At 68.7% G+C, this 115343-nt stretch carries 94 protein-coding genes, 10 pseudogenes and 1 riboswitch (1 of these 105 running past the window's edge); of the genes and pseudogenes, 53 read left to right on the forward strand and 51 right to left on the reverse strand.

Annotated features, from left to right (window positions below):
- Nucleotides 1–860 precede the first annotated feature (860 nt).
- Genes ACZ7M3_RS33600 through ACZ7M3_RS33610 form a run of 3 tightly spaced genes read right to left on the reverse strand, consistent with a single transcriptional unit; the run spans nucleotide 861 to nucleotide 3159 of the window.
- Nucleotides 861–1568 (reverse strand): B3/B4 domain-containing protein, encoded by a 708-nt coding sequence (locus tag ACZ7M3_RS33600; protein WP_472068239.1) that lies wholly within the window; start codon nucleotides 1566–1568, stop codon nucleotides 861–863.
- Between the two features lie 59 nt (nucleotides 1569–1627).
- Nucleotides 1628–2275: an FMN-binding negative transcriptional regulator gene (locus ACZ7M3_RS33605; protein ID WP_472068241.1), complete on the reverse strand. Its 648-nt coding sequence runs from the start codon at nucleotides 2273–2275 to the stop codon at nucleotides 1628–1630.
- Nucleotides 2276–2322: 47 nt separating this feature from the next.
- Nucleotides 2323–3159, reverse strand: a complete 837-nt coding sequence (locus tag ACZ7M3_RS33610) for an EamA family transporter (protein WP_472068243.1) — start codon at nucleotides 3157–3159, stop codon at nucleotides 2323–2325.
- A gap of 118 nt (nucleotides 3160–3277) precedes the next feature.
- Here ACZ7M3_RS33610 and ACZ7M3_RS33615 point away from each other — a divergent pair, with 118 nt between their 5' ends.
- The 6 genes from ACZ7M3_RS33615 to ACZ7M3_RS33640 all read left to right on the forward strand — a co-directional run bounded on the left by ACZ7M3_RS33615 (nucleotide 3278) and on the right by ACZ7M3_RS33640 (nucleotide 11960).
- Entirely contained in the window at nucleotides 3278–3862 is a 585-nt protein-coding gene (locus tag ACZ7M3_RS33615; RefSeq protein ID WP_472068245.1) for a helix-turn-helix domain-containing protein, read from the forward strand.
- A gap of 297 nt (nucleotides 3863–4159) precedes the next feature.
- Nucleotides 4160–4855: an alpha/beta fold hydrolase gene (locus tag ACZ7M3_RS33620; RefSeq protein WP_067385577.1), complete on the forward strand. Its 696-nt coding sequence runs from the start codon at nucleotides 4160–4162 to the stop codon at nucleotides 4853–4855.
- A 130-nt stretch (nucleotides 4856–4985) separates the two neighbouring features.
- Nucleotides 4986–5096 carry a phosphotriesterase family protein gene (locus ACZ7M3_RS33625; protein WP_472068684.1) on the forward strand — a complete coding sequence of 37 codons (111 nt, stop codon included), beginning with the start codon at nucleotides 4986–4988 and terminating at the stop codon, nucleotides 5094–5096.
- A gap of 408 nt (nucleotides 5097–5504) precedes the next feature.
- Nucleotides 5505–8243 (forward strand): AAA family ATPase, encoded by a 2739-nt coding sequence (locus tag ACZ7M3_RS33630; RefSeq protein WP_472068247.1) that lies wholly within the window; start codon nucleotides 5505–5507, stop codon nucleotides 8241–8243.
- An 83-nt stretch (nucleotides 8244–8326) separates the two neighbouring features.
- On the forward strand, nucleotides 8327–9022 hold the full coding sequence (locus ACZ7M3_RS33635) for an alpha/beta fold hydrolase (protein WP_472068249.1): 696 nt from the start codon (nucleotides 8327–8329) through the stop codon (nucleotides 9020–9022).
- Nucleotides 9023–9179: 157 nt separating this feature from the next.
- On the forward strand, nucleotides 9180–11960 hold the full coding sequence (locus ACZ7M3_RS33640) for a helix-turn-helix transcriptional regulator (protein WP_472068251.1): 2781 nt from the start codon (nucleotides 9180–9182) through the stop codon (nucleotides 11958–11960).
- Between the two features lie 232 nt (nucleotides 11961–12192).
- Here the strand turns inward: ACZ7M3_RS33640 and ACZ7M3_RS33645 are convergent, their stop codons facing one another.
- Nucleotides 12193–13461: an NADH:flavin oxidoreductase/NADH oxidase family protein gene (locus ACZ7M3_RS33645; protein WP_472068253.1), complete on the reverse strand. Its 1269-nt coding sequence runs from the start codon at nucleotides 13459–13461 to the stop codon at nucleotides 12193–12195.
- 358 nt (nucleotides 13462–13819) lie between these two features.
- Here ACZ7M3_RS33645 and ACZ7M3_RS33650 point away from each other — a divergent pair.
- The 4 genes and pseudogenes from ACZ7M3_RS33650 to ACZ7M3_RS33665 all read left to right on the forward strand — a co-directional run.
- A pseudogene (locus tag ACZ7M3_RS33650) lies at nucleotides 13820–14308 on the forward strand (aldehyde dehydrogenase family protein); the annotation flags it as partial.
- An 11-nt stretch (nucleotides 14309–14319) separates the two neighbouring features.
- Nucleotides 14320–14628, forward strand: a complete 309-nt coding sequence (locus tag ACZ7M3_RS33655) for a hypothetical protein (protein ID WP_472068710.1) — start codon at nucleotides 14320–14322, stop codon at nucleotides 14626–14628.
- Between the two features lie 320 nt (nucleotides 14629–14948).
- Nucleotides 14949–15449, forward strand: a complete 501-nt coding sequence (locus ACZ7M3_RS33660; protein ID WP_472068255.1) for a hypothetical protein — start codon at nucleotides 14949–14951, stop codon at nucleotides 15447–15449.
- The gene (locus ACZ7M3_RS33665) at nucleotides 15446–16366 is read left to right on the forward strand and encodes an MsnO8 family LLM class oxidoreductase (RefSeq protein ID WP_472068257.1); all 921 of its coding nucleotides are present in this window, start codon (nucleotides 15446–15448) and stop codon (nucleotides 16364–16366) included. Before ACZ7M3_RS33660 ends, ACZ7M3_RS33665 begins: the two co-directional genes overlap by 4 nt.
- Nucleotides 16367–16465: 99 nt before the next feature.
- Here ACZ7M3_RS33665 and ACZ7M3_RS33670 read toward each other — a convergent pair whose 3' ends face one another.
- The gene (locus ACZ7M3_RS33670; protein ID WP_472068259.1) at nucleotides 16466–17173 is read right to left on the reverse strand and encodes a TetR/AcrR family transcriptional regulator; all 708 of its coding nucleotides are present in this window, start codon (nucleotides 17171–17173) and stop codon (nucleotides 16466–16468) included.
- Nucleotides 17174–17996: 823 nt separating this feature from the next.
- A complete protein-coding gene (locus ACZ7M3_RS33675) occupies nucleotides 17997–18707 on the reverse strand; it encodes a DUF6333 family protein (RefSeq protein ID WP_472068261.1) in 711 nt (236 codons plus the stop codon).
- A 282-nt stretch (nucleotides 18708–18989) separates the two neighbouring features.
- On the opposite strand from ACZ7M3_RS33675, the gene ACZ7M3_RS33680 reads away from it, so the two are divergent.
- A complete protein-coding gene (locus ACZ7M3_RS33680; RefSeq protein WP_472068263.1) occupies nucleotides 18990–21194 on the forward strand; it encodes a hypothetical protein in 2205 nt (734 codons plus the stop codon).
- Between the two features lie 188 nt (nucleotides 21195–21382).
- Here ACZ7M3_RS33680 and ACZ7M3_RS33685 read toward each other — a convergent pair whose 3' ends face one another.
- The 3 genes from ACZ7M3_RS33685 to ACZ7M3_RS33695 all read right to left on the reverse strand — a co-directional run bounded on the left by ACZ7M3_RS33685 (nucleotide 21383) and on the right by ACZ7M3_RS33695 (nucleotide 24664).
- The gene (locus ACZ7M3_RS33685) at nucleotides 21383–21652 is read right to left on the reverse strand and encodes a hypothetical protein (RefSeq protein ID WP_472068265.1); all 270 of its coding nucleotides are present in this window, start codon (nucleotides 21650–21652) and stop codon (nucleotides 21383–21385) included.
- Nucleotides 21653–22228: 576 nt separating this feature from the next.
- The gene (locus tag ACZ7M3_RS33690) at nucleotides 22229–23413 is read right to left on the reverse strand and encodes an MFS transporter (protein WP_472068686.1); all 1185 of its coding nucleotides are present in this window, start codon (nucleotides 23411–23413) and stop codon (nucleotides 22229–22231) included.
- Nucleotides 23414–24124: 711 nt separating this feature from the next.
- The gene (locus ACZ7M3_RS33695) at nucleotides 24125–24664 is read right to left on the reverse strand and encodes an FUSC family protein (protein WP_472068267.1); all 540 of its coding nucleotides are present in this window, start codon (nucleotides 24662–24664) and stop codon (nucleotides 24125–24127) included.
- Between the two features lie 466 nt (nucleotides 24665–25130).
- Between ACZ7M3_RS33695 and ACZ7M3_RS33700 the strand changes: the two are divergent.
- From ACZ7M3_RS33700 to ACZ7M3_RS33720, 5 genes and pseudogenes are all read left to right on the forward strand, one after another.
- Nucleotides 25131–25926, forward strand: a pseudogene (locus ACZ7M3_RS33700) (IS5 family transposase).
- A gap of 62 nt (nucleotides 25927–25988) precedes the next feature.
- Complete coding sequence (locus tag ACZ7M3_RS33705; RefSeq protein ID WP_472068269.1) at nucleotides 25989–26588, forward strand: SMI1/KNR4 family protein; 600 nt, start codon at nucleotides 25989–25991, stop codon at nucleotides 26586–26588.
- 321 nt (nucleotides 26589–26909) lie between these two features.
- Nucleotides 26910–27350, forward strand: coding sequence for a VOC family protein (locus ACZ7M3_RS33710; RefSeq protein ID WP_472068271.1), 441 nt, complete (start codon nucleotides 26910–26912; stop codon nucleotides 27348–27350).
- A 577-nt stretch (nucleotides 27351–27927) separates the two neighbouring features.
- Entirely contained in the window at nucleotides 27928–28251 is a 324-nt protein-coding gene (locus ACZ7M3_RS33715; protein ID WP_472068688.1) for a DUF6183 family protein, read from the forward strand.
- Between the two features lie 674 nt (nucleotides 28252–28925).
- On the forward strand, nucleotides 28926–29414 hold the full coding sequence (locus tag ACZ7M3_RS33720; RefSeq protein WP_472068273.1) for a GNAT family N-acetyltransferase: 489 nt from the start codon (nucleotides 28926–28928) through the stop codon (nucleotides 29412–29414).
- Nucleotides 29415–29707: 293 nt separating this feature from the next.
- On the opposite strand, the gene ACZ7M3_RS33725 is transcribed toward ACZ7M3_RS33720, so the two are convergent.
- From ACZ7M3_RS33725 to ACZ7M3_RS33740, 4 genes are all read right to left on the reverse strand, one after another.
- Nucleotides 29708–30298 (reverse strand): alpha/beta hydrolase, encoded by a 591-nt coding sequence (locus ACZ7M3_RS33725; RefSeq protein ID WP_472068275.1) that lies wholly within the window; start codon nucleotides 30296–30298, stop codon nucleotides 29708–29710.
- A 7-nt stretch (nucleotides 30299–30305) separates the two neighbouring features.
- The gene (locus ACZ7M3_RS33730; protein WP_472068277.1) at nucleotides 30306–30626 is read right to left on the reverse strand and encodes an alpha/beta fold hydrolase; all 321 of its coding nucleotides are present in this window, start codon (nucleotides 30624–30626) and stop codon (nucleotides 30306–30308) included.
- A gap of 492 nt (nucleotides 30627–31118) precedes the next feature.
- The gene (locus ACZ7M3_RS33735) at nucleotides 31119–31376 is read right to left on the reverse strand and encodes a hypothetical protein (RefSeq protein ID WP_382145359.1); all 258 of its coding nucleotides are present in this window, start codon (nucleotides 31374–31376) and stop codon (nucleotides 31119–31121) included.
- Nucleotides 31377–31879: 503 nt separating this feature from the next.
- Complete coding sequence (locus ACZ7M3_RS33740; protein WP_472068279.1) at nucleotides 31880–32335, reverse strand: nuclear transport factor 2 family protein; 456 nt, start codon at nucleotides 32333–32335, stop codon at nucleotides 31880–31882.
- A gap of 158 nt (nucleotides 32336–32493) precedes the next feature.
- On the opposite strand from ACZ7M3_RS33740, the gene ACZ7M3_RS33745 reads away from it, so the two are divergent.
- Entirely contained in the window at nucleotides 32494–33069 is a 576-nt protein-coding gene (locus ACZ7M3_RS33745; RefSeq protein WP_472068281.1) for a TetR/AcrR family transcriptional regulator, read from the forward strand.
- Nucleotides 33070–33572: 503 nt separating this feature from the next.
- Here ACZ7M3_RS33745 and ACZ7M3_RS33750 read toward each other — a convergent pair.
- On the reverse strand, nucleotides 33573–34217 hold the full coding sequence (locus tag ACZ7M3_RS33750) for a TetR/AcrR family transcriptional regulator (RefSeq protein WP_388524021.1): 645 nt from the start codon (nucleotides 34215–34217) through the stop codon (nucleotides 33573–33575).
- Between the two features lie 291 nt (nucleotides 34218–34508).
- Between ACZ7M3_RS33750 and ACZ7M3_RS33755 the strand changes: the two genes are divergently transcribed.
- Together ACZ7M3_RS33755 and ACZ7M3_RS33760 are read left to right on the forward strand one after the other, a co-directional pair.
- Nucleotides 34509–35126: an acetoacetate decarboxylase family protein gene (locus tag ACZ7M3_RS33755; protein WP_472068283.1), complete on the forward strand. Its 618-nt coding sequence runs from the start codon at nucleotides 34509–34511 to the stop codon at nucleotides 35124–35126.
- 138 nt (nucleotides 35127–35264) lie between these two features.
- The gene (locus tag ACZ7M3_RS33760; protein WP_452974127.1) at nucleotides 35265–35666 is read left to right on the forward strand and encodes a tautomerase family protein; all 402 of its coding nucleotides are present in this window, start codon (nucleotides 35265–35267) and stop codon (nucleotides 35664–35666) included.
- Nucleotides 35667–35939: 273 nt separating this feature from the next.
- On the opposite strand, the gene ACZ7M3_RS33765 is transcribed toward ACZ7M3_RS33760, so the two are convergent.
- Nucleotides 35940–36473 carry a TetR/AcrR family transcriptional regulator gene (locus ACZ7M3_RS33765; protein WP_472068690.1) on the reverse strand — a complete coding sequence of 178 codons (534 nt, stop codon included), beginning with the start codon at nucleotides 36471–36473 and terminating at the stop codon, nucleotides 35940–35942.
- Nucleotides 36474–36495: 22 nt separating this feature from the next.
- Nucleotides 36496–37323, reverse strand: a complete 828-nt coding sequence (locus ACZ7M3_RS33770; protein WP_472068285.1) for an alpha/beta fold hydrolase — start codon at nucleotides 37321–37323, stop codon at nucleotides 36496–36498.
- 902 nt (nucleotides 37324–38225) lie between these two features.
- Between ACZ7M3_RS33770 and ACZ7M3_RS33775 the strand changes: the two genes are divergently transcribed.
- Nucleotides 38226–39179, forward strand: a complete 954-nt coding sequence (locus ACZ7M3_RS33775; RefSeq protein WP_472068287.1) for an immunity 49 family protein — start codon at nucleotides 38226–38228, stop codon at nucleotides 39177–39179.
- Between the two features lie 146 nt (nucleotides 39180–39325).
- Here ACZ7M3_RS33775 and ACZ7M3_RS33780 read toward each other — a convergent pair whose 3' ends face one another.
- The 5 genes from ACZ7M3_RS33780 to ACZ7M3_RS33800 all read right to left on the reverse strand — a co-directional run bounded on the left by ACZ7M3_RS33780 (nucleotide 39326) and on the right by ACZ7M3_RS33800 (nucleotide 44238).
- Nucleotides 39326–40294 carry an alpha/beta hydrolase gene (locus ACZ7M3_RS33780; protein ID WP_472068289.1) on the reverse strand — a complete coding sequence of 323 codons (969 nt, stop codon included), beginning with the start codon at nucleotides 40292–40294 and terminating at the stop codon, nucleotides 39326–39328.
- A 492-nt stretch (nucleotides 40295–40786) separates the two neighbouring features.
- Nucleotides 40787–41584 (reverse strand): maleylpyruvate isomerase family mycothiol-dependent enzyme, encoded by a 798-nt coding sequence (locus ACZ7M3_RS33785; protein WP_472068291.1) that lies wholly within the window; start codon nucleotides 41582–41584, stop codon nucleotides 40787–40789.
- A 36-nt stretch (nucleotides 41585–41620) separates the two neighbouring features.
- Nucleotides 41621–42529, reverse strand: a complete 909-nt coding sequence (locus tag ACZ7M3_RS33790) for an NAD(P)-dependent oxidoreductase (protein WP_472068293.1) — start codon at nucleotides 42527–42529, stop codon at nucleotides 41621–41623.
- A 110-nt stretch (nucleotides 42530–42639) separates the two neighbouring features.
- Nucleotides 42640–44022, reverse strand: a complete 1383-nt coding sequence (locus tag ACZ7M3_RS33795) for an NADP-dependent succinic semialdehyde dehydrogenase (RefSeq protein WP_472068295.1) — start codon at nucleotides 44020–44022, stop codon at nucleotides 42640–42642.
- A 36-nt stretch (nucleotides 44023–44058) separates the two neighbouring features.
- Nucleotides 44059–44238, reverse strand: a complete 180-nt coding sequence (locus tag ACZ7M3_RS33800; protein WP_472068297.1) for a hypothetical protein — start codon at nucleotides 44236–44238, stop codon at nucleotides 44059–44061.
- Between ACZ7M3_RS33800 and ACZ7M3_RS33805 the strand changes: the two genes are divergently transcribed.
- Nucleotides 44237–45421, forward strand: a complete 1185-nt coding sequence (locus tag ACZ7M3_RS33805; RefSeq protein WP_472068299.1) for an NAD(P)-dependent alcohol dehydrogenase — start codon at nucleotides 44237–44239, stop codon at nucleotides 45419–45421. The genes ACZ7M3_RS33800 and ACZ7M3_RS33805 overlap by 2 nt on opposite strands.
- A gap of 401 nt (nucleotides 45422–45822) precedes the next feature.
- On the opposite strand, the gene ACZ7M3_RS33810 is transcribed toward ACZ7M3_RS33805, so the two are convergent.
- Complete coding sequence (locus tag ACZ7M3_RS33810) at nucleotides 45823–46518, reverse strand: type 1 glutamine amidotransferase domain-containing protein (protein ID WP_472068301.1); 696 nt, start codon at nucleotides 46516–46518, stop codon at nucleotides 45823–45825.
- Nucleotides 46519–46806: 288 nt separating this feature from the next.
- On the opposite strand from ACZ7M3_RS33810, the gene ACZ7M3_RS33815 reads away from it, so the two are divergent.
- Complete coding sequence (locus ACZ7M3_RS33815; RefSeq protein ID WP_472068303.1) at nucleotides 46807–47337, forward strand: YbhB/YbcL family Raf kinase inhibitor-like protein; 531 nt, start codon at nucleotides 46807–46809, stop codon at nucleotides 47335–47337.
- Between the two features lie 30 nt (nucleotides 47338–47367).
- Here ACZ7M3_RS33815 and ACZ7M3_RS33820 read toward each other — a convergent pair whose 3' ends face one another.
- Nucleotides 47368–48225 carry an alpha/beta fold hydrolase gene (locus ACZ7M3_RS33820; protein ID WP_472068305.1) on the reverse strand — a complete coding sequence of 286 codons (858 nt, stop codon included), beginning with the start codon at nucleotides 48223–48225 and terminating at the stop codon, nucleotides 47368–47370.
- Nucleotides 48226–48399: 174 nt separating this feature from the next.
- Between ACZ7M3_RS33820 and ACZ7M3_RS33825 the strand changes: the two are divergent.
- A pseudogene (locus ACZ7M3_RS33825) lies at nucleotides 48400–48697 on the forward strand (MFS transporter); the annotation flags it as partial.
- Between the two features lie 1052 nt (nucleotides 48698–49749).
- On the opposite strand, the gene ACZ7M3_RS33830 reads toward ACZ7M3_RS33825, so the two are convergent.
- Nucleotides 49750–50022: a hypothetical protein gene (locus ACZ7M3_RS33830; protein WP_472068712.1), complete on the reverse strand. Its 273-nt coding sequence runs from the start codon at nucleotides 50020–50022 to the stop codon at nucleotides 49750–49752.
- 454 nt (nucleotides 50023–50476) lie between these two features.
- On the opposite strand from ACZ7M3_RS33830, the gene ACZ7M3_RS33835 reads away from it, so the two are divergent.
- Together ACZ7M3_RS33835 and ACZ7M3_RS33840 are read left to right on the forward strand one after the other, a co-directional pair.
- On the forward strand, nucleotides 50477–52396 hold the full coding sequence (locus tag ACZ7M3_RS33835; protein WP_472068307.1) for a hypothetical protein: 1920 nt from the start codon (nucleotides 50477–50479) through the stop codon (nucleotides 52394–52396).
- A 233-nt stretch (nucleotides 52397–52629) separates the two neighbouring features.
- Complete coding sequence (locus tag ACZ7M3_RS33840; RefSeq protein WP_472068309.1) at nucleotides 52630–53199, forward strand: hypothetical protein; 570 nt, start codon at nucleotides 52630–52632, stop codon at nucleotides 53197–53199.
- On the opposite strand, the gene ACZ7M3_RS33845 is transcribed toward ACZ7M3_RS33840, so the two are convergent.
- Nucleotides 53196–54113 (reverse strand): NADP-dependent oxidoreductase, encoded by a 918-nt coding sequence (locus ACZ7M3_RS33845; protein ID WP_472068311.1) that lies wholly within the window; start codon nucleotides 54111–54113, stop codon nucleotides 53196–53198. The genes ACZ7M3_RS33840 and ACZ7M3_RS33845 overlap by 4 nt on opposite strands.
- A gap of 680 nt (nucleotides 54114–54793) precedes the next feature.
- Here ACZ7M3_RS33845 and ACZ7M3_RS33850 point away from each other — a divergent pair.
- Nucleotides 54794–55165, forward strand: a complete 372-nt coding sequence (locus ACZ7M3_RS33850; protein ID WP_472068313.1) for a VOC family protein — start codon at nucleotides 54794–54796, stop codon at nucleotides 55163–55165.
- 239 nt (nucleotides 55166–55404) lie between these two features.
- Here the strand turns inward: ACZ7M3_RS33850 and ACZ7M3_RS33855 are convergent, their stop codons facing one another.
- Nucleotides 55405–55899: a DUF4345 domain-containing protein gene (locus tag ACZ7M3_RS33855; protein WP_472068315.1), complete on the reverse strand. Its 495-nt coding sequence runs from the start codon at nucleotides 55897–55899 to the stop codon at nucleotides 55405–55407.
- A 104-nt stretch (nucleotides 55900–56003) separates the two neighbouring features.
- On the opposite strand from ACZ7M3_RS33855, the gene ACZ7M3_RS33860 reads away from it, so the two are divergent.
- Complete coding sequence (locus ACZ7M3_RS33860; RefSeq protein ID WP_472068317.1) at nucleotides 56004–56609, forward strand: TetR/AcrR family transcriptional regulator; 606 nt, start codon at nucleotides 56004–56006, stop codon at nucleotides 56607–56609.
- Between the two features lie 179 nt (nucleotides 56610–56788).
- Here ACZ7M3_RS33860 and ACZ7M3_RS33865 read toward each other — a convergent pair whose 3' ends face one another.
- Both ACZ7M3_RS33865 and ACZ7M3_RS33870 read right to left on the reverse strand, forming a co-directional pair.
- Complete coding sequence (locus tag ACZ7M3_RS33865) at nucleotides 56789–57253, reverse strand: nuclear transport factor 2 family protein (RefSeq protein ID WP_472068692.1); 465 nt, start codon at nucleotides 57251–57253, stop codon at nucleotides 56789–56791.
- A gap of 2 nt (nucleotides 57254–57255) precedes the next feature.
- Complete coding sequence (locus tag ACZ7M3_RS33870) at nucleotides 57256–58110, reverse strand: NmrA family NAD(P)-binding protein (RefSeq protein WP_472068319.1); 855 nt, start codon at nucleotides 58108–58110, stop codon at nucleotides 57256–57258.
- Nucleotides 58111–58222: 112 nt separating this feature from the next.
- Here ACZ7M3_RS33870 and ACZ7M3_RS33875 point away from each other — a divergent pair, with 112 nt between their 5' ends.
- On the forward strand, nucleotides 58223–59161 hold the full coding sequence (locus ACZ7M3_RS33875; RefSeq protein ID WP_472068321.1) for an AraC family transcriptional regulator: 939 nt from the start codon (nucleotides 58223–58225) through the stop codon (nucleotides 59159–59161).
- A gap of 91 nt (nucleotides 59162–59252) precedes the next feature.
- Here ACZ7M3_RS33875 and ACZ7M3_RS33880 read toward each other — a convergent pair whose 3' ends face one another.
- Complete coding sequence (locus ACZ7M3_RS33880; protein ID WP_472068323.1) at nucleotides 59253–59870, reverse strand: TOPRIM nucleotidyl transferase/hydrolase domain-containing protein; 618 nt, start codon at nucleotides 59868–59870, stop codon at nucleotides 59253–59255.
- Nucleotides 59871–60189: 319 nt separating this feature from the next.
- The gene (locus ACZ7M3_RS33885; protein ID WP_472068325.1) at nucleotides 60190–61152 is read right to left on the reverse strand and encodes a GlxA family transcriptional regulator; all 963 of its coding nucleotides are present in this window, start codon (nucleotides 61150–61152) and stop codon (nucleotides 60190–60192) included.
- On the opposite strand from ACZ7M3_RS33885, the pseudogene ACZ7M3_RS33890 reads away from it, so the two are divergent.
- The 12 genes and pseudogenes from ACZ7M3_RS33890 to ACZ7M3_RS33945 form a co-directional block, all read left to right on the forward strand.
- A pseudogene (locus tag ACZ7M3_RS33890) lies at nucleotides 61114–61362 on the forward strand (cobalt ABC transporter ATP-binding protein); the annotation flags it as partial. The gene ACZ7M3_RS33885 and the pseudogene ACZ7M3_RS33890 overlap by 39 nt on opposite strands.
- Before the next feature lie 175 nt (nucleotides 61363–61537).
- Nucleotides 61538–61711, forward strand: a riboswitch (cobalamin riboswitch).
- A 368-nt stretch (nucleotides 61712–62079) separates the two neighbouring features.
- Nucleotides 62080–63603 carry a CoA-acylating methylmalonate-semialdehyde dehydrogenase gene (locus ACZ7M3_RS33895; protein ID WP_472068327.1) on the forward strand — a complete coding sequence of 508 codons (1524 nt, stop codon included), beginning with the start codon at nucleotides 62080–62082 and terminating at the stop codon, nucleotides 63601–63603.
- Between the two features lie 5 nt (nucleotides 63604–63608).
- On the forward strand, nucleotides 63609–64757 hold the full coding sequence (locus ACZ7M3_RS33900) for an acyl-CoA dehydrogenase family protein (protein ID WP_472068329.1): 1149 nt from the start codon (nucleotides 63609–63611) through the stop codon (nucleotides 64755–64757).
- Nucleotides 64754–65857: an enoyl-CoA hydratase/isomerase family protein gene (locus ACZ7M3_RS33905; RefSeq protein WP_472068331.1), complete on the forward strand. Its 1104-nt coding sequence runs from the start codon at nucleotides 64754–64756 to the stop codon at nucleotides 65855–65857. The genes ACZ7M3_RS33900 and ACZ7M3_RS33905 overlap by 4 nt, the downstream gene beginning before the upstream one ends.
- Nucleotides 65854–66750 (forward strand): 3-hydroxyisobutyrate dehydrogenase, encoded by an 897-nt coding sequence (gene mmsB / locus ACZ7M3_RS33910; protein ID WP_472068333.1) that lies wholly within the window; start codon nucleotides 65854–65856, stop codon nucleotides 66748–66750. The genes ACZ7M3_RS33905 and mmsB overlap by 4 nt, the downstream gene beginning before the upstream one ends.
- Entirely contained in the window at nucleotides 66747–67550 is an 804-nt protein-coding gene (locus ACZ7M3_RS33915) for an enoyl-CoA hydratase (RefSeq protein WP_472068335.1), read from the forward strand. The genes mmsB and ACZ7M3_RS33915 overlap by 4 nt, the downstream gene beginning before the upstream one ends.
- A 45-nt stretch (nucleotides 67551–67595) precedes the next feature.
- Nucleotides 67596–67862 carry a hypothetical protein gene (locus ACZ7M3_RS33920; RefSeq protein ID WP_472068337.1) on the forward strand — a complete coding sequence of 89 codons (267 nt, stop codon included), beginning with the start codon at nucleotides 67596–67598 and terminating at the stop codon, nucleotides 67860–67862.
- A gap of 212 nt (nucleotides 67863–68074) precedes the next feature.
- Nucleotides 68075–68821, forward strand: a complete 747-nt coding sequence (locus ACZ7M3_RS33925; RefSeq protein WP_472068339.1) for a carbohydrate-binding protein — start codon at nucleotides 68075–68077, stop codon at nucleotides 68819–68821.
- On the forward strand, nucleotides 68742–71006 hold the full coding sequence (locus tag ACZ7M3_RS33930) for a discoidin domain-containing protein (protein WP_472068341.1): 2265 nt from the start codon (nucleotides 68742–68744) through the stop codon (nucleotides 71004–71006). The genes ACZ7M3_RS33925 and ACZ7M3_RS33930 overlap by 80 nt, the downstream gene beginning before the upstream one ends.
- 292 nt (nucleotides 71007–71298) lie before the next feature.
- Nucleotides 71299–74859, forward strand: coding sequence for a choice-of-anchor D domain-containing protein (locus ACZ7M3_RS33935; RefSeq protein WP_472068343.1), 3561 nt, complete (start codon nucleotides 71299–71301; stop codon nucleotides 74857–74859).
- 66 nt (nucleotides 74860–74925) lie between these two features.
- Entirely contained in the window at nucleotides 74926–76899 is a 1974-nt protein-coding gene (locus ACZ7M3_RS33940) for a discoidin domain-containing protein (protein ID WP_472068345.1), read from the forward strand.
- 429 nt (nucleotides 76900–77328) lie between these two features.
- Nucleotides 77329–77631, forward strand: a complete 303-nt coding sequence (locus ACZ7M3_RS33945; RefSeq protein ID WP_472068347.1) for a transposase — start codon at nucleotides 77329–77331, stop codon at nucleotides 77629–77631.
- 348 nt (nucleotides 77632–77979) lie between these two features.
- Here ACZ7M3_RS33945 and ACZ7M3_RS33950 read toward each other — a convergent pair whose 3' ends face one another.
- Nucleotides 77980–78195 (reverse strand): LuxR C-terminal-related transcriptional regulator, encoded by a 216-nt coding sequence (locus ACZ7M3_RS33950; RefSeq protein ID WP_472068694.1) that lies wholly within the window; start codon nucleotides 78193–78195, stop codon nucleotides 77980–77982.
- A complete protein-coding gene (locus ACZ7M3_RS33955) occupies nucleotides 78192–78560 on the reverse strand; it encodes a hypothetical protein (RefSeq protein WP_472068714.1) in 369 nt (122 codons plus the stop codon). The genes ACZ7M3_RS33950 and ACZ7M3_RS33955 overlap by 4 nt, the downstream gene beginning before the upstream one ends.
- A gap of 988 nt (nucleotides 78561–79548) precedes the next feature.
- Here ACZ7M3_RS33955 and ACZ7M3_RS33960 point away from each other — a divergent pair.
- The 5 genes and pseudogenes from ACZ7M3_RS33960 to ACZ7M3_RS33980 form a co-directional block, all read left to right on the forward strand.
- Nucleotides 79549–81435, forward strand: coding sequence for a S8 family peptidase (locus ACZ7M3_RS33960; RefSeq protein WP_472068349.1), 1887 nt, complete (start codon nucleotides 79549–79551; stop codon nucleotides 81433–81435).
- 54 nt (nucleotides 81436–81489) lie between these two features.
- Nucleotides 81490–81837, forward strand: a complete 348-nt coding sequence (locus ACZ7M3_RS33965; protein WP_472068351.1) for an FHA domain-containing protein — start codon at nucleotides 81490–81492, stop codon at nucleotides 81835–81837.
- A 125-nt stretch (nucleotides 81838–81962) separates the two neighbouring features.
- Nucleotides 81963–82205, forward strand: a pseudogene (locus ACZ7M3_RS33970) (AMP-binding protein); the annotation flags it as partial.
- A 56-nt stretch (nucleotides 82206–82261) separates the two neighbouring features.
- A pseudogene (locus ACZ7M3_RS33975) lies at nucleotides 82262–82411 on the forward strand (IS701 family transposase); the annotation flags it as partial.
- A gap of 335 nt (nucleotides 82412–82746) precedes the next feature.
- Nucleotides 82747–83829 (forward strand): annotated as a pseudogene (locus tag ACZ7M3_RS33980) (right-handed parallel beta-helix repeat-containing protein); the annotation flags it as partial.
- Between the two features lie 493 nt (nucleotides 83830–84322).
- On the opposite strand, the pseudogene ACZ7M3_RS33985 reads toward ACZ7M3_RS33980, so the two are convergent.
- The 3 genes and pseudogenes from ACZ7M3_RS33985 to ACZ7M3_RS33995 all read right to left on the reverse strand — a co-directional run.
- Nucleotides 84323–84373: pseudogene (locus ACZ7M3_RS33985) on the reverse strand (hypothetical protein); the annotation flags it as partial.
- An 88-nt stretch (nucleotides 84374–84461) separates the two neighbouring features.
- Nucleotides 84462–84809 (reverse strand): annotated as a pseudogene (locus ACZ7M3_RS33990) (sigma factor); the annotation flags it as partial.
- 469 nt (nucleotides 84810–85278) lie between these two features.
- Nucleotides 85279–86511, reverse strand: a complete 1233-nt coding sequence (locus ACZ7M3_RS33995; RefSeq protein WP_472068353.1) for an NADH:flavin oxidoreductase/NADH oxidase family protein — start codon at nucleotides 86509–86511, stop codon at nucleotides 85279–85281.
- Nucleotides 86512–86600: 89 nt separating this feature from the next.
- On the opposite strand from ACZ7M3_RS33995, the gene ACZ7M3_RS34000 reads away from it, so the two are divergent.
- Complete coding sequence (locus ACZ7M3_RS34000) at nucleotides 86601–87224, forward strand: TetR/AcrR family transcriptional regulator (protein WP_472068355.1); 624 nt, start codon at nucleotides 86601–86603, stop codon at nucleotides 87222–87224.
- A gap of 822 nt (nucleotides 87225–88046) precedes the next feature.
- On the opposite strand, the gene ACZ7M3_RS34005 is transcribed toward ACZ7M3_RS34000, so the two are convergent.
- Complete coding sequence (locus ACZ7M3_RS34005; RefSeq protein WP_099918435.1) at nucleotides 88047–88985, reverse strand: L,D-transpeptidase; 939 nt, start codon at nucleotides 88983–88985, stop codon at nucleotides 88047–88049.
- Between the two features lie 610 nt (nucleotides 88986–89595).
- Here ACZ7M3_RS34005 and ACZ7M3_RS34010 point away from each other — a divergent pair.
- On the forward strand, nucleotides 89596–90228 hold the full coding sequence (locus ACZ7M3_RS34010; protein WP_472068357.1) for a phosphotransferase: 633 nt from the start codon (nucleotides 89596–89598) through the stop codon (nucleotides 90226–90228).
- A gap of 107 nt (nucleotides 90229–90335) precedes the next feature.
- Nucleotides 90336–91076 (forward strand): phosphotransferase family protein, encoded by a 741-nt coding sequence (locus ACZ7M3_RS34015; protein WP_472068359.1) that lies wholly within the window; start codon nucleotides 90336–90338, stop codon nucleotides 91074–91076.
- Nucleotides 91077–91466: 390 nt separating this feature from the next.
- On the opposite strand, the gene ACZ7M3_RS34020 is transcribed toward ACZ7M3_RS34015, so the two are convergent.
- The 4 genes from ACZ7M3_RS34020 to ACZ7M3_RS34035 form a co-directional block, all read right to left on the reverse strand.
- On the reverse strand, nucleotides 91467–92009 hold the full coding sequence (locus ACZ7M3_RS34020; protein ID WP_472068361.1) for an NAD(P)H-dependent oxidoreductase: 543 nt from the start codon (nucleotides 92007–92009) through the stop codon (nucleotides 91467–91469).
- Nucleotides 92010–92140: 131 nt separating this feature from the next.
- A complete protein-coding gene (locus ACZ7M3_RS34025) occupies nucleotides 92141–93121 on the reverse strand; it encodes an aldo/keto reductase (protein ID WP_472068363.1) in 981 nt (326 codons plus the stop codon).
- A 383-nt stretch (nucleotides 93122–93504) separates the two neighbouring features.
- Entirely contained in the window at nucleotides 93505–94350 is an 846-nt protein-coding gene (locus ACZ7M3_RS34030; RefSeq protein WP_472068365.1) for an SDR family oxidoreductase, read from the reverse strand.
- Between the two features lie 109 nt (nucleotides 94351–94459).
- Nucleotides 94460–95224: an SDR family NAD(P)-dependent oxidoreductase gene (locus ACZ7M3_RS34035; protein WP_472068367.1), complete on the reverse strand. Its 765-nt coding sequence runs from the start codon at nucleotides 95222–95224 to the stop codon at nucleotides 94460–94462.
- Between the two features lie 183 nt (nucleotides 95225–95407).
- Between ACZ7M3_RS34035 and ACZ7M3_RS34040 the strand changes: the two genes are divergently transcribed.
- The gene (locus tag ACZ7M3_RS34040) at nucleotides 95408–96367 is read left to right on the forward strand and encodes a helix-turn-helix domain-containing protein (RefSeq protein ID WP_472068369.1); all 960 of its coding nucleotides are present in this window, start codon (nucleotides 95408–95410) and stop codon (nucleotides 96365–96367) included.
- 89 nt (nucleotides 96368–96456) lie between these two features.
- Here ACZ7M3_RS34040 and ACZ7M3_RS34045 read toward each other — a convergent pair whose 3' ends face one another.
- The 7 genes from ACZ7M3_RS34045 to pdxR form a co-directional block, all read right to left on the reverse strand.
- On the reverse strand, nucleotides 96457–96972 hold the full coding sequence (locus ACZ7M3_RS34045) for a TetR family transcriptional regulator (RefSeq protein ID WP_472068371.1): 516 nt from the start codon (nucleotides 96970–96972) through the stop codon (nucleotides 96457–96459).
- A gap of 154 nt (nucleotides 96973–97126) precedes the next feature.
- Complete coding sequence (locus ACZ7M3_RS34050; RefSeq protein ID WP_472068373.1) at nucleotides 97127–97576, reverse strand: hypothetical protein; 450 nt, start codon at nucleotides 97574–97576, stop codon at nucleotides 97127–97129.
- Complete coding sequence (locus ACZ7M3_RS34055; RefSeq protein WP_472068375.1) at nucleotides 97573–99687, reverse strand: integrase; 2115 nt, start codon at nucleotides 99685–99687, stop codon at nucleotides 97573–97575. The genes ACZ7M3_RS34050 and ACZ7M3_RS34055 overlap by 4 nt, the downstream gene beginning before the upstream one ends.
- Nucleotides 99684–101618, reverse strand: coding sequence for a hypothetical protein (locus ACZ7M3_RS34060; protein ID WP_472068377.1), 1935 nt, complete (start codon nucleotides 101616–101618; stop codon nucleotides 99684–99686). Before ACZ7M3_RS34060 ends, ACZ7M3_RS34055 begins: the two co-directional genes overlap by 4 nt.
- Nucleotides 101618–103027 (reverse strand): hypothetical protein, encoded by a 1410-nt coding sequence (locus ACZ7M3_RS34065; protein ID WP_472068379.1) that lies wholly within the window; start codon nucleotides 103025–103027, stop codon nucleotides 101618–101620. The genes ACZ7M3_RS34060 and ACZ7M3_RS34065 overlap by 1 nt, the downstream gene beginning before the upstream one ends.
- Before the next feature lie 679 nt (nucleotides 103028–103706).
- Nucleotides 103707–104762, reverse strand: a complete 1056-nt coding sequence (locus tag ACZ7M3_RS34070) for a terpene synthase family protein (RefSeq protein WP_472068381.1) — start codon at nucleotides 104760–104762, stop codon at nucleotides 103707–103709.
- 453 nt (nucleotides 104763–105215) lie between these two features.
- Nucleotides 105216–106679, reverse strand: a complete 1464-nt coding sequence (pdxR, locus tag ACZ7M3_RS34075; protein WP_472068383.1) for a MocR-like pyridoxine biosynthesis transcription factor PdxR — start codon at nucleotides 106677–106679, stop codon at nucleotides 105216–105218.
- Between the two features lie 46 nt (nucleotides 106680–106725).
- On the opposite strand from pdxR, the gene ACZ7M3_RS34080 reads away from it, so the two are divergent.
- The 3 genes and pseudogenes from ACZ7M3_RS34080 to ACZ7M3_RS34090 form a co-directional block, all read left to right on the forward strand.
- Nucleotides 106726–107667: an aldo/keto reductase gene (locus tag ACZ7M3_RS34080; protein WP_472068385.1), complete on the forward strand. Its 942-nt coding sequence runs from the start codon at nucleotides 106726–106728 to the stop codon at nucleotides 107665–107667.
- Between the two features lie 119 nt (nucleotides 107668–107786).
- Nucleotides 107787–107948, forward strand: coding sequence for a hypothetical protein (locus ACZ7M3_RS34085; protein WP_452980865.1), 162 nt, complete (start codon nucleotides 107787–107789; stop codon nucleotides 107946–107948).
- Between the two features lie 129 nt (nucleotides 107949–108077).
- Nucleotides 108078–108247: pseudogene (locus ACZ7M3_RS34090) on the forward strand (fructosamine kinase family protein); the annotation flags it as partial.
- A 369-nt stretch (nucleotides 108248–108616) separates the two neighbouring features.
- On the opposite strand, the gene ACZ7M3_RS34095 reads toward ACZ7M3_RS34090, so the two are convergent.
- The gene (locus ACZ7M3_RS34095; RefSeq protein ID WP_472068387.1) at nucleotides 108617–110788 is read right to left on the reverse strand and encodes a TerD family protein; all 2172 of its coding nucleotides are present in this window, start codon (nucleotides 110786–110788) and stop codon (nucleotides 108617–108619) included.
- A 214-nt stretch (nucleotides 110789–111002) separates the two neighbouring features.
- Complete coding sequence (locus ACZ7M3_RS34100) at nucleotides 111003–111863, reverse strand: helix-turn-helix transcriptional regulator (RefSeq protein WP_472068389.1); 861 nt, start codon at nucleotides 111861–111863, stop codon at nucleotides 111003–111005.
- Nucleotides 111864–112075: 212 nt separating this feature from the next.
- Here ACZ7M3_RS34100 and ACZ7M3_RS34105 point away from each other — a divergent pair, with 212 nt between their 5' ends.
- Nucleotides 112076–112390 carry an SDR family NAD(P)-dependent oxidoreductase gene (locus ACZ7M3_RS34105; protein WP_472068696.1) on the forward strand — a complete coding sequence of 105 codons (315 nt, stop codon included), beginning with the start codon at nucleotides 112076–112078 and terminating at the stop codon, nucleotides 112388–112390.
- Nucleotides 112391–112406: 16 nt separating this feature from the next.
- Here the strand turns inward: ACZ7M3_RS34105 and ACZ7M3_RS34110 are convergent, their stop codons facing one another.
- On the reverse strand, nucleotides 112407–112796 hold the full coding sequence (locus ACZ7M3_RS34110; RefSeq protein ID WP_472068391.1) for a hypothetical protein: 390 nt from the start codon (nucleotides 112794–112796) through the stop codon (nucleotides 112407–112409).
- A 119-nt stretch (nucleotides 112797–112915) separates the two neighbouring features.
- Nucleotides 112916–115343: the 3' portion of an ALF repeat-containing protein gene (locus ACZ7M3_RS34115; protein WP_472068393.1), read on the reverse strand. The gene runs 950 nt beyond the window's last position; 2428 of the gene's 3378 nt are visible here — the last part of the coding sequence; its start codon lies beyond the right edge, outside the window — the gene reads right to left on this strand; its stop codon occupies nucleotides 112916–112918.

Below are 115343 nucleotides of genomic sequence, written 5' to 3' on the forward strand. Positions count from 1 at the left end.
GTTCCCGTTCCGGTTGCCGTTGTTGTGGTGGCGGGGTTGGGGTGGTTGTCCTGGTGGACGGTGAGCAGGGTCATGTGGGTCTCCGTGGTGCTGTGGGAGGTGCCGGGATGGACCGTGCAGGGTCATAAGATACGAACCTACCGGTTTTCTTTTCAAGGGCGGGCGGGGAATTTCGCGGGGGCGGGCCGGGGGTCGGGGCGGGGAGTTCGGCGGGGGTGTGCGGGGTGCATATTCACTGTTCCGCTGTGGGGATCTTCGCTGGACAAGCGGGGGTTTTGATTCCGTTCTGCGGGTGTCTTCCGGGGGTTGGGGGTGGTGTGCGAGGCTCGGGGTCGGGTGGTTGTGGGGGTGTGCTGGGGTCTCTTGTGTGGGTCTCGGGTGAGGCTATAGTGAAACCGGCCGAGCGGTTTTGTTTCGCGAGTGGTTCCCTGGGAAACCTCACCAGTAACGCTGTGCTCGTCTCTGGAGCCGGTCGCGCCATGGGCAAAGCCGCTATTGAATGCCCTCCGCAGGACGGAGCGACGCTCGCGATCAACTACCGCATCAGCGCGGCGGAAGCCGAACAACTGATTGCGGAGCTTGAGAAGAACCGATAGTTGACGTCTGCTCGAGAGGCCTGATGCTGACCCGCTACTTGCCCCTGAAAGGGGGTTTGGCCTGGTGGTAGTGCTGGTGTGGGCTGGGGTCGAAGGAACCATGGAACGTCAGCAAAATCGACTATCTGGTGAGTGGACGACCCGATCGACCCAACTACCCAGGCCGCCCCACCACGTTGGTGCCATGAGAACCCATCAACCCTTCCTTGGGAGGGGCCCGCGGCAAGGGACCCGCGGCGCTGGGCAAGGACTCGCCTGGAGGCCTCAGACGGTGGCCTGGCCGTGTGCCGGACTGAGGTAGTGCACGGCGGTCTGTTCGGCGTGCGGGATGAGCAGGCCCTGCAACTCCTCCGCTGCGACCTTGAGAAGGTCGCCGTCACGGGTGGCGTGGAGGGTTTCGAGGACGAAGGTGACGTGGGTGGAGTCCTTGGTGACGCGGGTGCGGTGGGCGTCGCGGTGGTTCCAGTGGCGGGTCAGGACGCCGGTGGTGTCGGCGTAGATGATCTCGCCCGGCTTGGGGTTCTCGGTGGTGTCGGGTTCGCCGAGCGGGGTGAAGCTCTCGGTGCCGTCTGCGTGGCGGATGTCGACGTCGCCGGTGACGTGGTCGAGGTCGAAGGCGCCGGCGGGCAGGCCGTGGCGGACGGAGACGGCGTTGTAGGAGTCGACGGCCGGATTGATACGCGGCAGGGTCCCCTTTTTCGCGAGGCGGCGACCGAGCGCGTCGACGCTGGGGCGGATGCGGCGGGGGTTGGTGCCGAAAGCGCGGTAGGCGGTGTGCCACGCCTCGATACGGGGGTCGTCCTCGTTGGCGGGCTGCCAGGCGCCGTCGGCAAGTTGCTGATCCAGGTCCTCCACGGCGGCGGTGGTGTGGGGCCAGGATTCATGGCTCCGCAGGCCGGTCGCGGTGACCAGGGCGACAAGGGCGTCGGGGAAGGCGTCGGCAACGGCGGGGCTGAGGCGGAAGACGGTCATGGGCGGGGTTCCGTTCCTGCGTGCGTGTGCGTGTGCGTGTGCGTGCGGAAGGGCGCGGGTCAGGGCTTCCAGGGGCCGATGCGGTCCAGGCGGCGGCGCTGCTGGAGGGCGGTGGGCACGTCGAGGCCCTGGCCGCGTGCGGTGAGGTGGTCGGCGACGGCGGTGCGGTGCTCGACGGGCTTGTGGTCGTCGTACTTGAACTTGGCCACCACGTCCGCGACTTCGAGGCGCAGGCCGCGGATGCCGGGCAGCATCCGGCCGTAGGGCGGCTGGTCGACGGCGACGGGGGCGTGGTCGCCGTCGGGCTGGAAGTGGGCGAGTTGGCGGCGCAGCAGCTCGGCCTTGGCCTCGGGGTCGTCGACGATGTGGGCGCGGCAGGTGAACTGGACGGCCGTGTAGTAGCTGGTGGGGACGCCGTCGGTGGGTGGGGTGCCGGCTGTGGCGCGCCATGGGCCGGGGATGAACGCGTAGTCGCCGAAGACGGTGAGCAGGACGTTCGGGTCGTGGTCGATCGCCTTCCAGGCCGGGTTGGGACGGGCGAAGTGGACCAGGAGGTGGTCGCCGCCGCTGGTGAAGTGGGTGGGGACGGCGACGGGCGGCTGGCTGGGCAGGCCGTTGACGCTCAGGATTCCGAAGTCGTGCCCTTCGGCGATCCAACCTTGCCATTCGGCTTCGTCCAGGCCGGTGTCCCAGGGCTGGATGAACATGCTGTGCTCCTTGCGTAGTTGGCGGAGGTGGGGGAGGGGAGCGGGGTTCAGGCAAGAGCGAGGAGGCTGACGGCGACGGCGGCGGTGCCCAGCCCGACGAGCTGGCCGCGACGGATGCGTTCGGCGAGCACGCTGCGGGCGAGCAGGACGGTACCGGCCGGGTAGAGAGCGGTGATCACGGCGACGACGGTGAGGTCCCCGCTGCGGGCGGCGAGAAGGAACAGCAGGTTCGCCATGGAGTCCAGCACGCCGGCGGCTGTCGACATCGCGTACGCGGGGCGCTCGGAGCCGAGCCTGCGGTACATGAGGCCGGCCGCGGCCAGGGTGACGGCAGAGGAGACCGCCCGGCCGATGATCAGTGGGGCCACGCCGCTGTCGGAGGGCGCCTGGTGCAGGAAGATCAGCTGGAGGGCGATGGCACCGCCCGCGCCGAAGGCCAACAGCAGCGCGGTGCGCGACGGGCGTGCCGACCCGGTGCCATGTCCGGCGCTGACCAGGACCACCGCGACCAGCGCGAGCGGCAGGCCCACCAGCCCGGCAGCGCCCAGGTGCTCGCCCTGCAGCAGGCCCACGCCGACGGGCAGCACGGCGGACACGAGGGCGGTGACGGGCGAGAGTACGTTCATCGGGCCTATCGCCAGGGCGCGGTAGAGCAGGGCGAATGCGGCGGCCGATGCGATGCCGGACGCGGCGCCCCAGCCGAGGGCGCCGGCGCTGAACGAGGCACCGAGGAACGGCCACAGCAGCAGCTCCACTGCGAGAGAGGCCGGGGCCGCGATCATCACCGTACGCAGGACATGAGCCTTACGGGCCCCAAGGCCGCCGAGGAAATCGGCGCATCCGTAGGCGAGTGAGCTGCCCAGGGCCAGCAGCAGAGCGATCACGGTACATCCCTTACGATGTCGATGGAACGACTAAACGGTACAACGAACCGACTGGCGTGTGTCAACCAAACGACCGGGCGGTGCACTAAAGTGATCCACTGGCGAGGATGGTGATCGGATGGCCGAGGCAGAGGCAGCCCTGCGGACGCTCGCGCACAACGTCAGGACGGCCCGCACCCGCGCGGGCCTGTCCCTGGACGAGCTCGGCCGTCGGGCCAAGGTCAGCAAGGGGGCTCTCGTCGGGTTGGAGAAAGCGCAGGGCAACCCGAACTTCGCCACCCTGGTCCGGCTGGCCGACACCCTCGGCGTCTCGGTGTCCGCTCTGCTGGAGGGGTCGTCCGAAGGTCGCGTCCGTGTCGTGGGCGCCGATGCCGTGATGCCGTTGTGGACCGGAGCGCAGGGCAGTGAGGCCCGGCTCATGTTGACGACCTCGGGCCCGGCGCCGGTCGAGGTCTGGCGCTGGAAACTGGAGCCGGGCGAGGAGTACCCCAGCCACCCCCACCAGGCCGGAGTCGTGGAAACCGTCAGCGTCACCGCCGGCCGGATGACCCTGATCGTCGACGGCGCCGAGCACACCGTTGAAGTCGGACAGACCGCCACCTTCGACGGCGACGCCCCCCACACCTACCGCGGTGCCGGCACCGAACCCTGCCACCTGATCATGACGGTCCACCTGCCGCCCGGTCCCGTTTCCACATCCTGAGCCGACGAAACCCGGGAAGGCCGCGGTGGCGCCGTCCCCTTCGTTCCGGCCGTCAGCTACGGACGGCCCCGTTCTTGCCGGGCCACGGGTGAGGCCCGGGGACACTGCCACTCCGCGGCCACGTGTTGATGCATGGTCAATCCCCGCGCTCGCGCGTAGGTCAGATGACGTAGCCGTGGCAGCCGCCTTACGAACTACGTCATTTGGCTCAATCGGAGGCCGTTGTCGCCCTTCTAGCGTTCGGGTCATCATCCCGATCGAGTCCGGACCGGAATTCCGGGCGAAGGAGGCAATGCCGTGAGCGAAGTGAAGAACATCGTGTTGGTCCACGGTGGTTTCGTCGATGGCTCGGGCTGGCAAGGTGTCTACGATCATCTGACCGCCGACGGCTACCGGGTCACCGTCGTGCAGAATCCGACTCTGTCACTGGCCGGCGACGTCGCCGCGACGCACCAGATCCTCGACGACCTCGACGGCCCTGCCGTGCTGGTCGGCCACTCCTACGGTGGCGTCGTCATCACCGAGGCGGGCAACCACCCGAACGTCGCCGGGCTTGCCTACATCGCGGCGTTCGCGCCCGACAAGGGCGAGTCCGTCAGCTCCCTCATCGCCGACCCGCCGCCCGGTGCGCCGGTTCCGCCGATCCTGCCGCCCAAGGACGGGTTCCTGTTCCTGGACAGGGGCAAGTTCGCGGCCTCGTTCGCCGCCGACGTGCCCGCGGCCGTGGCGGCCTTCATGGCCGACTCGCAGGTGCCGTGGGGCGTGGACGCGCTCGGCGGGACGGTGTCGGAACCGGCCTGGCGGACCAAGCCCTCGTGGTACCTGGTCGCCACCGATGACCACATGATCCCGCCGCCCGCCCAGCGCGTCATGTCCGAGCGGGCGGGGTCGACCGTCACCGAGACGCCAGGCAGCCACGCCGTCTATGTGTCCAACCCCGCGGCGGTGGCGGCCGTCATCAACCAGGCGGCCCACGCGGTCTCCGCCCGTTAGCGGAGGCGTCACCTCTTGCGTCGCCGCCCAGTCCGTCTCGCCCGGTCCCTCCGACCGGGCGGGACTTCACTTCCCGTGGTTCCCCCCAGGCGTCCGCGAACAGATCGCACCGAACTGGCACTAGACGCACCTGCACGACCACGTCCTTCCAGCGCTGCTGCAAGCCGGGGTCACCCAGGCGCAACTGGACACCATGCTCATCGACAACCCACGCCGCTACTTCAGCCCGGCCAAGTCCTAGCGGCACGCCACACGGCGCAGTCGACCGGAGCGTGTCCAGGCGGTGCGGTCCGACCTCGTGGCCGAGGCCACAGACCGCCCGCTGGCGGGTGTTGGCTTCCCATGACCACCCCGGACACGATCACGATGTGCCCGACACCATCACGATGTGCCCGGCCACGATCACGCTGTGGCTGTGCGGATCGTCCTGGCGGGCGGCAACGTGGGCCGTCCGGAGGCCGCGCGGCGCGCTCGGCACGGTGATGCGCGCCTCACGCCCTGCCCGGCTTCGCACCGAGCCGAGTGCCGCTGCCCTTGGCCGTGGTGTGGCGATTGGACCGCAGGTAGCGTGCGGGCTGTGACACCTGACGATGGGGCTGCCGGCCCGAGACAGAGACCGCACGACGGCCAATTGCCGGCCACGGATGGCATGTTGGTCGGGCGGGAGCACGAGCTGAAGGTCGTTGAGGAGTTCGTGCTTCGGGCAGCGAGTGACGGAGATGCCCTGGTGCTCTACGGGGAAGCCGGCGTCGGTAAGACGGTCTTGCTCGACGCCGCCGAACTGGCGGCTGCCGCGAGCGGGGTTCCCGTCATTCGTACTGTCGGCGTCGAGGTCGAAACGGATCTGGCGTACGCCGCTCTGTACCGGCTGCTGACGCCGTTCCTGTCGCGGCTCGACGGGCTGAGCGGGCAGCAGCGTCGCACGCTGGCGACAGCGCTCGGGCTCGACGAGGGGCCGCCGCCCGACCGGCTGGCCGTGTCGAACGCGGTGCTGTCGCTCCTCGGGCTGGCCAGGGGCGACGGTCCGCTCCTCGTGATCGTGGACGATCTGCCGTGGCTGGACCGCATGAGCGCGGCGGTACTGGCGTTCGTCGCGCGGCGGCTCGCCGGCGCCCGGATCGGGTTTCTCGGCGCCTTCCGCACGGGCGAGTCGAGTTTCTTCGACGGCGGTGGGCTGGCGGCCGTCGAGGTGATGCCGCTTGGTGAGACCGCCGCCGGCAGCCTGATCGACGGTCGCTTCCCGGCACTTGCGCCCCGAGTGCGCCAGCAAGTGCTCGCCGAGGCGGCCGGGAATCCGCTGGCGCTGCTGGAACTGCCCGCGCGAGTGGCCGATCGCAGCCATGAACGGCAGACGACCCCGGCGCTGCCGTTGAGCCAGCGGTTGGAGCATCTGTTCGCCGCCAGGGTCGATCCGCTTCCCGCGGCGACCCGGCGCGCCCTGTTGCTCGCCGCGCTCGACGCCACCGGTGACCTCGGCATCCTCGTCGCGGCCTTCGGCGCGAACGCCATCGACGACCTCGCCCCGGCGGAGCGCGCACAGTTGATACGGGTCAATGGTGAGCGGCGTCGACTGGCGTTCCGTCACCCGCTGATGCGGTCCGCGGTCATCGCGATGTCCACCGTTCAGCAGCGGCGCGACCTCCATGCGGCGATCGCCGCGCAGATGCCGGACCAGCCCGACCGCCGCGCCTGGCATCTGGCCGAGGCCGCCGAAGTCCCGGACGAGTCCATCGCGGTGCTCCTGGAGCAGACGGCGGACCGGATCCTCCGTCGGGGCGACGCGGTCGGCGCGCTCTCCGCCCTGCTGCGCGCGGCCGACCTCACTCCCGTCGGCCGGGACCGCGGTCGGCGGCTGGCACGCGCCGCGTACATCGGAGCAGAGGTGACGGGAGACATCGGCAGTGTGCCGCGGCTGTTGGCCGACGCGCAGCATGCCGACCCAGGCGGCGCCGACGCGCTGACCGCGGCGGTCGCGACGTCCGCGTACCTGCTGAACGGTGAGGGCGACGTCAACGCGGCGCACCGCATGCTCTTCGGGGCCATCGCGGCTCGCGAGGTGCTGGACGGCGAGGACAACGGCCTGATCGAGGCCCTCTGGTTTCTCATCGCCATCTGCGTGTTCGGCGGCCGGGCGGAACTGTGGGAGCCGATGGACGGCTTGACGGAACGATTCAGACCCGCGCCACCGCGATATCTGACCGTCCTCGCCAAGGCCTTCGGCGATCCCGCGCATCAGGCCCTGCCGGTACTCGCCGAACTCGACGGCCTGATCGGTGGGTTGAGCCACGAGCCGGATCCGGCATACGTGGCGCGTGTGGTCATCGCGGGTGCCTACGTGGATCGACAGCGCGCGTGTCGAGGCCCCGTGCAGACGGTCGTCGACCACGGCAGGGAGGGCGGCGCCGCTACCTCGCAGATCCAGACCGAGGTCATCCTGGCCAACGACGACTTCTTCGCCGGCCAATGGGACGAGGCGCTGGAGCTGTGCGACGAAGGGATACGCCTTTGCGAGCTGCACGGCTATCCGTTGCTGAGATGGCTGTACGTCCATCAGGACGCTGTGATCGCGGCGGCGCGGGGCCGGACCGAGCGTGCACGGGCCGCAGCCGAGGCGATGACTCGCTGGGCGGCACCGCGCGGAGTCGGGCTTCTCCTCGCGTACGGGCACGGTGTAGAGGCCCTCCTGTCGCTCGGGCGCGGTAAGTATCAGGAGGCCTTCGCTCATGCGTCCTCGATCACTCCGCCGGGAAAGTTGCAGCCATATGCCCCCTACGCCCTGTGGACCGCTCTGGATCTCGTCGAGGCGGCGGTACGCGCCGGTCTGCGCACCGAGGCCGCTCGGCACGTCGCCGCACTGAGGGACCTGGACATCCCCGCGATCTCCCCCCGCCTGGCACTCGTCACGGCGGGAGCCGCCGGCATGGTGTCGCCCGACGGGCGGTTCGCGGACCACTTCGAAGCGGCGCTCGCCGTCGCCGGAGCGGAACGGTGGCCCTTCGACCGGGCCCGGATCCAGCTGTCCTACGGGCAACGCCTCCGCCACGGCCGAGCCATGGCCGAGGCGCGCAGACATCTCAGCGACGCCTTCGACACCTTCCAGCGGCTCGATGCCACACCGTGGTCCGCCCTCGCAGGCAAGGAACTGCGGGCCGCCGGTGGATCACGGGGGAAGCTTCAGGCGGGTGGCATCGCGGCACTGACGCCGCAACAACGGGAGATAGCGATGCTGGCGGCAGCGGGTCTGACGAACAAGCAGATCGCCGAGCGTCTCTTTCTGTCGCCGCGCACAGTCAGCACGCACCTCTATCAGATCTATCCCAAGCTCGGCGTGACCACCAGGGCCGGACTGCGTGACGCCCTGAGCAACGAGGAGCCCACCACGGAGTGATCCTGGCGACCACGTCATTTGACTGAATCGGCGGGGCTGTTGACGGGCCTAGCGTGGCGGCAGCACTCGCGAGGAGGAAGCGAATGAAAACCGGTGACCCCACCCGAAACGTGGTCTTAGTGCAGGGCGGTTTCGTCGACGGTTCCGGCTGGCGGGCGGTGTACGACCTGCTCAGAGCGGACGGCCACCACGTGAGCATCGTGCAGAATCCGACCCTGTCGCTGGATGGCGACGCCACCGTGACCCGGCAGGTGCTCCGGCTGCAGGACGGTCCCACCGCGCTGGTCGGCCACTCGCACGGCGGCGCCGTCATCAGCGAGGCCGGCACCCACGACAAGGTCGCGGCTCTCGTCTACGTCGCGGCGTTCGCGCCGGACAAGGGCGAGTCCGTCGGGTCTCTGATCGCCGACCCGCCGCCCGGCGTCCCGGTCCCGCCGATCATGCCGCCCAAGGACGGGTTCTTGTTCCTCGACCGCGAAAAGTTCTCGGCGTCGTTCGCCGGCGACCTCCCCGCCGACCGTGCGGCCTTCCTCGCGGACTCGCAGGTTCCGTGGGGCGTGGACGCGCTCGGCGGCAGAGTGACCGAGCCGGCCTGGCGGCACAAGCCGAGCTGGTATCTGGTCGCCGCCGACGACCGCATGATCCCGCCCCCGGCCCAGCGGGCGATGGCTGAGCGCACCGGAGCGTCCGTCGTCGAGGTGCCGGGCAGCCACGCCATCTACGAATCCCGGCCCGACGCCGTCGCCGACCTGATCAGGCGAGCCGCCACCGGCCGGTGAACCGACCGTGCAACCGTCCCGGCCGTGCCACATTCGGCCGGGGCCTCCCGCCGTTCAGCCGTATCACCCGTCGGTCCGACGGCGTATGTTCGGCCGAGAGACACTTGCGAGGCACGTCATGAGGACCGGCGTCATCTCACCAGCCGACCCACGCCAGATGCTCTATGGCCGCGACCACGATCTCGCCGTCATCGCCGCCTTCGTCGACGGCGCCGCCGACAAAGGCGGCGGGTCCCTACTCGTCACCGGAGACGCAGGTGTCGGCAAGAGCGCGCTCCTGCATGCCGCAGCGGCGCGAGCTGTCGACGGAGGCGTACGCGTACTGCGGGCAGCCGGCGCGGAGTTCGAGGGCGACCTGCGCTTCGCCGGGCTCCACCAGATTCTGCATCCGCTGCTCGACGGGCTGGCCCACCTTTCCGGCCGGCACCGGAACGTACTCACGGTGGCCCTCGGCTTCGCATCCGGACAGGCCCCCGCGCAGCACGCCGTCACGGGCGCCACCATGGCGCTGCTCCGACACGCCTCGCGAGCCCGCCCCCTTCTGCTGGCGATCGACGATCTTCCGTGGCTGGATCGGGGGAGCGCCACGGTGCTGCGCTCACTCGACCTCGCCGCGACCCGGATCGGGATGCTGGCCGTCACCCGCGACGATCACAGCGCGCGTCGCGGATCCGGCGTCACGCGCGTCCACGAACTCGCCCCGCTGGACGATCAGTCGGCGGCCGCGCTGCTGACTGATCGGTTTCCCGCCCTGCCTCCGGAGGTGCGTCGGCGCCTCCTTGCCGAGGCGCTCGGTAACCCGCTGACTCTCCAGGAGTTGCCGGCCGCACTCGACGCGGCCCAACGGTCGGGATCCGCTCCGCTGCCTCACGTGCTGCCGCTCAGCCGACGCCTACAGGCGGTTTTCACCTCCCGAGTGGCCGAACTCCCACCGTCCAGCCAGCATCTGCTGCTGTTGGCGGTACTGGACGGCACCGGTGACCTGTCGACCCTCCGGTCGCTGCTGCCTGACCATGTGGTGACGGAGGCCTTGCGGGACGCACAAGAAGCCGGACTGATGGATCTGGATCGTGCGAAGACGCGCCTGGATTTCCGCCATCCGCTGATCCGCTCGGCCGTGGTGGAGCTGTCCACCGCCGGTGAGCAGCGCAGAGCTCACGAGGTGCTGGCGCGGCGGCCCGACGGAGACGAGGAGCGCCGCACCTGGCACCTCGCGCACGCGGCGGTGGAGCCGGACGAGCAGGTCGCCGAGCTTCTGGAGCAACTGGCCCGCCGGGCGCGCGGACGCGGCGATGTCGCCGGCGCGGTCGCTGCCTTCACCCGAGCGGCCGCTCTCAGCCCGGACAGGCGCGACCGGAGCCGACGGGCCGCCGCAGCCGCCTACCTCGGCACGGACGCGACCGGAAACCTGCTCGACGTGCCGCGGCTCCTGGAAGCGTGCCGGCCGACCCACGACGCCGACGCGACCTCGCTGACGACGACGCTCGCGGCCGCACACCACCTCCTGCTCAGCGGCATCGGGGACGTCGACTCCGCGTACCGTCTGCTGATCAAGGCCGTCGACACCGGACTGAGCCAGGCGGACACACCGCACGACGTCCTTCAAGAGGGCCTGTACACGCTGGCGTGGATCAGCTTCTTCGGCGCCCGCGCGGAACTCCGGGAACCCCTCGAACGGGCCGTCGCGCGCCTGACTCCCCGCGCCCCGGAATCGTTGGCGCTGCTGATGAGCTGTCTCGGCGATCCGGTCCACACCTCGCTCCCTGACCTGCGCCGACTCGACGACGCGGTCGGCGGACTCGCGGCGGCGGACCCCGTCGAGGTGATCCGGATCGGCATGGCCGGCCAGTACGTCGGCCGCTTGAAGACCTGCCGTCCGGCACTGCAGAGGCTGCTGGAGGAGGGGCGCGAAGGCGAACATGTCACGTTGACGATCCACGCGATGAACCTGCTGAGCCGCCACTGCTACGAATCCGGGGAGTGGGACCAGCTCGACCACCTCAGCGAGGAAGGCCTGCGGGTCAGCCGCCGACACGGCTACCACCTCCTCGCCCAGACGTTCCTCCACCATCAAGCCCTGCTCGCAGCGACACGCGGAGACACCGCCCGGGCGGAGGACCTCGCCCACGAGATCACGCGCTTCGCGGCACCCAGGCGTATCCAGCTCCTCCTCACCCTGGCCGCGCAGATCAGAACGAGAGCGGCTCTCGGCCGCGGAGAATACGAAGCGGCATTCCTGCAGGCGACCTCGGTCAACCCCGCCGGTGTCCTTCCGCATTTCCAGGGACCTACCCTGTGGCTGATTCCGGACCTTGTGGAATCGGCCATTCTCTCCGGTCGGCACACCGAAGCCGAGGCGCACGTCGCAGCGCTGCGCCGCGCCCAGGTACCCGCGATATCGGACAGGCTGGCGCTGGTGACGCACGGCGTGGCAGCCATGACCGCCGACGACGACCGGTTCGTGGCACAGTTCGAACGCGCGCTGGCCCAACCGGGCGCCGACACCTGGCCGTTCGACCTTGCCCGCATCCGGCTCTTCTACGGCGAACGCCTTCGGCGCGCCAAGGCCACGCAGGCAGCGCGTGATCAACTCAACGCCGCCCTCACGACCTTCACGCAGTTGGGGGCATCGCCCTGGGCCGACCGCGCGCGGAGCGAACTGCGGGCATCAGGTCTCGCGGCCGTCCAAGCCGGCGCCTCGCCGGACACCCGTCTGTCACCTCAGCAGGACGAGATCGCAAGGCTCGCCGCCTCGGGTATGACGAACAAGCAAATCGCTCAACGGCTGCACCTCTCGCCGCGGACCGTGGGAAGCCACCTCTACCAGGTCTTCCCCAAACTGGGCATCACCTCTCGCGCAGCGCTCCGCGATGCCCTGCAAGAGGCCGGGAATCCGGCGGACGCCGGACCGAAGGACACTGTGCCTCCGCAGCCGTGATCGCCGACCTACGCGGGGCGGCCCCGAGTGGCAGAACTGCGTGGAGCAAGAGGTCGGCTTGGACGGAGGTGCCCCGGGCGCCGGGACCGGCGTGCTGTCCGATGCCTGAGGCGGCACCGGTGGCGATATCGACCTTGTCCGTCAGTCGTAGGTCCATGAAGTCCTCCTTTGGGTGCGAGGTCAGCGGTGGGGGCGGCTCACCGCAGCGTGCGAGACCGGGAGGATCCTGCGCTCAGCTGGGCGCCAGCCGGGGCAGCAAGAGGTCCCGGGCGGTGGTGAGGAGAGCGATCGCGAGGGCGGTCGCGGGGCCGCGATCGGGGCGAACGGCCTTGCCGCGGCCCATGCGGGCGATCTGCTGTTGGTGCCAGGCACTGTTGAGGAGGTCGTCGATGTTCTTGTGGCCGAGTGTCTTCGGCGTCACCAGGCTCTTTTCGGCGGTTCCGTCCAGGAGGCGCTGTGGCAGGTCCGGCTCGTAGGTGATGGGGCGCGCCAGTCCGACGACGTCGACCGCACCGCTGTCCAACGCGTCGTTCATGCCCTGCCGACTGCGGAATCCGCCCGTCAGCATGAGGGGCACCGACACCTCCTGGGCGAATCGCTCCGCGAACTCGAGGAAGAAGGCTTCCCGCTTGCGGGTCGACTCCCGCTGCGACGCACCCGCGACCATGGCCGCGCTCTCGAACGTTCCGCCGGAGATCTCCAACAGGTCGATGCCCTCCTGCTCCAGGGCCCGGGCGACGGCCAGCGAGTCCTCGGCGTCGAAGCCGCCGCGCTGAAAGTCGGCGGAATTGAGCTTGACCGCGATGAGGAACTGGTCGGAGGTCGCTGCCCGGACCTCGCGCACCGTCTCGATGAGCAGTCGCATTCGGTTCTCCAGCGAGCCGCCCCAGCGGTCGGTGCGCTGGTTGACCAGCGGCGACAGGAACTGGTTGAAGAGGTAGCCGTGCGCGGCGTGGATCTCTACGCCGTGGAACCCGGCATCGGCGGCGACCTTGGCGGTAAGGGCGAAGCGGCCGATGATCGCGGTGATCTCCGCGTCGGACAGCGCGCGCGGCGCCCGGAACAGCGCGTTGCCACCCACGGCGAGGGGCACCGCGGAGGAGCTGACGACGTCGTGCCGACGCCTGGGGAGCGCGTTGCCGCGCATGGTCTGCCGCCCGGGGTGTGACAGCTGCAGGATGAACTTGGCGTCGGTGCCCTTGGTCACTGCGGCCCAACGGCGCAGTTGCTCATGGTGTCGGCCGTCCTCGATGACCACGTTGCGCGGCGCCTCCAGCGCAGTGCCGTCGACCATGACGTTGCCGCTGATCAGCAACCCGGTTCCGGAGAGCGCGAGCGTCCGGTAGGCGGTGATGAGCTGGTTGGTGGGTGCCCCATGACGGTCCGCGAGATGTTCGCTGGTCGCGGCCTTGGCAAGCCGGTTCGGCAGCGTGATGCCGCTGCGCAGGACAAGCGGGTTGGCCAGCGTATTGCGCCCGCCTCCTGCTCGGTTCTCATTCATCTGAGTGCCACCTTCCTGGACTGTACGTTGTACATGCATGTTGTACAGGTGAACATGTACGGCGTACGAGTGTCAAGGCGGAGGGGGGTGACCCATGTCCGGCCGACGGCGCCCCTTGCCGGTAGGCCTCCGCGCCCTGGATGCGGAGCTGCGGGGCTGCGGATCGTGCGGGTCCACGCCGGCGCGCGGGCATGCCTGGAGTCTCTGTTCGGCCGTTGGGCCTCCGTGTCGAGTGCCCCTCCTCGCTTGACACCTGTACTTAGTACATGTTTCCTGTGCATCGTCCATGTACATCGCATGGTGGGCTCAGTCAGTGAGAACGCCATGGCATGGATGGAATCCTGTTTGGAGGTGACCGATGAGACACTCCTCGGAGAGTCGAAGGAGCACTCCTGCTGTCGGTGCGGGACGGCCGGACGCCCCGCTGGTCCGGAGGCTGACGGCAGGGGCCGCCGCCACCGGCGAACCGGTGGCCACGACTGCCCCGTTCACCGGCGACGCGCTCGCCGTTCTTCCCCAGTCCACCGCTGCGGACGTCGCCGATGCCTTCGCCGCTGCGCGGGAGGCCCAGAGCAGGTGGGCGGCCCTGCCGGCGCGTCGCAGAGCCGAGCCCTTCCTGCGGCTCCACGACGTGATGCTGTCCCGCCGGGAGGAGATCCTCGATCTGCTCCAGTGGGAGAACGGCAAGGCTCGCCACCACGCCATGGAGGAGCTGATGGAGGCGGCGTCGTCGACCCTGTACGCCGCCCGGCAGGCCCCGAAGGTCCTGCGGCCCCACCGCAGGCAGGGTGCCTTCCCCCTGCTCACCCAGGCGGTCGAGACACCCCAGCCCAAGGGCGTCGTGGGCATCATCACGCCGTGGAACTACCCCCTGGCCCTCAGCATGGACGTGAGTGCGACTTCCGTCGCATCGCGGAGGCCATCGCGAAACTGTTCGGCTTCGGGGGTGCCATCTCCGTCACCGAGGAGGAGTTCGCCCAGGCCCTCGGTCCCCTGCCCGCCGCCGGCCTGGGCAGCAACAGCCGGGTGGACTCGACCAGGGCGCGCACCGAACTGGGCTGGGCGCCGCAGGGCCCGCCGCTGCTCGACGAACTCGTCCACGGTGCGTACCGCCGGATCCGGGGTCCCAAGGGCATCACCGTCACCCCCGGACATCCGATCGCGTGACCGAAGCACCCTGACACATCACGGCCGACCGCTGTGATCCCGAGCGGGGCACCGAGGCGCCTTCCGGCCCGGCACGAGAGGGGACCCCCGCTCGTGCCGGGCCGTCGACGCGGCGGATGACCGGCACCAAGTTCCTTGGCGGTCCAAGTGCGCTGTTCGTGCTGCGCGATGGCCAGGCAGACCCGGATCGGGTCAATGCCCAGTGGGGGGAGTGCGCGACAGCGGGCAGATGGCCCTGACAACGGCCGAGCACCCGGGGCTTGTCACTCACCTCTGCCTCACGCGCAAGGCAACACCACCCCGACCAGGAGAGCCTCCTCATGTACGACGCCGACCCTGCACACACCGCCGCACTGCTGAAGCACTTCGCCGACCTCCGCGACGGCACCCACGGCGACGCGGTCTCCCGACAGGCCAAGGAAGAACTCTTCGCCGCCACGGTTGAGTTGCTCGACCCCTACGCCCGCCAGGTACTCGACGAGACCAACACACACCTGCTCCTCGGCACTGGGGAGGTCATCGCCACCGGCGCCAGGAAATCCCAAGACGGCGTGGCTGCGCTATGGGTGCTGACTTGGCCCGAGCAGCGGGCCGTAGGCATCAACCCGATCACCCTCCACGCTTTCTACGGCGTCGGATTCCACCACCCGCACCTGCGCGGCGGCACCGTGGGCGACTGGCCCCTGAACGCATTCACGCCCAGGCAGGCCGCCGCGGAACTCCCCACGCTGCGTGCCATCGCCTCGGCCGATCTCCACAACCTCGTCTTCCAGCGCGACTACCGGATCATCCCGGCCACCACATACAGGCAGGCCTCATGACCCTGCGCCTGTCGATACTCGACCAGTCCCCGATCCCGGCCGGCGGAGCGCCGGCCGAGGCGCTCATCGCCACCCTCCAGCTTGCCCGGAGCGCCGAGGGCCTCGGGTACCACCGCTTCTGGGTCGCCGAACACCACGGGGCCGCGGGCTTCGCCGGAACCGCCCCCGAGATCATGGTCGCCAGCCTGCTCGAGAACACCCGCCGACTGCGCATCGGCTCCGGAGGCGTGCTCCTGCCCCGCTATGAGCCACGTAAGGTCGCCGAAGTCTTCCGCGTCCTGGGCGCACTCCAGCCGGGGCGCGTCGACCTGGGTATCGGCCGTGCGGGTGGCATCGCGCGGGACTTTCCGCGCAGGTTCGCCGAAGTCATCGATCTCCTCGGCAAGCCCTACCCGGGCTACATCCCGCCGACCGTATGGCTTCTTGGTGCCGGCAGCGGATCCGCCCGGCTCGCCGGCGCCCTCGGAACCCGCTACGCCTTCGCTCACTTCCTGAGCCCACAGCTGAGCACTGCCGCACTGGACGCATTCCACGGCAGCAGTACGCTGCAGGCACCCACCCAAAGCGCACTCGCGGTACGGGTGGTGGTGGCGGACTCCGAAGCCAAGGCCCAAGGGCTGACCGCGGGCTTCCTGCTCTGGCGCAGTCGCAAAGACCTCGGCCACAACGAACCGTTCCCCTCGCCTGCCACGGTGCGCAGCCACAGCTGGACCGCCGAGGAGGACGCGCGAGTCGGCCGCAGCAGTCGGCAGTTGGTGGCCGGGACCCCCCATCAGGTGAAGGCCGCACTCATCGGACTCGCCCGTGCCCACCAGGTCGACGAGATCATCGTCAATACGCTCACCCACGACCCGGTCGACCGCCTGCGCTCGTACGAGTTGCTGGCGGAGGCTTTCCAACTCGCCGCGAAAGCTTAGGTGTCCGCTGCCACCATGCCGGCACGCCGACGCAGCTCCGTCGGGCATCGGCGGCACGGTCGGGCAGCATGGTGCGTGGCGCGCTGTTCACTTCGCCGTTCAGGAGGCCGTTTCGGCCTCGGCTTTCGTGGGTTCGGTGGCGATTCCGCTGACGCCGGTGATCAGCATGTCCAGGCCCAGGCTGTAGTAGGCGTCCGGGCTCGCACAGGCCGCCAGGGCGCCTGATGAAGCGATGATGTTGGGGTAGCGGCGCGGGGACAGTGCGCCGAGCGAGGCCGCCTTGACGCGGATGGCGTCCTCGTGGGCCTCGTCATCTTCACCGTGCCGCTGGCCGGGCTCGCATGTGACGAGGGTGACGACCGAGCCGAGGAGGTAGCTGCCGATCTCGGCAGCCTGCTCCGGCGAGAAACCGGCCTGCCTCAGGTGGGAGAGGGTGCGCTCGGCAATGTTCAGGCCGGTCTCCGAGGTGAGTATGCGAGAGGTCACGAGCCCGGCCACCGCCGGGTGGGGTCGCAGGGCGGCCAGAAACGCTTGCAGCACCGCACGCAGCTGCTGAGGCCAAGGCTCCGTTCTCACCGGCGGCAGGTCGACGTCATTGAACAGCCGGTCGGCAATGCCGTCCAGGAGTTGATCCTTGTCCTTGAAGTGCCAGTACAGCGCCATCGGTGACACGCCGTGATCCTGGGCGAGACGGCGGATGGTGACCGCCTCCAGGCCTTCGGCGTCCGCCAGCGCCACGGCGCCGCCGGCGATGGCCTCACGGCTGAGCCTCTCGCGCGTCCGCCCGTCGCTTCCACTCTTCTTCATGGTTGACAACCATACTCTGTACATGCTCACCTGTACCTGTACGTCGACCGTGTACGCCGTACAGTTGCGACAGCAGGGGGACATCACCATCAAAGCCGAGCAGGTGGACACATGACCGAGACGACTCAGCCGCGCACATCACCGCTGGCAGGTGAACTCATCGCGGAGGACTTCGACGGATGGAGCCCGCAGCTTCGACAGGAGTTCGTCGACAACGCCCACAACCACCAGGTCGGCTCCCTCCTGCTGTCGGAGACCGACGACGGGTCACCTACCGGTCGGGCGACACCCGCCACTTCACTTTTCCCGATGGCGAGTACATCCTGCACGATCTGCAGAACGACGGACCGACCCAGCTGGCCTTCATCACGGTGGAACACAAACGCCGACCCCACGTCTGAGAAGCGGAGGGGGCGGCAGTTTCCAGAAGTCCGCACGGCGAGGAATTCTTCGGCGCTGCTGCTGCCTAACTCGCAAGCACAAGACAGTCTTGCCGACAACGCTGCGCCGATGCCCGCCAAGGCCGCTTCATTGGTCGGCAAGCCGCCAGGTGGCCGACCCCGTTGACCAGCTTCTCGCCCGCGGCAACGGAGGCGGCCACCTCCTCCGGGTGGACCCAGCCCGAGACCTGGTGATCAGCTCGCGCCGGGGTCAGAGGCGAAGCCGACCCGACCGTGGCCGAGCAACCGCCAGGCCCCACCGCGACCATCTCAGTAGCCGTCCAGGACCACTAGTCTCGCTTCGGCGACATGGCCCGGACGTGAAACCGCGCCAGCGGTGCCCTCAGTCGTAAGACCCCCGGCGGTGGCACCAGGGGCGTCGGCTACGGGAACCAGACCTCGCAGATGCCGTCCTCGCCCTCCTCGCTCCGGTCGACGTCGAACGCCGACTCGAAGCGCTCCTCATCCGCGTAGACGGACAGGGCGCCGCCGGTGAGCATATGGAGGACGCCTTCGTAGTCGAAGAACCCTTCATCACTGATGTCGTATCCCTCACCCAACGGGTCGAGGTCGATCCCCACAGCGGCCAGAGTGGCACGCGGGTCTCCGGTGATCTCCAGCTCGTCGAAGCCCTCGACCATCAGATCCGGGGTGCCGGGCACAGCAACAAGGATCTTCGTGTACGAGGCGCCGAAGTCGCGTTCGCAGACGGCGACGATCCGGGCATCCGGATGCTTCGTCCGCTGCGCCTGGAACTCGTCCGCCAAAGCACTTGCCAATACCCCGTCTTCGACAAGCGCCGGGTCGCTGATCTTCACCGTGGAGCCCCACACGGCCGCGCGTACGCCGTCCAGCTCTTCCCGGTTGATAGGGCTTCCCGGATGTTCCAGCCGGGACGGAGCGTACTCACGGCGGATCGCCGAGACGGTCGACAGGGACAGCACCGCGGCCCTGGCCGCCCCCGGGTCGTGGGCGGCGGCAGGCGGCCGCTCGTTGGGCTGGAGCGGGGTCGCGAAGGGGGGATGGACGACGACCAGATGCGCGTGCCCGCTGTGACGGGGATTCACCTGCGTTCCGGGGGATACGGGACTCATGCAGCCGAGCGTATGCCGCAGCCCGCGATCCGGATGTAACGGTCCCGTGGAGAAGGGGAGTTGACCCGGTTGTCGAATCGTGTATCGACTACGGCCGGTACACGCGTGTGTCTAGCGTGAGGTCCGTTCGTCGGCGCCACATCGACCACGGGGGCCCCTGGCGCCACGAACACCCCATGCCCTATTGGGCCCCCACGGGGACATCACGTGCCAAAACCCATACGCAACCGGCGGTTGCGTGCGCTGCGTCGGTCGGCCGTCGCACTCGCGTGCGCTTCGGTCATGGCCTTCACCGGGCTTCCCGGAATCACCTTAGCGACCGCTGCGCCGAAGCCGCTGGACCCGGGCAAGCGCTGTGACGAGTTGTACGACCTGCCCAGCAGCACCAGCCCGACCGTTGACCTGCCGGAGTTCGACGCCTCCCGAGCGAAGTCCCAGTGGGACGAATACGACTACGTCAACCCCGCCAAGGAGTGGGACGGCCTCGGGCCGCCGTCCGCCGCCAAGGAAGCCGCACTGGCCAAGCTGAACAAGGCCCCGGCGACACAGCCTGACCGGGTCTGGTGGAGGTGGCTCCAACAGAAGGACAAGTACCCCAAGTTCGAGGACTACCGGGACGCGAAGTTCATCACGAACTCCGGGAACGACCCTCGAGGCAAGGCCTTCGAACGGAAGGTGATCAAGGATCACGGGCTGGTCGGACCGGACTGGATCTGCCAGAAGGAGGTCGAGTTCAAGGACCCCGACACCGGCAAGACCTATCGGCGCAAGCTCGACGCCTACAACACGCGCACGAAGCAGATCCTGGAGATCAAGTCCAACGGCAGTCCGGACCGCAGAGAAATCCCCAAGGACCTGGCATGGGCCAAGGACCCCAACTGGAAGGACAGCCGGGCCAAGTTCGTCTTCGCCGAGCCCCAGAAGGCCGACGCGAAGAAGTTCCTGGGAGACATGCGCCAGATCGCCGGGGACCGGGTCACCGAGTACAACTATCGCTCCGACCGTGTGGAGCTCGCCCCCAAGGGCGGACAGCGCGCCACGAGTGGTCTGCTGGAGCCCCCGGGCCAGTCCGGCACCACCCGCGGTGGCGCCACCGACCTGATCCGCGAGTCGCGCCCCACCCCGAAGGACATGGCGGAATACCTGAACCGCAGGAACGTCGCCAACCCGGGTGGTCTGCCCCGTGGCCCCGGCGGCGTCGACTTCTCCACCCTGGACCTGAAGTACATCGGCAAGCCGGTCAAGGGCAAGGGCGTCGATTTCGCGTTCGACGCGAACGAAGACCCCACCGAGAAGTCCGGTTGGGGCGGCAAAGCCAAGGCCCAGCTCATCTCGGACGCGTTCTTCACCTGGCTCGCCCTGAGTCCCGACAAGTTCTGGGTCAACCTCAACCCGGATGAGCCGGACCGCATCATGGACGCCAAGTTCGGCAAGACGGACGCCGGGCGCGTGCTCCTGGAAGCCGACCTCCAGATGAAGCACGACTTCTACAAGGCCATGGACCCCGATACCGACCTCGGCAAACGCTATTGGGCGGCCCTGCCCAAGCAGAACGGCTACCCGTGCATGCCTGGCCTGCGCAACTGGATCGAGCCGAAGACCGCGCAGGTCCGCGAGCAGGACGGCGGCATCTACATCCTCGACACCCCGCTGCGTCTGAAGTCGACCGCGCAGACCACGGTCACCCCCGGCCCCGGCACGCCGATCTGCACCCCGAACGAGGCCGAGACCAAGGCGGCACAGCGCGTCATCGACCAGATGATCGTGCCCGCGGTGGAGAAGACCATCAACACCGCACCCCAGTACGCCGACCTGCGGCGCGTCTACACCGCCCGTGTCGCGGCCGAGTACATCCGCCAGCAGGACGCCAAGGCGCCCACCGATTACCACAAGATCATCAACAGTGGTGATGTCTCCCGCTGGCCACTGCGTGCGCCCAACCAGAACTGGACCCGCGAGGCCCTGTTCAACAAGTACCGGTACATCTACACCCACGGCGAGTTCGAGTACAAGATTCCTGCGAACGGCACCGTCCAGGTCTACCTCGTGGGCGGCGTCGACATGTCCAAGCAGCCCAAGCACAACGTCAGCAAGGCGCGCTTCACCGCCCAGCACCGCTACCTGCCCCGACAGGCGCAGACCAGCGTGAAGACCCTCACCGACAACACCGACATGACGGGACAGGTCCTCCTCGGCGCAAACACAGCCGCCGACGACACCGGTACCTCCACACCTACACCCACGCCAACCTCGACACCGACGCACACGGGCAAGCCGACCCCCGCCCCGACCCACAGCGGTGGAGGTGGCGGAAGCACGCACACCATTTCACCCGCCACGCCCGCACCCAGCGAGCCCGGCGGCGACCTCGCGCACACCGGCAACGACTCCCCGATCGGCCTGATCTCGGGTATCGCCGCCGCCCTTGCCGTGGCCGGCGGGGCGCTCGTGTGGTGGATGCGCCGTCGCAAGACCGCCCAGGAATAGCCCCCCGGCGGATGAACACACATGATGGGGCCGGTACACGCAACCCGCGTACCGGCCCCATCATTTTCCGCAGCCCTGGGCGATGTTGGGAACCGGCGAGTCGTTGCTGCCGCCACCGAATCTGCCGGTGCCTGAGGAAGAGAGCGCAGCGTTCCGTTGCCAACGGTGATCGCCGATGACCATGTCGGTCAGTCCGGCCTCGTGCCGCCGGTGGTAGTGCCGCGGTGTGGCATGTCGGGTGCGTGCGGGACTTCGGGCGGGAGGAAGGCTGCTGTGGCGCGCAGCTCGCGGACGATGTCGATGAGCGCGGTGACGGCGGGGTTCGTGCTGTCGCGGCGCCATACGATGCGGTGGTCGGCGTCGGGGCTCGGGTCGGTGAAGGGGCGGTAGACGATTCCCGCGAAGCTCGTGCTCGGCGTCTCGGTCCCGGCAGTAGACGCTGCCCAGTGCTGGTCCAACGCCGCTCGAGTCTCCTGTCCTCCCACCGCGTTCCCTCCGATCACAGAAGTATCGGACGAGATCCATCCAAGCCGTGTCCTCATTACCCTCCTGGACTAGGTCCCGGGTCGGCCGCAGCGGGCACTGCGCCAGGGCGAAAGGATCACGTTGAGAAGACTTCATTGAGCCGCGTATCCCAATCCGAGGCGCAGGCCGCCCTGCCCGATCAGAGGCGGTGCGTGGTTCGCGCGCCGACGGGAAAACGGTGGGCCACCTGCCGGCTGCCGCCGTGCACGGCAGCCAGACCGTCATCGCCGCCGACGGGCATTACCTTCTGGTCGTCCAAGGACAACCAGAAGAAGCCGTGCGGACAACTGCGCCGCATGCTCTGCCAGCAGACGCCGCCGCTGGACCGCACCCGTACGACCGGGCAGGGACGACGCGAGGCCCGACGCCTGAAAGGGTGCACCGTCCAAACGGGACCGCGCTTCCCTCACGCCGTCCAAGCCGTCGAGATCAAGCGACGCCGCGTCAACACCAAGACGGGCAAGGTCCGGACGAAGACGGTCCACGCCGTCACGCCGGCTGGACCGACATCACCCCCGCAGCCGACGACCACCGGTCGACGACGTCTGCCTGGAGGCCGTGGTATCGGCAGTGAGGGCGTGACGGCTGGACCAGGTCAGGGCTGCGGTTGCGGCCAGGGCGAGGAAGGGGACGGTGAAACCGGCTCGTGTGCCGCCTGGACCGTCGACGAGTCGGCCGACGGTGGCGGCAGAGACGGCGATGCCCGCCGCGCTCGCGGAGTTCGTCCAGGTGAAGGCTTGGGTCAGGACCGACCGGTCTATGACCGACTCGATGAGCGTCGAGGAGACAATGATGCACGGAGCGACGCCCGCGCCGGGGAGCAGGAGGGCAAGGCCGAGCTGCCAGGGGGAGTTGGCCAGGAGCGGCAGCAGCGATGCGCAGGCGAGAAAGGTCAGGATCAGGGGCAGCTGGGCCGCGGGCGGGGTGTGCCGGTGGTGTCGACCGTAGGCCAGACCGACCAGCAGGCTTGCCGCGCTCATCAGTCCGTACAGGAACCCGGCTGCCGCGGCGGCGTGGTGCACGCCGGCGAAGGCGCTCACCGAGACCTGCATCGAGCCGAAGAAGACTCCGAGGGCCAGGTTGACCGCCAGTAGCGTGGCGAAGTTCCGGGTCAACAGAGGCCCCGTGCCCCGGGCGCCCGTACGATCCGGGGCGGGCGCAGGGGCCGTACGACGCAGCGCCGCGAAGGCCAGTCCGGCGCCGACGACGAGCGCCCCCGCCAGCACCGTACCCGCGGCCGGGTGCACCTGGGTTGCCGTCAGCACCGCGAGGGTGGGACCGAGGAGGAAGGCGACTTCGTTGCTGATCGTTTCGAGTGCGAAGGCCGGGATGAGTTCGGCCCTTCCATGCAACAAGGCCGACCAGCGGGCCGCGGACAGCGCACCGAACTGCGGGACGGTCGCCCCGGCGGCGAGGCCGGCCGCCATCAGCGGGACCACGGGCGCCCCCGTCAGGGTCAGCGCGACCAGGGCGGCGATCGCTCCGGCGTGAGCGCACAGGAGGGGGACGAGGACGCGCGGCTGTCCGAAACGGTCCATGAGACGGGCCGTCTGCGGGCCCACCAGGGTCTCCGCCACGGCGAACGAACCGGTGACCAGGCCGGCCACCCCGAAGGATCCGGTCTCGGCATGGACCAGCCAGACGATACCGAGGCCGGCCATGGCCACCCCGACCCGGGCAGGAGCCGCCGCCAGGAAGAAGGCCGCCGCGCCGGGGGTTTGGAGGGCTGAACGGTAGGAGACCGTTTCCGTCCGAGCCGATACTGGATTGCGAAATCCCTGTACGGTACGGCGGAAATCCGGTGCGGTACGACGCAACCAGTGCGGCGGAGTCACGGTGAACCTTCCGCTGCGCGGTGGGACGGACAGGGAGAACGGCGCCCGTCGTGGGCACGGCCCCCCGCCGCCAGGAGTCGTCCATGATGACGTCGACGGGGCGGAATCGAAGTCCGCGTCGGCGTCGGCTCCAACGCCGGCAGAAATGTTGAGTGCTGAGATCGAGGAATCGAATCGAAGAGGGGATCTGGCAGAAGGAGACACTAGTGGCGACGGGGGGCGGAGAGAAGACCGCGCCGGTGAAGCAGGTCGGCCCGCTCGGCACAGTGGTCTCCGGCTCGACAGTCTCCCGTGCAGCAGTCGCGGACGGTCGGCCCTCCGGACCCGTTCAGGGCGTCAGACCATCTCTCGTGCAGCGGCCCCTCGCAGCACGTCGTCGACTGCTCGGGCTAGGGCCAGCCTGGCCTGCCTGCCTGCCGAGCGGTTCACCGGCCCGCTCCAGTCTCGCGAAGATCGTCGTGGGACCCAGGCCATGGCGTGCATATGCATAGCCGGCAGCGGCAGCGGCAGCGGCGTGCGTCGGAGGGCGAAAGACGCGGAGCCCGGAGATCGAGGCGATGTTCAGGGGGGTCAGCCTGGCGGATCCGCCTGCGGCCCGTCGCGCTGAGAACTGCGGCCTCGGCGCCTCCCTCTGCCGAACTCGTTCAGGAGGATCGCCGCAGCGATACCGGTGGCCACACCGATGATGGTGTCCGCCAGACGCAGGATCGGCTCCTTCCATGCCTCCTGCGGGCTGAGACCCGCGACGACCATGATGACCGTGGTGGTGATGGCCGCGGTCACCTCGGCGTCGGGCTGGCCGATCAGTCCGGGGATCAGCACGCTGATGGCCACAAGCAGAGCGAGGCCCCAGGGGTGGAAAGGCCAGATCGCCAAGTAGGCCAGACACAGCGCGAAGCTCACGAGCGTCGCCGACATACGGGCGAACGCCGCATGGAGGCTCTTCTGCCGACTCGTCCGCAGCACAAAGATCGTGGCGATCACTGCACACATACCACCGAGTTGGCCGTCTTCGTGTGACAGGTGGACGTTCGACATGATGGTGGTCGTCAGCCAATAGCTGAGCAGACTGGCCAAGCCGACTGTCACGGCATAGTTCAGCGTCTTCACAGGCGCCGCCTTCAGTAGGTCTGCCTTCACCGGCGCCCTCCGACCACGGATTCTGGATTGACGATGCGGTCGAAGGGGGTCATCGTTTCCCCGATTGATCAGCCTTGAGCGTGTTCTGCATCGCAAATCTCTCGGGGGATCAAAAAGTGTTCGGAGGATATCCGGTTCTGAATGAACACAGCGGACGAGGGCTGCCCGGGAGAGGGAGATGTCGCCGATCCGGCTAGGGCTGATGAGGACATGGTGCTGGGTGCGCCAGCGTTGTTCGAGCTCGGATGCGGCACGTTCACCGCGGGCGCGGACGGCTCCGATCAGGCTGTTGGTGGTACGCGTGGCCCTGTGCAGAGCCTGCTTGGAGCAGCCCTTGGGGCACCGGACCGAGGGTGGGATGCTGATCCCGGCGCCGAGGTAGCCTTAAGAGGTCGTCTCAACTGGCTTGAAAACTAGGCTGACCGCCGTGAGGGCCATGGTGGAGCAGCTGGTGCCGGACGAGTTGTGGGAGTTGTTCCAGCGGGTGGTTCCGGCTGCACCGGTACGACCGCAAGACGGAGGGCGACGTCGTTACGGGGACCGACAGGTGTTGGCTGCCATCGTGTTCGTGGCCAAGACCGGTTGCACGTGACGGCAAGTGCCACCGGGCTTCGGGCCGTCTGGGGCGACCGCGCACCGCCGTTTCACAGAGTGGAGCCGAGCTCGAGTGTGGGGCAAGCTGCACCGCCTGGTCTTGGACGAGCTCGGCGCACGTGGCGGAATGGACTGGTCGCGGTGCGCGATCGACCCGGTGAACATGAGAGCCCTCAAGGGGGGATCTGACGGGTCCGAATCCCGTAGATCGCGGTAAGAAGGGATCAAAGATCCACTTGATCACCGAGCGGACCGGTCTGCCCCTCTCCATCGGGATCTCGGCTGCGAACACCCACGACAGCCAAGGGCTGGAGCCCTTGGTGCGCGGCATCCAACCCATCCGCTCCCGCCGCGGCCCGCGCCGCCGTCGACCGACCAAGCTGCACGGCGACAAGGGCTACGACTTCGACCGGCTACGCACATGGCTCCGCTCCCGCAACATCACGCCGCGCATCGCGCGCCGGGGCATCGAATCCTCCCAGCGCCTCGGTAAGCATTGTTGGACCGTGGACAGCACGGTGGCATGGCTGTCCGGGTGCCGCCGCCCGCATCGTCGCTACGAGCGCAAGGCCGAACACTTCCTGGCATTCGCTGGCATCGCCGCTGCTCTGATCTGTTATCGCAGGCTGACAGCCTGACCAGTGAGACCTCCGAGCTGGGATGATCCTGCTGCAAAGACGACCCGGCAGCGAGGAGCGCCATGATCGACTACCTGCCCGCAGTCATGGCGATGCTCGGCCAGGCCCAGAACCGCTACGCGGACCCCTCCGCCTGGAATCGCCTCCACGCAGAGCTCGGCATCCGGCTGCCGAACGACTACCAGACCCTCGTGGACGCGTACGCCCCCATCGAGCTCAACTGCCACTTGTCCTTGCACCACCCCGCGACCGGACGCTGGAATCTGGGCGACTGGATTCAGGACACGGCCCGTGCCTGGTCCGAGGTTCCCTGGGACGACCTTGACGCGGATGAGGATCCTCGCCTGCTGTTCGGATTCACGGAGTTGAGCTTCGGTACCAGCAACGGACTGTGGCCTATCGCCAGCACCGACCGAGGCGAGACACTGTTCCTCACGGCTGCGGACGGCATGCTCTCCGGGATCCTGGTCGAAGACGGGGAAGGCGGCTGGGCGCAGTACGAGATGAGCTTCGCCGAATGGCTCTACCGCTACCTCATCGGCGAAGACATGGCTGGCCCCAACACCTCAGCCTTCTATCCCGGCCCGGTACAACTGCGTCGACTTCCGATGGCCGCCGGCGAACGGCCAGAGCCCTGGAGCGGGCCGGAGCGCGGCATGTAACCCTGCCTACCACAACAGTCACGGACACCCCACGTCGCCTGGAGAGCCAAACGAGACGACCACTAATACGCACAGAGGGCAGGCGTTGATCGTCCTCGTGGGGGCTGGATGGGACGTCGAGCGCGGGCTCGCGCTGCCGCCCAGGGGCCAGCCACTTCCTTGATCAAGTCGCCGAGATGTGCACGATCAAGGCCGCAGAAGGCAGGATGGCAGAAGGCCGCCCGGGCCGAGAAGGACGTCACAATCCATTCAACCTGCGCGGCCGTCGTCATGTCACGGCAGACCCCGCGCTACCGCGTATCGAGTCTTAGGCTCAGAGACATGACTATTCAGCGGATGGACAACGTCGCCATCGTCGTCGACGATCTGGACGCGGCTGTCGCCTTCTTCACCGAGCTCGGCATGGAGCTGGAAGGCAAGGCGCACATCGAAGGCCTCTATGCGGACCGCACCGTCGGACTCGACGGCGTCCGGAGCGACATCGCGACGATGCGGACCCCGGACGGCCACAGCAAGCTGGAGCTGACCAAGTACCACACCCCCGCGGTATCCGACGCCGAGCCGCGGAACCCTCCGCCCAACACGCTGGGCCTGCATCGCGTCATGTTCGCCGTCGACGACATCGACGACACCATCGCCCGCCTGCGCGCCCACGGCGCCGAAGTCCTCGGCGAGGTAGCGCAGTACGAGAACATCTTCCGGCTCTGCAACCTCCGCGGCCCCGCAGGCATCATCGTCGCACTAGCCGAACGGATTGGCTGACGCGGGCCTGCCGCCGGGAGGACTTCGCGGGCCCGCACGGCCGCCCAGCCGCTGGTGCGGAGGGGGAAGTCGGCGTTCCGCGGTTCGGCGGCGGCCGTGCGAGCTGGACCAACGGCTCGCGTGGCAAGCGACTGCGTTGCACACCGCGGCGCCGACCGTCGATGGTCTCCCCCGCCGAGGGGTCGGTCGGTGGCACATCGTCCTTCCGCCGATCCGGTTCTCCAAAGCGTGGGTCCAGCCCCGGCGTCGACGAGGGCACCCGACAATGCAGGCGCACGGCCCGGGCCCAGGACGCCGGCCAGCACCGCAGCCGCGGGGTGCCGCTCGTCGTGTCGTACGGGCTCGGGCGACGAGGCGCCGGCCCTGAGAGCCGGCCTTGTCAACCCGAAGGCCCCGCGGGCCGAGGAGGACGACACAATCCGCTCAACCTGCGCGGCCGTCGTCATGTCACGGCCTACCCCGCGCTACCACGTACCGAGTCGTCAGGTGACAGGCCGTGGAAGACGCCAAGGGCGAACTCGGCGGTCTCGTATGGGTCCAGGCCGAGCAGCGCGCCGCGCAGGGTGACGCCCCGTACGTGGGCGAACTGAGGATGCAGCTGGCCGATCTGCGCGTGGCCGCTGTCGAACAGGTGCGGCAGTACGAGCGCCAGCTGGTCCACGTGGTGCGGGTACTCGCCCTCACTCCCGGCCGCGGCAGCCTCGTACAGCTGCTCCGACTCCTCGACGAAAAGCGCCCATCCACTGCGGGCTCCGGCCTCCTGCCGCGCTTCGTCGCCTGTCTGCTTGCGGAGCACCAGCAGGTCACCGACCTGGCAGCCACCGTCTTCGATGAATCTCAGCTCGGGTTGCGAGGAGATTCGTTGCGCAGCCTCCAAATTTCCTTCCACTGCCGGGCGTGATCGGCCGCCAGCAGCGGGTCGGGCGCGTCGGCCCGCTGCACCGCGAGGCTGACCTCGCATTCCCTGCACAGTTGATGGATCCGGTAGACGCCGTCGTGCCAGGCGCTGGTGTGGTCCCGGTTTCCGCAGCACGGCATGCCAGCGCAGGAGCTTCATCGGGCGGGACCGATGAACGGAGCACCGTCTCGACGACCACTGGCAGCGGCTCGTCGGGATGGATCGTCGGCTCGGGACAGTAGGCAATGTTCCCCCACTCACGCTGCCAGCGCCGCCAGGACTCGTCTGCTTTCACCTGCCGAAAGCCACGTGCTTTGTCCGCTCGGCGACTGTTGGCATAGGCACGTCGACACGCGCGGACCGGCCCTCGTCGTACACCCGTCTCTCGTGCGTGTTGAAGCTGCTCATCCCAGGACGCTACGGCTTGCGAGCACGGATCGCACTTCACTTTGGCGGCCCAAGGTCTCGCCCCGGTAGCGCCCTTCACGAAGCTGCTGCCAGAGCCCTGAATCTCCCCACCCTGTGCTCAAGCGTTCGCCGAACCTGCTCGATTTCGGCGGCACTGCCGTGCCGCAGGGCCGTCGTGCCGACACAACGTTCGCCAAGCGCCAGGCAGGCCGGCGGAGCCGGGCGGAAATCCAGGTGGCCTCAGCGCACCCGCTGGGTAGAGTCGGGCCATGCCCGAGTTGCAGCGACTTCAGGCCGGCCATGCGTCGGCGGTCCTGGCCTTCGAGCTGGCGAACCGTACCTATTTCGCTGCCGCGGTCTCCGACCGCGGCGACGACTTCTTCGACCAGTTCGCCGACCGGCACAACGCCTTGCTGGCTGAGCAGGAGACCGACACCTGCGCCTTCTACGTGCTCGTCGCCGAGGACGGTTCGGTACTCGGCCGGTTCAACCTGGTCAACATCGAGGATCGCACCGCGGAACTCGGCTACCGCGTCGCGCAACACGTTGCCGGCCGCGGCGTGGCGACCGCGACTGTCCGGAATCTGTGCCAGCTGGCATCGACGCGGCACGGGCTGCGCACACTCAGGGCGGCTACTGCCCGCGAGAATGCCGCGTCACAGAAGGTGCTGACCAAAGCCGGGTTCGTCCCGGTCGGCCCTGCCGACCCAGCCCATGTCGGCGGTAAGCCAGGCACCTGGTACGAGTGCCACATCTAGCCTCGCCCCGCCAACCGGCCCTGGAGTACAACCCGTTGGGACCGACCGCGACCCGGCACTGTCCCCACCGCCCGCGACCCGTCACCATCGCGCAGCTCTCGCCCCCCGGAGGGCGCACGTCCCTCCGTCCCCACAGCCATCCTCGACGCCATTCCGCCGCGAAGGACTCCGTGACCGTTGACTGACCGCTGCTGATCACCGGGTCCGCCGACCGAACAGTCGGCGGACCCACGCACGCTCCTCGCCCGCCACTCTCGCCAACAGCCGCGGGATGACGCCGTACCGGAGCTTTGTCAGGGCCGGGAGCGCCTCAGGCGGCGGCCCAGGAGGACCGCTCCTGTGCCGGCGAGCAACGTGCTGGCGGCGATGCCGGTGAGCGCGGTCTCGGCCCGGGCGCCACGGGTGGTTCCGGTGGCGGCCAGCGCGGGCCGGGCGGGATCGGTCGCTGTGGCGGCTTGGAGGAGGAGGGCGGTGACCGCGTCGGGGTGGGAGATCATGGCCACATGGGAGGAGTTGATCTCCACCGTGTGTGAACCCGCGCGTTTCGCCTCGAAGCGTTCCTGGTCGGGATTGATGGTCTTGTCCTGCTTCGCGACGAGGAACCACGACGGGATGTGCTTCCAGGCGGCCACCTTGGCCGTCTCCGAGAACGCAGTCGTTGCCGCAGGTCGCTGGGTGACCGCCATGACCCTCGCGGTGCCTTCCGGCAGGTCCGCGGCGAAGACCGGATGGATCCTGTCGGGCTTGAGATACAGGTCTGTCCCGCTGACGCCGCCGGCTCGGTAGGGAACGGACTTCGTGGCGGTGCCGAGTTCGCTGGGGAACTTGGCCCCCAGGGACATTCCGCTCTCGCCCACGTCGGGCATCAGTGCCGAGACGTACACCAGGACTTCACCCGGGGTTGGCCGCGGCGGCGGTGCTGATCACGGCGCCGCCGTATGAATGACCAGCCAGCACGATCGGGCCCTTGATGCTGTCCAGCACGGAGGCGATGTAGGTGGAGTCGGTGTACAGCCCGCGCAGCGGGTTGGCGGGAGCGATGACCGTGTAGCCACGGCGTTCGAGCCGTTCGACTACCCCATTCCAGCTGGAGGCGTCCGCGAAGGCCCCGTGCACCAGCACGATGGTGGGTTTGGTCGTGGTCGTGGTCGTGGTTGTCGTAGTGCCGCCCTCTGCGGCTACAGGGGCCGCCAGGACCGTACATATGGCCACGGCGCACCCGGCCGCCATGACGTGTGCGCTACGTATTCGGCGCCGTGAACCCGGGACCGGAAATGCCGGCATGCCGTTCTCGCTTTCCGTGAGATCTATGACACGGATTGTTCAGGCGTCCGCACCGGCAAGCTCAGCCAGCACTCCAACCGGGTGAAACGGGTGAAAGAAGTACGCCCCGGGAGTGAATGCCGGAGGTAAAAGGTGTTCGGAACCTACGTCGTGTCCCATTGCGCAGTCCGACGGCCGTCCGGCGCCGTGCGCAATGCACTGGCTCGACCAGCTTTTCGTCGTAGAAAGCGTGCCATTGCGCGAACTTCCGTTCGACTCGGGGAGTCCGAACTCGGCGACAAGCGGTGTCGGCTGTCAGTTGCGAAGTCGGTTGGCGCCACCGAACGTTCTGGCGCCTTGCTGGATGGCCCGTTGCGTCCAACGAGCCATCGAACAGGTGGTGGCACTCGCTACGCGGCATCACCGGGAGAACAGGGACGATCAGGAAGCGACCCTGGCGCTCAGCCCGTAGTCCAGTTCTGCACCATCGACCAGTACCGCCTCGACCGTGCGTGTACTGGGGTCGATGTCGGCCACGATCCCGTCCCCGGCGTAGCGGGGGTAGCCCGAGGCGCCGGTCTCGCCCGTCGCCTCGACGACTGCCGATCGCACGGCCGAGTCTTCCACGGAGGCGCCGCCTCTGCCCTCGATGTGTTCGGGTACCAACAAGATACGGAAGCGCTGCGGCTCTGTAGTCATGCTCCGGTATTTAATCGCCTGTCCCACCAACCGTGGGAAAGGCGCACGACAGGTCTGCGCAAACAGGCTCCGCCGGCGGGGTTTCCCCATCCGTCGCGGAGGCACTGCAGGAATCGAAACACCCGTCCGTAGCCTCGCTCTACCACTCCTTCGCCGACGCCGAGGGCTCAGCAGGAGTCCCTGGCGGCGCTGCACCCACGCTTCAGGTCTCGCGCTGTCGGTGTGGCCGCCGCGGGTCTTTGCGCCGTTTTGGCCACGACGGCGCTCGCCTCGTCCGGTCACGGAACCGAGCGTCAGGTCATCAGGAAGCAGTCGCAGACGGCTGCCGTGAAGTCGGGGGCGTCACGGATGGATATCGGCGTCACGGATGGATATCTAGGCGTCAACGAGTGGTCCGACCGCGGCCCAGGCCGCCAAGGCCAACAAGTTGGTCGGGCAGTTGAAGGCGGAAGGCAGGGCCGCTGCGGCGCAGCCTCCGATGAAGATCCGAATCGGTCCACGTTCTAGGCCGAGGTGGCGCTGCTCGCCTGCACGGCTGCGACCAGTGTGTCGAGTTGTCCGCGGACTCGGGCGGCGGTGACATGGTCGAAGTAGTCGCGGGAGCTGATGATCTCACCGTCGCGCACCCGCAGCACGAAGATGCCGGGCAGCACGAAGGGTTCTTCGGTCTCGGCGACTGTTCCCTGGTACTCGAACTCGGCGACGATGACCTCGGGGTCGGTCGTCTCGTGGATCGTGATGTTGGCTGCCCGACGTCGCAGCCGGGGGCCGGCCTCGGTCGGCCCGAAGTGTTCGCGCAGTTCGTCGCGGGTGCGGAGCGCGGCAGCACGAAGCGGGTCGAACGGGTGCACGACGTGGGTCTGCTCCGCATACAGATCGGGCAGTTCGCTCCAACGGCCCTCCGCGACACCGTTCACGAGCGCGAGGAAAACTTCCCGCGCGCTGAGGACTTGGGTCATGGCACTCTCCTGTCGTCGGCGCCGACGTGCAGTGGTGTCGCACTAGTATCCGGAGTGCGGACTCCGAGTATACGGAGTCGTGACTTCGGATAGTGAGATACGGCGAGATACGGCGGGATGCGAGTGACAGCGCGATGAGCCCCCCTGGTAACCGAGACGTGGGCGGCAAACGGCCGCAACGCGCTGACGCGCGAACCAACCGCGAGCGGATCTTGACCGTCGCCGAAGACGTCTTCGGTAAGGGTGGCCAGTCTGCGTCCACCGAGGAGGTGGCCCGCCTGGCCAACGTCGGCATCGCCACGGTCTTCCGCCACTTCCCCACCAAAGCCGCGCTGCTGGAGGCCGTTCTCGTGCAGCGGTTCGATCGCCTGCGCGAGCAAGCCGAGACGCTGTTTCACGCCCCGGACCCGGGTGCGGCGTTCTTCGACTTCTTCAGCCACCTCGTCGCCGACGCGGCCGGCAAGATCGCCATAGCCGAGGCGCTGTTCGAGGCCGGTGGTGACAACGGCGGCGACGCCGCTCAGGCTTCGGACGGACTGCGTCGAGCCGTCGGTGCTCTGCTTCAGCATGCCCAACGCGCCGGCGCCGTCCGAGATGACGCAGAACTGCCCGAGGTGTACGCCTTGCTCGTTGCCGCATCGCGAGCCTCCGCACACGCCCGCCTCGAGGAAGCGGTACGAGACCGGATGCTCACCATCATCTTCGATGGCCTCTCGCCACTCCGGAGCGCGTGAGCGCAGCTGAAGACCTGAACTCGGCACCCGCGCCAGTGCTGTGACCACCGGTTTGTGACGCGTGGATTCTCGGAGGTTGCTGCGTGAGCCTTCATCGTGGGCGGATAGCCGTTCCCCTCGCCGTCTGAGGGGCCTGGCGAACTGTCTACCGACCCAGTTGAGATTCCCCGAAGCGAAGTCCGGTGCCTTGCGGCCAACGCCGTGCGTCCACATCCGAGTTGCGCGTGCCGGTGGACAGGTACGCGGTGTGCCTGCCTGGACCAGGTTCACTGCACTGCTCGGTCCATGTGCTGTTGAGTGAGGCACAGTTGGACGCCACAGACCGCGACCACGCCGTCGATCTCCGTCTCGGTGCACTCGTCGGAGCCACGGATGGGAGAGGTGGAGGGCGTCTTCCCCCACCTAGTCGGGCGGACCCGTCAGGCCATCGGGTTGACAAGGGCTGACGTAGCTGCGGTTGGGCATGTGCCACCCGCATCGCGGACTCCTGCACGCAGCCCATGTCACGGGTTCGTGATTGGGCGCACCTCTGCTTCTCGGCGGGGGAGCAGCGGAGGAGTGTTGGTGACGAGTCGGACGAGGTGTTCGGCGAGGTCGGTGTCGAGGGGGGCACCGGTCATGAGTCGCCGGTAGAGGATGGTGCCGGCCCAGATGTCCTGGACGAGATCGATGTCGAGGTCGTGGGGCAGGTCGCCGCGTTGGATTCCGCGGCGCAGTGCTGCGGCGATGTTCTCGCGCTTGCGGTACAGGAAAGCCTCCCGGAACCGGGCCATGAGTTCGGGGTGGGGGAGTAGGCCGCCGGCGAGTGCGGGCAGTGAGGTGGCCATGTCCTCGTTGGCGTAGTTGTCGATGGTCATGTCGACGGCGTGGCGCAGTTCGGCGTGGGTGTCGTCCAGATCGGGGATCTCTTCTGCGCGGAAGATCTCGGCGAGCGCATCGGCGACGAGTGCCTCCTTGCTGGGCCACCAGCGGTAGATGGTCGATTTGCCGACGCCCGCGGCCGCCGCGACGGCCTCGATGGTCAGTGCCGGGTATCCCTGTCCCGACAGCACATCCCGTGCCGCGTCGAGGATCTTTGAAAGGGAACGCGGCCCACCGGCCGCCGGACCTGAGGAGAAGACGGGGCCTGAGGAGAAGACGGGTGCCATGAGTTAAACGATACGTATCGTTTCACCTTCGGGTCAAGGTGTGCTAGCGTCGCATCATCGATGAAACGCTACGTATCGTTTCACTCCAGTCTCTTTCCGAAGGACGTGGCATGAAGGGTTACACCGTCCCCCTGTCTCCCCGTGGCATCGCGAACCTGGCGCCCGCCCCGCCGTGGCACTACGCCGGCACCGTGGTGGGTGTGGAGTTCTTCACCGACCCGGCCGCCGCCGCAGCGACTCTGCCCGAGGGGTCTGGCCCCCGACCCGGACTCCGCCGGCCGCGGCGTCGCGATGTTCATCGACTGGCAGTACTCCTCCACGGGCCTGGAGTACCTGGACCCCGCACGCTCGCAGTACCGGGAGTTCCTCATCACTCTGGACGCCCACTACAACGGCGCGCCGGTCGCCTGGTGCCCCTCCATCTACGTCGACAACGACTCCGCCATGGCCCGCGGCTGGGTCCAGGGCTTCCCCAAGAAGCTCGGCGCCGTCCACCAGACCCGCGCCTATTCCGTCGGCGGTCCCGGCACCCCTGTCCTCGGCCCGGGCGGACAGTTCGGCGCCACCGCCTCCGCCGCCGGACAGCGCATCGCCGAAGCCAAGATCACCCTCGAACGGCCCGTCCCCGACCCCGCCGCCCTGATGAGCCGCCCCGTGGTCAACCTCCGACACTTCCCCCGCCTGGCCGCCGGACAACACGACAAGCCCGCCGTCCACGAACTCGTCATGTCGGTCCTGGACGACACCGCCATCAGCGACGCCTGGGCTGGCACCGCCGAGCTCGCCTTCCTCCCCGCCCACGGCGAAGAACTCGCCGACCTGCCCGTCCAGCGCACGGGCAGGGGATTCCACTTCGAGCTCGCCTACACGGTCACCGACCTCAAGACCCTCATCGACCACAGCAACTGATCACCCCATGCACCACGAGGGCCCCGCCACCAGCCATCACCCCGGTGGCCCGTCCCCGAGAACGAACCATCCGCGACGCGGGCGTGCCCCCACATGTTGTGGGGGCACGCCCGCCGCTCTCACATTTCAGGAGTCGACGTGCCCATCTATACCTGCACCACCGCCCAGGGAACGCTGAGGGCCGACGCCAAGGGCGAACTGGCCACCGAGATCACCAGGATTCACGCGGAGATCAACCACGTCCCGCCCGCCTACGTCAACGTGGTCTTCTCCGAACTGCCTCAGGACAGCGTCTACGTCGGTGGAGAACCAGGAGCGCCGCTCCTGATCGGCGGCTGGGCACGCCGCGGCCACCCGCAGGAGGAGACGACCCGCTTGGCACTCGAGCTGTCGGCGGCCGCTGCCCGCATCACCGGGATCCCCGAGCGCCGCATCCTGGTGGTGATCCAGGACAGTCCCGCGCGTTCCGCTGTCGAAGGCGGCCAGGTCCTGCCCGACCCGGGTCAGGAGAAGGAATGGCTGAGCCGTCACGAGGCGTGAGGCCGGCGCCGGGGTGACGGCGCGTGGGCCCCTACAGGTCATCTCGATTGGCCGTGCGGCGGTTCAGTGCGATCACGCGGTGAAGAGTGGGAAGCCGTCCTCCGGTACTACGCGTCGCTGTAGGAAGGTCGCACCGACGGCGGCGACCTCGCCCCCGGCGCGATCTCCGAGTACGACCCGCTGCGGGCCCGCGACTTTCGACGTACGGGTGTTCCGGCGCTGGAGGCCGTGTGCCTGGCCTCGGGAATATGGCGGTCGGCGGCAGCAGCATTCTCACATGGCGCGCAGGCCCCGGTCGGCGAAGGCGATCAGCCACTCGAAGCTCTCGTCGATGTCGGCGCTCCACTGGAAGCCGTTGGACACCTGCAGCGTGGCGAACCCGTGGCAGAGGCTGCGGAGCATACGCAGGGCATGGTCCACGTCGGACTCCGGGACCTCGTAGCCGCGCAGGACCGCCATGAACGCGTCGAGCAGTCGCTGACCCGCGATGGCCAGCGGATCGTCCGGGCCGGACGGTTCCACGCCGATCGTCGCCGCGTATCGGCCGGGGTGCTCCAGGACGAAGGCGCGGAAGGCACGCGCCGCGGCCGCCAGGGCGTCGCGCCCCGCGTACCCCTGGACCGCGCCGCCGACGGCGTCGGCGGACTCGCTCAACGCCAAGGCTGCGATGCGCCGGTTGAGGTCTTCCTGGCCGCCCACGTGCTTGTACAGGGACGGGGTACGCACGCCCACCCGCTCGGCCAGCAACCCCATCGTCAGATTGGCGAGGCCCACCTCGTCGGCGAGGGCGGCACCGGCCGCGACCACGGCCGCCGGGTCCAGGCCGACCCTAGGCACGAGCGGCGTCCGATCGGATGAAGGCGAGCATGAGCGAAACCACCTCATCAGGGAACTGGTCGTGCGGGTAGTGCCCGGCGCCCTGGATCATCTCAAGGCGACCGAGGCCGGACGGCAGGGCGTCAATGATCGCCGAACCCTCGACGCGCGGGTCGGCCCAGTCGGGGTCGAGTGTGCCCATCACGACCAGGACCGGGCAGCGGACGTTGCCGAGCTGCGCGCCGGCGTCGGTCGGGGCGCTGCGGCCCATGCCCTGCATGGCCTTCATCCGGCCCGGCTCGCGCAGCAGGGAGTCGATGCGGCCGAGCCGCTCGGCCCAGTCGGCCGGCTTCACGCCGGGGTAGGCCACGTCGAGGTACGAGCGCCAGAGCGGCACGCTGCCGAACGCGCCCGTGCCGAGCAGCCGCAGCATGCCCTGCCGGAAGCGCTTCACTCGCAGGTCGCCGAGGCGGATCGACTGCTTGCGCGTGAACGGCGCCAACTCGACAACCGCGGTGATCAGCGAGGGCTCCATCGCCGCGGCGATGGTGGCGGCGCCGCCGGAGATCGAGTGGCCGACCAGCACGGCCGGGCCGCCCAGGTGGCGGACCACGGCGAGCAGGTCGCCGGCGATGGCGGTGCGGCTCCAGGTCGGCCAGCCGACGCCGCAGCCGCGCAGATCGACTGCGGCGACCCGATAGCCCGCCGCCACCAGCGGCGGGATCACGGCACGGTACGCGGCGCGGCTGTCGCCCATGCCGTGCGCGAGGACGATCAGCGGGCCTGACCCCGCCACCTCGTAAGCGATCGTGCGGCCGTCGACGGCAAGGTACTCGGTCATGACATCCCCTGTCTGGCTAACTCTGTTAGCTAAAAGCTAATCTGATTACCCAAACCTGTCAACGACGAGATGCCCAGTACGGCCGGGAGGAACGGCGAAGCGTCGTGGAAGGGACAGACCTCGATCGGGATCGAGGGGGAGGTGCCGAGGACGTTGACGGCGGCGTCGGGGGCCTCGGCGGCGACGTACTCCAGGACGGGCGCCGCGGATCTCGGCGAGGGTGGTCTCGAAGCCCGTACGGGAGGTCACACTCTCGTCGGCGGGCTGCCAGATGCCGTCGGCGCGTTGCTCCTCCAGATCCGGGCTCACGCGCCTCGTCGTCCTCGAGCCGCTCGGGCCGGGGGAGCGACTGGCGTTCGTGCTGTACGACCTGTGGGCGGTGCCGTTCGACGAGATCGGTCGGCAGCGAGGGGTGGTCCGGGCATCCCTGAGGGCAGCTCGCCACTGCGACTGTCCACTCGCGCAGCCACGCGGGGGCGAGCGGTGCTCGCCAACGGCCTTCCCGGGGTCGTGTCTTGGCGCGAAGAGGGAACTCCGCTCTCGGTCATCGCGTTCGTCGTCGACGACGACGACGGCCGGAACGTCCCTCCCTGAGGTGTAAGGAGGTGCAGGTCAGGGTGGTATACGGGGAGCCGTCCGGGTGGCTGGTACCTGAGGGGACCGCAGTTTAGGGGTCTGCAGCTCAGAGGCCTGCATCTCGGAGCCCTGAATCAATCGACTTCCTTCATTCGATTCCGGCCTGAAGTCGCCGACGTCCCACTTGCCTTCGCACGAACGCGGCGGTATCGCCCTCCCGGCGCCCCCGTCACCGCCGGGGTCGCGCGGCCGGACCCGGGGGCGATGTCCGAACCCGCTGATAGCGTGCCCCGTCCAGCGGAAAAGATCATGAGGGGACGGCAGACGTGCAGGAAGTGACGCGCCATGAGGTCAGCGGACAGCGCATAGCCCAGGCACTCGACGACATCAGCGGACGGACCCGGCGGCGGTGGCACTGGATGCGCTATGACGACCCGTCCCCGGAGAAGCTGCAGGAGATGCACGACGAGCTCCTTGATTACATCGCAGCCCGCACCGTGGAGGATCCCGCGCTCGACGAGTCATCGCGCACGGTACTGCGGACCGCGGCGGAGTGCTCCCTGGGGGCGCTGAGCGTTGGCTGTTTTCCCGACGGCGACCAGGAAATCCACTTCCCGCTGATCGGCGAGACGCTCAGCAGCGAGGACATCGCCTTCGGCGACGCCATCGAGCAGGTCCCCACGGCCAGATGGTGGTGCGACACGTTTACGATGTGCCTGGTCAGCGGGCTCGTGTGGGAATGGCAGCGGGTGATCGGTCTGCTGCTGCGGAGCGACTACGCGCCCGCGATCCGCGACGGGGTGCCGTACTCGAAGCTGAATTCGACGTCGGATCAGGCGGACCTCGCTGCGATGGACGCACTGTGCGGCTACCTGACCCAGGCGCGCGGGCACCTGCCCCGAGACTGGCCCACCGTGACCCTGTGCAAGCCGGACGCCGACGAGCGCGCCGAGGCGGCCCGGAAACTTGACGCAGCCGGCCCCCTGACACCGGATCAGCGACTCCTTCGCGTACTCCTCGACGACGACCAGCACGCCTTCGAGCAGGCTCTTGTGGCCCGGCTCATCGAGCACCGGGAGTGTGTGGGATCCAATCCCGCTCCCCGTACTCTGCTACCGCTCAGCGCCCTCGCTCTGGCCGCCCTTGGGGTCCAGGTGCATGGGTGGGAGTTGGGCGTCCGGTCCGGCTATCTGCCGCACGGCACGCTGGGGTCCCCGGAGGCGCTGCGGCGAGCGGAAGACGCCGGCGGAAATGACCTGGGCCACTGGACTGCCAAGTAGTCAGTCCGGACAGCCGTAGTCCCCACCATCCGAGTCGAGTTCACCCTGTTCTTGCCGCGCGAGGACCTGTGAAAGCCCTTCGCCGACTTCGAGTGCTGTGGGCTATGAGAGGAACCGCTGAAGCCTCACCACGGACGTCATCCGTGTCAGTCGTGCAGGGCGGACTTGAGCGCGTCGATGGCGAGATGACGAGCGACCTTGGTGGCGTTGGTGTCACGGAGGAGGTCCAGCATCAGGAAGTCGTGGACCATGCCCAGAACGCGGACCGCGGTGACGTCGACGCCGGCTTCACGCAGCTTGGCCGCGTAGGCCTCGCCCTCGTCACGCAGGACGTCGGCCTCGTCAGTGATGACCAAGGTCGGGGGCAGGCCGCGCAATTGATCGATGCTGGCCCGCAGCGGCGAGGCGTAGGGCTCGGCGCGCTGGGCGGCATCGCTGGTGTACTGGTCCCAGAACCAGATCATTCCGTCCCGGGTCAGGTACTCCCCGTCCGCGAACTGCAGGTAGGACGGGGTGTCGAAGTCGGCATTGGTGACGGGGTAGAGCAGGACCTGGCAACCGACCTGGACATCATCGCCCCTGTCCTTGGCCATCAGGGCGAGGGCCGCGGACATGTTTCCGCCCACGGAGTCGCCGCACACGGCGAGGCGCGAGGCATCCAGGCCGTGCTGTGCGCCTTCGCGGGCGGACCATTGGGCCACGGCGTAGTTCTGCTCGATCTGAGTGGGGTACTTGGCCTCGGGGGCCCGGTCATAGACGGGGAAGACCGCAGCCGCGCCGGCGCCGACGGCGAGTTCGCGTACGAGGCGGTCGTGGGTGTTCTCGTCGCCGAACACCCACCCGGCTCCGTGGATGTAGAGGATGACCGGAAGCGTCCCGGAGATGCCGCGCGGGCGCACGATGCGGGTGCGTACCTGCCCCCACTTGCCGGCGTCGACGGTCACCCATTCCTCCTCGACGTCGGGTTTCGTGACACCTTCTCCGGTCTGCAGGCCGGCGAGGATGTCACGCCCCTGATCCGGCGGCACTTCGTAGATCCGCGGGTGCGGGGAGGTCGCCTGGGCAAGGTCATGCGCCGCGGGCTCCAGGATCGGAGTGGGAAGCACTGAAGGCATGCTGATCTTCCTTTCCCTACAGGATTGGGGGCAGCAATGACGCCAGACGCACTATTTGCGTAGATATATGCATCCTTGATAAGGATAGCGGGGCAGCGACACGCCCGCGATTGCACCAGTCCGTCCCTGGGTGGGCAGAGGAACGGCAACGGCGACGTGCTGGTGTACGCGGCACGCCCCCTGTGCACACCGGGCACTGCAACCCGAACGGATCGATCCGTTCGACAAACCGCACGACACCTGGATCGCGACGTGCAGAGCGAGCGTGGATCCGGTGGCACCAGCGAAGCCGCCGACTCACCCCGCGATCGCGCGGCCCGCAGCGCCCCCGCACAGGACGGCTGATTCGGAGGGGCGCGAAACGTCGCACGGGCCGTGTTGTGCCGGGACGCCGAGGTCGTCGAGGAATCCGCGCTGACGACACCGTCGGCGGCGCGGACGATCTCGTCGGTCCAGGGTTTCTCGCCTTCCGCGGTCAGGCGCAGCCCTCCGCTAGATGATGTTGAGGCAGTCGAGGAACGGTGTGGCGGCCGAGCTGCTTCCTGTGATGCGGCAGTGGTCGCGCCAGGGTTTGCGGGTGGTGGCCCACGCGATGAAGTCGAGTGCCGTGCTGTGGACCCGAGTGGTGGCGTCCGCACCGGGTGCCACGGTCAGCTCCCCGTCCGGCCCGGACGCAGGGAAGACGGTGACGGTGGTGGCGCCTGGCCCGGTCAGGTCGAGGACGAGGGGCCTGTCGACGGTGGCGCTGAGTTCGGGTCCCTGCATCTGGGGGAGGCCTGCGAGCATGAAGTCGACGGCGGGGGCGACTTGGGCGTCGGTCGGTTCCGGCAGGGTGAACGGGAGTGGGCCGTCCGGGGCGAGCAGGTCGTTGTGCAGGTGGCAGAAGACGTTGAACGCCATGGTGTTCGCGAGGAGGTGGCGCGGATATGTACCGAGCCCGGGTACCTCGACAGCCTCGTCGACCCCGGGCGGTTCCTGGGCCGCTTCCAGGAGGTCCAGTTGCCGGGGGGTGCTGCGCCGCCACTCGTCGAGGACTTCCGCATGGTTCCAGCCGCGTCGTTCGTCGACGCGCAGGTCGTGGTAGCGCTCGCGGTTCTGCGGGAGGGAAGGGTCGGGCGGCGGCGGGGTCACGGCCTCGGAGGCGAGGGCCGCGAGGTGGGCCATCACGTCGATGACACGCCAGCCGGCGCACGCGGACGGCAGCTCCCACTGGCCGTCGTCCACCTGGGGGATGATCTCAGCCAGTTGTGCCGTGCTCGAACGTGCGGCGGCGATGCCGGCACGGGTCATCGTTCCTCCCTCGCCTCTGTCGATGGGACGGCCCGGTCAGGACGCGGCCTTGCGGGACATGCGGTAGGTCGCGGCGACGTCCGCGCGGCCGAGTCCGTCGTCGGCCGCGCGGCGGAGGCGTTCGCGTACGACTTCCGCGATGCCCAGGTGCAGACCGGCGGCGCGGGCGGTGTCGGTGATCAGGCCGGCGTCCTTGGCCGCTGCTTCGAGGGGGAAGGACGGGGCGTCGAGGTCGTCGTCGATCATCTTGGGGCCCTTGCTCTGGACGTACGGGCTGTTGAGGCCGCTGTCGTCGATGACCTCGATGACCAGGCGGGGGTCCACTCCCAGGGTGCCGGCGAGGGTGAGGGACTCCGCGATGCCCTCGACGGTGGTCAGGACCCAGGCGTTGTAGGCGAGTTTGAGGCTGCTCGGCTGGCCGATCTCGTCGAGCCACACGGTGCGTGTGCCCACCGCCTCCAGCACCGGTCGCACCTCCTCCCGTGCCTCCTGCTGGGAAGAGGCAGCCAGGATGGTCAGGGTGCCGGCCACGGCCGGTTCCTTGGTGCCGAGGAGGGGGGCTTCGACGTACGCGACGTTCAGTCGGGCCGCCTGTTCCGCGAGACGGCGGGACCCGTCGGGGGAGACCGTGCACGTCTGCACCCACACCGGGTGGCCGCCCAGGCCGTCGCGGGCCTGGTCCATCACGTCGGCGACCACCTTCTCGTTCGCGAGCGCGGTCAGTACGATGTCGGCGCCTTGGCAGGCCTCGGCCGGCGTGTCGCACACCGCGGCGCCGGCGTCGGCCAGCGGTTCGGCGGTGGCGCGGTTGCGGTTCCACGCGCGCAGTCCCACTCCCGCCGCCGCGATGTTGCGTGCCATGGCCTCGCCCATGGTCCCCGTGCCGAGCACGGCGACCACGGGCTTTCCCTGCCCGGACGACGGGGTCCGGTTTGTTCCGCTCATCGTCGGGCCTCCCTACGATCGACGCGCCGCGCGCCGCGACGGGCGGCGTGCATGCCGTGGTGTCCCGGCGCGCATGCCGGGGTGTCGACTGCCGCCGGGTATCGGGGAGTTCAGGCGTTCTGGCCGATCCAGACGGTCTTGGCGTTCATGAACTCCCGCATGCCGAGGTCGGACAGCTCGCGTCCGTAGCCGCTGCGTTTGACGCCACCGAAGGGGATCTCGGGGTAGCTGGTCGTGTTGCCGTTGATGAAGGCCATGCCCGACTGCACGTCGCGGACGAAGAGTTCGCGTTCGGCCTCGTCCTCGCTCCACAGGTTCGACCCGAGGCCGTAGGGGTGCCCGTTGGCTTCCCGCAAGGCCTCCTCCAGGGAGGGGACCGTCCACACCTGCGCCACGGGGCCGAAGACCTCCTCGTGGTACATCCGCATCTCAGGCGTGATGCCGGTCAGCACCGTGGGTGGGTAGAACCAGCCGGGCCCGTCCGGGCGTTCGCCGCCCAAGAGGACCGTCGCGCCCTTGGCGACGGCGTCGTCGACGTAGGACTCCACGTCCCGCCGGCCGGACTCGGTGGCGAGCGGTCCGACGTCGGTGCCCTCGTCCATCGGGTCGCCCACCACCAGGGCGCCCATCTTCGCCACGAACATCTCGATGAATGCGTCACCGATGTCCTCGTGCACGAAGAAGCGTTTGCCGTTGATGCAGGACTGCCCGTTGTTCAGGGTCCGCGCCTTGACCGCGACGTCGGTGGCCTGCTCCAGATTCGTGGAGGGCATGACGATGAACGGGTCGGAGCCGCCGAGTTCGAGGACCACCTTCTTGATCTCGTCGCCGGCGATGGTGGCCACCGACCGCCCCGCCGGTTCACTGCCGGTCAGCGTCGCTGCCGCCACTCGCGGGTCGCGCAGCACCTGCTCCACCCTCCCCGCGGAGATCAGCAGGGTCTGGAACACGTCGTCAGGGAAGCCCGCGTCACGGAAGAGTTCTTCCAGGTACAGGGCGCACTGCGGCACGTTCGAGGCGTGCTTGAGCAGACCCACGTTCCCCGCCATCAGTGCGGGCGCGGCGAACCGCATGGCCTGCCACAACGGCAGATTCCACGGCATCACCGCGAGCACCGCACCGATCGGCTGGTACGTGACGAACGTCTGCTCGGCGCCCACGCGCCCGCCGTCACCCTCCAGATCCCGCAGGAACGCGGGGCCCTCGGTGGCGTAGAAGCGCAGTCCGTGAATGCACTTGGCCACTTCCTGCTCCGCCGCGCGGAAGGTCTTGCCCATCTCCGTGGTGATCATCGAGCTGACGCTCTCGACCTCCTTCTCCAGACGGTCGGCCGCATGGTGCAGCCACTCCGCCCGCTGCTCGACGCTCGTCAGCCGGTACGAGGCAGCCGCAGCCGCCGCCCGCGCGAGCTTGTCCTCCAGTTCCTCAGGAGTCAGTTCGTCGAACCTCCTGAGGACCTCACCTGTCAAGGGACTCGTCGTTGCGATAGCCATGAATCCACGCTATTACCGCCCGATAAGGTGAGCAAGTCACTCATTTGCCACTTTATCGGGCTCGTGAAGCGCCATGCTCATCGCCGGAGCCATGCCCTTCAGGTCGGCCAGAACCTCGCCGTCCAGCAGCGACGACCCGCCGAACGGCTGCCACGCCACCCGCTGCCGACCCCCAGCACAGCACCGGATGCGTCGCAACCGCAGGTGCGCAAACATGGTGATGTCCGTAGCGGCGGCCGCGGTGACCGACGCCGGAACCTGTTTCCCACCCGCGCCGCCCGGCCTGAGCCGCTTTCCGCTCGTCCGCGAGAGCGAGGCACTCATGACGCAGATGCAGGCAGCCCGGATGCATGGATACAAGGAACCCCTTCGCATCGAAGCGGTCCCTGTGCCCGAACCCGAGCCGGACGAGATTCTCCTGAAGGTCGCCGCAACTGGCATGTGCCGAAGCGACTACCAGCTCCTCGAAGGCTACTTCGAGGGTCCGTTCCCCGTGGACCTGCCCTATATCCCCGGTCACGAGGTGACGGGCCGAGTGGCCGGACTGGGCAGCGCCGTGCCCAGGACGGTGGGCTATGCGGAGGGCGACATGGTCGTGGTCAATCCCAGTTGGGGAGACGGCACGTGCCGGCAGTGCCGCGAAGGCAACGAACAGTTGTGCAGCGGCAACGGTCGGTGGGTGGGATTCGGGCCTCCAGGAGGCTTCGCCGAGTACATGGCCGTGGAGTGCCGCCATGCGATCCCGGTCTCCGAGGACGCCGCGAAATCGCCCGAGCTCCTCGCCCCCATGACCGACGCAGGCATGACCCCGTACCGAGGAATGAGGAAGCTGCGGGACGCAGGCAAGCTGGGCCCCGGTCGGACCGTCGCCGTCACGGGCATCGGCGGCCTGGGAAGCTACGCGGTCCAATACGCGAAGCTGCTCGGAGGCGGCGCCACCGTGGTGGCCCTCGCGCGCACAGACGGCAAACTGGACGTGGCGAAGGAGAACGGCGCGGACCACGGGATCAACGTCAGGAACAAGTCCACCGAGGCCATCCAGGACGAACTGGAGAGACTGACCGGCCGGAGGGCAGTCCACGCCATCCTGGACTGCGTCGGCAGCGAGGCTTCTGTCTCCATGGGATTCGACCTGCTCGGCCCCGAAGGGGCACTGGCGGCTGTCGGTCTCATGAGCCACCGCGTCGAGCACCGCCAGTTCCCCTTCGTGGGCATGGAACTGTCCTATCTCGGTTCCTTCTGGGGCAACCACTTGGATCTCGTCGACGTGCTCTCACTCGCGGAAGCCGGTCTCGTCAAGCACAACGTCACTAAGGTCGAGCTGGAGGACATCAACGAGAACCTGGAAGCCCTGGGTCGTGGCGACGTCGTCGGACGCCAGGTCATCGTGTTCGAATGACGGTCGTCGAATTCATCGCCTTCGAATGACGATCACGTCCGATATTCGATATCACGCTGGATCGCGGAGAGCACCCAGGCGGTCGGCCCGGGTGGTCTCCGCGGACATCAGGCGTCCATCAGGCCGGACATCAGGGGGCTCGAGTTGAAGGTTGTCGGGGTCGCGGAACACGACCCGCGATTCGAGGGATCCCTCGTGCTGGTTGCCCGTGTTGGTGTGCAACCCGATCACGTGACCGGAATCGGGGGTGATCAACAGGATTCCGTACCCCGTCGATTCGCGGTAGAGGTGCGCGAGGAGATGTGGTGGACTCCGGTGATCCTGGGTCCGGTGACGACCTGACTCAAGGTTTCCCTCCGGTCGAGGGTGGTGGCCCCGGCCCGTCCCGGGCCTCCCCTCGGTCAGGACAGAGCCGTGACGAGCTCCTTGGCGAGAGGGCCCGAGGAGGCGGGGTTCTGCCCCGTGAAGAGGTTGCGGTCCACGACTGTGTACGGTTCCCAGGCGGGACCCCGCGAGTACTGGGTGGGCAGCTTCTTCAACTCGTCCTCCAGCAGCCACTTGGCCTTGTCGGCGAATCCGACACCGGCCTCCTCCTCGTTGCAGAAACCCGTCACACGGTAGTTCGCGAACGGCGTTTCGCCGTTCGCATCACGGGTCGCGAGGAGAGCGGCGGGGGCATGGCAGACGATGCCGAGTGGATGGCCGGAAGCGAGTGCCTCCCGCAGCAGTGCCCCGGAGTCGGGGTCGACCGAGAGGTCCTCCATCGGGCCGTGACCGCCGGGGTAGTAGACCGCGTCATAGTCCTCCAGGCGAACCTCCTGGAGAGAGATGGGATGCCTCAGTTCATCCGCGGACTCGATGACGGCCTCCTCCTGGAGGGAGTTCTCTTCGCCGCCCGCCATACGGGGCTCCAGGCTCATCGTGTCCACAACGGGAACGACCCCAGCCGGAGTTGCCACGGTGACCTCGTGTCCGGCATCGGTGAACACCCTGTACGGCGCCACGAATTCCTCGGCCCAGTACCCGGTGGGATGTCGGTGCCCGTCCTTCATGGTCCAGTAGCTCGCGCCGGTCAGCACACACAATATCTTGGCCATGAGACGCTCCTCGGTAAGACGTTGCCCTGGAACGGGCATGAGGCGACCGGGTTTCACGTGCCCATCAAGTGTGAGCGGGCATCCTGGGGTCGGCAACTTGTGGCCGACCGAGGCATACGCACATCGGTCTCGCGGAATTTCAAGAGGATTTCTACACCGCTATACAGGAAATGTGCGACACGAATACACCACCGTTTCGGTGAAGTATTTTCGGCGATGCGTTTTCCTGGGGTGCGGAGGTCTGTCTGGGTAAGTAAACTGACGGATCCGGCGTTCCGAAGGACTGCCATGATCAAACCCTATGGCCCCTACGATTTCGTGCCGCCGATACGGACCTTCTCGTTGACCTCGGAGTCCGTGGCCGACGGCGGGCCATTGGCCCGCGAGCAGGTGAGCGGCATCCTGGGAGCTGGCGGATCGGACATCTCACCGCAGCTGAGCTGGTCCGGCTTTCCCGAGGAGACGCGGAGTTTCACGGTGGCGATGTTCGACCCGGATGTGCCCACAGCTTCGGGCTTCTGGCACTGGGCTGTAGCCAACCTGCCCGCCTCCGTGACCGACCTACCGGCCGGGGCGGGAGACGGCAGGGAGCTGCCTGGCAACGCGGTGACGCTGCCCAACGACGCCGGCTACAGCAGGTACCTCGGCCCGGCGACGCCTCCGGGCAACGGCCCGGACCGTTACTTTCTCGTCGTGCATGCCGTCGACGTGGAAGAACTGGCGGTGTCAGGGAAAACGACCCCTGCCTACCTGGACTTCCTCCTGTTCAGCCACGCGATTGCGAGGGCGACCATGTACGGCACTTTTGAGCGGGCCTAGTACTGCGCGGTCGCCCTGTTTCCGGTCGCCCTATTTCCACATGTAGTTCTCGGCGGCGTCGACGATCAGATTCTTGACCGCCTGCGGATGCGAGACCAGGGACACGTGCGAGGAGTCGATCTCCACCGTTTTTCGGGCCTTCGCCCGCTTCGCCTCGTACCGCTCCAGGCTCGGGTTGATCGCCTGGTCCTGTTTGCCGACAAGGACGTAGACGGGTTTGTTGCGCCATGCGGCGCCGGTGAGCTTGTCCGCGAACGCCGACAGCGCGATCGGACGCTGTGTGACTGCCATGATGTCGGTCTGACCTGTGGGCAGGTCCGCGGCGAAGACCTGGTGCAGTTTGTTTGGCTGTACGTACACGTCCGTACCGGTGGTGCCGTCGCCGTTGCGGAAGGGCACCTGTTTCAGAGCTTTGGTGAGTGGGACGGGAGCGAACTTCGCGGAGAGGCTGGAGAACGACTCTCCCACATCGGGCATGATCGCGTTGATGTACACGAGAGCCTTGACATTGTCGTTTCCGGCGGCAGCCTGCGAGATCACCTCTCCGCCGTAGGAATGACCGACCAGGACGATCGGTCCCTTGACGGACTTCAGGAAACTCGCGAGGTAGGTCGAGTCCTGGGGGATACCGCGGAGGGGGTTGGCCGGCGCGGCCACCGCGTAGCCGTTCTGCTGGAGCCGTTTCGCGACACCGTTCCAGCTCGACGAGTCGGCGAAGGCGCCGTGCACGAGCACGATAGTGGGCTTCTCCCTGCCGGGATCACCGCTCGGGCCACCTGCCTGCGCCGTTACGGGTGTCAGGGCGTAGGTGATTCCCGATACCGCCAGCAGTGCCGCACCCCAACGGACGATGTTCAGATTGCGGCGCGACTTGCAGGGTATTCGCATGTCATTCCTTCGGTGCGAGGGCGTCGAGCGAGGCCTGGGATTCCAGCGTCGAGGACACCTGCCGCCATGTCTCCGCGCACGGGCCATCCGAGTGAGCACACCCCGGAGGTGCGGAGTCTCTCGCTCTCTCGACGACTTTGCTCCCGGGTCCCGCACTGCGACCATCGGCCAACCACCCGCGGACTCACACGCGTCGCCGCCCTCGTGACGGCGCGCACAGCGGTCCTGGTCGCGCTGGGCGGCATCACCACCGCCGCCTTCTCGGCCATGCCCGGCCCGTACGCACTGTTGGTCGCCATGTCGGTGGCGGCCGGGATGATGCGGGGCAACCTCCCCCTGATCCAGGTCACGGCCGTCACTGATCGGTGGGGCGCCACCCACCACGGGCGCCTGTCCGGGCTGCCGGCGGCCGACGACGACGGCCGCAGCGCTGGCGCCATGCGGCGGCGCGGCACTGGCGGTACCGCTCGGCTTCAGTCCGGCTTCCTCGGTGAGGGACTTGGTGGTGAACTGTCCGTCCCAGCCAGAAGTGTTGTCACTCAGCTACAACTCACGCTCCCCGTACGGCAACACGACCTCCAGCAACACACTGACCGTACACAGAGCGCCAGGTCGTGGGGGAGGGCGACCTATTCGCTCTGAAACTGGAGCGCCGACGGGTTCGTTCCGCCGCTCCGTCTGGGATATGCGGCTGTTCATGCAGGTCGAAGCTACGGCCAGACGTTTGAAGGACCGGTCTGGCGAGCGAGAGCAGCCGGAGCCGGGCCTGGCCGACGTCCTGACGCTCCAGCGGCAGAGCGCGGCAACTGCATCGGCGGAAGTCGAACGGGCTCTGTACCAGGATTCCCTAGCTGAGTACGTGTGGGCCGGGGACGTCGCGGGGCTGTCACCATGGACGCTTGAGTCGCTGGTCCAGCCGGTGCTGGAGATCTGCTCGTACTACGACGTCATGCCGTGGCGTCTGAGCTCGCGGCAGCTGGACAAGTACTTCGCGGGCCCGGGCAAGCGGCCGAGACACACGACGGTCCGATCGAAGATCAACCGGATCGATCTCTATGACGCCTTCCAGGAACAGCGGTACGCCGGCGAGATCCACCGCCGGTTCGGCGCGGTGGTCGAGTCACCCGTTGACGCGTTCAACCGCCCTGTGCACCGAAGGGACTTCGGGCTCCGGATCCCGCCGTCGGCCCGGGCGACGAAGGAGTTCTCCGCCGCGTGGCGTGAGGCTCTGCCGCGGGCGCGGAAGTACCCGGTGGCGGTCCGGAACTACGTGATCTCGAAGCTGACGTACATCTCCGGGGTCCGGGCCGCGGAGCTTTGCCAGGTGCAACGCGAGGACGTGCACTGGGAGAACGGCCAGTGGGGCTGGTACATGGCAAGGGTGTCGGCGGGCGCCGCTGCTCCCCTCCGAGCGGCTGGCGAAGTCGCTGGCTGGCATGGAGGGACTGCTCGCGCCGCCGGTGGTGCCCGACACGTTCCGGCGCGCGTTGAAGATGGCCTCGCGCGAGTACCTGCGGGGTCCGGTCAGCGACCTCTTGCGTCCGCCGTCGTTACGGAACCGGCGGCGCAGCACCACATGCCGACGACCCCTCCGTCTGTGTCGCCTTCACCCACCGACCAGTTCCACCCGCAGGCCCATCGGCCGTACCGGTCCACCAGGAACTCGGTGACAGGATCCAGCGAACGCCAACGCTTCTCCTCCGCGGCATCGGCGTCGGGCAGCAAGGGCGCGACACGACCAGCCAACTCCTTTGCCGCATCCTCATCCAGCTCGAACGGATGCCGCAACGGATCCACTTCTGCCCAGGTCAGGGCGTGCGCCCACAGCTCAGTCGCTACACCACTCAGCCGTGTGCGGACGCTCGATCACCCACCCAATATCGAGCGGCAGCGCCACAGTGCTGGGAAACGACCTCCGTTGCCTCCGGAATGCCTGGCCAGGGGCTCTCGTCAACAGTCCCGTAGTGGACGTCCCGTAGCGCTGGCTACGGCGTCGTCAAACGGCCCCGGCATGACGACTCGTAACGGCCCCGTTTCGTGAAGATCCATGACGACTCGAAGCGGCCTCGTGCCAGCATGGCCCGGTCTCTGCCGGAGCCAGCAAAAGCCTCTGCTGCACTAGTGGGGCCAACTCGCCCCGCCCGGGCGGGGCCGAACGACATCGCAGCCAATGACGTGTACGCGGGGGAGGGCCGGTTGCGCCTGGGCTGAGGGCCTTGTCCCACCGCGAGTCGGCGGGGATCATGACCGCGTGCGACACCGAGAGAAACTCCACGAACTGCTCCCATGCGCCGGACTCACGGTCGTCGAGGACATGAGCCCGGGCAGCCTGTTCCCGCCGGAGGCAGGCTGGCGGATCGCGCGGGGGATCGCGGCGCCGGACGGCGCGGTCCGGGCAGCGCTCGACGCCGAGTGGTGGCGCCGCCTCGCAGATGCCGACGGCGAGTTCCTGGTGGTCGTCCTCGGACATCGGATCGGCGGCAACGACTCTTGGTGGACCCGGGTCCGCTACACCGGCGGCGGTGTGCCGGGGCTGACCGGCGACCCCGGGTTCGTGGCGCTCTCCCTCGACGGGCAGGTGCTGCTGGCGGAGGTGCCCGGCGCGGACGGGCCTCGGGTGACGGCCCTCGACCGACTGCCCGAGCGGCTGGAGGAGGCCGCCGCAGCCGCCGGGCGCGAGACGGAGGCCGAGCGCGCCGAGGTGTGGGCGGCCGTGCCCGGCCAGCCGGCATGGCCATTGCACTGGGCGGAGGGCATCGGGTCCAATCCGGCCGCGCCGGACGAACTGCTGATCCGGCTGCTGGATGTGGCGGAGGGCTTCCTGCACGGCTGCGACCGGCCCGCCGTACTCGACGCCGCCGTGACGCACCCCGATCCGCGGGTGCGCTCGACACCCGCCGACACCTTCCGGCCCAAGCTCACGTCCGATCAGTGGATACGCGTGGTCCGCGCCGAACCGTCGCCGAGCCGGCGCGTGCACTGGGCCGAGCATGCCTGCGCCTGGGGCGTCGAACTCCCTGGGGACCTGTACGACGACCTCCTCGCCGGCCCGTCCCGCGCTGAGGCCGCCGAACTCCCGGGGCTCCCGGCACACCACCTCCCCAGCCTCACGGCCGACGCCGATCCCCGGGTGCGGGCGACTGCCTGCGCCCGGTGGGCAGACCTCGCCGCGCCGCTGCGGGCGCGACTGCTGGCCGACACCGACGACGCGGTGCGTACGGCTGCGCTGCTCGCCCACCACAACGACGTCCCCATGCCTCGCGACGTCTTCGCCGCGCTGCCCGAGCCCCGGCGCGCGCTCGAACAGTGCCGTCTCTCGCCCGAGCTGGAGGCGGAGCTGGTCCGGGACGAGGACGCGGAGGTACGCCGAGCGCTGGCCGCCAACCCGCGGCTCAGCGCGCACGGTGTCGCCGTCCTGGCGGAGGACCCGTACGACGACATCCGCTCGGCGGTGGCACTGCGGCCCGATCTCGACGAGGAGCAGCGTGCCGCGGTGCGCCACGACTTCGACCCGACGTCCATGTCGCACACTCTGCCCTGGGTCAAGGGCCTGCACGGTGACGCCGACGCGATGCGCCGCCTCGCCGTATCGTCCCATCCGCTCATCCGCCGAAGCGTGGCCCGTGCCCGGCATCTTCCACCGGACGTCGTGGAGCGTCTGGCGCGGGACGAGGACCGGACGGTGCGCCTGTTCCTCGCCGAGTCGTGCGACGATGCGCCCGCCGAGATGCTGCTGGAGGTCTGGCGCTGGTGGGACGGCAGCTTCAGTTTTCCCGACCGCCCCCGCAGCCACCCCAACTTCCCCCGAACGGGCCTGCTGCGCTACGCCGGCGACCCCATCGGGCGGATGCGCCGCCTGGCCCTGGACGATCCGGAGTCCACGCCTGCCGACGTCGCACGTCTCGCCCGCGACCCAGAAGCCGAGGTGCGCCGCCGCGCGGCCGAGGACCCCCGGCTGTCACCGGCCGACGCAGTGCGGCTGCTGAACGACCCGGCGGACTACGTCCGCGGGACCGCGATACGCAATCCGCAGCTGCCGGCCCGCGTCCTTGCCGGGCTGCTGCACGACCGCGACACGGCATGCGCGGCGGTCCCCAATCCGGCGATTCCGGTCCCCGTCCTGGACCGCATCCTGGCCGCGGCCGCCGCGGCCGTGGCAGCCCGGCGCTGAACACCGCCACCCCGCCGGGCGGCCGTGGCGGTCTGACACTGAACTCCGGCACATCCCCGCCCGGGCGGCTCGAGGTGGCCCCACCAGTGCAGCAGAGGCTTTCGCCGGCCACGGCAGAGACCGGGCCGTGCCGGCACGGGGCCGCTTCGAGTCGTCATGCCGGGGCCGTTTGACGACGCCGTAGCCACGTCGCGCCTTGACGGCCGGCCGTAGGGGAGGAGGGCTCTGCGGGAGTGACCCGCACCCGTTTCCACCCGCAGGAGGACCGCGACAGCAGCGTCCGAGGAGGGTCCTACCAGCGCCTCGGTGACGAGTTCGTACGGCGTTCGGCGGCCCTCCGGGAGGCCGGGGGAGGGCCGCCAGGCCCCAAAGAGACCCAGATCGAGCGCCTGAAGGCCCAGAACGCAGATCTGAAGGACCGCGTCACTGACCGGGACGAGACCATCGGAGAGCTGACCGAGTTCAAGAAGCTCGCACCGTGCTGGCTCGCGACCCAGCACGACGAGATCATGCGCTGGCGCGGTCCGCAGTCGTCCCCCGAGCCGGCTCCGCCCGCCGAGCCGGCCACCGTCGCTCGTGCCAGGAGCACCGTCCACGGCACGGCAGCTGACGGCCGGTCAACGGTCAGTTGTGATTCTCCGCCGTCTACAGTGCGGACCTGGCCGGTGAGCCAGGCGGTGGCGAGGTCGGTGCAGGCACAGGATGGTGGCGACCTCGCGTGGCTCGCCGTGACGGCCCGGGGGATGCGGCTGGGCCTCTGCCTGCTTGAGCTGCTCGATGGTTGCCTCGGGCAGCCGGGCTAGGGCCGGAGCACGATCTTGCCGTGGGTGTGCCGTCGTTCCAGTTCGCGGAACGCGTCTCGCACCCGTTCCAGTGGGTAGGTGCGGGCGATCGGCACCTCCAGCTCTCCGCGCGCGGCAAGCCGGGCCAGCTCGCCGAGCACGACCGCGCACGCCGCCGCACCTTCTCCGTAGGTTCGCGCCCCGACCCTCGCCGCGGCCGGCCAGTCGCTGATCGTGTTGATCCGCTCGGGCCGCACGCCCAACTCCACTGCCAGTTCCACGTAGCCGTCGCCGAACGTGTCGATGAACGCGTCGACGTTCCCGCCGGAAGCCTGCCGGATCCGTTCGGCCACGTCCTGCCCGTACTCGACCGGGATGACGCCGCGATCCTTCAACCAGGCGTGGTTCTGCTCGCTCGCCAGCCCGATCACCGTGGCGCCGCGCTGCTGCGCGAGCTGCACGGCAAGAGACCCGACGCCGCCCGCCGCACCGGACACGACAACCGTGTCGGCCGGTTGGGGGTCCACGGCGAACAGGGTGGCGTACGCGGTCGTGCCGGCCACGTACAACGACCCGGCCACGTCCCAGGACAGCCCCTCCGGGCGCGAGGTCAGATTCACGTCGTCGACCACGACGAACTCCGCGTGGCTCGCCCTGTGATGGGTGAAGCCCAGGACCTCGTCGCCCACCGCGACGCCGCGCACCTGCGGACCGGCTTCCGCCACGACGCCGGCCAGATCGCTGCCCTGCCCGGAGGGGAACGTCGCCGGCCAGCGTCCGTGCCGGGCGCCCTCGCGGATCATCGTCTCGCCGGGCTGGATCCCGGCTGCGCGGACCTCGACCAGCACCTGCCCGGGGCCGGGCGCCGGCCGGTCCACCTCCTCCACCCGCAGCACATCGATCCCGCCGTACTCGTGGAACCGCACCGCCTTCATCGCGTGATCACCGCTCTTCCTCGTTCGGACAGGTCTTGGACGCTCACGCCCCGGACGGCCACACATCGACCGGGCCACCGCATTCAACGGTTCAGGAACGGAGCTGTCTTCCCAGGATCAACGGTTCGAGGAAGTATTTGACGAACGGTGATATCACTACTGGCAACTGGCAACTGGCAACTGGCACGGGGATGCACCGCGACGGCCTCGATACCTGCCCCCTGCCTGCTGGACGCCGTCCTCAACGTTGCCGACGGCGATGACGTCCGCGCCACCGTCGGCCTCGTCGGCGGCGCACCCGCGACCCGACCCGCACCGGGTGCAAGGCTCCAGGGGCACGAAGGGACACGCTTGTCGGAAGCCGCCCGAACTTCTGCTGCACCAGAGCAACCCGGTCGGCAGAACCGCCGGGACACGGCCTCCGGCGTGATCTCGCCAGAGCGAGACACGCCCAGCGCGGGAAACAGGGAGTGCGGAAACCAGCGCGGCCACATGCCCGGTCGTGCTCCAGCAACCCTGCGTCCTGTTCGTTCCCACGGCCAACTGATCAAGGCCTGGGCGCCATTGAAGCCCGGGCGCGGACCGGGCAGGCCCAGCCCCTCCCGGGTGCCCATCGCCTCGCGGCACTGAGTCGTCTAAGCAGTGGCTGCGTGGGGTTGATGCCTTGTAGGGTCCCGACTATGGCTTGTCGCATTTCCGAGTTGGTGATCGATTGCCGGGATCCGCAACGGCTGGCGGCGTTCTGGTGCGAGGTGTTGGGCTTCATCGTGCTCGACATCGACGACGGCGCGGTGGAGATCGGACCACGGGAAGGGTTCGGCGGATTGCAGCCGACTCTGGTCTTCAGCCCCACCACAGAGCCCAAGGCGGGCAAGCTGCCGCTGCACATCGACGTCAACGCCACCGACCGCGATCAGGACGCCGAACTCGAACGCCTCCTGAAGCTCGGGGCGCGCCCGGCCGACATCGGCCAGACCGGCGACGAGTCCTGGCACTGCCTGGTCGACCCCGAAGGCAACGAATTCTGCCTCCTGCGAGCCCGCCTGAGCTGAGCATCGGCCCGCGCCGGCAAGCGCCGAAGGTACGGCGGGAAACTCGCAGAAGGCGCGCTGACCTGCATAGATGCTGAACTCGGTTCGGTCAATGCACCGTACACGCCGAGGTAGGGGACGATCTCCCCTACCTCGTCCAGCACTTCCTTGGTGTTGCCGCGCTTGCTCGATCACCAGGCAGACGTCCGGCGCCGGTACTCCGCCCGCTGATTCCCGGCCAGGCGGAACCGTTCAGAAGGTCAGGCGTCGAACCCAGGCGGTGCTGCGGTCGGCTTCGGTGCGGTCCCCCGGCGGATCAGGCGAACTCCGCCAGAGCCCGCCAACCCGTCGACGGGGCCCGGGGCTTCCTCCCTATCATGCTCACGCTCCTCGGACGGGGCTAGCCAGAACAGGACAGGCGGAAGGCCGAGCTCGATCACCGCGAGCGCGATCTGGAACCACTGCGGCCAGCCGTGGACAGCCAGGGAGATCAGCCGGCCGAGCCCACCGAGCAGGAAGACGGCGGAGAGGGCGCGCACCGCCGTCGCCGGGATCGGCCGCTGCCGGGCGGCCCAGAGCCAGGCCAGTCCATAGCCGACGAAGCTCGCCCCCATGAACCGCCCCCAGCTGTCGACGGTCGCCCCGGCAGAACCTACGCCCGGGATGGCCGCGTTGCCGAGGGCGACGTGGAGCAGCCCGATCGCCACACACGTCCACCCCATGACCTGTACGAGTACGCGCAGAGTCCTGGCCATGATCCATCACCCCGTCTTGGTCCGACGCCGTAGTTGACATGTGTCTACTAAGCCCTGAATCAGGGTGAACGGGTAAGTAGACGTGTGTCAAGTAAGCTTTCGGCGTGCCTCCCCGCCAGCGCCTCAGCCCCGCCGACCGTCGCGCTCAGCTCCTCGCCGTCGGCGCGCGGATGTTCGCGGCCCGCCCCTACGAGGACGTGCTGATGGACGACATCGCCCAACAGGGCGGCGTCTCGCGGGCCCTGCTCTACCGTCACTTCCCGAGCAAGCACGCGCTCTTCGCAGCGGTCTACCAGCAGGCCGCCGACCGGCTGCTCGCCGAGACGAAGCTCGACCCCGCCGACTCGCTGGTCGGGCAACTGGTCCAGGGGATGGACATCCACCTCGACTACTTCGTCGCCAACCGGCACGCCGTCCTCGCCGCGAACCGGGTGCTCGCGGGCGACCCGGTCATCCAGACGATCATGACCGACGAGCTGGACGCGCTCCGCGCCCGCCTGCTCGCCGTGCTGCCACTCGCGGACGAGAGCGCGCGCCGAACCGTCTCGGCCGTACTGAAGAGCTGGTTGGTCTTCGTCCAGATCCTCGTCGTCGACTGGCTCACCGAGCAGACCTGCTCTCGCACCGAGCTCCGCGACATTTGCGTCGGCGCCGTCCTCGGTGCCCTGCGCCCCCTGCTCCCTGCCCACCTCGTGCCGAACTGGCCCTAGCTCACGGCGGGTCGCGCCGGGGCGTGACCTGGTTCAAAGCGGTGAGTGACCATGTCGCCGACCTGGGCGCGGTACGGGTGCGCAGCACGGTCCGGGACTTGTTGCCCCAAACCCCCGGCGCGCAGGAGTCCTCCTGGCTTGACCGAGCGGTACGGCTCCACAACAAGTGGACCAGAGCCTCAGTTTCGACAGCAGCTGTTCGGCCGGCGATCCTCCGTCGGCCATCCGATGGCGCGGAAGACAGCGACGGGGTCCAGGTAGTCCCGCCAACGCGTCACCCTGCGGTCCTTGACGGTGATCACGGAGACGAAGTGGTTGTCGTAGGCACGCCCGGTGTGGACTGCCCGTCCGTGCACCGCGTACTCCAGCACGACCACGGACGTCTCGGCATCCCGGTGGACGGCGAGCCCGTCCGCGCTGTGCAGGACCATGCCATCGCCGTAGCCGCGGTACGGGTCGGCTACCGCGCGGCGTCCCTGAACCCGGCGAGGGTAGCCGGGTACGGAGATCACGTACTCGAAGACCACGTCCTCCGCCAGGAGGTCGAAGAAGTGCTCACCGTCGACGAGGCCCGCCAGCCCCTCCCGGACGATCCGGAAGAACGGATCCAGCGCTGCGAAGTCGGAGATGTCGTCGATGGACATGGTCACCCCGCCATCGGAGAGGTCCAGGCGTGGACGCTGCGCCGGGCGAAGTCGTGGAAGGTCGCCGCGGGGCGGCCGGTGACCTTCTCGACGTCGTCGTTGGGCGTCGAACCGTTGCCGGAGATGACGCTGCCGGTCAGCCAGCGAAGCATCACCGCGTAGTCGGCCGGGGCGAGTCCGGCAGCGACCGCGCCGTCGATCCATACGTCGGGGTCGATGTCGTGGTGCGTGACAGGTCGGCCGGTCACGGCGGCGATGGTGTCGGCGACTTCGTCGACGGTGAGGGCCTGCGGACCGGTGGGCGCGTACTGCGCGCCGGCGTGGGCGTCGGGGGCGAGCAGCGTCTCGACGGCGACCGCGGCGATGTCGGCCGCGTCGACGAAGGCTTCCCTGCCGCCGCCGGCGGGGACCGTGATCACCCCGTCGACGACCGGTACATGGGCGTCGCTGAAGTTCTGCATCACCCAGGCGGGGCGCAGGATGGCGTGGGTGATGGCAGCTCGGGCGGCGAGGTCGGCCTCGACGGCCCTGACGTCGACCTCCGGTGGCGCCTGGTCGGCCCGGTAGGTACTGAGGTAGGTGACATGGCGTACCCCGGAGGCTTCGGCGAGGTCGAGGAAGGCGGCCACCTGGTCGGCGTAGGTGACCCGCAGAACGGGCGTGACGAGGTAGAGGCGGTCGACTCCGGCGAGGGCTGCGGCGTGGGTGGTCGGCTCGTCCCAGTCGAACAGCACGGCGGCGCCGTGGCGCGCCGCGGCGCGGGCGCTCAGCCCCCGCTCGGCGAGCGTCTTCGCCACGAGCGAGCCGGTCCGGCCGGTGCCGCCGAGAACGAGTGCGGTCTTCGGTGATCCAGTCATGGATCAATCGTGAGAGCGCGCTACGAGCGAATCAATGCGCGCATGACTCGTTCTTTTACGTCAGACGCTCAGTCCTTGATCCAATGCGGTTGTCTCGCTGATACTGATGTGCGTGGACGTACTGCACGATCGCCTTGCGCGGGCACGCGCCTCCGGCGCCGTCTTCGCCCGGACGGTGGCCGAGCCGCCGTGGGGGCTGCGGCTGGCCGGTTCGATCCAGCTGGCCGTGCACACCGTCGTCCGGGGGAGGGGATGGCTGTGGCTGGACGACCCCGGCAGCGCGGTGGAACTCGTGCCGGGGGAGGTGACGCTCGTTCGCGGTGGCCCCGATCACCACATCGGGCACCTGCCGGGCGCCGAGTGCCTCGAACCGGACGACTTCCAGGTCCGGCACGCCTACGACGGGAGCCCCGAGAACCCGCGGGCGACGATCTTCCTCTGCGGCGCCTACCGGTTTTCGGGCGACATCGGTAGCGGGCTGCTGGAGGCACTGCCGCAGGTGCTGACCCTGTCGGCGGCGGTCGGCGACCCGCTGCGAGAGGTGATCGCGCTGCTGTCGCACGAGCTGACCGCCTCCGAGCCCGGTCAGCCCACCGTGCTGGACCGGCTCCTCGACGTTCTTCTGGTGCTCGCCATCCGCAATGACTTCCGCAGCAGCCCGACCGCACCCCGTTGGTACCGGGCATCCGCGGATCCCCGGCTGAACGCCGCACTGCAGGCCATGCACGAGAACGCCGGCCATCCCTGGTCGGTCCCCGAACTCGCCGCGATCAGCGGCCTGTCCCGCGCGGCCTTCGCACGGACCTTCCGCGACGCTCTCGGCCAGACCCCCATGCAGTACCTGACCGACTGGCGCATGGCTCTCGCCCGCGACCACCTGCGCACCGGCGAACTCGGCATGACACATATCGCCCGCGCTGTCGGCTACAGCTCGCCCTACGCGTTCTCGTCGGCCTTCCGGCGCCACCACGGCGAGCCGCCCGGGACCTGGCGGCAACGGGAGTCACTGCGCATGCAGGCAGGCCCCGGGAACGATCCCCACACCCACTGACACCCGCCCGGCTGTCCCCGGCACCAGAACCAAGGCCCCGTTGGGCGACCTGCCGAGACGGAGTTCTCATATGGCCGTTGGCGCGCGTCGGTCACAGACTCGTGAAGAGGTCGTCGAGCGGGGCCGGTACCTGTCCGGGATCGAGGTTCTCGACCAGGAGATGCCCGTAGCGGATCTTGCGGCCCTTCTTCGTGCCGAGGAAGCGCCGCAACTGCTGCTGCCGGGGCCGACCGTGGTGTGCGGGCTGGTGCAGAAAGGTCTGCCAGGACCGCAGGTCGCCCTCGGCCCGGATGATCTCCTCGACGCGCGCCGTGCCCAGCGCGCGGATGAGTTCGTCCTCCAGATCCGCCACGCACACGAAGAAGCCCCGGTGCGGCGCCCGGGCCCGCTTCAGGCCGCGGTCGTAGAAGCGCTGCTCGCCCTCGTCGCACAGTCCCCTCAGGTGCAGGCCAAGACCGGGTGGGCCGAGAAGACCGGCGTAGTGGCCGACGCTCATCGCCCCGCCCATCGATATGACGCACACCCCTTCGGCGGCCAGGTCCCGGCCCCGTCGTGCGGCCAGCGCTTCGACGGCCGCGAGGTCACTCGGTCCTTCCAGCAGCACCGCCGTCCGCAGCCCCAGTTGCGCAACCAGATCACTCGCCGGTCCGCCGGGACCGCCGGCCGCCCAGCGGCTGACCGCGTCCCGGAATGCGTTCATGTCCGCCATGAAGCGAGTCTGCACCGCCATCGACCGGCGCGGCACGGGAATATTTGACGGCCCCGCTCGACATGCCGGGCATTCTGGTCACCTGGCCCTGGTGATCCACCCCATCGCTTGCGGCACTGAGCAGGCGGCACTGACCCGGCGGAGGCTCGGGGTGTCGACGTTGCCTGAGCCGGACGCTGCTGTGGGGGCTCTCGGGGCTCTCGGGTTGAGGTGCGAGGGCTGGCCTTTGCTGCCGGTTCGGTGGGTTACGTCGGCTGATCCGGCTTCAGGGAGCCGGCAGTTCGCCGTCGTCGGCTGGTTGTGCCTTGTCGTGGCTTGGCTACGGGGACACCGCTTCGGGTGCTGGATCCTTCGTGCTCACGCCGGTCGTGCGGAAGCTGGTCCGGAATGCGCCAGGTGTCACGCCCAGGTGCCGTACAAACGCTCTGCGGAGCGACTCGGGTGAGCCGAACCCGGTGCGCCGTGCCACTACCGGCAGGGAGTCGTCACCTGTCTCCAGCAGCGCCTGGGCGGCTTCCAGTCTGACCTGCTCGACGTAGCGGCCGGGAGTGGTTCCCACCTCTTTGTCGAAGAGCCGGGTCACGTGCCGGACGCTGACGCCTGCTCTGCGGGCCATGGCTGTGAGTGTGTGGTTGGCCCCGGGGTTCTCGGCGACGGTGTCCAGGACCCGGCGGAGCATGTCCTGGCGGGTGTGCGGCGCCCGGGAGCGGACGCTGAACTGGGACTGGCCGCCCGGCCGTTGCATGAAGACGACCATGTCCTTGGCGACCGACCGGGCGACCTCGGCACCGTAGCGGTCTTCGACCAGCGCCAGGGACAGGTCGATACCGGCGCTGACACCCGCCGAAGTCATCATCTGCCCGTCCCGTACGAAGATGGCGTCCGGCTGGACCCGCACGGACGGGAAACGAGAGGCCAGTTGCCGTGAGTGCCGCCAATGCGTCGCGGCGCGGCGGCCGTTGAGAAGTCCGGCTGCGGCCAGTAGGAACGCCCCTGTGCACACCGATGCCGTGCAGCGGCTCTTCTCGTTCAGTTGCCGGACCGAATCCAGAAGAGTGTCGTCTTTGATCAGCGTCTCCCATTCCGGGCCGCCCGGGATCACCAATACGTCGCACGGTTCTTGTACGTCGTCGGCGGACAGGTCGGTGCTGAGGCGGATCCCGGCGGAGGTGATGACCTCCGCCCCGTCCTCGGACGCGATCTGCACCCGATAACGGCGCGTACTCAGCGTCGTCGGACGCCCCGACCTCGCCTGGCGCCGGGAATCGACGACGCGAGCCATCCGCGCGACCTGTCCGAGGGACGGAAACACGCCCTGGTACTCGCGATCCAACTCTCCGCGGCGCTGCTCCTGGCCGAGCCGACCCGCGGGCTCGACCACCGGGCGAAGACCGAGCTGGTCCGCATGGTCGACGCACTCGCGGCACAGGGGCGGACCGTCGTCATCTCCCCGCACGACGTCGAGTTCGCCGCCCGGGCCGCGGATCGGATCGCGTCGCGGTCCTCGACGGTGCTGACCACCTGCCGCCGCTCCGCCCGCCGCGCCAGATTCCAGGCCCCCGGTCCGCTTCGCCGGCCCGAAACTGTCCGATTCCCGCGGTCGTTGAGCTCGGCCGACTCATTCGAGGGCGTGTCGGGGTGGATTTACTAGGACGTCCAACTATATGCTCGTGAGGAATACCCGCGGTGCAGGGAAGCCGGTGTGAATCCGGCACGGTCCCGCCACTGTGACCGGGGAGTACGTCGTCGAGCAGGACGCCACTGACGAGCGAGATGTCGGGAAGGCGGACGGCGCGCGCTGATCCGGGAGTCAGGATACCGGCCGCGGTTTTGTTCCGTGTTGTCCACGAGGATGGAGCAGACACGCATGGCATCAGTGTGCACCCACGACCCTGGTGATCCGGCCGGACGGGCATTCACTGCCGCGCGCCCCGTCGGACAGGTACGGAGCGTCACGCGTCTCGCCGGACAGGTGTGGACCGTGACGCGCCCTGCCGGGCAGGTGCGGACCGTCACGCGTCCCGCGGTACGGACGGCGAGTCCCGAGCATCCCGCGGATCGGGCACGCGCTCACGCGATCCGCGCGGTCTGAACGGCCCTTCTCTGCCCCATGCCGTCTCGCGCGACCCCCGCACGCACAAGGCCCTGCCCGTGTGTGCCGGTGGTCGGCGCGCCATCCCCGGATCCCACCTGACGAGAGCAGGCACCCATGGTCCGTGAACACGACCGCGCCACCGTGCGTGAGTTGAGCCATTTCATCGGCGGCAAGCACACTCCGGGAACATCGGGGTCCTACGGCGACGTCTACGACCCCAACACGGGCGCGGTGCAGGCCCGCGTCCCGCTCGCCGACCGCGCCGAGACCGAGGCGGCGATCACCGACGCCGCGACGGCGCAGCGCGAATGGGGCGAGTGGAATCCGCAACGCCGTGCCCGCGTCCTCCTCCGCTTCCTCCAACTCGCCGAGGGCGAGCGGGACGCGCTGGCCCGGCTGCTCTCCTCCGAGCACGGCAAGACGGTCGCCGACGCACACGGCGACATCCAACGCGGCCTGGAGGTGGTGGAGTTCGCCGCCGGGATCCCGCATCTGCTGAAGGGGGAGTTCACCGACAACGCCGGCACCGGCATCGACGTACACTCCTTGCGCGCCCCGATCGGTGTGGTCGCCGGCATCACCCCGTTCAACTTCCCCGCGATGATCCCCCTGTGGAAGGCGGCTCCCGCGCTGGCCTGCGGCAACGCCTTCATCCTCAAGCCCTCCGAGCGCGACCCGTCCGTACCTCAGCGGCTCGCCGAACTCTTCCTGGAGGCGGGCCTGCCGCCGGGCGTCCTGAACGTCGTCCACGGCGGCAAGGAGAGCGTCGACACCCTCCTCGAAGACCCCCGCGTCGGCGCGCTCGGCTTCGTCGGCTCCACCCCGATCGCCGCGTACGTCTACGCCACCGCCGCGACCCACGGCAAGCGCGCCCAGTGCTTCGGCGGCGCCAAGAACCACATGATCGTGATGCCGGACGCCGACCTCGACCAGGCCGTGGACGCCCTGATCGGCGCCGGGTACGGCTCGGCGGGGGAGCGCTGTATGGCGATCTCCGTCGCCGTCCCGGTCGGCGAGGACACCGCCGACGCCCTGGTCGCCCGTCTGAAGGAGCGCATCGGCTCGCTGCGGATCGGCCGCAGTGACGACCCCGAGGCGGACTTCGGCCCGCTGGTCGGACGGGACGCCGTCGACCGGGTCCGCCGTTACGTCGACCTCGGTGTCGAGGAGGGCGCGGAACTCGTCGTCGACGGACGGGACTTCGTCCTGCCCGGGCACGAGAACGGCTTCTTCGCCGGTGCCTCCCTGTTCGACCGGGTCACCCCCACGATGCGCATCCATCAGGAGGAGATCTTCGGGCCGGTCCTGTCCGTGATCCGCGCCGCGGACTACGAGGAGGCCCTGCGGCTGCCCAGCGAGCACGCCTACGGAAACGGTGTCGCGATCTTCACCCGAGACGGCGACACCGCCCGCGACTTCACGCGCCGGGTGAACACCGGCATGGTCGGCGTGAACGTGCCGATCCCCGTCCCGGTCGCCTACCACACCTTCGGCGGTTGGAAGCGTTCCGGCTTCGGCGACCTCAACCAGCACGGTCCGGACGCGATCCGCTTCTACACCCGTACGAAGACCGTCACCTCGCGCTGGCCCTCGGGCCTTCGGGAAGGCGCGAGCTTCACCATCCCGACGATGGGCTGAGCGCGATGACCACCACCCTGCTCACCGAGGACCAACAGGCCCTCGTCGAGACGACCCTGGACTTCGCCCAGGACCACCTCGCCCCGTCCGCCCTGGACTGGGACCGGGACAAACACTTCCCGCTCGACGTCCTGCGCAAGGCCGCCGGACTGGGCCTCGGCGGTGTGTACGTCCGCGAGGAGGCGGGCGGCTCGGGCCTCACCCGTGCCGACGGCGTCCTTGTCTTCGAGACCCTGGCCTCGGGCTGTCCGTCCATCGCGGGCTATCTCTCGATTCACAACATGGTCGCCTGGATGATCGACCAGTACGGGCAGCCGGCTCAGCGGGAGCGATGGCTGCCCCGGCTCTGCGCCATGGAGGACCTGGCGAGCTACTGCCTGACCGAACCGGGCGCCGGATCGGACGCCGCCGCTCTGCGCACCCGTGCCGTCCGCGCCGGCGGCCACTACGTCCTGACCGGGGTCAAGCAGTTCATTTCCGGCGCGGGAGCCTCTCAGGTGTACGTCGTCCTGGCCCGTACCGGCGCCGACGGCCCGCACGGCATCTCCGCGTTCCTCGTCGACAAGGACGACCCCGGCCTCTCCTTCGGCCCCAACGAGCGGAAGATGGGCTGGAACGCCCAGCCCACCCGCCAGGTGATCCTGGACGGCGTCCGACTGCCCGCCGACCGGCTGCTCGGCCACGAGGGCGAGGGCTTCCGCATCGCCATGAACGGCCTCAACGGCGGACGCCTCGGCATCGCCGCCTGCTCCCTCGGCGGCGCCCGCAACGCCCTCGACCGCAGCCTGGCCCACCTCGCCGACCGGCAGGCGTTCGGCGGGCGGCTGCTCGACGCCCAGGCGCTCCAGTTCCGGCTGGCGGACATGGCGACCGAACTGGCCGCCGCCCGCGCGCTGGTCCACCAGGCCGCCCAGGCACTGGACCGCGGCGATCCACAGGCGCCGCACCTGTGCGCGATGGCCAAGCGGTTCGCCACCGACACCGGATACTCCGTCGCCGACCGGGCCCTGCAACTGCACGGCGGCTACGGCTACCTGAGCGAGTACGGCATCGAGAAGATCGTCCGCGACCTGCGGGTCCACCAGATCCTGGAAGGAACCAACGAGATCATGCGCGTCATCGTGGCCCGTGGCCTGACGGAGGCATTCGGATGACCGACACGGACGGCACCGTGCCGGCGACCGGTACCGACGACTCCCTACTGCTGCGCACCGAGGGGCGCGCCGCGTACCTCACCCTCAACAGGCCCAAGGCGCTCAACGCCCTCACCCACACGATGGTCCGCCGCATCGACCGCGCGCTGACGGCCTGGGAGCACGACCCGGCCGTGGAGACCGTCGTCCTCACCGGCGCGGGGGAGCGGGGCCTGTGCGCGGGCGGCGACATCCGCGCCATCCACGAGGACGCCCGGAACGGGGACGGGACGGCGTCGGCGGCCTTCTGGCGGGACGAGTACCGGCTCAACGCCCGCATCGCCCACTACCCGAAGCCGTACGTCGCCGTGATGGACGGCATCGTCATGGGCGGCGGCGTCGGCGTCTCCGCCCACGGCAGTGTCCGGATCGTCACCGAACGCTCGAAGATCGCCATGCCGGAGACCGGTATCGGCTTCGTACCGGACGTCGGCGGCACCTACCTGCTCGCCCTCGCGCCCGGCGAACTCGGCACCCACCTGGCGCTGACCGGATCCCCGACAGGAGCGGGTGACGCCCTGCTGTGCGGCCTCGCCGACCTCTACGTACCGTCGGACTCCCTGCCACGGCTGATCGCCGACCTCGCCCATGCGCCGGTACGAGAGGTCCTGGGCCAGTACGCACGACAGGAACCGGCCGGTGAACTCGCGGCAGCACGGCCCTGGATCGACGCCTGCTACGCCGCCGACACCGTCGAGGAGATCATCGACCGCCTCCTCGAACACGGCGGCAGCGCGGCCAAGGAGGCCGCCGAGACCCTGCTCACCAGATCCCCCACCTCCCTCAAGGTCACCCTCGCCGCACTCCGCAGAGCCCGGCGGCTCGGTCCGCTGGAGAACGTGCTGGACCAGGAGTACCGCGTCTCCTGCGCGGCCCTCACCGCACCCGACATGGTGGAGGGCATCCGCGCCCAGGTCATCGACAAGGACCGCAGCCCGCGCTGGACACCGCCGACGCTCGCCGAGGTCTCCGACGCGGACGTCGAGCGCTTCTTCACGCACCTCGGCGAGCGGGAACTCGGCCTCGCCGCATCCGACACCACGCAGGAGGTGCCCTGGTGAGCAGGACCGTCGCGTTCATCGGGCTGGGACACATGGGCGGCCCCATGGCCGCCAACCTCGTCAAGGCCCGCCACCGGGTACGCGGCTACGACCTGTCACCCGCATCCCTGAAGGCAGCGGCTGACGCGGGTGTCGAGCCCACCGCATCCGCGACGGAGGCGGTGACGGGCGCGGAGGTGGTGATCACCATGCTGCCCGCCGGACGGCACGTGCTGGAGCTGTACCAGGACATCGTCGGGGCAGCCCGGCCCGGCACCCTCTTCGCCGACTGCTCGACCATCGACGTCGCCGACGCCCGTACCGCCCACGACAGAGCGGTTTCGGCGGGGATGCGGGCCATGGACGCGCCTGTCTCCGGCGGAGTCGTCGGCGCCGAGGCGGCCACCCTCACCTTCATGGCCGGCGGCGGCGAGGACGAGTACGCCGAGGCGGAACCCCTGCTCGCCGCCATGGGCAGGAGGGTGGTCCACTGCGGCGGCGCGGGCGCCGGACAGGCCGCGAAGATCTGCAACAACATGATCCTCGGCATCTCGATGATCGCCGTCAGCGAGGCGTTCGTACTCGGCGAGAGCCTGGGCCTGTCCCACCAGGCGCTGTACGACGTGGCCTCCACGGCGTCCGGCCAGTGCTGGGCACTCACCGTCAACTGCCCGGTGCCGGGGCCCGTGCCGACCAGCCCCGCGAACCGTGACTACCGCCCCGGCTTCGCCGCCCCGCTCATGGCCAAGGACCTGGGCCTGGCGGCCGACGCGGCCAGAGCCGGTGGCGTGAGGGCCGAACTCGGCCTGCGCGCGGCCGAGTTGTACGCCGCATACGCCGAGGGAGCAGGCACAGCCGAGGACTTCTCGGGCTTCGTACGGACGATCAGGGACCAGAGCGGAGACCAGGCATGACCACCGACACGACACCGGCCGCGACAGACGCGTACGACACCATCCTCGTCGAACGCAAGGGCCGCACCGCCCTGCTCACCCTCAATCGGCCCAACGCCCTCAACGCCCTCAACCTCCAGGTCATGAACGAGGTCGTCGCGGCCACCGAATCCCTCGACCGGGACCCGGACGTGGGCTGCATCGTGCTCACCGGATCGGCGAAGGCGTTCGCGGCCGGAGCCGACATCAAGGAAATGCGGCCGCAGAGCTACCTGGACATGTACCTCAGCGACTGGTTCACCGCCTGGGACCGGCTCGGACAGTTGCGCACGCCGACCGTGGCGGCGGTCGCCGGGTACGCGCTCGGCGGCGGCTGCGAACTCGCCATGCTCTGCGACATCCTCCTCGCAGCCGACACCGCCGTCTTCGGCCAGCCGGAGATCAAACTCGGCGTCATCCCCGGCATCGGCGGCTCCCAGCGGCTCACGCGCGCGATCGGCAAGGCAAAGGCCATGGAACTGTGCCTGACCGGCCGCACCATGGACGCCACCGAAGCCGAGCGGGCCGGCCTGGTCTCGCGCGTGGTGCCCGCCGACGAACTGCTCGGCGAGGCACTCGCGGTCGCCGAGACCGTGGCGGGCATGTCGCTGCCGGTCGCCATGATGGCGAAGGAGGCGGTCGCCCGCGCCTTCGAGACAACACTCGCCGAGGGCGTCCGCTTCGAACGCCGCCTCTTCCACGCGGTGTTCGCCACCGCCGACCAGAAGGAGGGCATGAGCGCCTTCATCGACAAGCGCCCGCCCCACTTCACCCACCACTGACCCACGCGCCACACCGACCGGGCCGCCGCCCGCAGGACGAACACCGTGCCAGGCGGCCCGGTCTTCGTCGGCGGCCACAACTGGGATGGCTTTGAGCGGGTCGGCGGGGTCGATGCGCTTGCCGGGGAGTCCGCCGGCACCGGCGTCGGGGGCCTGGGCGACGAACGCGTCTTCCTCAAGGTGGTGAGGATGAGGATCTTCACTACGGCGCGGTCTTCGGCGGCGCAGATCGCGCGGGTGATGCCAGGCAGTCCCTCTCGGCTCGGGCATCCGAATGTCCATCGTGATGACATCCGCGCGGCGCCGTGGTGAGTCGGACGGCCTGCGGCGCCGAGGGGCATGCCACGCGGCATCCTATATTTGCGGACTTCAGTAAGAAACTTGCAGTGACTTGCATGGCTCATTCTTTGCTTCGTCGAAATCTAGCGGGGTGGATGGGGGCTCTGTACGGTCGGGGCGCCGGTTTCTCGCACTCCTTGAAGGAGCATCAGATGCTGACGATCCCCAGACCCCGGCGACTGGCGGTGGCCGCTGTCGCCGCGGTCGGCGCGATGTGCGTGTCCGTCTTACCGGCCGCCGCCATACAGGGGGCTCCGCCGTCCAAGGCGCTCCGGGCCGGCCCGACGGCCCACGCTCCCCGGCAGGCGCAGGCGGCAGCAGACGCGGCGGTGGGTGCGACGAAGCCGTTCTCGGTCTACGAGGCCGAGGAGGGAACGCCGGGCGGGGGTGCGGCCGTCCGGTCGCTGACCTCGGCGCCGACGACGCAGTACTCGAGTGCCGCCCTGGAGGCGTCGGGCCATTCCTATGTCCACCTGGGCGGCACCGGCCAGTCGGTGCAGTGGACCAACAACACCGGGCAGCCGATCTCCTTCCTCAACGTCCGTGCGAGCATGCCAGATTCAGCATCCGGCGGTGGTATCACCGGAACGCTGAACCTGTACGTCAACGGAGTGTTCCGGCAGGAGCTGAACCTCAACGTGGACTCCCTCGACGTGGAGAACCCGCCGGCGCCGCTGACGCAGCCGGCGAACTCGATCTCGATCACGAGCTGCGGTGCGGTGGCGGACAACAACCCGACCAACGGCGCGGCCGACAGCCAGTCGGTGGACAGCCGCGCCACCATACAGAACTGCATCGACCAGGCCCAGCAGCAGGGAAAGATCCTGTGGATCCCCCCAGGGCACCTTCTACGTGAAGGGCACCGCGGGACTGAACGCACAGGGGATCACCATCGCGGGCGCGGGCCTGTGGTACAGCACGATCTACCGTGACGTACCGGTCCCCAACACCACGCCGCTGGCTGCCCTGTTCAACCTGACCTCGTGCACCGTACGGAACTTCCACATCGACGCCAACGCCGTCAGCCGGAGCACCATTGGCGGGGACGGCGGCGCGATGGACACCACCGGCACCGGCTGGCTGGCCGACGGCATCTGGACCCAGCACACCATGTCGGGGTTCTGGGCCTCCGGCACCGGCGGGACGGTGCAGAACAGCAGGCTGACGTCGATCTGGGCGGACGGGATCAACGTCAACAACGTGTCGCTGGGCGCGGACACCGGGAACAACCTGACGGTCACCAACAACTTCGTCCGCGGCACCGGGGACGACGCGATCGCCATCAACTCGGTGAACTACAACACCAACAGCGACGGTTCCAAGACGTACTGCAACCCGATGAGCAATGTCACCGTCAGCAACAACACCTCGATCGCACCGTGGGGCGGCAAGGGTGTCGGGATCCACGGGGGCAGCGGCCACCAGGTCAAGGACAACCACATCAGCGACACGGCCCGTTACATCGGTCTGGGAGCCGGGCGCTTCGGTGTCAACGGCAGCGACCTGCTGTCCGCGACCGTGACGGGCAACACCGTGGTCCGCTCCGGCGGCAACGCCTACAGCCAGGGCCAGCCCGCCCTGCACATCGGCAACGGCGGCGACGGACAGAACACCGGGATCGTCGACAAGGTCACGGTCACCGGCAACACCGTCACCGACTCCCTCTACGACGGGATCGGCTTCTCCACCTCGACCAGCACCCTGCTCCAGGACAACACCGTCAGCAGCCCCGGCCGCAACGGCATCGCGATCTCGCCGTCGTTCTACCCCGCGCCCACCGGCTCCGCGACGATCACCGGCAACACGGTCACCGGACTTGACCCCAGCGCCTCGGCCTTCGTCAACAACTCCACCGGGTTCGTCGCGACGCTGAGTGACAACCGCTGGCCGCCGGCCGCGCCCGAGGGCGCCCCTACGGCGGCAACCCCCGCAGCCGTGCCCGGCACGGTGCAGGCGGAGGACTACGACACCGGCGGCCAGGGGGTCGCTTACAACGTCACTTCCGTCAACGGCAACGCCAACTCCTACCGCGCCGACGGCGTGGACCTGGACAACACCGCGGACACCGGCGGCGGTCACAACCTGGGCTGGACCAGTGGCGGACAGTGGTTCCGCTACACCGTGGACGTCGCCACGGCCGGCACCTACACCCTCGGCCTCCGCGTCGCGGCCCCGTCCGCGGTGGCAGGCGCGCTGCACCTGTCGGACGCCTCCGGCACCGACCTCACCGGAGCCGTCGACCTGCCCGCCACCGGCGACTGGCAGACCTGGGCCACCGTGACCACCCATGTGGTCCTGCCCGCCGGCTGGCAGATCCTGACGCTCAACCAGGACACCGGCGGCTGGAACATCAACTACCTCGCCCTCGCCGCGGGGAGCGGCTCACCGCAGGCCACCCTGACCGCGTCTCCCGGATCCCTGACCTTCGCCGACCAGGCGGTGAACACGACCAGCGCCGCGCAGACCGTCACGGTCACCAACTCCGGCACCGCCACCGTCTCGATCACCGGGGTCACCGCAGGCGGTGACTTCGCCCAGACCAGCACCTGCGGCACCTCCCTGGCCGCCGGAGCGAACTGCACGGTCTCCGTCACCTTCAGACCCACCGCCTCCGGCACCCGCACCGGCACCCTCACCCTGACCGGCAACCAGTCCAACAACCCCACCACGGTGGCCCTGTCGGGCACCGGCACCGGCACCACCGGGACCAACCTCGCCGCCGGCAAGCCCACCAGCGAGTCCAGCCACACCGACGTGTACCCGTCGTCGAACGTGACGGACAGCGACCAGGGCTCCTACTGGGAAAGCGCCAACAACACGTTTCCGCAGTGGGTCCAGGTCGACCTGGGCTCGACCCGGAGCGCCTCCCGCGTGGTCCTGCAGCTGCCGGCCACCTGGGGCGCCCGCAGCCAGACCCTCACTCTCAGCGGCAGCACGGACGGCACCAGCTTCACCACTCTGAAGTCCTCGGCCGTCTACACCTTCGACCCGAACACCAAGAGCACCGTCACGCTCACCTTCCCCGCCGCCACCCAGCGCTACTTCCGCGTCACCGTCACCGCCAACAACGGCTGGCCCGCGGGCCAGGTCTCCGAATTCCAGATCTGGGCCTCCTGACCCCACCCTCCCCACGGTGCCGCCGGACACTCCGTCCGGCGGCACAGCCATGTGCGCGGCCTGCGCGGCTCGGTACTGGGCGCAGCCTCAAGACGACACATTAGATCTTGCAGGCTGAATTTTTATTGTTGCAATGTTCTGTCTACTTCTTGCGTGTGCATGTCGACGATATTACGGTCCACCACGCGTCGTCACCGCCCCCTGCCTCCCCCCTCTCCCTTTGAGCCCGTCCTTCCCTCTCTGGCGGCGTCAGCGGCACAGTTCCGGCATTTCGTGATGAAAGGAGTGGCAAGTGTTCCATTCCATCCGAGATCTGAGACGCGCCCTCGTCTGGGCGGTCAGCATCGCGATGCTGGCTGCCGTCGGCGTCGTCGCGCTGGCTGTCCAACCCGCCTGGGCGGCGGCCGCCGCCACTGGCGGCAGCGGCGCGAGCCTGCCGTACGTCGAGGTGCAGGCGGAGAATTCCGCCACCAACGGCGCACCCATCGGCCCGAGTTACACCCAGGGGCAGTTGGCCGACGAGGCGTCGTACCGCAAGGCGACGACGCTGCAGGGCACCGGCAAGTACGTCACGTTCACCACGCCGGTGGCCACCAACTCGATCAACTTCCGGTACAGCATTCCCGACACCTCGGGCGGCTCGGTCTACACCGCCTCGCTGTCTCTGTACATCGACGGCGTCAAGCAGCCCGACTTCACCCTGACCAACGCCTACAGCTGGTACTACGGCAGCTACCCCTTCACCAACACGCCGGGCAGCAACCCGCACCACTTCTTCGACGAGGCCCACCGCCTGTTCTCCACCACCTATCCGGCGGGAACGACCTTCAAGCTGCAGGTCGATTCGGGGGACACCGCCTCCTCGTACACGATCGACTTCGCAGACTTCGAGCAGGCCGGCGTCGCCCTGACCGCACCCTCGGGGTCGGTGTCGGTGACCAGCAAGGGCGCCGACTCCACCGGTGTGAGCGACGCGACCAGCGCGTTCAACGCCGCGATCAGCGCGGCCGGCCCCGGCGGCACCGTGTGGATCCCGCCGGGCACCTACAACATCCCCGGCCACATCAGCGTCAACAACGTCACGATCGCCGGCGCCGGCATGTGGTACTCGACCGTCACCGGCACGGCACCCGGCTTCTACGGCAACTCCGCGCCCTCGGCCAGCACCAACGTGCGTCTCCAGAACTTCGCGATCTTCGGCAATGTGCAGGATCGCGACGACAGCGCCCAGGTCAACGGCATCGGCGGCGCGATGAGCGACTCGACCGTCTCCAACCTGTGGATCGACCACATGAAGGTCGGCGCCTGGATGGACGGGCCGATGGACGGGCTGACCTTCACCGGCATGCGCATCCGTGACACCACCGCGGACGGCATCAACTTCCACGGCGCCGTCACCAACTCGAAGGTGACCAACAGCGACATCCGCAACACCGGCGACGACGGCATCGCCACCTGGGCGGACTCCGGCATCGGTGCCGACGCCAACGACACGATCTCCAACAACACCGTGTCCCTGCAGATCCTCGCCAACGCCATCGCGATCTACGGCGGCCACGACAACACCGTCAGCGGCAACCGGGTGGTGGACACCGGCCTCGCCCAGGGCGGCGGCATCCACGTGGGGCAGCGCTTCACGTCGACACCGGTCGGCCTCACCACGATCTCCGACAACACCATGATCCGGGCCGGCAGCCTCGACCCGAACTGGCAGTTCGGCGTGGGCGCGCTGTGGTTCGACGGCAGCCAGGGCGCGATCACCGGCCCGATCAACGTGACCAACGCGCTGATCCAGCAGAGTCCGTACGAGGCGGTCCAGTGGGTCGAGGGCACCATCAGCGGTGTCAACCTCACCAACGTGACCATCGCCGGCACCGGAACCTTCGCCCTGCAGGAACAGACCGGCGGCGCCGCCAAGTTCACCAATGTCACGGCGACCGGCGTCGGTTACTCGTCCCCGGTGTACAACTGCTCGGGCGGCAACTTCGTCGTCACCGACGGCGGCGGCAACTCCGGCGTCAGCGGCACGCCGTACTGCGGCGGTTGGCCGACTCCGGTGTATCCGCCCTACCCGGCCGAAGGCGTGACGGCCACCCCGGGCGCGCTGAACTTCGGTTCCGTCGCGACCGGTTCGACGAGCGCCGCACAGACCGTGACGGTCTCCAACCCGACCAACACCGCCGCGTCCGTCTCGTCGATCTCCGCCGGCGGCGACTACTCCCAGACCAACACGTGCGGTTCGTCGATCGCGGCGAACGGCTCGTGCACCGTCAGTGTGAAGTTCGCGCCGACGGCGACCGGCAGCCGTAGCGGCGCGCTGACCGTCAACGCGGGCGGGACCACCAACACGGTCAGCCTGTCCGGTACCGGCACCGCGCCGGGCCCGGTTCTGAACACCGACCCGGCGAGCCTGTCCTTCGACGGCACGGTGGTCGGCTCGTCGGCCACCGCGCAGACGGTGAAGGTGACGAACTCGGGCACCGCATCGGCGAACATCTCGGGCGTCGCGGCGACCGGTGACTTCAGCCAGACCAACAACTGCTCCACCCTCGCGGTCGGCGCGTCCTGCACGGTGAGCGTCGGGTTCAAGCCCACCGCGGGCGGATCGCGGACCGGCAACCTCACCGTCACCAGCAACGCCAACAACAGCCCGATCGTCGTCTCCCTGACCGGCAGCGGCATCGACAGCGCCACCAACGTCGCCGCCGGGCGGCCGGCGACGGCGAGTTCGAGCTCCAGTCCGTACGTCGCCTCGAACCTCACCGACCCGGACGCCTCGACGTACTGGGAGAGCGCGAACGGTTCGTTCCCGCAATGGGCACAGGTCGACCTCGGCCAGAACTACGGCGTCGGCAAGGTCGTACTCAAACTCCCGCCGGCGACGGCGTGGTCGGCTCGCACACAGACCCTGTCGGTGCAGGGATCCACGGACGGCTCGAGCTTCTCGACGATCAAGGCATCGGCCGGGTACACCTTCGACCCGAGCGCCAACAACAACACGGCGACCATCACGTTCAGCGCCGCCACGGCGCGATACGTACGGGTGAACATCACCGCCAACACAGGTTGGAACGCAGCCCAGTTGTCGGACTTCGAGGTGTTCCCCAGCGACGGCGGCTCCTCGCCGGCGACCCTGTCGGCCAGCCCGACGTCGTTGACGTATCCCACCCAGGCGCTCAACACCACCAGCAGTGCGCGGACGGTCACGGTGACCAACACCGGTACCGCGGCCGCGACACTCTCCGGCATCACCGTCACGGGCGACTTCTCGCAGACCAACAACTGCGGTACGTCGATCGCGGCGAACGCCTCCTGCACGGTGAACGTCACGTTCAGGCCCACCGCGTCCGGCACCCGCACCGGCGACCTCAGCATCGCCAGCAACGCGTCGAACGGCACGACCACGGTCGCGCTGACCGGCACCGGCGCCGGCACGGTGAGCAGGAACCTGGCAGCCGGCGCGGCCACCACCGAGTCCAGCCACACCGACGTGTACGCGTCGTCGAACGTGACGGACGGCAACCAGGGCTCCTATTGGGAGAGCGCCAACAACGCCTTCCCACAGTGGGTACAGGTGGACCTCGGCTCCGCGCAGAGCGCCAGCAGCGTCGTCCTCCAGCTCCCCGCGGCCTGGGGCGCCCGTAACCAGACGCTGTCCCTGTCGGGCAGCACCGACGGCTCCGCTTTCACCACCATCAAGTCGTCGGCCACGTACACCTTCGACCCCACCACCAACAACACGGTCACCATCACGTTCACCGCGACCACCCAGCGATACGTCCGGGTGAACATCACGGCGAACAACGGCTGGCCGGCCGGTCAGATCTCCGAGTTCCAGGTCTGGAACACCTGAACCGACCCGAGGGTGCCGCCGAGCGCGCCTGCGCTCGGCGGCACCGACCACCGAAAGGGAGTCCCGATGGGTGTGACACGCAGAGTCTTCTTAAGGGCCGCGATCGCGGCCACCGCGGTGGGAACCGTAGGAGCCACCGAGACCGTACTCGCCCAGACCGCGTCGGCGGCCGGCCCGCCGGGTGACGTGGTCGGCAAGGTCACCGTCGGCTACCAGGGCTGGTTCGCCTGCATCGGCGACGGCGCGCCCATCAACGGCTGGTGGCACTGGACCCAGAACTGGGGCCAGCCGCCGTCCCCGAACAACACCGGCATCAGTTGCTGGCCCGATGTGCGTGAGTACACCAACACGTACCAGACGTCGTACGCCGCCCTGGGCAACGGTCAGCCCGCCAAGCTGTTCTCCTCGTACGACCAGCAGACGGTGAACACCCACTTCCTGTGGATGCAGCAGTACAACATCGACAGCGCGGCACTCCAGCGCTTCAACCCCACCGGCGGAGAGGGCCCCACCCGCGACGCCATGGCGATCAAGGTGCGCAGCGCCGCCGAGTCGTACGGGCGGAAGTTCTACATCATGTACGACGTCTCCAACTGGACGAACATGCAGTCCGAGATCAAGACGGACTGGACGAACAAGATGTCCGCGCACACCGCGTCCTCGGCGTACGCGAAGCAGAACGGCAAGCCGGTCGTCTGCATCTGGGGCTTCGGCTTCGACGACCCCAACCACCCCTTCACCGCCGACGCCTGCCTCGACGTCGTCAACTGGTTCAAGGGCCAAGGCTGTTACGTCATCGGCGGCGTCCCGCGCGAATGGCGGACGGGCACCGGGGGCTCACGGCCCGGCTATCTCGGCGTCTACCACGCCTTCAACATGATCTCGCCGTGGATGGTCGGTGCCATCGGCAATGTGACCGAGGCCGACAACGCCTACAACACGTACACCGTCGGCGACCAGGCCGACTGCAACGCCAACGGCATCGACTACCAGCCCTGCGTCCTGCCCGGCGACGTCTCCGGGCGGCAGCGTGCGCACGGCGACTTCATGTGGCGGCAGTTCTACAACGTGGTCCGGGCCGGGGTGCAGGGCATCTACATCTCGATGTTCGACGAGTTCAACGAGGGCAACCAGATCGCCAAGACCGCCGAGACCCAGGCATGGGTGCCCACCGACTCCGGCTTCCTCGCCCTCGACGAGGACGGCACCGCCTGCTCCTCCGACTACTACCTGCGCCTGACCGGCGACGGCGGCCGCATGCTCAAGGGCCAGATTGCGCTGACCGCTGTTCGGCCCACCCAGCCGACCGTCCTCACCGGCGGTGACACCACACCGCCCGCCGCGCCGGGTGCCCTGACCGTCACCGGACACACGAGCAACACCGTCTCGCTGACCTGGAACACATCAACCGACAACGTCGGGGTGACCGGCTACCGCGTCCTGCAGGTGTCCGGCTCGACCAGCACCCAGGTGGGGACCACCAGTGCAACCTCCTTCACTGTCACCGGACTCGGTGCGTCCACCGCGTACACCTTCGACGTCGTCGCCCTCGACGCGGCGGGAAACATGTCGCAGCCCTCCAACCAGGTCACCGTCACCACCGAACCCCCTTCCGGCATCACCAACCTCGCCCTCCACCGCCCCACCTCGGAGAGCAGCCACACCCAGACCTACGCCTCGGGAAACGCGACCGACGGCGACGCCAACACCTACTGGGAGTCCGCCAACAACGCCTTCCCGCAGTGGGTCCAGGTCGATCTGGGCGCCGCGACGGGCGTCAAACGGATCATCCTCAACCTCCCCCCGGTCACCGCCTGGGCCACCCGCACCCAGACCATCTCCGTCCAGGGCGGCACGGACGCCGGCACCTCCACCCAACTCCTCGCCCCGACGGGCTACACCTTCAACCCGGCGACCGGCAACACCGCGACCCTCACGCTCCCCGCCATCGTCACCACCCGCTACGTACGACTCACCTTCACCGCCAACAACGGCTGGCCGGCCGGGCAGGTCTCGGAGTTCCAGGTCTTCGGCGTCTGATGAACAGAGGGCCTCGACCCTACGGTCGCGGTCTGCGCTTGCCGACCAGGCGTCGTCACGGTTCTGACCACTCCGCGCGATCCGGTGCCGGCTACGCGATACGCCATTGGGCCGGAAGGTGAATGAGCATGACCGGTACGTCCCTTGCCCCGACGGGGGAGGTGGTCCTTGGAGGGGACCGGCTCCTTCGGGCGGCCCTGTCCTGCTACCTGTTACCTGCTGGCCCAGGGCTGAGCGGGCGGGCGCGCGTTCAGGCCAAGGCGGGCGATGGACCGGTGCAGATCGCCCGGATGTGCGAACTCGCCAAGAGCTCGGCAGCCAAGGCCCGCACCCAGGCGGTCAACCAGCTCAAGGCCGTCCTCGTCAGTGCCGACCTGAAGTCACCCGCATCACCCTGGGGCTACTCGCCCAGCGAATCGGAGTTCTGCGTTGTTCAGCCCGGCCAGTTCTTCCCGCGGGCAGCTCACCGAGCAGACCCAGGGCTTGGAAGGCCGCCTCGCCCGGCCCGCGGAACGCCACGCCCCGCAGCTGCTCACCGTGGTGGGCATCAGCCCGGACGCGGCCGTCACTTTGCTGATCAGGATGGGGGACAACCCGGAACGCGTGGGCAGTGAGGTGTCCTTCGCCGCGCTGCGCGGGGTCAGCTTTGTCGAGCGCTTCTCAGGCAGCCGCCAGTACCGTCGCCTGGGCGAGAACGTGGCCGCGTCCGTAGATCCACATGCGGGTGAGTAAGCGGATGCGCTGCTCGGGCGGTAGCGGACACCCCGCAGGGCGAAGGGGATCAGCGCCACGACGACCAGCGCGTTACGCGCCCATCCTGGATCGGCTGGACGCCTCTGGACGGTTCTTGCACAAACATCGAGTTCATCGACTTCGCCCTCGTTCAGCTCATCCCGGGGATCTGGCCATGAAGCGGCCCGTCCTGTGCCTGCCCCCTCGCGCACCTTCCGGGTTCCCGAAAGCTGCGACCGTTGTGCGGATGCGAGGGAAATGAAGCGAACCGCGCTGGTCGGGCGCCTGGGATCGGTTCGAAGCGGACGGTCGGCCCGAGCCCGGAACACCGTGTTGCCCGGCGGCCACTCAGGCGCTGCGGGCTTGCCCGGCCGCCGACAGGTTCAACAGGTCCAGCAACTGGCTCCGCTTGCCGACATCGAGCTTGCGGTACACCCGGGTCAGGTGCTGCTCGGCCGTGATGACCAGTTCCTGGGAGATCTCCCGGTTGGTGTACCCGAAGGCGGCGCGAGACGCCGCCCGCAGCTCCGCCTCGCTGAGGCTTCCGGCGAGCGACTCGGTCACCGGAGTGACCGACACCGCAGCCGCGGTTGCCCGAAGTGGGTCGGCTGGTGCGGATCCATGCCGGACAGCTCCAGGCACAGCGTCTCGGCACCGCACTGCTTGGCCAGGTGCCAGGCGTGGTTCATCATCGCCCGGGACCGCTTGTTGTCACCCAGGCTCTGGTAGGTGTAACCGAGGTCGGCCAACGCGCCGGCCTCCTCCACCAGGTCGTCACAGCGCCGCAGCTCCTGAACCGCCTGGCGCAGCAGCGACGGACGGTGTCTGAGCTCCTCGACGGCCGCGGACACCCGCAAGGTGATGCCCCGTGCGGCCTCGCCCTGGTGAGTGCCGGACTCCTGACCCAGGGTGCCCACCCCGACCAGCACCAGGTCTTCTGGCCGGCCGCAGCATCCTGGCCGAAGACCTGGTGGTAGTCGGTCGCGTTTCGTCTGTGTGGACGGGCCACGTCGACCTGTCCGGCCAGCCAGGCCTTCGCCGCGACTGAGAGGGCCTCCAGGGCCGCCCGCACGCTCTCCCCAGCGAGTTCCAGACGGTTCAAGTCCCGCACCGCGCTGATCACATGGGTGGAATTGGTGCGCTGCTTGCCTCCGACGACCACCAGGCCCCCGCGCTTGCAGTGTTCCGGGAGCCGGTCGAAGACCACCCGTTCCATGCCGTGCCCGGCCAGTCGGGAGCGGAACCGGCTCAGCACGCTGGCATCGAAGCCCGTGTCCGTCAGCTCGGCCCCGAGCGCGTACTTCCAGTCGATCGCCCGCACGGCCATCGCCGCGGTCTGCCGGTCGGTCAGGTCCTCGGCGAACTGCAACACTGTTCCAGCGACAACACCCCCAGTGACAGTCCCGGGGCACCGCGCGCTGCGCCCGAACCTTCGGCGGCCCCTTCGGCCGCATCGACAGCCGCATCACCCCCACGGCCGTGCGTCCATGCGGCCACACGGACGATCAACCCGCGCCCACCGCCACCCCGCACGGAATTGCGCAGCAGAGTCTTCTCCACTCGTAAAGCGGGAGTTAAGTAGGTACCCGTGATTCGACATCACGGATAGGTAACACCCCCGCCTCGGGCCTAAGTTCGAAGCACGGCCAAGCGTGCTGTGTTCCCGAGGTCGTACGGTGCCAGAACAAGTTTCCGCACCGTACGGCCGCGGCACGCAGGGCGCGGCTCGCGTGTTCATCGTCTTTGGCGACGAGGGGCATGAACACGCCCACTCGGTGGGGTCACGGTCATCCCTGTCCGCCGGCAACGGCGGAGGCCCAACCGAACCGAGGCGGCAGGGGTCGTCCCAGGCCCGACAGCACCGTCACTCAACCCGGCTTCGGCATGCCCGGAGCCGATCCGTTCGAAAGGCAGAGAGTGAATCCACATCGCAAATCCCGGCGGGGTCGAATACTCGTCGCCACGGCGCTCGGCACCACGCTCCTTGTCGGCGCCGTGACCACCGCCATGGCCGGCCAGGACTCCTCCGGGTCCGGCAATTCCGCCTCCCCCGTGTCGCCGAAGTCAGCGTCGACGGCCTTAGAGCCGGTGTCCGACCTGGTCATCGGTTACAAGTCGAAGGCGCAGGAGGCGCATTCGGAGACGGCGGTACGCGCGGGAATCAGCGCAGCGGCCGCGAAGACCGGCCTGAAGCTGTCGTACGAGCGCCGTCTGAGCGTCGGTGCGGCTCTGGTGAGCCTGGGCGGAGCACAGCCCGCCCAGGACGTCACCAAGCTCGTGGACTATTTCCGGGCCGATCCGGACGTGGCCTACGCCGTTCCCAACGGTCGCATGCAGGCACAGTCCGTCACGTCGCCCAATGACCCGCGCTTTGCCGAACAGTGGAATCTGACCGAGGCCAAGGCGGGCATGAACGTGCAGGACGCCTGGGGTACCACCACGGGCAAGGGTGTGACGGTCGCGGTGCTGGACGACGGCATCGCCAAGCATTCCGACCTGGATGCCAACATCACCCAAGGGGCCGACCTCGTCTCTGACACGTTCACGGCGAACGACGGCGACGGCCGCGACGACGACCCTTCCGACCCGGGTAACGGGGTCAAGGAGGGTGAGTGCGGCAAGGACCTCAACGGGAAGCCGTTGTCGGCCGAGGCCTCCAGCTGGCACGGTACCCACATGGCGGGCATCATCGCCGCCCCGTCCGACAACGGCAACGGGATCGCGGGCGTCGCTCCCGGTGCCAAGCTGGAGCCGGTACGGGTGACGGGGCGTTGCGGCGGGAACGACGCCGACATCAGCGACGGAGTCATGTGGGCCGCGGGCGAACACGTCGACGGCGTCTCCGACAACCAGACTCCCGCCAACGTCATCAACATGAGTCTGGGTCATGAAGGCGAGTGCCCCTCATTCATGCAGTCCGCCATCGACAAGGCCGTCCAGCGCGGTAGCACGGTCGTCGTTGCCGCCGGTAACCGCGGTGGCAACGACAAGCCGGTGGACGCCAGCCAGTTCACCCCGGCCAACTGCAAGAACATCATCACCGTGGCCGCCACCGATCGCGAGGGCAACAGGGCCGAGTACTCCAACTTCGGCAGCGTGGACATCGCGGCTCCAGGCGGTGACATGAGGAAGAACGTCGGGGACGGCATCCTCTCCACGTTCAACTCCGGCACCGGCGCCCCCGACGCCGAGAACTTCACGTTCGAAGTGGGCACCAGCCAGGCCACCGCGCACGTCTCCGGGCTCGTCGCCCTGATGCTCTCGGCGAACCCCGAGCTGACGCCCGCAGAGATCAAGACGGCCATCAAGGCCAACGCGCGACCGATTTCCCCCGACAAGTGCGACGGCGGTTGCGGCGCCGGGCTTGCCGACGCCGCCAAGACGGTCGCGGCCGCCGCGAAGGGCGTCCCGGGGTCCGGCTCGCCCTCGGACTCCGCCTCGGGCGCTCCGTCGGACTCCGCGTCGGACGCGCCCGCGTCGCCTGACGCCCCGCCCGCTGCGTCCGCGCCGTCGGACGGGTCCGGATCCGAAGGAGCGGGGGCCGGCACGGACCTCAGCGCCTGCCTCCACAACTCCTGCCAGGTCGAGGTGACCGGCGGGGACACGATCCAGCTCGACGGCGCCGACGGAGTGGACGAGCTCGAGATCAACAGCGTCTCCGCCAACACGGTGGACTTGACGGGTACGTCCGGCAGCGGCTCTCAGAACGCCGAGCAGACCGCCCCAGGCACCTCACAGCTCAACAACCTCGTGGTCGACATCATCAAGGTCGACGGCGACCGGGCGACGATCCGCCTTTCCTGATTCGGCTCGCTGCGGGACACACCATCTGTGGAGTACGGAAATCCGCCCCTGTTCTTGGCGATCGAGGGAAGCTTCCTGAAGCTCGATCCCGTCAGGACGTACACCACGGGTCGTGATCCGCAGTCGGACGTGGTGTTCCAGGAGACCGCCATCTCCTGGAACCATGCCCAAATCTACTGGGGCGGTACGAGTTGGGTCCTGGAGGACCTGAACAGCACCAACGGCACCTACGGCCTCGGCCAGCGCATCTCGCTGGCCGAGGCCGGCCATGGTTCCGTATTCCGCCTCGGCCGAGTCTCGGCGTGGTGGGACAGCCCTGTCGGCCACCGACGGCCCCGCGCCACGTGTAACCGACGGCACCGCCCCACATGTAACAGCAATGTGTCAAAGGGCGGTCAGTGATGCGTCAGGGCCTAGCTCTTTTGCCGTCCGAGGTTTCTACAGTTGCCACCGCCAAGTGCTGAGAGGAGCTGCGAGAAGTGCGGCCAAACCCTGTCGTCCCCCGAAGTGAACTGCACGGTCCTGCGGTGGAGCGCGACTGCTCGAAGGGTCCGCCCGGCCTCGTCAGGGCCACCACCCTCAGTCACCCCGATGCCGTCGCGGTCAGCGATGCCGCGGGCGAACTGACCTACCTCGATTTGGAAGTGTGGTCCGATGCCGTGGCGCGGAAGCTGCGCGAGTCGGCACCGGGCAAGCCGGTGGCCGTCGCGATTCCTCGCAGTGTCGGTCTGCTGGTCGCCTTGCTCGGTACGGTGAAAGCCGGCCTGCCCTATCTGCCGATCGATCCCAACGATCCCGCCGAGCGGCTCGGCGGGATACTGAAACAGTGCATCGGTTCAGCCGGGAGAGACCGCGTCAGTCGGCGCCGGCTTATCTGCAGGGACTGCCTGCTCAGCCGGAGCGGAAGAACGGCTGGACGCTCGCGGAGGAAGCCGGGCACGCCCGTCCCGCTCGCCTCCACCGTTTACTGAACCGGCATCAGCCTGGGCGCCCTCCCCGCACGCCCCGCTCTCACTCCTTCAGGGCTGGGCTTCACCCGGACCCTGCGCGCCCGGCCAACCCATCCGGACACATCGACGGTTGTTCGCAAGCATGAATAAGAATCACGTACCCATCTATTGACGCGTCCATAGCAAGCGCTTACGTTCCCCTTCAAGAACTTTGGAAAGCGCTTTCTCTTGCACGGCACCCCTGGTCACGGACGAACCTGGAGGCAGAACGATGCAAGTGAGACCCGTCATCGCGTGTGTAAGCCTGCTGGCCGGCACGCTCGTCGCGCTGTCCGGCACCCCGGCCCAGGCCGCGAGCACCACCCAGTACGTTGCGCCGAGCGGCACCGACAGCGCGGCCGGTACGCAGTCCGCCCCGACGACGCTCACCACGGCGATCAGCCGCATCGCATCCGGCGGCACCATCTACCTGCGCGGCGGAACGTACAACTACTCCTCGACGATCACCATCCCGGCGGGCAACAACGGCACCTCGAGCGCCCGCACCACCCTGTCCGCCTACCCGGGCGAGACCCCGGTGCTGAACTTCTCCGCGCAGAGCGAGAGTTCGTCGAACCGTGGGCTCCAGCTGAACGCCAACTACTGGCGTCTGTACGGCATCACTGTCCAACGCGCCGGCGACAACGGCATCTACGTCGGCGGCAGCAACAACGTCATCGAGCGGACGGTGACGGCGTACAACCGCGACACGGGACTGCAGTTGGGTCGGATCTCCTCCAGCACCCCCAGCAGTCAGTGGCCGTCGAACAACCTGATCGTGAGCTCGGAGTCGCACGACAACGCCGACTCCGACGGCGAGGACGCCGACGGCTTCGCCGCGAAGCTCACCACCGGCACCGGGAACGTCTTCCGTTACGACGTCTCCCACAACAACATCGATGACGGCTGGGACCTGTACACGAAGACCGACACCGGCGCGATCGGCCCGGTGACCATCGAGTACTCCCTGTCCTACAAGAACGGGACTCTGAGCGACGGCACCGTGAACGCCAACGGCGACCGCAACGGCTACAAGCTCGGCGGCGACGACATCGCGGTCAACCACGTGGTCCAGCACGACATCGCCTACGGGAACGGTCACCACGGATTCACGTACAACAGCAACCCGGGCAAGATGACGATCTCGAACAACGCGAGCGTCGACAACGCCCAACGCAACTTCTCCTTCGACGTGGGCACTTCGGTCTTTCGGACCAACACCTCGTGCCGCTTCAGCGTCAGCGGCTCGAACGACAAGACCATCGGAGACGCCGACAGCTCGAACCAGTTCTGGACCGGCACGAACGGCTCCCGCTGCTCCTCCTACAGCGGAACCCTGGGCTGGTCCTTCGCTTCGGACGGGCACCTCGCCGTGACCTTCGGCGGCAAGGTCGTGACGCCGTAGCCACAACCGAGGCGGGGGCCGGGCGCTCGCGTTCCGCAGATACGCGAACGACGTGTCCAGCCCCCGCTTCAGCACTGCAGGGCGCAGATCCGGTCGCCGGTGAGGACGTAGCGGCCGGTCCCGTGGCTGATGCCGTTGGGGAGCGCAGATAGGCACCGAACGCCGGCTGACCGTTGGCTCGTGTCGGGATGAGGTCGAACCTGCGATCTGCGCGGAGAATGCCGACGCAGAAGCGGGCCACGACGTCTCGGCCCTGGTATTCGAAGGGCGTCGGTGGCATCGAAATGAAGACGTTGCCGGTGAGAAGGGCCACCAGTGCGTCCAGGTCGGCGGACTCCCATGCGCGGACGAATTTCGCCACGATCGCATCCTCGGAGGGTGAGTCGGAGGCGGGCGGCGGTTCTCGGTCGTCGGTCGTGGGACGTCGGGGTTGCAGGCTGGCGCGCGCCCGTTTGAGGGCGCTTTTGGCCGACTTGATGCTCGAGTGCAGCATGTCGGCCACCTCGTCGGCGTGGAACCCGAGGACGTCGCACAGGATGAGCACGGCGAGCTGGCGAGGCGGCAGGAGCTGGAGGGGGCATGAAGGCCAGGGAGACGGATTCGGTCTGCTCGTAGCGGGCCCTCCGGGCCGACCGGCGCGCGTTGAGGCATCGGTTGGTGGCGATCCGATACAGCCAGGTACGCAGCGAGGCGCGTCTCTCGAACCCTGCGAAGCCTTGCCAGGCGACCAGCAGCGTGTCTTGCAGGACGTCCTCGGATCCGAGCATCCGGTAGCCGTGCACGTGCGGCTCCCGGCGGAGCTGGACGGCGACATCGTCGTATACGTCGGCACCCAGCCCGTGCACACGCCGATGCGGCGAGACCAGCGACAAGAAGCCCCTGCGCCTCGTCCACGCGGGAACTTTCACTCGGCTCAGGGACGCTCGCCTGGCTCGGGAGGGGCGACCGCACGTCTCGGGCCTCCGACCGAAGTCGGTCATGCCACTTCACCCATTCGGAGTAATAGTGCGCGCGGGCGGTGCCGTGACCGGCAACTGTTGTAGTCCGAATGGGGGAAGATCCCGAAGGGAGGCGCCATGCGTATCCGCCGAAGTCTCGGACTCGCGATCGCCACAGCAACCCTCGCCGGACTCAGCCTCACCGGCGTCGCTACTGCGCAGGTCAGCACACCCCACACCAGCGTCACCCCGGAACAGTGTCGGGAAGGGGGCGGAACGGTGAGCAGTAGACCATACGCCGGCGAGTACTGCTCGGGCGGCACGTACAGCAACAGCCCATAGCGTGACACGGGCGATCCGGCGGGCGCCCGCAGCCGCGTGCTGAGGGGTGCTCGCGTCCACAAGCGCCTCTGTGGGGACCGCCCTCCACGGGGCACGCTGGTGGGACCGGGAGAGCGGCGAGTTCGTTGTCCCGAACTTCGTCGCCGGCCGCTGTCGCCAACAGCCCGTTCTATGAGGCCGACAGCCACGCGCGGTAGCGCCGCAGTGCCCGTCGCTGCAGACGCTGCTCGGCGAGAAGGGCATACGCGGGGCGGGTGTGCGGCTTGGGACGGCTTCCGCGGGCGATGCGGCGCAGCTGGTGACGGACCTGCGCCATGCTCGCGGCGGAAGCAAGGGCCTTGTCGGACCAGGTCACCGGCCGCAGCTGCCGCTCCGCCTCGAGACCGTGGCGCCAGCGGTCGGGCAGGTCCGGGGTGACGGCGAGGGCGGTGCCCATCCCGACGAGTGCCACGCCACTGGCGAGGACCCGTTCGGCGGTGTCGCGCCGGATGATGCCGCCGGTGAGCATCAGTGGGAGAGGGCTGGTCTTGACCAGGTCCTTCGCCAGGTCCAGGAAGTACGCCTCACGGGCCTGGGTGCGCGCATCGGCGGGACGGCCGGACATCGCGGGGCTCTCGTAACTGCCACCGGACAGTTCCACCAGGTCGACGCCGAGCGGTGCGAGCATCGCGATCACCTGCCGAGCGTCGTCGGCGTCGAATCCGCCCCGCTGGAAATCCGCGGAGTTGAGCTTCACCGCGACCGCGAAGGACGGCGAGACGGCGGCGCGCACGGCCCGGACGACGTCCAACAGCATCCGAGCCCGGTTTTCCAGGGACCCGCCCCACTCGTCGGTGCGTCGGTTGACCAGCGGGGACAGGAACTGTGAGAGCAGGTAACCATGCGCGGCGTGGACCTCCACACCGTCAAACCCCGCCTTCTCGGCGCGGTGGGCCGTGACCGCGTACCGCGTCACAGTGGCCTCGATCTGCTCGGGGGTCATGGCGACAGGGCGACCGAAACGGCTGCTGTGTTTTCCCAGGTCGACCCCCACTGCGGACGGGCCCCACACGACGCCCGGCATGTCTGCCTGGATCTGGCGGCCCGGGTGATTGATCTGCATCCACATCGCTCCGCCGCCGGACTTGCCGGCCTTGGCCCACTCGGTGAAAGGCTCCAGTGGCGCGGCATCGTCGAGTACGACGCCGGCGGGACCGGTCAGCGCCTCGGCATGGACCATGACGTTGCCGGTGATCAGCAGTCCGGCGCCGCCGGTGGCCCATCGCCGGTACAGCGACAGCAGCTGTCCATCGGGCAGCTGGCCGTCGCCGGCCATGTTCTCCTCCATGGCCGCCTTCGCGATCCGGTTGCCCAATACCTGCCCAGAGCGCAGGGACAGCGGTGAGAAAAGCTCGCTGGCCATCCGGATTCTCCTTTCCATCGAATACAATGTGTGCACCGTTCACATTAGGCGGGCAATGTGTGCGGTGTAAACATGAGGGAGGGTGTTTCATGCCACAAGCGAATGACTCGTACCACCACGGCGATCTGCGCGCCGCCTGCCTGCGCGCTGCGCGGGAACTACTGGAGGAGGACGGCAGCGCCGGACTGTCCCTGCGGGCGGTCGCACGGCGGGCGGGTGTGTCGGCGACGGCCCCGTATCGCCACTTCGCGGACCGCGACGCGCTCGTCTCCTCCGTTGCCGCAGAGGGCTACCGCGAACTCGCCGGGTACCTGACCGCTGCGCATCCCGCGCCCGCGACGCCTGACGATCTCACCGCGGTCGCCGTTGCCTACGTCCGATTCGCGCTCGATCACCCGGCGATGTTCCGGGTGATGTTCGCGGAGCCCTGCGACCCGGGCAACGAGGAGCGGGTGCAGGCGACCGCCGCCCTGTCGGAGTACGTCCGCGACATCGTCCGGGGTGCCTTTCTCGACGCCGATCCGGACGCGCTGTCGACCACGGTGTGGGCCCTGGTCCATGGTTTGGCCTTCCTGCACCTGGACGGCAAGCTCGACGCGTCGACCCCCGAGGTGGTCGCCGACCAGGTCCGCACAGCGGTCCACGCGCTGTTCACCGCCTCCCCGGTGGCGTCGCAGGCGGCAACCGCACCGCCCGAGCGGGCCAGGGCGTAGCGGTCCCCGGGTGGTACCGGGAACGGCCTGACGGGCGGGCCGGGCAGGCCGGGCGGTCGGCCTCGGCGATGGGTGAGCGCATGGCGACGGTCGCCGGTGAAGTGGACAGCAGGGTGCCGCAGAGCGCGGCGAGAACGCCGCCCGACCCGAGGTGACGACGACCGCGTCCCGGCTCCTCGGGCGGTGGTGCGCGACGATTCAGCAGAGCGACGTGGTCGTACGCGTTCCAGTGCGGATCCTGGCCCAGCGGCTGCTGGAATCCGGCCGACTCCGCGACGAGTTGCGCCGTTTCGCGTTGGCGCGCGAGGGTGCCCGACACGAGGTGCGGGTCGCGCAGGTCACGACGGGCCAGTTCCCGGCCGACACGGCGGTCCGGAGGGCGCGAAAGGCCGGATCAGCGGACCGTCGGGGTCATCGTCGGGTGAGTCTCTGGCCGGAGGGGAGGGCCGGGTGCGTCCGGTTTCGTGGGGCTGGTTGCGCAGCACCACCCGACCCTGGTCGACGGAGAACTGCCCCTCCACCCATCCCGCTTGGGCTATGCGCTGTTGAACTGTCCGCGTTGAACTGTCCGCGGATTTTGTCCGACACCATGTCGATCACGGGATGGCGAGTGCTCGCGACTCGCCGGGAGCAGGCGTGGCCGCGCGAGGCGATGGCGCTCATGCGGGAGTTCAGTGCCCTGTTCGCCGGCCTCGACCAGCGGTTGGACGAGTGGGAAATGCCGGAGGGCCGGCCGTTTCCGGTCGGCCCGAAGGGCGAGTACGACGGTGGGCCTCGCGGTCAACGTCATCGACTGCTGAATGGCGTTGCCACCGCAGCGCGTCACAGCGTCGCGGTCGTCCCTTCCCCGGATGCGCTGCCCGCGAGCCACTGGTCCCATCCCAGGTTGAAGTCGGCATAGCCGTTGTCGGCCGGGGCCTTGGCGCGGGGCGAGCCGGTGATGGTGACGGGGTCGCCCTGCTTGACCTGGCCGTAGAACCACTTGGCGTCCGACATGGACAGATGGACGCAGCCGTGCGAGCCACGGGCGCTGCCGCTGCCCGGGTTGGGGTCGCCGGTCGAATAGTGCACGTACGTGCCGGACTGGGTCAGGTGCACGTCCCAGGGCAGCGTCAGGTCGTAGTAGTTGGGGCTGCCCTTTTCACAGCTGATGCCGACGCTGCAGGAGGTCATGTGGACCTTCTCCTGCTTGTCGATGACGGCCATCGTGCCGTTCCACGTCGGATACTGAGCGCTGCCCGCATTGATCGACAGGGTGCGCACCGCCTTGCCGTTCCGGGTCACCTTCATGGTGTGGCCGGTTACCGAGACGTCCGCGCGCACGTCGTCGCCGATGTTGAAGGTGTGCGTGTAGTTGTGCACGCCATAGCGCCCGTTGCCGTTGCTGACGCCGTTGATGTCAGCGTCGATCTTTACCTTCGTGCCGGAGGGCCAGTACGTCTTGGGTCGCCAGTCGGCGCGCTTGTCGCCCATCCAGTGCCAGGCACCGGCCACCGGTTGGGAGGCGCTCACCTTCATGTGCTTCTCGACCGTGGCCCGTGCTTTTGCCGCCACCGGGTTCGTGAAGATCACCGAGATCGGCATGGCCACGCCGACCGTGGTTCCCGTCTGCGGGGTGATCGTCTCCAGCAGCATCGGGGGGCCCGCGGGCTTCGTCGGTGACGGGGAGGCGCTCGCACTAGGCTTTCCCGACGCCTTTGCGTCGTCCCCGCTCGCCTTGTCACTGCCGCCCCCGCCGCAGGCACTCGCGCCCACCAGCATCACACTCGTGACGAATGCGATCCCTATGCCGCCCTTGCGCCGTCCCACGATCTGCCCCGCTCTCTCGCTCTTCGGCCCTGACGGGCCCGACTCCCTGTCAGACAACGATGGCGTGGGCCGCAGTTGCGTGCGCCACGTAAAGCGTGTCTCAAGATTCGGTGCGCACCGCCGGATCGGGGACGACGAGGGGCGCGACATCCTGCCTGCTGCCTGCCGACTTCGCTCGATGACGGCCGTGGTGTCCGCGCAGGAATTCGTGCGTACTCCAGTTGCGACGTGGACGGTGAAGTCGGCCCCGCGCCACGTGCCCCCGCGGCCGACCCGGCTCTGCAGCCGCTGGAAGGCCACGCCGCGGAGCCGACGTTGAGGACGGCGACAAGCTCACCGCCGAGGACGGCGTCCGGCAGACCGACGGCAGCGGCCGCGACATCGGAGAACTGGCCGGACAGATCGATGCCATGCCGGCTCCACGCCCGTCGGGTCGCGGTGTGGAGTTTGCATCTCCAGCCCTCCCACGGTATCCGTCTGCACCGGATAGGCGCAGGCTACGGGTGACGTACGCAGACTGCCGGGAGACCGTCGAAGGGCAACCCGCATCAGGAGCTGACGGATGGAAACGCCGGACCCAGTTGACCGTTTCACCCCGATTGACCCTTCCATCGCGCCTCTGAAGGCTGAAGAAACTGAGGAAGCCGTGATGACAGGCGGGCGCATCACCGCCGGCGTCGTCCGCGTCGGTGAGACGGTGCGCCGGCCTGCTACTCCAGCTTCACGCTTCGTCGCTGACCTCCTCGTTCTGCTGGAACGCCGGGGCTTCGACGGAGCACCCCGCTACCTGAGACGGGAGGGCGCCACGGATGTCCTCAGTTACCTGTCCGGTGAGGTCCCGGCACGATTCCGTACCTGGTCGGACCAGCAGGTCGCTGCCGCCGGATCGCTTCTGCACGCACTGCACGACGCGACCCGCAACAGCGTTTTGGCAGGGAGCTTTCCCGTCGTCTGCCACCACGACTGCGGGCCGAACAACGTGGTCTTCCGCGATGGACTGCCGTACGCCTTCATCGACTTCGACATCGCGGCGCCTGGACTGCCCCTGGAAGACGTCGGCTACATGGCGTGGACCTGTTCTTCGCGCTCGGCATGTCTCATGAGACATCGTGTCGATCACGAGCTAAGCGCTGGGCCTGGGAAGCTGTGTCACTTGCTAAGCCCCAGGGAAGATCACTCCTCAGCAGCCGCCTGACACAGCTGGAGCCAACACTTCAAGTCGCCCCCATCTCGCGTGAGCGAACTGCCGGGTCCGCGGCCTGTGCGCCCGCCGCTTCATCGACAACGTAAGGAACCATGGGCATGCCCGAGACCACCGATGAAGTCATCCCGTTGACGGGAGGCCGTGTCACCAACGGCGTCGTCCGCATCGGTGACACGGTCCGGAGACCGGCCTCGGCTGCCTCGCCGTTCGTCGCCTCCCTGCTTGACCTGTTGGAGAGCCGCGGATTCACGGGGGCCCCGCGACACCTCGGTCAGGATCAGGCGGGCCGGGACACCTTCAGCTTTGTGCCGGGCTGGGTGCCGGCCAAGTTCCGGCCATGGAACGACGCCCAGATTGCTGCGGCTGGCACCCTGGCGCGCGCCATGCACGAGGCCACCCGAGGTAGTGATCTTGCTGGCCGGCATCAGGTCGTATGCCATCACGATCTGGGGCCGAACAACGCCGTCTTTCAGGACGAGGTGCCGGTCGCCTTCATCGACTTCGACATGGCTGCACCGGGCAGCCCGCTGGAGGATATTGGGTATATGTCCTGGCTGTGGTGCGTGTCTGCGAAAGCAGGGGCTCCTCCTGTGGATGTTCAGGCCACCCAGGTGCGGGTGTTGGCCGACGCCTATGGTCTTGCTGGTCCTGAGCGTGGTGTCGTCGTCGACGCGATGCTGGAACGGCAGGCCCGTAATGCCCGTTTCTGGGCAGAAGCGCAGGCTGGCTTCACTGTCGAAGCCACTGACCAGCAGATCTCGGATCGCATCGCCTGGTCTCGGCGGGAGCACGAACACACTGCCGAGCACCGCAAAGTGTTTGAAGACGCCCTCAAGTGACGTATCACCATCGCCGTGACATACCGAGAACTCAGGCTCCCCATCCCGTTGGCCGCGGGCGAGGATGCGATTCGCCAGCGGTCTGTTGAAACTCAGCCCCTTCAGCCCCTTCGACCGCCTTGCGGCAAACAGCTGCAGGCCCGTGACCAGGAAGGTTGACCTGGGCGGGCCCGCAGCGGCAACGAGAGGCTCAGGGGCGTCCGAGTGCCCGGAAGGTCCAGCCGGCTTCGCGCCAGGTGACCGCGTTGAGGGTGCCGCGCCCGTCAATGGCCTTCGGTGTCGTGGCGCGGGCGGCCAGGCGGTGCGGGTCGACGTGGGAGTACTGCGGCCACTCGGTCAGGTGCAGTAGCAGGTCGGCGTCCTGAACACGCCGCGGTGGTGAGAGTGCGGTCAGGCGGCGAAGGAGGAGAGCAGTTCGTTGTACTGCTTGGCGGCGGTGTTCAGGTCTTCGTCGGAGAGGCCGAAAGCGGTGCCGTACACCTTGACCATCGGCTGCTGGATGTCGTACTGGCACAGCCGCAGGGTCGCCTCCCAGTTACTCAGGAGGGTCTCGATGGTGGCCTTGTTCGAGCCTTCAGGGGTGTAGTGGTCGGCGGGGACGCCGGTGGTGACGGCGACCACGGCCTTCTTGCCGGCCAACTGCGAGGCAGAACCATCCACGGTGAAGGCCCAGCCGAAGGTGAATACCTTGTCCTGCCACTGCTTGAACAGAGGAGTGGTGTTGTACCAGAACACCGGGTGCTGGAAGACGATCACGTCGTGTTCGGCCAGCAGTGCCTGCTCTGCGGCGACGTCGATCTGGAAGTCGGGGTAGATGGCGTAGAGGTCGTGCACGGTGACATGGGCCAGGTCGCGGACGGCGTCCACGAGCGCCGCGTTGGCCCTCGACTGGGACAGGTCGGGGTGGCCTATGACAAGAAGAACCTTGGACATGATGAGAAACCTCTTCAGTGATCAGTGAGATGGGCAGACGGACGCGGGTCGGTCGGTGTGACGCGCCGGGAACTTCGCCGGAGCGTCAGTCCTTCGAAGTCCAGGAGCACTGGCTGAGCCGGGAACAGCGGTCAGCGGTCGATGCTGGCCATGTTGGCCTCGTCGTGGCGTTCACCGGCGGCGGGTGTGAGGTTGTTGAGGCGGTCGAGCTGAGCGGCGCTGAGTTCGATGCCGTCGGCGGCGGTGTTCTCTTCGACGCGCGTAACCCGGCGGGTTCCGGGGATGGGGGCGATGTCGTCGCCGCGGGTCAGCAGCCAGGCCAGCGCGGTCTGTGCCGAGGTGGCGCCGATCTCGGCTCCGATGGCCTGTACTTCGTCGACGATGCGCAGGTTGCGCTGGAAGTTCTCGCCGGTGAAGCGCGGGTTGGTCTTGCGCCAGTCGTCGTCGGTGAAGTCGTCGACGGTGCGGATCTGCCCGGTGAGCAGGCCGTGTCCGAGCGGGGAGTAGGGCACGAATCCGATGCCGAGCTCGCGCAGTAGCGGGAGGATCTCGGCCTCGACGTCGCGGGTCCACAGCGAGTATTCGGTCTGCAGCGCGGCCACCGAGTGCACGGCGTGGGCGCGGCGGATCGTGTCGGGGCCGGCTTCGGAGAGTCCGATGTGGCGCACCTTGCCTTCGGTGACCAGCTCCGCCAGCGCGCCGACGGTCTCTTCGATGGGGGTGTTGGGGTCGACGCGGTGCTGGTAGTAGAGGTCGATGTGGTCGGTGCCGAGCCGCAGGAGGGAGCCTTCGACGGCGGTCTTCACGTTGGCGGGGCTGCTGTCGATGACGCCGGGGCCGTCGCCGGCGTGGGAGACGAGACCGAACTTCGTCGCGATGACGACCTCGTCGCGCCGGCCCTTGATGGCCTTTCCGACGATTTCCTCGCTGTGGAAGGGGCCGTAGATCTCGGCGGTGTCGATGTGGGTGACCCCGAGGTCCAGGGCCCGGTGGATGGTGCGGATCGACTCCGTGTCGTCGAGCCCCCCGCCGGTGGTGTAGGTGCCGGCCATGGTCATGGCGCCGAGGCCGATGCGCGAGACGTCGAGCCCGCCCAGGGATACGTGCTTCATCAGGTACTCCTTGTAGTGACGGCCGTCGGGCCGGTCTGTGGTCGTGATCAGGGGGGCGCCACCGACTGGTGGGCCGTGCTTGGATGGTCCGCGCGCCGCCGGCGCGGGCGCCGTTGCGGGGTGGCGGCCAGGTGCCGTAGGTGCACCCGGCGGCTGCCGGCCTCGGCCGGGGCATGATGCCCAGCCGTGGGTTTCGTCGTAGGTCAGGCTTCCGAGGACACCGATGCCGCGGCCGTTCCGCGATGTGCCTTCGTCCAGGCAAGCCGGGCACGCACTGGGCGACCATCGGGGATCCGAGCCGGCGCTGTCCGGGACTCTCTCCGTGCTGTCGAAACGCACCCGGCGCGGTCCTGCGCACCGGCCGGGGGAGCGGGGCGTGGTGCTCAGGCGTGGGTGTCGTCGTAGGCGAGGCTGCCGCCCAGTTCGCGGGAGGCTTCGGCCTGGGCGAGGAGTTCCTTCGCCTTGGCCTCGGCGGCCTCGATGGCGTCCGCGCCGGCGACGAAGCGCAGCAGGGGCTTCTCCTGCTGGGCGATGGCGAGCAGGGCGCGGGCGAGCTTGGCGGGGTCGCCGGGCTGCTTGCCGTTCATGCTCTTCATGCCCTCGATCCTCGGGGCGGTGCGCGGGGCGTAGTCGTCGATGGACAGCTCGGGCCAGTTGGTGGACCCGTCCACGAGGAGTTCGGTGCGGAAGTAGCCGGGCTCCACGATCGTGGTGTGGATGTTGTACGGCTCGACGTCGTAGCGCAGGGACTCCATCCAGCCCTCTTCCGCGAACTTGGAGGCGGCGTAGGCGGAGGTGAACTCCATGCCGACCAGTCCGGCGGTGGAGGTGATGGTGATGATGTGGCCGGCGCGCTGCTTGCGCAGGATGGGCAGGACGGCGCGGGTGACGTTCATCGGGCCGAAGAGGTTGGTCTCGAACTGCTGGCGCATCTGCGCGGGCGAGATCTCCTCGAAGTAGCCGGTGAAGAGGTTACCGGCGTTGTTGATCAGGACGTCGATACGGCCGAAGCGGTCGACGGCGGCCTGCGCGGCGGCCTCGGCGTCGTCCAGGCTGGTGACGTCCAGCTTGGTGACCAGCAGGTTGTCCTGCGGTCCACCGAGGGTCTTCTCGACCTCTTCGGGGCGGCGGCCGGTGGCGACGACCTGGTGACCGGCCGCGAGGGCCTCGCGGGCGATGTCCGTGCCCAGGCCGCGTCCGGCACCGGTGACGAGAATGACCTTGCTCATGGGGGGTCCTTTCAGTGCCGTGATCCGGCATCTGATGTGTGCGGTGGTGATGCGTCGTGCGTTCCCGGCGGCCTACCGAGCGGGGATGGGCCGGCCGGGCCGGACGGCGTCAGGCCGACTCGGTGGGCATGATCCACAGGTCGGCTATGGAGGCATGCCGGGGGCGCGTGACCATGTAGGCAACGCCGTCGGCGATGTCCTCGGGGGCGAGGAACTCGACCACACCGAGGAGGGGGGTGATCATCGCGTCCTGGATCTCGGGCTTGTTGTGCGAGGCCAGCTCGGTGTACACACCGCCCGGCTCCAGGACACCGACGCGGACGTGCCGCTGGGTGACTTCCTGGCGCAGGGACTCGGTGAAGCCGTTCACCCCGAACTTGGTGAGGTTGTAGACGCCGAGGCCGTTCATGGCGACGCGGCCGGCGACGGAGCTGATATTGACGATGTCGGCGACCCGGCGCGTACCGTCCTCGGCGGCCTTGAGCAGGTGCGGGAGGGCGGCGCGGGTGGTGTAGAGCAGACCCTTCACGTTGACGGCGATCATGCGCTCCCACTCCTCGGCGTCCGCACCGACGACGGGACCCAGGAGCATCAGCCCGGCATTGTTGACCAGAGTGTCCAGCCGACCGAAGTGCTCGACAGTGCGCTCGACGGCCGCCTCGGCTTGGGCACGGTCGGTGATGTCGGCCTCCACCACCAGCGCGGCGCCGCCGGCCTTCCCGATCTCGGCGGCCAGTGCGTCCAGACGGTCCTTGCGGCGCGCCACCAGGGCCACGGACGCGCCGAGCTCGGCGAGCTGGCGGGCGGTAGCTTCGCCGATCCCGCTGCTCGCACCGGTGACGAGAGCGACAGTGCCGGTCAGTTTCGATGCCATGGGAGGTGTCCTGTTCCTTGGTTCTCTTCGGTTCACACAAGCGGCGCCGTTCCGGGCCATTCACACCGCCGTGGGCGGTGCACCACCAACAAAACGCCTTTTCACGGGGGCGTGGGAGTCCTTGGTGAGGGGGTCACTGACAGGGACCCCCAGGTCGGCGGAACCGCTCGTAGAGTGAAACGCATGGCAGGCAGAAACGACCCACATGACACCAATCGCAACATTCGTGACGATGTTCGCGACCAGATCCGGGAATTCCTGGGTACACGAAGGGCCAGGGTCACCCCTGAACAGGCCGGGCTGCCCCTGTACGGCGGAGACCGTCGGCGGGTCACCGGGCTGCGCCGCGAGGAGGTCGCCCTCCTCGCGGGCATCTCCAGCGAGTACTACACCCGGCTGGAGCGCGGCAACGCCACCGGCGTCTCCGAGAGCGTCATCGAAGGCATCGCGCAAGCCCTGCAGCTCGACGAGGCCGAACGCATCCACCTCCTCGACCTCCTGCGCGGCGCCGGCACCACCCGTCCCCCACGCCGCCGGCCCGCCCAGCAGCGCGTGCGGCCCGCCGTGCAGCGCGTCCTCGACTCGATGAGCGGCACACCCGCGTTCGTCCTCAACGGCCGCGGAGACATCCTGGCCACCAACCACCTCGGGCGTGCCCTGTTCTCCCCCGTCTACGCCGACCCGGCACGGCCCCCCAACAACGCTCGGTTCGTCTTCCTCAACCCGCACGCGACCGAATTCTTCCGCGACTGGGACCAGATCGCAGGCGACTGTGTCGCGATGCTGCGCGCCGAGGCCGGCCGCGACCTCTACGACCGGCGGCTGACCGACCTGATCGGCGAACTGTCCACCCGCAGCGAGGAGTTCCGTCACCGCTGGGCCGCCCACAACGTCCGGATGCACACCACCGGCGTGAAGCTTCTGCACCACCCGGTCGTCGGCGACCTCGACCTGCCGTTCGAAACCTTCCCGGTGGGCGGCGACCCCAGCCAGGTCCTCCTCACCTACACCGCCGAGCCCGCCTCCCCCTCCCAGGACGCCCTGAACCTACTGGCCAGCTGGGCCGCGACCGACGACGCCATCGAACGGTCCACGCCGGCCGACGACTCCCAGCCCGCCGACTCGACCGAGACACCCGGCTGATCGATCCCCATCACGGCGCGCACCCATGGACCAGGTTCAGCGTAGGCAGCGTCAGTTCGTGGTTCCGGCGCTCTGCTGGTCCTGCTGCGCTACGCCAGTGTGACGGCTCCCATGCTCTCGTCCAGGAGTTCGGCGAGCGTCCGGGTCGCGCTGGCCTCGGCCCAGGTCGTCTTCGCCGCGACCATGCACGCCACCGCGGCGCTGGCGACTGCCAGCGCGCGCGGGTCCCCGGCAGCCGCGCCGGTCCTCTCGCGCACGATCGCGGCCCAGCGGTCCTCGACGTCGGCGAGCCGCTCGAAGAGTCCCGCGCGCAGCGGCGGGTGGGCGTTGATGATGCGCATGTTGCCGGCTGCCTGTGCGGTGCGGACCGGGTCGTCGAAGAACGCCGCCAGTACGTCGAACGCCCGCCGGAACGACTCCCACAGCGGCTCGTCGGAGGGGCGCGCCCTCAGGGCTTCGACCAGGCGGTCCGAGAGGGCGTCGTACTTGCCGAGCATCAGGTCTTCCTTGGACGGGAAGTACCGGAAGAACGTCCGCTTGGACATGCCCGCCGCCTGCGCGATCTCCTCGACGGTGACCGTCTCGTAGCCGTGCTCGGCGAACATGTGAGGTGCTCCGGCGGTGTTGCCAATTGGCAACACCGCCGAAATCCGTGCAGGAGCGGGCCTCATCGATCAGAACCTGGGCTCCGCCACGTGCCAAGAGGCGGATCGGCAGGAGAACGATCACTCGGGTTCCCTTGAAGTGGGGGTGATGGGATCAGCGGCGTTGCTGAGGACCGCGGGGGCGGATGGGGGTGACCGTGTTTGCGGTGTCCTTGTTGAGCTGCTGCCGCAGGGCTTCGTTGTCGTGGAAGAGTGCGGCGATCGCGGTGTGGGCGGCCTTGAGTTTGTTCTCCAGGAGCGTGCATTCCTGAGTCTTCTTGGTCAGGCGCTTCTTGAGGTCGCCGATGGTCGCGTCGCGTTTGGCCTCGCCTGCGGTGGCCTTGCCGTGGGCTGCGAGGTGGGCATCCCATGCGGCCAGGATCGCGTGCGCGCGGTTCATGGTCGCGCGGCTGACCTGGGCTTCTTTGTAGAGGTTCTCTTTCGTGAGGCGGCCGTCGGTCCGTTGTGGACGGCCCTCGAAGAGACGGGTCATCGCCGCCCGCAGGGCGGTGGAGACCTTGGGACTGACCTGGTCTTCGAGGCCGCCGTCGACGGGACCGGTCACTGGGACTCACCCGCCATCTTGAAGACGTTGCGGGTGATGTCGAGTTCGCGTTCGGCGAGGTCGCGGCGGCAGGCCGGTATGGAGGGGTTGTTGATGAGCTGGAGCTGTGTGCGCTGGTGGGAGTCGTAGATCGGCAGGTGCTCGGGGCCGATCATGCTGTTCGCGCATCGGTCGGGCCGACAGCGTTCATCAAGAGGGCCTGTGTGGCCTGCGGGGATGATCGCGTTCTCGAGGCAGACGGCGCCGACGGGGTTGGTGTGGTCGGCGGTGCAGTTGTTGAGCATGCCGAACCGGATGTGAATCCTGGTCGTCCGCAGGAGACTGTCGGCGGTGCGGGCGTCTCCGTTGCGGGCCTTGACGGTGGCGTCGATCTGGTCGAAGGCGTCCTTGACGCGTTCGGCCCCGGGCCCGAATCCGATCTCCTCGCCTACGGTGTGACGCTCGTAAAGATCTTTGATCTTGCGGAACTTGACGTTGTCGAGGGCGTCTTCGAGGTACTTCGCCCAGCTGTCGTCGGAGGCGGCATAGCTGCGGGTGGTGGCGTTGGCCAGGGCCCGCTTGGCGAGGTGCTTGAGCTGGATGCCGGTGGCGATTTCGGAGTTGGGGAACTGGTCGGTGAGCATCGCCATCGTCTTGCGGAACATGTGCGGGCGTATGTAGGTGGCGGGGATCTCATCGAGCCCGGTCCAGGCTCGGTTCTTGTTCACCAATGCCACGAACGACGCGAGCATCCTGGCGCCGACGATGGTGCCGTCCTGTTTGGAGGCGTGGACGGGCGCGAAGACGCGTTCAGGGTGCCGGGAAACGGCCCCGGCGACCTCGAGGGCTTCCACGAGGGGTTCGGCGATCCACCAGTGCTTGCCGGGGCGCGTGATACTGCCCTTGATCTTCGTCGAGGCGATGGCGGGGGTGCTGTAGTGCTCGACGACCGGGTCTCGCAGGATCTCGTGGACCTCCGAGTCACGCATCATGGATAGGCCCACGACCAGGGCGAATGCCGCATTTCGAAGGGCCGTTTTCAGGTCGTTCAAGGGCCGCGGGCCGATGCCTGGGTGCCAGGGCCCCGTGCTGCCGTCCGGCCGGGTCACCTGTACGAGTTCTCCGGTCAGCGTCTGGGTCGTGGTCCGCCCCTCGGCCACCGCATCCAGGATCAGAGCGCGTCGCTGCTTCTCGATCTGGCGGCCCCCGTCGGAGGACAGACTGAGCGCGTCGCTGTCGTAGCCCAGGACGAGTGCCAGCAGGCTCCAGTTCACCTGCGGAGCCGGTTTCTTCGAGGGATCGGTGTAGTTCGCGGGATCGGAGTAAATGGGGACCTTGTTCTGGGGGTCGGCGAGCCACTCCTCAAGGCGTTCGTCGATACCGAGGATTGACGGACTCGCGGTGGCGAGGAGCTCGTCGTAGCGGCGCTCTCCGCGTAGGACATCAGGGGCGAAGTCATGGATGTAGGACCATGCCGCGCGGATCAGCGGAAACCACGTCGCCGGAGGAACAGACGGGGTGGACAGACCCGCGCTGGCACTCAGCTTGGCGACGGCGCGGGCACTCTGACCAGGCCACGGGTCTCCGGCAGGCCAGGACAGGCTCAGCGCAGGACCGGCTGATGCCAGGTTCTTGATGAAAGTCACGTGCCCCCGGACGGTGCCCGGGGCGGCCCCGGTCGCGGCCAGGTCGATGATGCGTTGCCGCAGGTCCTCCACCGTCCATGCGTCTGCGCGAACCGGAAGCCCGTTCTCAGAGCCCCATCTCGCTGCCGTCCGGATGCGCGAGGCCATTTGGGCCAAGGCGCGAGGGTGGCTGTAGCCGTCGAGGACGACACCGCGCTGGAGGACCTTGGGGTGGCGCGGGTTGAAGGTCATCATCAAGTACTCGCGGGCCAGCAGATTCCAGTACGGCTCCTCCAGCTCAAAGCTGAAGTGGACCATCCAGTTGGCGGCCACGCAATTTGCCGGACGCTTGAGGATCCCGTTGAAGTTCCAGATGTTCCGGTCGCCGAATCGGGGGATGTAGGCGCCCGGCTCTTGAGCTTCGGGGAGCAAAGCGCGTCCCTGGACGACGGGTTCGTCGTCCAGGAACAGAGAGGGACGCCGTTGCTCGGGCAGGGGCAGGATCATGCGTCGAACTCCGTGTTCGCGGCGAGTGGCAGATCAAGAACGGCCTGGCCGGCTTCGATGTGCCTGCGCGCCTGGGCCAGTTCCTCGGGCGTGCGGTCCTCCAGGACGGCGCGGAGGTTCGCCCAGCTCTGCCCCCAGAGCCGTGCGAATGCCTGTGGAGTCAGGAGTGTACGAAGGCGTTCCAGGTGCGCTTTGAAGAGGAGAAGCTGAGGAAGGTTGGTCGGCAGGATCCATGCGTTGCGGCATTCCAGGCAGCGCAGCGGCGCAACGGCGCAGAGTTCACCGGGGCGGCTGTAGGGCCCCTGGTAGGGGTTCTTGCAGTGGGAGACGCCCATGTCGAGCTGGCCGGCCAGGATGTCCTCGGCCTCCTGGGCGGACAGACCCGAGTCCTCCAGCAGGTCCTGGTCGACGTCCCCGGTGGCGCCGATGATGACGGTCGGGCCGTCGACACGGTCGAGAGCCTTGTCGAACCAGTGCTGCTGAGCCGTGGCGATCGTCCGCCCGGACAGGATTCGCAGCGTGGTGCCCTGCGCGTAGTGGCCGGCGAAGGTCTCCTCGGTGTGGTCGTCCGCGGCGGCGCTGATGCGCCCCTCGGTGACGATGGCCTTCTCAACCTTGGTCGATTTGCGCAGGCGGCCGATGTTCCGCTCGCCCTTGATCTCGACACCCGTGGCGTCCAGCCAGTCGCCGAACGAGCTCGGACTCCTGGTCTTCCACTCGTCGAAGACCGCGGTGAAGTTGTTGCGGACGGTGGCGCTGACGAAGAGTGTGTGGGTGACGTGCGGGGCCTTGGCCCGGACCCGGGCGGTCATGTCCATGAGCTGGCGGACCACCTCGCTGGCCTCGCGCCGGGGCCAGTCCACCGTGAGCTGCCCATCAGCATTTTCGTCCTGGTCCGGTTCCTCGGGGGCGGGTTGGTCTCGGAAGGCACGGTGCCGCCGGCGTTCGGCCCGGTTCTTGAGCAGGGTCAGCCGGACGCCCTTGGGGAGGAACTCCACTTCCGTCTCTCCGAAGCCGGTGACTTCTTCTGACGCATGGCCGGTGGCGTCCATCAGCAGGACGCGGAAGGCGTGGAGATCAAGGTTGTTCGGATACAACCTCGCGAACAGCTTGCGGGCCAGCTGCATCCGTGCCGACTGCGCAACGAGGACGCGGCCCGGTCCGGTGGCGAACGTCTGCAGGTCCATCGGCCATTCGCGGGACGGAGGAACGTGCCGGTGGAAGTCGTCGAGGGTGATCTGCTCGTGGGCGAAGCCCCAGAGCAGATCGGGAATGCTGGTCCAACTGCCCTGATCAGGATGGCGTCCCTGTTCGGCCAGGGTCCAGCCCTCGTCGAGTCGCTTGCGGGCGGCCTGGACGCACTGCCAGCCGGCGCGGACCAGAGCCTGCTTCTCCTGGCGCTTGAACTCGTCCCGTTCTGTCTTCTCGCCGCTGCCCAGCAGCGCGGGACCGCGGGCCAGCCTGGCCAGATCCGGGGCGACCGGGCGGCCGGGGTGCTCGTCCCGGCGGACGATCAACACCCGTGCGGCGGCAGCTATCAACCCGGGGTAGGTCGAGCTCGCCGCGTAGCTCTCGGGCAGCGACAGCTCCCACTTCAGCAACAGGTCAAAGAGGTTCCCATCGGTCAGGCTCACCGTCTCCGCCGCGGGCCCGAGCTCCTTGTCCACGTACTTGCAGAGCCTGTCGATCGCCATGTGGTAGACGTTCGCGTGTTGCGTGATCTGGGTGGCGGCCACGTACTCCACCCACTCGTCGGCCAGCTGAATGGCCAAACGCGAACAGCGGAAGTCCGACGGGTCCATCGCCAGCAGGATCAGCGGAAGCTGGACTACTCGAGGGCCGATACCACCGGCCGGAACGGGATTCTCCAGCGCCGCCCGCAGCCGTTCGCGATCTGCGTTGTTCCGGCCCTTCCGGCGTGCCTTCGCCATCAGCGTCCGTCCTTCGCGCCGGAGAGGGCGTGCGAGGCAATCTCGGCGTAGGTCGCCTCGTCGTCGCCCACCCAGCCGTTGAACGCGGCCTCGAACTCGTTGATCAGGTCGTCCGTGTACTGGAGGTACTCATAGGTGGTTTCCGGGCTCGCGTGGCCGAGTCGCCGGCTGACGATCAGCAGCGGGTTGTGCCGGATGTGCCCGGTCAGGTACGAACGGTGCCGACGACGGCGAGCCTGCAGGTCCGGCTCCTCGCCATCCATCACGTTCTCCAGATAGGTCAAAAGCTGCAGAGCGTATGTGTGCCTCAGGTCGTGCCATCTCCAGCGTCGAGCCGGCAGCAGCGGCGTGGTGCGGTCAGCGAGGGTCCTCATGCGCGTCCAGGCCCGGTGGCGGTACCCCTTCCAGGCATCCGCTCCCGGCATCAGACCGCCCCGGCAGACGAACAGAGTCAGCGCCTCCAGGCCGAACTCGCCCTCGAAGACGGTGATCCGCCGCAGTTTGGCGGGCATGGCGGACATCTTGTACTCGCGGGCCACGCCGTCCAGAACGCCCCGCACCTGCCCGCCTGCCACGTCGATCTCGCCCACCACGAACAGGTCGCGGGCCTTGCGCTCCAGGCCCCGGGCCGCCCTGCGGACGATGTCCGGGCGCTCGAGCATGCAGAAGAGATCAGCAGACCCGACCGCGTCCTCAGGAACGTAGACGGGGCGCGTCTTGCCGTACTTCGCGCAGGCCTGGACGGTGAACTCCGCGGCCCCACCCGGCATTCCGGGCCACAGACCTATCTCTGGCAAGAGTACGGTTGCCCACTCCCGCCACCGCGTTCCCGACCCCAGGGCAATGTCCGCACCTGCTCGATCGCGCAGCGGTGACCACCCACGGAAGGTCGGATTCACCTGGGCGTCGGGCAACTGCCCGCCCAGCCCCACATCCCGGAGGTACCGATACTGCTCGAACGTCAGGTGCCGGATGTCCATCCCCGAGCGGACCGATGGTGCCAGCGCGTTGCGACCCCGCGCCGCCGGCCGCGCCGGGCGGCGCGCCAAGATCCTGCGGTCGACGAGGAAGCCGTAGAAATCGTCCAGGACGAACGACTCGCGGCTCCAGACCGCCTCGCCGACCGGCTTCTTCTGCCACTGGGTCCGATGGCCGCGGTAAGAGACGAGATCGGACTCGGTTGCCGACAGGACATCGCTGCCCAGGTCGTCAAGATGGTCCTCCAGCCGACCGATCACCCGCCCGTAGTCCTTCAGCGTGCTCTCGTCGAGCAAGGCCGTCGACAGATACCTGCCGAACTCGCACAGCGGCGGAACCGGCATCTGTGTCTCCTCGTCGAGGTACACCGGAGTCCCGTCAAGGACACCCCGCCGCCTCAGCAGCGCGATCACCTTCTCAGCGGAGATCACGCCACTGTCCAGGTACTTCCCCAGCAGCCCGGACTGTACAAAAGCAAGGTCCACTCTCGCCCCTCTCCAGGGGCCTGAGAGAAAATCCCGTCAGCTCACCTGTCTCGTACCACCACAACGATTCGAGACTGAACCACAGATCTCATGAGACAGATTTGAACAGCGGAAAGAAGACGTGGTGCACCGCTTCCAAGGACACCGCCCCGGCTGTGCCGGATCAGGCCGACCAGGTCCGGGCGCTGGTCGATGCGTACGGACTCGATGCCCACGAGCGAGGTGAGCTCGTCGACGCCATCTTGGAACGGCAGAGCCGTAACGCCCGTTTCTGGCCGAGTGGGTTCCTGGGCCCTGCGAGGTTCAACCCGACGAGGACGTCATCGTGGCACGCATCGAGTGGAGCCGCCGCGAGCACGCATTCGTCGATGTTCACCGCGCAGCGTTCGAGCGGGCCCTGATCTGACCGGCACCAGTCACCCCGCACGACGGCATCGATGAACGCTTCCTCACCGGATTGGCCGGGAACCGGGTGGGTCGTGTCAGCCGGAGCCATACCGAGTTGAGCAGGGGCGAGCCAGGTGACCTGGCACCGCCGGTCCCCGTTGTGACGCTGTTGCCGTGCTCTGTGTCCGGAGATCAGTGCAGGCGTTGGCGGCCGAGTCGGCCGACCGGTGTTCGGGAGTCAGCCGTGAGGTGTATCGGATCGGTCGGTGGCCGGGGCGAGGAGGTCGGGACCAGGTTCTCCCAGGATGTTCTCGAAGTAGCCGGGGCCGGTGCTGGGGAGGGCCTTGAGTGCGGTGGTGTAGCGCAGGGTCTCGGTCTCCCAGGCGTGGTAGCCGCTGATCCACGCGGTCATGACGTCGACGTAGGTCCCTACGGCGGCCCGCAGCGGGGCGGGGAGTGCTAGCTGGGTGCAGATGGCCGGGATCTCGCGGGCGAGTTGCTGGAACCGGTTGCAGCACCGGTGGACTTCCTGCTGGGCCGCGGTGACGGCCCCGTCGCGGGTGCGATGCTGGGTGTGCTCGATGACGAGGACGAGATTGTCCATGTCTCCGCGCGCTTCCTCCTTTTCGAGGGAGTACACGTCGTTGCACATCAGCGTGATGTCGATGGCGATCTCCCGCATGATCCTCAGCTGCGGCCCGTGGAAGACCGCCGCCGGCAGGCTGAGACCCGCCGCGCGTTCGGCCAGCGACAACGGCAGCGCCGTCCCGGCGACGCCCCTGCGGACATGGAGGTAGTGCTCCATGTCCACCGGCACCCCCCGGCACCGGTCGACCGCCTCGTGGGCGTGGGCGGCGAAGTAGTACTCCCACTCGTGGGCGACCCGGGCCACCCACCCGGGAGCGGCACCGTCGGTGCTGCGGCGCCAGAGGTCGGCGAACGCGGTCGAGCACGCGTCGCCGCCGTGGCCGGTGCCGTGGACTACGTCGATCAGGCCCTGGCACACCCGGGCGACTCGGTCGGGCGCAAGGCCCAGAGGGCCGTCGAGCTGATCGTCGAAGACGAAGAAGAACGCCATGGCGTCGGTACACAGATCCAGACCCCACCCGGTGGCGTCGGGAAAGCCATAGGCGGCGAGCCGGGGCATGTCCCACGAGGTGTACCAGTCCACGGACCGCTCACCACCCACCAGCCCCTGCCCGCGGACCCAGTCAAGGTTGCGGCGGCGGGCGCCCTCCATGTCTGCGCTGACCCGAAGCGGGAAGGGTAGATCGAACTCGATGTCCTGTGGCATGACATCCCTCCACATGGCGGCCCGTCCTGTTCCGATCCTCTTCCGAACCGGTCATGGCCAGTCTGTCGGCAGAGCGGTTCGTCGCCGCTGGTTACCCCATGAAGTACCCGAGAGGAGGAACCGCCCGCTGCCGGTAGATCGGGCGGGCACTGGCCCGCAACACGCAGGTGGCCGCGGCGAAGCCGGCGTGGCACCTCGTACCGGCAGGCGTTGGAAGCGGAATCGGTCAGCCAGGTCATGCACCTGATGGCCGCCCTTCAGCGCCGATGCGGCCCCTGTTCGAGCAACGGAGCACCGACGAAAGTGCTCTTGAAGCAACGACGGCACCCGGTCGGCGCGGCCCTGTTCCGGCTTCGCAGGCGACCTCCTGCTGCAAAGACCTCTCCGAGGAACGGTCGCACCGCCTCGTCGTACAGGACCTGGGACAGCTCGATGCCGGGCATGAACCCCGCGTCAGCGATCGTCATGACTCAGCTGTCCTGTACGCGTTGGTGGCGAGGCCGTCGGTGAACGCAGCGCTTCGCGCAGGAGCGCGACGGCCGGAGGGATCTCCGTGTCGCTGATGTTGCCGTACCCGAGGACGAGCGCGGGTTGCGCCGACCGAGGCGCGCGATAGTCGTCGAGGTCCGCCAGGCGTAGCCCGGCGGCGGCCGCCGCCTGGACCGCCCGGCGGGTGTCGATGCCGTCCGGTAGGTGGAGCAGGATGTGCAGCCCGGCGGCGGTGCCGGCGACCCGGCCCTCCGGCACCTGGGCCTCGAGCGTCCGGACCAGCAGGTCGCGGCGGGATCGGAACCGCCGCCGCGCCGCGCGCAGGTGGGCGTCGTACCATCCGCGGTCGATGAAAGTGGCGAGCGCGAGTTGGTCCAGCACCGGTGGCGCGGCGGCGACGAGGTTCGCCGCCCGGAGCACCGGGGTCATCGCGACAGGCGCGACCAGCCAGCCCAGGCCGAGGGCCGGCGACAGCGTCTTGCTGACCGAGCCGAGGAGGAAGACCCGGCTCGGATCCATCCCCTGCATGACGGCGACCGGGTGGTGGTCGTAGCGGAACTCGGCGTCGTAGTCGTCTTCGATGACGAAGCCGTCCACCTCGCGGGCCCAGCGCACCAGGCGTGCGCGGCGCGCCGCGGACAGCACCGTGCCGGTGGGAAACTGGTGTGCCGCGCCGACGACGACGGCCCGGGCCGGCGTACGCGCGAGGTCGTCGACGCGGAGGCCGTCGTGGTCCACGGGCACCTGGTGCACACGTAGGCCGGCGCTCGTCGCGGCGTCCCGCAACCGCCCCCAACCCGGGTGCTCCACGGCCAGGTCGGCAATCCCCTCGGCGCGCAGCGCACGGCACGTGCGTACCAGACCGTCGGTGACGCCCGCGCAGACGGACACGGACACGGACACGGCGTGCGCGTCCGCGCCGCGCGAGCGCCGCAGGTACTGCGCGACGGTGGTACGCAGCACCGCGTGCCCGGCGGGGTCGGGCAGACCGAGGTCATAGTGGATGGCCGAGCCCGTGACCGCCCGGACGGCGTCCGCCCAGCGGCGGCGGGGAAACGCCCGCAGGTCGGGCAGGCCGGGCGCGAGGTCGTACCGGATCGGCGGCCGTGCTGGTGCGCGCGGTGCACGAGGCCGCGGCGGCGCCGTGTCCGGTGACCACGTGACACGCGTGGCGGAACCCACCCGGGCGGAGAGGTAACCCTCCGCGATGAGTTGCCCGTACGCCTCCGTCACGACCCAACGGGAGCAGCCGAGTTCCTCGGCGAGCGCCCGGCTCGGTGGCACGGCGGCGCCCTCCGTCAGCCGGCCGTCCCGGATCGCGGTGCGCAGCGCGTGAGCCAGGCGATCGTGCAGGCGGCGCCGTCCGCCATCCGGAGGACCGACATCCAGCAGCGTCGCCCACGCGAGATTGGTCTGGAAAACAGCCATGAGATTGGAGCGTACCGCCGATCCGAATCCGCCTAGCGTGAGGGACATGATGGAGAACCTGGCTCTTGGGGCCATGCTGTTCGGCACGGCTCAGGACGAGCGCCGATCGTTCGAGCTCCTGGACCGCTTCGTGGACGCCGGGGGCGTCTGGATCGACACCGCCAACTGCTACGCGTTCTGGGACGACCCGACCGGCTTCGGCGGGCAGAGCGAGACGTTGCTCGGGCGCTGGCTGGCAAGCCGCCCGGGCGTCCGTGACCGCGTCAGGATCAGCACCAAGGTGGGCTGCGAGCCGACCGTGGCCGGACGATTCCCGGAGACGGCCGAGGGCCTTTCGGCCGGGGTCGTCAAGAGCGGGATCGAGGGCAGCCTCCGACGACTGGGTACGGACCACGTCGAGCTGTACTGGGCCCACAAGCCCGATCCGGCCACACCGCTGGAAGAGACGGTCGCCGCCTTCGACGAGCTAGTGTCCGCGGGAACGGTCGGCCGCTTCGGCTGTTCCAACTACCCTGTTTGGCAGATCGAGCGGGCACGGCAGATCGCGCGGGCCCACGGCAGTGCCGGCTTCACCGCGGTGCAGCAGCACCACACGTACCTGCAACCGCGCCCCGCGACCCGGCCCACCGTGGTGCACCGGTTCGGTGCGGTCACCGACGAGGTGCTCCACTACCTGGAGCACCATCCGGACATGGCTCTGTGGGCGTACACGCCGCTGCTGAGCGGCCGTTACACCCGCGCGGACAAGCCTCTGCCCACGGAGTACGACCACCCCGGCACCGCCCGCCGCCTCGCGGTGCTCGACACGATTGCCGCCGAGACCGGCACGAACCGCAACCGGGTGGTGTTGGCGTGGCTGACCGGAGGGAACCCGGCCGCCACGCCGATCGTCGGCGTCAGCACGGTCGATCAGCTGGACGAGGCGGTCGCGGGGGTGTCACTGGAGTTGACGGCCGATCAGCGCGCACGCCTGGACTCCGCGGGGTGACTTTCGAGACGAGTTGATGCGAGGAACTGTTGTGACGGCTTGATGGGAGGAGTTGTTGTGACGGCTCCGGTGACTGGTGGGCGTGCTGCCGAGAGTGCCTTGCGCGAGTCCGGGCTTGCGTGGACGTTTCTGCGTACGGGGACGTTCTCGACGAACAGTGCAAGGCGTGTGCACTGAGCGGTCCGGAGTCGGTGACGCGGCGGGAGCAGGTCGAGTGTGTCTCCGGAGCCATCGGCCGCAAGGTCGTTCTGGAGGAGACCATGGGCGGGCTCTGCCGGTAGGCACCGAGGGCCGGGTGGCTTCCGGTGTCGTCAGGAGAGCGAGGGTGGTGACGGGCTGCTGCCAGTGGGGGCAGTTGCGGGTCGCGGCCGGCTTCAACGGGTCCCGTTCCGCGGTCCCCGGCAGTAGACGTCTGCTTGGGGCTGCCCGACCTCGTGGGCCCCGCCGAGCCGCCAGCCCGGCTGGACGGTGATCTCTGGCACGGCAACGTCTTGTAGTGCGCCGACGCCACGTCCGTCCGATCGACCCGTCCGCGCACGGCGGCGGCCACCGCGAGACCGATCTGGCGATGCTCGCCCTCTTGGCCGTGGCAACGCGGAACAAGCCCTGAAAACGGCTCGGGCGGCGTTCGCGCGGTGAGCGCGAACGCCGCCCGGAGCGACGTCGAGGGCGAGGGGAGCGAAGGGACTCACATTTAAGCCGCTTTCACGGCGGAGGAGAAGGAAGCCCTTTCATGGCCTCGCCTAAGGCAATGCTATCAGTCGGCTCGGGACCAAGTCGTGCGCGTTTTCCGGGGTGATGACCGTCGGCGTACATACGAAAACTGGGAGGCGCCGCGCGGGCGCCTCCCAGTCGAAGCCGACGGCGAGGAAAGCGAAAGAACTTGTTTTCGTTAGAGGAAATTGAGAAGGAAGCCCCTTCATGGCCTCGCCGTGGGCAACGTTAGCACTCAGCCCGGGATCAAGTCGCGCAGATTTTCGGGGGTGATGACTCGGGAGTCCGGGTGCAGCCCCTCGGGACGTTCGAGACCGATGTACATCACGGGCTCGTCCGGGACCGGCCCGCCGTCCCACAGGTCCACGGCCGTGGTGTCGCCGGACATCAGGTCGACCAGGTACCGCACCGTCAGATGCTCGCGCTCTACGACGGCGCGTACCACCTTGGACACTGACACCTGGTTCTCCTCGACCCGGTTGGCCGACGAGATGCCCTTCAAATACAGGTGCAGCCACTTCGCGCGCCACCGGCCGTCGTCCTCGCGCCGGAACACCAGCGGCAGCGCCACTCGACCCACCCCGCGAAGATCCGACTTCATCCGCACCGTGCGCGGTTCGAACGGCCGGCCCTTCTGCTCACCGTCGCGCAGCATGAAACCGAAGAACGACTCCTCGACCTCCTCGAAGCTCTCGCCGGTGTAGATGTTGACCTGCGGAACGATGAATGTGCTGCGTACCCGGTCCAGGGACAGGTTGATGAATTCCGAGGCCCCGTCGGGCGCCTCGGTGACATCGCCTGAGTGCTCGCCCCCGACAGCCTTGAGGGAGGTGTAGGAGAGCCAGGAGTCGGTGCTGTAGTCGGCGTGGAGAAGCAGCGCCGAGAGGTCGTAGTCGGTCCGTTTCTCGGTCTCCTTCCAGTACACGAAGAAGCGAAGCTGTTCGCCGTCGACCGCCGAGACCGACCCTCGCGGCAGTACGCCGAGTCCGGCCGCGGTCGCCCTGCCGCTGAGCGGGAGCGCCACGTCGAGGACGTCGGGGTCGAGCAGCAGCCGGCCCGGAGCCGGGAGCCTGCGGCGCAACTCGGCGTCGAGGGCGGCGATCAGACGCTCGCGGTCGGCCGCCGGGACGGTCGGCCGGTGGTCGGGGGTCACCCAGGCACGGCCCCGGCGGTTGACGAAGATGCGGGGTTCGTCGGTCTCCCGCTCCCGGTTGTGGAAGTGCTCGCGGACCGAGAGCACGACCCGGCCGGAGACCTCGGGGGCGACCCGTACAGCGGCGGCCACCACCGCATCCCGCTCCTCCTGGTCGGCGGCGATACGCAGCAGGAGGTCCAAGGCGCGGAACAGCTTGCCGGGAGCGGACTTCAGCAGCTGCACCGCACCGAGGACGTCGAACTCGTCGAGCAGCTTCTCGACACGGCTGTCGAAGGACCGCGCCTCCTTCTCACCCCGCGCTACGGCGAACACATCGGCGGCGTGCGGCCAGCGCGGGTACTCGTGCGGGTGGAGACGCTCACCGAGCCGCTTGAAAGGCTCGCGGTGCGTGTGCACATCGGCCAGCTTGGCGGGGTTCACCGCGACCACGGCGTCGAGGCCCGCCAGCAGCGCACGGCGGGTCGGCCGCGAGAGTGCCCGAAACCGGGTCGGCTCCTGCAGCGTCACATCGCCGCCCGACAGCGCGCAGGCCAGCCGCAGCACGTCAATGACGGTGTCCACAAGGAGGTCCGCGCCGACGGCAATACGCGCCGCGTTGACGACCGCCCGGTTCTCCCGGACCGGGATCGACTCCGGCTGGGGGCCGAGCGCGCACCGCTCGGCGAGGGCCTTGAGGTCGCGCAGGTGCTCCTCGCCCAGTGGCGTCGTGCTGCTCGCCAAGGCCAGGTACAGGTCCGTGAGTTCGTCGTCCAGGTCCCGCCCGAGGTGCAGGACGGTCACCCGGTCGCCCGCAGAGGCGATCAGCTCGTCCTGCGCCGCGAGCATCTCCTCGTAGGTGTGCTGGCATCGGCCGTACGTGGGGAGGCTGAGCAGGTCCAGCACCCCGTGTGCCAGCTGCGTCAGCACGTTCTCGCGCGACGTGTCGTCACCGAGCGCCTTCGTCACACACCGCATCCAGAACTCTTCGGTGTCCGGCACGTTCGCTGGAAAGTCGATGAAGTACGAGTTGTGCCGGGCGTGGTCGCCCACCATCTCGCTCACGGTGCGCAGCGTCCGCTTGGCGGTGTGCACGACCGCGGCCTCGGACAGCCCCGACAGCCGCTCCAGCAGTTCCGCCGAGAGTTTGAAGCCCACGGATGCCAGCGCCGCGTCGAACTGCCGCGCGGCGGTGGCTCCTTCCCCGGCGGAGCCCTTGGGGGTGGAAAGGCGGTGGGTGTGCCGGATGACCAGCGATTCGAGACTGTGCGCCATGGGGGGATGATCGCAGAGGTGTGCGAGCCGGCGCACAGGAGTTTTTTGTACGCGCTCCGAGGCCGTGATCTCCCCGGCCACAGCGAGATTGTCTTCCCTGTGACCGACGGTTACGGGACAGCCCGTACGACTCATGTGCTCGCGACGGCCAATGCGGCGGGCAAGAGCCCTCCAGTTCACCAGGTGCGCGACGTACTGATTCGGTCGGGTGGCGTCACTGGGTGTCGGTGGCGAATTGGTCGGTGCCCAGGACGCTGAGCAGGGCGAGCTTTTCGTGGCTTTCCGTGCCTGGGGTGGCGGTGAATATGAGCAGCGACTGGCCCTGGTCCGGCTCCAGCAGGAGTTGGCAGTAGAGGTCCAGTTGTCCGACCTGGGGGTGGACGAACCGTTTGGTTTCGCTCCACCGCAGGCGCACCTCGTGGCGCTCCCACAACCGGGCGAACTCCTCGCTGGTGCGCAGCAGGACGTCCGCCAGGTCCGCCGCGGGGGAGCCGGGCCCGTCCCGGGTGACAGCCGCGCGCAGCAGCGCGGCATTGGTCCGGCTGTCGTCGTCGTGCTGCTCGGGGTGGTACCGCTCACGGGCGGCCGGATCGGTGAACCATCGGTACGTCGCGCTGCGGGCGCTGCCGGTGTACTGGGTCTGCTCGCCGAGCAGTGCCACTGCGGACGGTGTCTGCAGCAACGTCTCGCCCAGCGGGCCCATGACCTGCGCGGTGGTGGCGGCCAAGCCGTCCATGACCCGCATCAGTCCGGGGCTCACGTGCTGAAGCCGCAGGTCACGGCGGGCGGTGCGGTAGCCGGCGAGCAGGAACAGGTGATCGCGTTCGCCCGGGGTCAGCCGCAGGCCGCGGGCGATGGCCGCGACCATCTGCTCCGACGGCTGCGGACCGTCGCCGCGTTCCAGCCGGGCGAAGTAGTCGGCGGACATGGTGCACAACTCCGCCACCTCCTCGAGGCGCAGGCCAGGAGCGCGTCGGCGTTGTCCGCGGCGCGACCCGACATCCTCCGGTTGCAGCGCCGTACGACGGGTGCGCAGGAAGGCACCCAGGGGCGAGCGGTCGAACGTATGGTCCATGGTCCCCATCGTTGGCCATCCGGCGCGGCTTGACCACGACCTGCCAGTCAGTGGTTGCGCATGTCCTTCCAGTGCCCGTGGTGGGGCGAGTTCACTGGCGATGCGATCACCGGTCGCCGCGAACCCACAACCGCGAACCGCGAACCACGAACCACGAACCACGAACTACGAACTACGAACTACGAACTACGGTGCCAAGACCCGTGACCAGCATGACCAGTTGGACAGCGAACGACCTCCCGGACCTGACCGGCTGTACGGTGGTGATCACCGGTGCCGGCCGTGGCCTCGGCCTGATCACGGCACGCGAACTCGCCCCTGCCGGAGCCCATGTCGTACTGGGGGTACGCGACCCCGGCAAGGCCCGCCACGCTGTCGCCGACCTGCCAGGGACCTTCGACATCCGCCCGCTCGACGTGTCGGACATGACCTCGGTGCGAGCCTTCGCCGACGCCTGGTCCGGCGACATCGACATCCTGATCAACAACGCCGGCGTGATGGACATCCCCGCCGCACTCACCCCTTGACCAAACCGGTATGCGGTCAGGTCGCGAGAACGAATGCCAAGAGGCACATGACGCCGACCGAGACATACATGACCAGCTGATATCGCACGGGGTAGGCGTAGGTGTCCCGCTTGACTCCTCGGCGCCATTCGTCGCCGTATTCGAGGAACAGTTTCCTGGGTGGAATCAGGCCTGCCGCGAGTCCGATCCACACGAAGGAATACATGACCAGCATCTGCCGGGAATTCCAGTGCGCGGGCTGGAAGGCGCCCACCGCGATCATGCCGAGACAGCAGCCGAGGGAGACCACGAAAACGAGCAGCGTCAGTTTGCGGACCTTCATCCACCTGTCCACGACGGAGCAGAGGACGAATGTGGCGAACGCCGCGATGAGCAACAGGTAGACGAGGGGAAGCTGCGCGAGCACGGCGGTCCTTTCGGCGGCGCCCGGGGGCCGTCGGCAGGTACGCCGCCGACCCCCGGTGTGAGCCCCGCATCCTATCGATTCGAATCAGATCGAATCAGATCAGATTCGATCTGATTGGATCAGAATAGGGATCCCAGTACGCCGGTGACCGGCGAGATGAGGTCATGGCCGAACTGGCTGACCTTCGTGACGACGGTGGAGCCGCCCGCAGCACCGATCCACTTGGACTGGCCGAACGTGAGCACGCCCAGAGCGGCGCTGCCGAGGGACGACTTGAACTCGCTGCTCGACAATCCGTAGCCGATTCCGGTGAACAGCACGTTCAGCCCGGAGAACGCCAGGGAGGTGTACGCGAAGCCGGACGCGAGGGCCTCGATGAACGGCACGGCGGGCGGGAAGAAGAAGCCGGCTGCCAGGCCGACGAGGCCGGTGAAGGCGGAGGCGAAACCGAAGCCGATACTGAGCCAGTTGGTGGCGTTCGCCAGCCATCTGGCGTCCTCCTTCCACCAGGGAAGACCGCCCTTGACGGTGTCGTTGTCGGTGGTGTCGGCCGGGTTCGTACCGGCTTCCTTCGCCTCGCGGGCCTCCTCGGCCGCCCGCTTGGCGGCCGCCGCGATCTCCTCCTGGCGCTTGGCCGAGGCGATCTGGTGCGCCTGGCTCGCCGCGGCCGCTGCCGTCTGCGCGTCCTGGCCCGCCTGGATGGCGGAGGCGCGGGCCGAAGCGGCCGACGCCTGGGCCGAGTTGGCGGAGGCCACCGCGCGGCGGGCGGCGTCCACGGCGCGGTTGGCGGAGTAGTTCGCCGAGCGCGCGGCCGAACGCGCGGTGCTGGCCGCCGCCTTGGCCTTGTCGGCCGAGGCCTGCGCATCCTTGGCCGACTGGTCGGCCGCGTCCGCGTTCGCGTCCGCCTGGGTGGCCGCGGTAGAGGCCTGCTCGGCCGACGCGTTCGCCTTGTCCGACCACTGTTGCGCCTCGGCGGCGGCGTTGCGCGCCGTCGCAGCCGCCTGCTGCGCACGGGCGGCGCTCTCCTGGGCACGGTGCGCGATCTTGACGGCCGCGGCGATCGCGCCCTGGATGCCGGAGATGTGGGCGGCGGAGTCGTAGTCGAGCTGTGCGGTCCGGTACTGCGCCGAGGCGATGAAGTTGCGGCGCATCCACGCCGGCCCCTCCATCGCGGCCTGGGCGTGAGCCTGCGTGTACGGGCCCGCGTTCGCGATCAGGGTGGCGGTGGCGACCGCGTCGTCCTCCTGCTGCGCCGCCTCGTACGTGACACCGAGGAACTCGTAGAGCGCCTCGGCGGTGCCGGCGTCCAGCGCCGCGTTCGCCGCCTTCTTCACCGCGCTGCCGGGGTTGTTGGCCAGGACCCTGGCGACCGCGACGCGGTTGTCCGTCGCGGCGGCCTCGATGACGCTGTCGGCGAGGAACCGGGTGGCGGCGTCCGCGGCGTCGCTCGCCAGCGCCGCGGTCGCGGCTTCCGCGACGTCCGGGGTGGCGATCTGGGCCAGGTAGAGGACAGTCTCCCGGTCGTCCTGTCCCTGCGCGAGCTGCCGGTCGGTGTCGATCCAGCCATGCACGTCGGCGTCCGTGCCGCACAGGGCGAACCGGGCCGCCTCGCACGACCAGGAGCCCTGGGAGTTCATCAGGGCGATGGCCGCCCTGCGTCCGAGGGTGGCGGCCAGGCCCGTGTCGCCCGCGGCCAGCGCCGCTTCGGCCTGGGCGACGAGGTCCTTCGTCGCCTGCTCGGCCTGCTCGTCCTGGGTGCGCTTCTCGGCGCGTTCCGCCCGTTCCTGCGCCTCGATCTGCGCCAGCAGGCCGGTCTCCTGCATCGCCTGCTTCATGTCCTCGTCGAGGCGCTGCCACTCGGCCTCCCGCGCCGCCTTCTCCACCGCTATCGCCTGGGTGACGGCGTCGGTGGCGGTGTTCGCCGCCTCGGTGGCCGAGTTGGCGAACGCGGTGGACTTGTTGGCGTAGTCGATGGCTTGGCCCGCGTACTGGAACGCCCACTCGGCAGCCGTCGCGGCGTTGTCCGCGTGGTCGGCCGCGCTGTTCGCGGCGTCGCGCGCGGTGCGGGCGGCGGCCGCGGACGCATTCGCCAACGTCTGTGCCGTGCCTGCCGCGTTGGTGGCGATCGTGGCGTTGGTGCTGGCGATCTGCGCCTGCCGTTTGGCCTCCGCGGCCTCCGCCTGCGCCTTGCCGGCGGAGGCCGCGGCCGCGGCTGAGGCGTTCGCGGCGGCGGCGGCGTTACGGGCCGCCCCGGCGGCGGCGGCCCCGGCGTTCGCGGCCGCCGCCGAGGAGGTGGCGGCCGCGTCGGCGGCCTTCGCCGCGCTACGGGCCTTGGCCGCGGCGTTGCGGGCGGCGACGGCGGCGTCCTTGCAGGCGGCTGCCTTGGTGGCGTCCTTGGACGCGGCGATGGCCGCGTTGTACGCGGTGGCGGCGGCGGATCCGGCGGTGGCCGCGGCCTGGCTCGCGGCGGTGGCGGCATAGGCGGCGCGACGGGACGCCTGGACGGCGGCGTGGGAGGCCCTGATGGCGACCCGGGCAGAGTCGGCC

It is taken from the genome of Streptomyces sp. NPDC111656 (genome assembly GCF_055656965.1).

Excerpts from the sequence above, each read along its gene's own strand:
- ACZ7M3_RS33600 (WP_472068239.1), bottom strand. The coding sequence starts at position 1,568 with ATGACCGTCTTCCGCCTCAGCCCCGCCGTTGCCGACGCCTTCCCCGAC.
- ACZ7M3_RS33605 (WP_472068241.1), bottom strand. The coding sequence starts at position 2,275 with ATGTTCATCCAGCCCTGGGACACCGGCCTGGACGAAGCCGAATGGCAA.
- ACZ7M3_RS33615 (WP_472068245.1), top strand. The coding sequence starts at position 3,278 with ATGGCCGAGGCAGAGGCAGCCCTGCGGACGCTCGCGCACAACGTCAGG.
- ACZ7M3_RS33630 (WP_472068247.1), top strand. The coding sequence starts at position 5,505 with ATGTTGGTCGGGCGGGAGCACGAGCTGAAGGTCGTTGAGGAGTTCGTG.
- ACZ7M3_RS33635 (WP_472068249.1), top strand. The coding sequence starts at position 8,327 with ATGAAAACCGGTGACCCCACCCGAAACGTGGTCTTAGTGCAGGGCGGT.
- ACZ7M3_RS33640 (WP_472068251.1), top strand. The coding sequence starts at position 9,180 with ATGCTCTATGGCCGCGACCACGATCTCGCCGTCATCGCCGCCTTCGTC.
- ACZ7M3_RS33645 (WP_472068253.1), bottom strand. The coding sequence starts at position 13,461 with ATGAATGAGAACCGAGCAGGAGGCGGGCGCAATACGCTGGCCAACCCG.
- ACZ7M3_RS33660 (WP_472068255.1), top strand. The coding sequence starts at position 14,949 with ATGTACGACGCCGACCCTGCACACACCGCCGCACTGCTGAAGCACTTC.
- ACZ7M3_RS33665 (WP_472068257.1), top strand. The coding sequence starts at position 15,446 with ATGACCCTGCGCCTGTCGATACTCGACCAGTCCCCGATCCCGGCCGGC.
- ACZ7M3_RS33670 (WP_472068259.1), bottom strand. The coding sequence starts at position 17,173 with ATGAAGAAGAGTGGAAGCGACGGGCGGACGCGCGAGAGGCTCAGCCGT.
- ACZ7M3_RS33675 (WP_472068261.1), bottom strand. The coding sequence starts at position 18,707 with ATGAGTCCCGTATCCCCCGGAACGCAGGTGAATCCCCGTCACAGCGGG.
- ACZ7M3_RS33680 (WP_472068263.1), top strand. The coding sequence starts at position 18,990 with ATGGCCTTCACCGGGCTTCCCGGAATCACCTTAGCGACCGCTGCGCCG.
- ACZ7M3_RS33705 (WP_472068269.1), top strand. The coding sequence starts at position 25,989 with ATGATCGACTACCTGCCCGCAGTCATGGCGATGCTCGGCCAGGCCCAG.
- ACZ7M3_RS33710 (WP_472068271.1), top strand. The coding sequence starts at position 26,910 with ATGACTATTCAGCGGATGGACAACGTCGCCATCGTCGTCGACGATCTG.
- ACZ7M3_RS33720 (WP_472068273.1), top strand. The coding sequence starts at position 28,926 with ATGCCCGAGTTGCAGCGACTTCAGGCCGGCCATGCGTCGGCGGTCCTG.
- ACZ7M3_RS33735 (WP_382145359.1), bottom strand. The coding sequence starts at position 31,376 with ATGACTACAGAGCCGCAGCGCTTCCGTATCTTGTTGGTACCCGAACAC.
- ACZ7M3_RS33740 (WP_472068279.1), bottom strand. The coding sequence starts at position 32,335 with ATGACCCAAGTCCTCAGCGCGCGGGAAGTTTTCCTCGCGCTCGTGAAC.
- ACZ7M3_RS33750 (WP_388524021.1), bottom strand. The coding sequence starts at position 34,217 with ATGGCACCCGTCTTCTCCTCAGGCCCCGTCTTCTCCTCAGGTCCGGCG.
- ACZ7M3_RS33755 (WP_472068283.1), top strand. The coding sequence starts at position 34,509 with ATGTTCATCGACTGGCAGTACTCCTCCACGGGCCTGGAGTACCTGGAC.
- ACZ7M3_RS33770 (WP_472068285.1), bottom strand. The coding sequence starts at position 37,323 with ATGACCGAGTACCTTGCCGTCGACGGCCGCACGATCGCTTACGAGGTG.
- ACZ7M3_RS33780 (WP_472068289.1), bottom strand. The coding sequence starts at position 40,294 with ATGCCTTCAGTGCTTCCCACTCCGATCCTGGAGCCCGCGGCGCATGAC.
- ACZ7M3_RS33785 (WP_472068291.1), bottom strand. The coding sequence starts at position 41,584 with ATGACCCGTGCCGGCATCGCCGCCGCACGTTCGAGCACGGCACAACTG.
- ACZ7M3_RS33790 (WP_472068293.1), bottom strand. The coding sequence starts at position 42,529 with ATGAGCGGAACAAACCGGACCCCGTCGTCCGGGCAGGGAAAGCCCGTG.
- ACZ7M3_RS33795 (WP_472068295.1), bottom strand. The coding sequence starts at position 44,022 with ATGGCTATCGCAACGACGAGTCCCTTGACAGGTGAGGTCCTCAGGAGG.
- ACZ7M3_RS33805 (WP_472068299.1), top strand. The coding sequence starts at position 44,237 with ATGGTGATGTCCGTAGCGGCGGCCGCGGTGACCGACGCCGGAACCTGT.
- ACZ7M3_RS33800 (WP_472068297.1), bottom strand. The coding sequence starts at position 44,238 with ATGTTTGCGCACCTGCGGTTGCGACGCATCCGGTGCTGTGCTGGGGGT.
- ACZ7M3_RS33810 (WP_472068301.1), bottom strand. The coding sequence starts at position 46,518 with ATGGCCAAGATATTGTGTGTGCTGACCGGCGCGAGCTACTGGACCATG.
- ACZ7M3_RS33815 (WP_472068303.1), top strand. The coding sequence starts at position 46,807 with ATGATCAAACCCTATGGCCCCTACGATTTCGTGCCGCCGATACGGACC.
- ACZ7M3_RS33820 (WP_472068305.1), bottom strand. The coding sequence starts at position 48,225 with ATGCGAATACCCTGCAAGTCGCGCCGCAATCTGAACATCGTCCGTTGG.
- ACZ7M3_RS33845 (WP_472068311.1), bottom strand. The coding sequence starts at position 54,113 with ATGAAGGCGGTGCGGTTCCACGAGTACGGCGGGATCGATGTGCTGCGG.
- ACZ7M3_RS33850 (WP_472068313.1), top strand. The coding sequence starts at position 54,794 with ATGGCTTGTCGCATTTCCGAGTTGGTGATCGATTGCCGGGATCCGCAA.
- ACZ7M3_RS33855 (WP_472068315.1), bottom strand. The coding sequence starts at position 55,899 with ATGGCCAGGACTCTGCGCGTACTCGTACAGGTCATGGGGTGGACGTGT.
- ACZ7M3_RS33865 (WP_472068692.1), bottom strand. The coding sequence starts at position 57,253 with ATGTCCATCGACGACATCTCCGACTTCGCAGCGCTGGATCCGTTCTTC.
- ACZ7M3_RS33870 (WP_472068319.1), bottom strand. The coding sequence starts at position 58,110 with ATGACTGGATCACCGAAGACCGCACTCGTTCTCGGCGGCACCGGCCGG.
- ACZ7M3_RS33880 (WP_472068323.1), bottom strand. The coding sequence starts at position 59,870 with ATGGCGGACATGAACGCATTCCGGGACGCGGTCAGCCGCTGGGCGGCC.
- ACZ7M3_RS33885 (WP_472068325.1), bottom strand. The coding sequence starts at position 61,152 with ATGGCTCGCGTCGTCGATTCCCGGCGCCAGGCGAGGTCGGGGCGTCCG.
- ACZ7M3_RS33895 (WP_472068327.1), top strand. The coding sequence starts at position 62,080 with ATGGTCCGTGAACACGACCGCGCCACCGTGCGTGAGTTGAGCCATTTC.
- ACZ7M3_RS33900 (WP_472068329.1), top strand. The coding sequence starts at position 63,609 with ATGACCACCACCCTGCTCACCGAGGACCAACAGGCCCTCGTCGAGACG.
- ACZ7M3_RS33905 (WP_472068331.1), top strand. The coding sequence starts at position 64,754 with ATGACCGACACGGACGGCACCGTGCCGGCGACCGGTACCGACGACTCC.
- ACZ7M3_RS33915 (WP_472068335.1), top strand. The coding sequence starts at position 66,747 with ATGACCACCGACACGACACCGGCCGCGACAGACGCGTACGACACCATC.
- ACZ7M3_RS33940 (WP_472068345.1), top strand. The coding sequence starts at position 74,926 with ATGGGTGTGACACGCAGAGTCTTCTTAAGGGCCGCGATCGCGGCCACC.
- ACZ7M3_RS33995 (WP_472068353.1), bottom strand. The coding sequence starts at position 86,511 with ATGGCCAGCGAGCTTTTCTCACCGCTGTCCCTGCGCTCTGGGCAGGTA.
- ACZ7M3_RS34000 (WP_472068355.1), top strand. The coding sequence starts at position 86,601 with ATGCCACAAGCGAATGACTCGTACCACCACGGCGATCTGCGCGCCGCC.
- ACZ7M3_RS34005 (WP_099918435.1), bottom strand. The coding sequence starts at position 88,985 with ATGCTGGTGGGCGCGAGTGCCTGCGGCGGGGGCGGCAGTGACAAGGCG.
- ACZ7M3_RS34010 (WP_472068357.1), top strand. The coding sequence starts at position 89,596 with ATGGAAACGCCGGACCCAGTTGACCGTTTCACCCCGATTGACCCTTCC.
- ACZ7M3_RS34015 (WP_472068359.1), top strand. The coding sequence starts at position 90,336 with ATGCCCGAGACCACCGATGAAGTCATCCCGTTGACGGGAGGCCGTGTC.
- ACZ7M3_RS34020 (WP_472068361.1), bottom strand. The coding sequence starts at position 92,009 with ATGTCCAAGGTTCTTCTTGTCATAGGCCACCCCGACCTGTCCCAGTCG.
- ACZ7M3_RS34025 (WP_472068363.1), bottom strand. The coding sequence starts at position 93,121 with ATGAAGCACGTATCCCTGGGCGGGCTCGACGTCTCGCGCATCGGCCTC.
- ACZ7M3_RS34030 (WP_472068365.1), bottom strand. The coding sequence starts at position 94,350 with ATGAGCAAGGTCATTCTCGTCACCGGTGCCGGACGCGGCCTGGGCACG.
- ACZ7M3_RS34035 (WP_472068367.1), bottom strand. The coding sequence starts at position 95,224 with ATGGCATCGAAACTGACCGGCACTGTCGCTCTCGTCACCGGTGCGAGC.
- ACZ7M3_RS34040 (WP_472068369.1), top strand. The coding sequence starts at position 95,408 with ATGGCAGGCAGAAACGACCCACATGACACCAATCGCAACATTCGTGAC.
- ACZ7M3_RS34045 (WP_472068371.1), bottom strand. The coding sequence starts at position 96,972 with ATGTTCGCCGAGCACGGCTACGAGACGGTCACCGTCGAGGAGATCGCG.
- ACZ7M3_RS34055 (WP_472068375.1), bottom strand. The coding sequence starts at position 99,687 with ATGATCCTGCCCCTGCCCGAGCAACGGCGTCCCTCTCTGTTCCTGGAC.
- ACZ7M3_RS34060 (WP_472068377.1), bottom strand. The coding sequence starts at position 101,618 with ATGGCGAAGGCACGCCGGAAGGGCCGGAACAACGCAGATCGCGAACGG.
- ACZ7M3_RS34070 (WP_472068381.1), bottom strand. The coding sequence starts at position 104,762 with ATGCCACAGGACATCGAGTTCGATCTACCCTTCCCGCTTCGGGTCAGC.
- pdxR (WP_472068383.1), bottom strand. The coding sequence starts at position 106,679 with ATGGCTGTTTTCCAGACCAATCTCGCGTGGGCGACGCTGCTGGATGTC.
- ACZ7M3_RS34080 (WP_472068385.1), top strand. The coding sequence starts at position 106,726 with ATGATGGAGAACCTGGCTCTTGGGGCCATGCTGTTCGGCACGGCTCAG.
- ACZ7M3_RS34095 (WP_472068387.1), bottom strand. The coding sequence starts at position 110,788 with ATGGCGCACAGTCTCGAATCGCTGGTCATCCGGCACACCCACCGCCTT.
- ACZ7M3_RS34100 (WP_472068389.1), bottom strand. The coding sequence starts at position 111,863 with ATGGACCATACGTTCGACCGCTCGCCCCTGGGTGCCTTCCTGCGCACC.
- ACZ7M3_RS34105 (WP_472068696.1), top strand. The coding sequence starts at position 112,076 with ATGACCAGTTGGACAGCGAACGACCTCCCGGACCTGACCGGCTGTACG.